Origin of the sequence: Novosphingobium soli, assembly GCF_042432915.1 — a bacterium.
GTDB classification, from domain to species: Bacteria; Pseudomonadota; Alphaproteobacteria; order Sphingomonadales; family Sphingomonadaceae; genus Novosphingobium; species Novosphingobium soli.
The window spans coordinates 226,348-310,199 of record NZ_JBHLWK010000015.1; the positions used below are offsets into that span (position 1 = coordinate 226,348).

An 83,852-nucleotide genomic window follows, 5' to 3' on the forward strand; every position below is an offset into this window, starting at 1 on the left:
CTGCAGCACGCGGCCGTCCTGAGCGATGAGGAAGCCTTCGAAGCGCTCGACGCCGCCCTTGCCATCGGGCGTGATGCCCTCGACGTTGTCCACCAGCACGTCCGCATGCGCCACCGAGGCAAGCCCAGCGGAGAGCGCCGTGCCGGCCAGCAGCGCGAGGGCTGCCGCTATCGAATGCCTCACGAGTTTCCCTTCTTCGGCAGTCGCTTGATGATCGCGCTGGTATCGAGCCGGCCGCCGCCCGTCGCCTGGATTTCGGAGAAGAACTGGTCCACCAGAGCGGCAACCGGCAGCGAGACGCCAAGGCCGCGCCCTTCCTCCAGGCTGAGGCCGAGGTCCTTGCGCATCCAGTCGATTGCAAAGCCGAAGTCGAATTCGTCCGCGTCCATCGAGCGCCAGCGATTGTCCATCTGCCACGACTGCGCCGCGCCGCCCGAGATCGCCTCGTAGACCTTCTCCATGTCGAGGTGCGAGGCCTGCGCGAAACGCACCGCCTCGGCCAGCGCGGCGACGTTGCCGGCGATGCAGATCTGGTTGGCCATCTTGGCGATCTGGCCCGATCCCGCCTTGCCGACGTGGACGATGCGGCTGGAGTAGCTCTCCATGATTGGCCGCGCCGCCTCGATCGCGTCGTCGCGCCCGCCGCACATCAGCGTGAGCGTGCCGTTCTCGGCACCGATCTGCGAGCCAGTCATCGGCGCATCGACGCAATGGATCTTGAGGTCGCGCGCCTCGACCGAGATCTGGCGGGCGATGCGCGCCGAAACCGTGGTGTGGTCGATGAAGGTGCCGCCCTTCTTGAGCATGCGGAACACGCCGTTGGGGCCGAGCACGACATCGGCGAGGTCGTCGTCGTTGCCGACGCAAGTAATGACGACGTCGGCGTCCTGCGCGGCATGCGCGGGGTTGGCGGCGATGCGGTGGGCCAGCCCCGGATTGTCCGCGTTCCACTTGCGCGCGCGTTCGGGCGTGCGGTTGTAGATCGTCAGCTCGTGGCCGGCCGCGCCAACGTGGCGCGCGATCGCCCCGCCCATGGTGCCGAGGCCGATCACGGAAACCTTGCGGGGTGTGGCAGTGTGCTCGCTCATGCCCGCTTTCTAACGCGTTTTGCAGGAAAGCAAACGGGGTCCGGCGTTTCCCGGTCGGCCAGACCGGGTCCGCAACGGGTGGGCCCATGTTTGCTTCCCATCGGAGCCGGTTTCCGGTAGTCGGCGCCGTCTATGGACCAGACTTTGCTCAACATCGCTCCCGCGGCCGTCTCGGACGTCCCGCTGACCGCAGCCGACGTTCGCGCGGCGGCGGAGCGAATTGCGGGCAAGGTCGTGCGCACGCCGACCGAGTACAGCGCCACGCTGAGCGCGATCACCGGCGCGGAGATCTACCTCAAGTTCGAGAACCTGCAGTTCACCGCCGCTTACAAGGAGCGCGGCGCGCTGAACGCGCTGCTCCAGCTGCCCGAGGACCGCAAGAGCCGCGGCGTGATCGCCGCCTCCGCCGGCAACCATGCGCAGGGCCTGAGCTACCACGGGACGCGGCTGGGCGTGCCCGTCACCATCGTCATGCCCAAGACCACGCCGACCGTGAAGGTCATGCAGACCGAGAGCGTGGGCGGCAAGGTGGTGCTGGAGGGCGAGAGCTTCGACGAGGCCTATGCCCATGCCCGCAAGCTGGAGGGCGAGCTGGGCCTCACCTTCGTCCATCCGTTCGACGATCCGCACGTCGCCGCCGGGCAGGGCACCGTCGGCCTCGAGATGCTGGAGGACGTGCCGGACCTCGACACGCTGGTGCTGCCCGTGGGTGGCGGCGGCCTGTCGTCGGGCATGGGCACGATCGCGCGCGACATCAATCCGGCGATCCGCCTCGTGGGCGTCGAAGCGCAGCTCTATCCCTCGATGTACAATCTGCTGAAAGGCACGAACCTGCCCATCGGCGGCGACACCCTGGCCGAGGGCATCGCCGTGATCGCGCCGGGGCTGATGACCTCGAAGGTGCTGCGCCCGCTGCTCGACGAGTTCCTGCTGGTGAGCGAATCGGCGATCGAGAGCGCGCTGTGCCTGCTTCTCCAGATCGAGAAGACATTGGTGGAAGGCGCCGGCGCCACCGGGCTTGCGGCGGTGATGAACAACCGCGAGCTCTTCGCCGGCCGCAAGGTGGGCATGGTGCTGTCTGGCGGCAATATCGACACACGCCTGCTCGCCAACGTGCTGTTGCGCGATCTCGCCCGGTCAGGTCGCCTCGCGCGTCTGCGCATCGGGCTGCAGGACCGCGCTGGCGCGCTGTTCAAGGTGGCCAAGGTGTTCCATGAGCACAACGTCAACATCATCGAGGTCTTCCACCAGCGCATCTTCACGCACCTGCCGGCCAAGGGTCTCGTCACCGAGATCGAGTGCGAGGCGCGGGACAAGCAGCAGCTGGAGGCGCTCGTCTCCGCGCTGCGCCGCGAGGGCTACGAAGTGAAGCTGGTCGAGACCGAATAAGCCGCCGGAGGAAGCCGGCCGGCTCACCGCGGCCGGAACCTGCGCCCCAAAGCGGAACGATCGCTGGCCGATGCCGCCGGTCCGGCGTGAATTCGCTGCGGCCCGCTCGGATTTTGTGGTTAAATGACTCGCAAGGCGCTGATCCGGTATGCATATTCCCGGAACAGGCGGACGCAGCGCCGACCGAAAACGCCAGAGGAAGACTCCACCAAGTGACGGCTCCGGTTCGATTTCCACGCTTTTTCGTGACCAGCCCGGCGCCGTGTCCGTACCTTCCGGGCCGGAGCGAGCGCAAGGTGTTCACGGAACTGAAGGGGCCGCACGCCGATTCGCTCAATGATGCGCTCGGCCGCATCGGCTTCCGCCGCAGCCAGACGGTTGCGTACCGGCCATCCTGCATCGATTGCAACGCCTGTGTCTCGGTCCGCGTCGTCACCGGAGAGTTCACGCCCTCCGGCACGCAGAAGCGCACCATCCGCGCCCATTCCGACCTCGTCGCCACCGTCTGCCGGCCCTGGTCGACCAGCGAGCAGTTCGACCTGCTCCAGCGCTATCTTTCCGTCCGTCACCCTGAAGGCGGGATGACCACGATGGACGAAGTGGACTTCGCCGACATGGTGGAGCACACGCCGGTCACCAGCTACGTCATCGAATACCGAGAGCCTTCGCCCGACGGCGTGGCCCCAGGTCGCCTCGTCGGTGCCTGCCTCACCGACCGGCAGTGCGACGGGCTGTCGATGATCTATTCGTTCTACGATCCCCACCACAGCGCCCGCCAGGGCCTGGGAACCTACATCATCCTCGATCACATCCGCCGGGCGAACGAGATGGGGCTGGCCTACGTCTACCTTGGCTACTGGGTCGAGGGTTCGGCCCGGATGCAGTACAAGGTGCGCTACCGCCCGATGGAGCGCCTGGGCCGTAGCGGGTGGGAGCGGATCGCCGCCGCCGAGCACGACCGCCTGATTCACGATGCCGCCGGCCCGCGTTGCCGGGAAACGGCGGCGGGCTGCAAGGACGGCATGCCTGCGGTCGCCAAGGGCCCGGCACGGAGTTGATCGCGCTGAGGCCGTTTGCCGAGGTCTGCGGTCCTACGTTATCGCGCATCGGCCACTAGCCCCTGGGCGTTGGCAACGCCGCGGTCCATGTAGTTCCTTGCTGCCCGAACGAACCGGCGGCGGGATGCGGCCGTTCGCGCGAGCCACGGCGGCCACATCGGCAGGTGTGCCCCCGCCAGTGGCCGGACCGGGCGATCCGGTCCTCGATGCACCCCCACGGCTTCGGAGAACCGGAAGCTGCTGCCGTCAGACCGTCGCGTAAAGCTTGGCTTCGTCCGCTCGGCGCGACTTCAGGCCGTTCATCGGCCGCCCGTCGTTGAAGATCCACTTGCCGAACTCCTTCTGCGCCTCTGCGAACTGTCCCTTCTTGTGTAGCTTGCCGAGCGTGGAAGAGCCGATGGCGCCGGTGTTGTAGTGGAACGAGACGAGTGCATCGAACTGGTTCTGCGTGGTGGGTGCGGAGCCGACGAAGTCCGCCACCGCCTTGACGTAGCGTCCCATGTCCTTGGTGAAGCGCGCGTCGCACTGCTGCTGTGTCCATACGACGCCCCTGCTCACGTCGGCCCCGGTCGAGCCCCATCCGATGGTCCAGGGCCGGCCGTCGGTGCTGCCCGGATCGGGATAGGCGGTGAAGGTGCCGTCGGCGAGGCGCTTGGCACAGCCCTCCCACTTCTTGATGAGAGCGGCACCGGGCTCGCCGAGCGAGAAGCCACCGTCCGCTTCCTCGGCCGCGGCAGGCTTGGGAGCGGGCTGGGGCGCGGCCTGAGCCGGGGGCTGGGGGGCGAGGCCGGCCGAGAGGCCGCCGGTGGCCAGGTCGATGGCATCGTCGAGCGCGTCGACCTCCGCCTGCGTGAAGCTGCGGTCCAGCATCTGGCGGACGGCGTCGAAGATCGGCTTCCTGTTCATGAACGTTCCCTCCTCAACATGACATGCGCGAAGCCGACGCGTGATCGCGGCTGCCTGGATGCGCCCGAATTCTCGTGGAGGCGCTGCGCGCCGGTCTGCCTGCCCCGCTGGTCGCGGGATCGCTCATCAGGTAACCCCGTTCGCACCGTGTAGGAAAGCGCATTCTGGGGCTGCCATCGCGGCTATCAGCATATGTCATCGGCCAAAGAGAAAGGGCGCCCGGATCGCTCCGGACGCCCCTCTCGGCGAACTCGTCGCCGCCTGGTCGTGAGATCAGGCGCTGTAGTACATGTCGAACTCGACCGCCGAGGGCGTGGTTTCCCAGCGCAGCACTTCGGGCCACTTGAGTTCGAGGTAGGCTTCGATCTGGTCCTCGGTGAACACGCCGCCTTCGAGGAGGAAGGCGTGGTCGGCCTGCAGGCTGTCGAGCGCTTCACGCAGCGAACCGCAGACGGTCGGCACTTCGGCCAGCTCGGCCGGCGGCAGATCGTACAGGTTCTTGTCCATGGCTTCGCCCGGATGGATCTTGTTCTTGATGCCATCGAGGCCGGCCATCAGCAGCGCGGCGTAGCACAGGTACGGGTTGGCCATCGCGTCGGGGAAGCGGAATTCCACGCGCTTCGCCTTCTCGCCCGCACCGTAGGGGATGCGGCAAGAGGCCGAGCGATTGCGGGCCGAGTAGGCCAGCAGCACCGGCGCTTCGTAACCCGGCACCAGGCGCTTGTAGCTGTTGGTGGTCGGGTTGGTGAAGGCGTTGAGGGCCTTGGCGTGCTTGATGACGCCGCCGATGAAGTACAGGCAGGTGTCCGAGAGGCCCGCGTAGCCGTTGCCGGCGAAGAGCGGCTTGCCGCCTTCCCAGATCGACATGTGGGTGTGCATGCCCGAGCCGTTGTCCTTCATGATCGGCTTCGGCATGAACGTGGCGGTCTTGCCGTAGGCCTGCGCGACCATGTGCACCACGTACTTGTAGATCTGCATGCGGTCGGCGGTGGTGACCAGCGTGCCGAAGGTGAGGCCGAGCTCGTGCTGCGCGGCGGCCACCTCGTGGTGGTGCTTGTCGCAGGGCAGGCCCATCTCGAGCATGGTAGAGACCATCTCGCCGCGGATGTCGACGGCAGAGTCGACCGGAGCGACCGGGAAGTAGCCGCCCTTGGCGCGCGGGCGATGGCCCAGGTTGCCGGTGTCGTAGGCCTTGTCCGAGTTGCCGGGCAGCTCGATGTCGTCGATCTTGAAGCCGTTGCCGTCGTAGCCATCGTAGAATTTCACGTCGTCGAACATGAAGAACTCGGCCTCGGGACCGACGTAGACGGTGTCGCCGAAGCCCGCGGACTTGACGAAGGCTTCGGCGCGCTTGGCGGTCGAGCGCGGATCGCGGCTGTAGAGCTCACCGGTCGAGGGCTCGACGATGTCGCAGAACACGATCAGCATCGGGGTGGCCGAGAACGGGTCAGTGTAGACGGCGTCGAGGTCGGGCTTGAGGATCATGTCCGACTCGTTGATGGCCTTCCAGCCTTCGATCGACGAACCGTCGAACATCAGGCCGTCCTCGAGCTCGTCCTCGCCGAGGACCGACGAGACCATGGTGAGGTGCTGCCACTTGCCCTTCGGATCGGTGAAGCGAAGATCGACCCATTCGATCTCCTCGTCCTTGATCTTGTTCAGGACGTCCTTTGCACTAGCCATTGTCTTGGTTCTCCAGCGTTACTCTTCCGATCCCGAAAGAGGATAGTGTGGTCTTGTTGCGGAACAGCGCCGCCCCCAAGCAAGCGCAGTTTCCGGTCCCGGCCGCGGCCGGAAGTTCTCAGAGCGCGTCGTCGTCGCGTTCGCCGGTGCGGATGCGCACGGCGGTCTCGACCGGCACCACGAAGATCTTGCCGTCGCCGATGCGCCCGGTCTGCGCCGCGTCGGCGATCGCTTCCACCACGCGCTCGGCCAGGGCGTCGGGCACGACGACCTCCAGCTTCACCTTGGGCAGGAAATCGACGACGTACTCGGCGCCGCGATAGAGTTCGGTATGGCCCTTCTGGCGCCCGAAGCCCTTCGCCTCGGTCACGGTGATGCCCGAAACGCCCACTTCGTGCAGCGCCTCTTTCACTTCGTCGAGCTTGAACGGCTTGATGATGGCTTCGATCTTCTTCACGCCTGCCTGGACCCCTGCACTTGCACCCGGACTGTCTTGAAGAGGTTACCGGTCCGGGAACCAGATGCCTCGCGCGCGATTCCCATCAAGAATCGTGCCAATGCGGTCCCCACCCTGATAGGCGCAGTGTGCAGGCGCGAAAAGACCGGAATTGGGCGATTTGACCGTGCGATGAATAATCCGCCGCAAAGCGCCGGGGCACATTGCCGACCGATCTGTACAACAATCAGGCAGAGGCTGCCTGAAAATTGTGCAAGAGGGTTGGCGGCAGGGTTCCGGCGGTGCCGGAAGCGGCGTCAGAGCCGGAGGCCCGCGGTCTCGTCTAGGCCGGCCATGATGTTGAGGTTCTGCACCGCCGCGCCGCTCGCGCCCTTGCCGAGGTTGTCGAGCATGGCGACGAGGCGCGCCTGCGTGCCGTCCTCGGATCCCAGCACGCGCAGCGTCAGGGTGTCGACAGGAGCCATGGAAGCCCGCAACAGCAGCTCGTCAGGGCGATCCTGCGCGACCGCAACGACCGGGCTGCCGGCATAGAAGGCGGACAGGGCGGCGCGCAGTTCGGCCGGCGTTGCCGACGAAGGCATGGCGGAAAGGTGCAGCGGCACTTCGACCAGCATGCCGCGATGCGCAGGCACCACGGCGGGTGCGAAGATGGGAGCGTGGGCGAGGCCCGCATGCACCTGCATCTCGGGCACGTGCTTGTGGCCTAACGCGAGGCCATAGGCGCGGAAGGCGATGTCGGAGTCGGCCTCGAAGCGCGCGATCAGCGCCTTGCCGCCACCCGAGTAGCCCGAGACGGCGTGGCACACGAAGGGCCAGTCGGCCGGTAGCAGCCCGGCGCGCACGAGCGGTGCGACGAGACCGATGAAGCCCGTGGGATAGCAGCCCGGGTTGCTGACGAAGCGGGCCGCGGCGATCGCCTCGCGCCCGGTGACTTCGGCGAAGCCGTAAGCCCACTCCGGCGCCACGCGATGGGCGGAGGAGGCGTCGATCACCCGTGTGCGCGCGCTGCGGATCATGCCCACGGCGGCCTTCGCGGCCTCGTCGGGCAGGCACAGGATCACGAAGTCGGCGTCGTTCAGTGCCTCGGCGCGGGCGGCATCGTCCTTGCGCCGGTGGTCATCGAGGGTGACGAGATCGAATTCCGGGCGGCCCGCCAGCCGCTCGGCGATCTCGAGGCCCGTGGTGCCCGCGGCGCCGTCGATGAAGACGCTGGCGCTCATGCCGCTTCCAGGCTGGCGAGCGGCAGGTAGCCGACCGGCCCGTCCTCGCCGTACTGGCCCCAGGCCCAGCCGCCCGCCATGTCGAGCACGTCGAACGCGGCTCCGGCGGGGACCGGGCAGATCTCCGGCGCGCTCTCGGCAGTGGCGGCGCGCAGCGTTGCGGGAGCGACCAGCCGGTGGGGCATCGGCACGGCGTAGTGCGGGACGAAGTAGCGGCCGGCGAGCTTGATGTGCGCCAGGTCGCCGCGCACCGGCAAGCAACCGGGATCCGCGCTTACGCTCGGCCCGGTCATGGCGAGCATGCCTTCCACGGCGGGAGGGCGGTCAGGCGAATCCACAAGTGCCAACGCGAGTACGTCTCCAGATGCAAGGATGCGCGCGCCTAGCCGAGTCCCGGCGGGATCGCAAGGTCAGCCGTCCTTGGCGGCGTATCGGGCCTGCAGCATGTGCCAGGCGGCCCGCAGGCCCAGCGCGTCGCCGCCCTTGGGACGGCCCGGCTTGGCGGCGGGGCGCCAGGCGAAGGTATCGAAGTGGGCCCAGTCGATGCCGTCGGCGACGAAGCGGTCGAGGAACAGGGCGGCGGTGCTGGCGCCGGCGAAGCCGCTGGAGCCGGCGTTGTTGATGTCGGCGATGTCGGACTTGAGGTATTCGCGGTAGCCCTCGTGCAGCGGCAGCCGCCAGCAGGGGTCGTCGTGCTCCGCGCCGGCCGTCAATAGCGCCGCAGCAGTGGCGTCATAGCGTGCGAACAGCGCGGGGAGATCGGGACCGACCGCCACGCGCGCCGCGCCGGTGAGCGTGGCGAAGTCGATCACCAGTTCGGGCCCGGCCTCGCTGGCGCGGGCCAGCGCGTCGCCCAGGATCAGCCGCCCTTCCGCGTCGGTGTTGCCGATCTCCACCGAGATCCCGGCGCGGCTGCGCAGGATGTCGCCCGGACGGAAGGCGTTGCCCGAGATCGCGTTCTCGACGGCGGGGACCAGCACGTGAAGGCGCACCGGAAGGGCGGCAGCCATGACCAGGCGGGCCAGCGCCAGCGCGTGCGCCGCGCCGCCCATGTCCTTCTTCATCAGCAGCATGCCCGAGCCCGGCTTGACGTCGAGCCCGCCCGAATCGAAGCACACCCCCTTGCCGACGATCGCCACGCGCGGGTGCCGGGGATCGCCCCATTCGAGCTCGATCATGCGCGGAGCGTGGGCGCGCCCGGCGGCCCGGCCGACCGCATGGACCATCGGGAAGTCGCGCTCCAGCACGTCGCCGCGGGTGACGCGGATCTCGGCGCGGAAGGCGCGGTGCAGGTTCTCGGCCTCGGCCTCGAGCTGGGCGGGGCCCATGTCCTCGGCCGGGGTGTTGACGAGGTCGCGCACCAGCATGACCGCTTCCGCCTCGGCGGTCAGCGCCTCGATCGCGGCAGGCTCGGCGGTAAGGAGGACGCGCGGGCCTTCCTCCTCTGGCTCCGCCTTGTAGCGGTCGAACGTGTACTGGCCGGTGATCCAGCCGAAGGCCGCGGGCCCCGGCTCGCCACCGACGCGGCGATAGGTGCCGGTCGGCAGCTTCTCGGCCAGCTTGGCCATGCACCAGCTCGACAGCGCCGCGGCATCGGCCACGCCGGCGACCACGGCCCAGCCGTCGTCCTCGGGGATGATGGCGTATTCGTAGGCCGAGGCGTCGAAGCGGTGGGCCTCGAGCGCGGCGCGCTGGGGAACGGCGAGGCCCTTGCGGAATTTATCGAGTCCGTCCTTGTCCACCAGGTGGATGGAGACGGCCTTCTGTCCGCGGTCGGGCTGGACCAATGCGTTCTTGTCGCTCATGCGGCTCTTCTCTAGCCTTCCCGCAAGCCCGAGTGCGAGAGGAAATTTGATGCGATACGGCGGTTTTGTGGCGGTTCTGGCCTTCGCGGCCGTGGCTTGCGACGGCGGGCAGCCGAACGCTCAGGCCAACGCTCAGGCCAGCGGGCCGGCCGGCGAGGCGATGCCCGATGCGGGCGCCGAGGAGCCGACGCAGGCGGCGCCCCCCGTGCCGGTTGCCCGCGGCCGGAGCGAGAGCGCGAAGACCGATCTCTACACCTTCGCCTATGCCTATCCGGACGAGGCGGCGGCGATCCCCGGCCTGCGCGACCTGCTCGACCGCCGGCTCGAGGCCGGCAAGGCCGACCTCGTCTCCACCTCCCGCACCGCCAAGGCGGACGCCAGCAAGGATGGCTACCCCTATCACGCCTACGAACGGCAGACGGAGTGGAAGGTGGTCACCGACCTGCCGGGCTGGCTTTCGCTCTCCGCCGTCCACTACGAGTTCTCGGGCGGGGCGCATGGGATGACCACGTCCGATTCGCTCCTGTGGGACCGCCGCGCCGACGTGGCCCGCAAGCCGGACGAGCTCTTCGCCAGCGCCGACGCGCTGCGCTCCGCGATCCGCGCGCCGTTCTGCGACGCCCTGGACCGCGAGCGGGCGAAGAAGCGCGGCGAGCCGGTCCAGCGCGACAGCGGGCAGATGTTCAGCGAGTGCATCGACCCCGCCGCGCAGACGCTGATCCTGGGCTCCTCGAACCGGCGCAGCTTCGACCGGATCGGCGTGCTGGTGGCCCCTTACGAGGCCGGTCCCTACGCCGAGGGGAGCTACGAGGTGACCCTTCCGGTCACCGGCAAGGTCATGGCCGCGCTCAAGCCGCAGTACCGCAGCGCCTTTTCGGTGCAGCCTTGATCTCGCAATTCGGGGCCGGATGCGCTATATCGGGGGCATGAGCGAATACCAGATCGTAGAGCCCGGCGACGACACCCTGCTGCGCGACGGCACCATCAAGCTGCACGGCCCTGAAGGGTTCGAAGGCATGCGCCGCGCCGGCCAGCTGGCCGCCCGCATCCTCGACGAGATCGCGCCGATGGTGCAGCCCGGCGTCTCCACCGCCGAGATCGACAATCGCGTGCGCGAGCTCACGATCGCGGGCGGCGCCGTGCCCGCGACGCTCGGCTACCGTGGCTATGCCCATTCCTGCTGCATCTCGATCAACCACGTCGTGTGCCACGGCATCCCGTCCGAAAAGACGCTGAAGGACGGCGACATCGTCAACATCGACGTGACCCCGCTGCTCGATGGCTGGCACGGCGACACCAGCCGCATGTACCTGGTGGGCGACGTGCCGCTCAAGGCCCGCCGCCTGGTGGACGTGACGTACGAATGCCTCATGATCGGCATCGAGCAGGCGAAGCCGGGCAACCGCATCGGCGACATCGGCGCGGCCATCCAGGCCTATGCCGAAGCCAACCGCTACGGCGTGGTGCGCGAGTTCTGCGGCCATGGCGTGGGTCGCCTGTTCCACGATGCGCCCGAGGTGGTCCACGCCGGCCGCCCCGGCACCGGACCGCTGCTCAGGCCGGGCATGTTCTTCACCATCGAGCCGATGATCAACCTCGGCAAGCCGCCGGTGAAGCTGCTGGCCGACGGCTGGACGGCGGTGACGCGCGACAAGTCGCTCTCCGCGCAGTTCGAGCACTCGATCGGCATCACCGAGGATGGCTGCGAGATCTTCACGAGCAGCCCCGGCGGCCTGCACAAGCCGCCTTACGCCTGAACCGCGGGGCAGGCGCGGAACGCCGTCGCCAGCACCGCGGTGACGCGAACAGGCGCACTCATCGCCCCTGCGCATCGCTCCTGGCGTGACCTGACGCGCCGCGCGTGACAGCCTCCCTCCCGGAACACCGGAAGGGAGAGAGCCATGGCCACCACCACGCAGGACCTGTCCGGCGGCATTCCGCTCGAACGCGAATACGTCGTGGCCGAGAAGCCGGACGACGGCATCCGCGACGCCGTGAACGTGTGGATCGAAGAGGAGAATGGCCTCTTCGCCATGCGCGTCGGCGTGGAGGCGGTGGGCGCGCAGTGGGACCGGCACGAGCTCTGGCTGGACGTCGCCTTCGCCGATGGCCGCCTCTATTCGCGCCGGGGCGACGGGGACACGCACCCGGCTTATGGGCCCGGCGGGCTGCCCACCGTGCGCGGCACCGGGCCGGTCCGGTTCGAGTGCGTCGAGCCCTTCCGTCGCTGGACGGTGGACTTCGAGGGGCCGGTGGCCCGCACCAGCGCCCAGGAGATCCTCGAGGACCCGGGCTTCACGGAGCGCGAATGGAGCGAGATCGCCTTCACCGTCGACATGGCCATGGCGGCGATCCCCTGGGAGCCGGGCACGATCCTGCCCGAGGCGGCACAGGCGCTCGGCGGCACGCAGGGCGACTACATGAGCCCGCGCTACGAGCAGCTGTTCCGCGCCACCGGAACGCTCTCGATCGACGGCGAGGTGCGGCGCTTCCGCGGCAACGGCCTGCGCATCCGTCGCACCGGCTATCGTGCTTTCGCCGGCTTCTGGGGGCATTGCTGGCAATCCGCCGTGTTCCCCGGCGGGCGCGCCTTCGGCTTCAACGTCTATCCCCCGCGCGAGGGTGAGCCGCCGAGCTACTGCGAGGGCTGGATCATCGAGGACGGCGTGCGCATCGGAGCCCGGCCGGTGGTCATCCCCTGGCTGCGCCGGCTGGTCACCGGCGGCGAGGACGTCTCCTGCGTGCTGGAGACGGTGGACGGGCGCCGCATCGCCATCGGCGGGGTGACCTTCGCCAACACCCGCTCGCGCGGGGGGCACGTGCTTCCGCCCGACTGGCCGAAGGACTGGCCCATCGTCCAGCAGTCCCACGCCGTCTACACCTGGGACGGCGAGCGCACGACCGGGATGATCGAACGTTCGAGCAAGCCGAGCGTGATGGAGCTGTGAGGCGGGTGGTCTCCCGCCGGTCCCCTGCTCCGGTCAGAACGAGATCACCGCTTCCCCGATCGCGTTCCACACGTCATCGAGCTGGTCGTCGGTGATGCAATAGGGCGGCATCACGTAGACTGTGTTCCCCAGCGGGCGCAGCAGCACGTCCCGCTCGCGGAAGAAGGCCATCAGCCGGGGCGCCAGATCGTCGAGGTAGCCGCCTTCGCCGCGGCTGCGCACGTCGAGCGCGGCGATGGTGCCGAGCGCGCGCGGGTTGTCGAAGTGGCAGAAGCGGCCGAGCTTCTCCAGCCAGGCGGCCTGCCGGCGCGACAGGTCCTCGATGCCGGTGCGGACCGGCTCCTCGCGCCAGATGGCGAGGTTCGCGGCGGCGGCGGCGCAGGCGACCGGGTTGGCGGTGTAGCTGGAGGAGTGGAAGAACATCCGCGCGCGGTCGGTGGACCAGTGTGCGGCGAAGATCGGCTCGGTCGCCATCGTCACCGCCAGCGGCAGCGCGCCGCCGGTCAGCCCCTTGGAAAGGCACAGGATGTCGGGCACGATCCCGGCCTGCTCGCAGGCGAGGAGCGTACCGGTGCGGCCCCAGGCGGTCATCACCTCGTCGGCGATGAACAGCACGCCGTGGCTTGCGCAGATCTCGCGCATGGCCCTGAGCGTCTCCGGGCCGTAGACCAGCATGCCGCCGGCGCCCAGCACCAGCGGCTCGACGATCAGCGCCGCGGCGTCGCCGCCGCGGCAGAGCGCCTCGAGCGCGTCCAGCGTGTCCTGCTCGGCGCCGGCCGCGGGGAAGGGGATGCGCCCCACGTCGAACAGCAGCGGTTCGTAGGGGCGGTTGAAGACGCCGCGCGCGCCCACCGACATCGCGCCGATGGTGTCACCGTGGTAGGAATGCTCCATCACCACGATGCGGTGCCGCGGCTCGCCGCGTGCGTGCCAGTAGCCGAGCGCCATCTTCAGCGCGACCTCGACGCTGGTGGAGCCCGAATCGGAGAAGAACACCCGCGTCAGCTCGGGCGGCATGATCGCGGTGAGGCCGGCGGCGACCGCCTCGGCCGGCTCGTGCGTCCAGCCGGCGAAGATGAGCTGGTCCAGCCGCTGCGCCTGCGCGGCCACGGCGGCCATGATGCGCGGGTGGCAATGGCCGTGCGTGGTCACCCACCAGGACGAGATCGCGTCGATCACCGTGCGCCCCTCGGCGGTGTGGAGCAGCGCGCCCTCGGCATGGGTGACGAGCGGGACCGGCTCCTCCAGCCCGTGCTGGGTGAAGGGATGCCAGATCGGGGATGCCGGCGCGCTCATGCGAAGTCCTCGAGCCGGAATGCGGCGGCGAAGGCGGCGCGAAGCGTTGCGGGGTCGAGCGGGTCGAGGTGCGGCAGGCGGCCCAGGCGCCGGACGCCGGCCATCGCGCAGATCGTCGTCTCGCTGTCCTCCACCGCCTCACCCACGAAGGCCAGGCCCAGGATCGCCACCCCGCGCGCGCGCAGCGCCTCGATCGAGAGGAGGCTGTGGTTGATGGTGCCGAGCGCGGTGCGGGCGACCAGCACCACCGGCGCGCCCCAGCGGGCGAACTGGTCGGCATAGGTCTCGGTGCGGGAGATCGGCACCAGCACGCCGCCCGCCCCTTCGACCACCAGCGGCCCGCCGACGCGCGGCAGCGCCAGGCGCGCGGGATCTATGGCGACGCCGTCGATCTCCGCCGCCAGGTGGGGGGAGCAGGGCGTGGCGAGCCGATAGGCTTCCTCCAGCACGCGGCCGCGGGGCAGGCCGGCAAGGGCGGCGACGCGCTCGGCATCGGTGCCTTCGTCCTCGATCCCGGCCTGCACCGGCTTCCAGTAGTGCGCGTCGAGCGCGCCCGCGAGCGCGGCGGCGAACACGGTCTTGCCGATGCCGGTGTCGGTGCCGGTGACGATGATGGGGCGCGTGGTCATGGATGCCTCATCCGTTAGCGCGGTGCAGGTGGCAGGTCACCACCTCGTACGTGACCTCGCATCCGCTTCGGTCGAATCGTTCCATCACCCGGCGCAGCTGGGCGGGCCCGAGGGGGCGGTGCGCAGGGGCCGCGGTGCCCGCGCCGATGGCCTTGACGCTGCGCAGGAAGGCGCGGGCATCGGCATGGCGTTCGACCAGGCGCTCGATCCCGAGGTGTGCGGGCGCGAGCGCGGCGAAGCGCTCGGTGGCGGCGAACGCGGGCGTGCCGGCCACCAGCCCCTCGGCCGCATGCGCCGCGCGCCATTGCGCGAAGCTGCCCGTTCCCAGCGTCGTGACGAGCACGTGCCCGCCCGGCGCCAGCCAGTCCGTCATGCGTGCCAGCGCCGCCGGCGCGTCGTCGAACCACTGCACGGCCAGGCTCGAGCAGACGAGGTCGAACGGCCCGCCGGCCGGCGTCCCGCGCTCCCCGTCGAGCACGGCGAAGCGCAGCGTGGCGGCGCCGGGTTCTCCGCCCAGGCCGGCGCGGCAGCGCTCCACCATTTCGCCGGCGATGTCGGTCACCAGCCACTCGCCCGCGAGGCCGGCGTCGCGCAGGGCGCGGGTGAGGAACCCGGTGCCGCAGCCGATCTCCAGCACCCGCGGCCGCGGCGGCAGCTCGAGCGCCGCGATGCGCGCCGCCAGGCTGGCGGCGACCGCGCGCTGGACGCGGGCCTGGCCGTCATAGTCGGGCGCCGCGGCGAAGGCGCGGCGGATGCGCTCGCGCCGGCTCATCCCAGCGCCTCGACCATGCCGCGCACCGCCGCCGCGCAGAGTGCGGGCGCCTCGCGCGGGAGGAGGTGGCCGCAGCCGGCATGCTCGATCCGGCGCACCGCGGCCCCGGCGAAGCAGGCGTCGCGCATGGCGGGCGGGAGCAGCGGGTCGCTGCCGCCGTGGAGGGCCACGACCGGCACCGACGGCAGCGGCGGCGCCGCGTCGCGCAGGCGCAGGAGATCGGCCCGCAGCGGCGCCGCGTCGATCGCGGTCGGGGGCACCTCGGCGCCGCAGGTGCGGCGGAACTCGGCCAGCACCGCCAGCGGCTCCACCTCGAAGCGGCGCAGCATGCGGTCGATCACCCGAAGCGGCACTCCGGCGCGTCCGGGTACGGCGGAGAACCGCTCGAAACCGTTGATGGCGACGATCCCCGCCAGCCCCGGCGGCGGCTCGGCGAGCACGCGCATGGCGCCGAAGGAGTGCGCCACGGCGATGCACCGGCCCGCCACCGCGGCGGCGCGCGGCGCGCCGAAGTACCCGCGGTCGTCGACGACCTGCTCAAACCGCTCGAGCAGTGTGGCGAGCGGGGTCCAGAAGTGCCGGTCGAAACCCCAGCCATGCGCGAAGAACAGCTTCACAGCGCGGCCCCGATGGCGGCGAGCAGGGCATCGACATCGCCCGCCGCATGACCCGCGCGCAGGGCGATGCGCAGGCGGCTGGTGCCGGGCGGCACCGTGGGCGGGCGGATCGCGGAGGCCAGGAAGCCCGCCGCCTCCAGCCTTGCGGAGAGCGCCATGGCGCGGTCCTCGGCGCCGATCACCGCCGGCACGATCTGGGTCGAGGACGCGCCGTGGTCGAGGCCCAGGCGGGCGAGCCCGGCGCGCAGACGCTCGCCCAGCGCGTCGAGGTGCGCGCGTTCGGCGTCCATCCCGGGCACCAGGTCGAGCGCGGCGTCGATGGCCCCCAGCACCGCCGGCGGTGGCGCCGTGGTGAAGACGAAGCCGCTGGCCGCATTGACCAGGTAGTCGATCAGCACCTGCGAGCCCGCGACATAGGCACCGAACCCGCCCAGCGCCTTGCTGAACGTGCCCATGACGAGATCGACGCGGCCGGGCACCAGCGCCGACAGGCCCCGCCCCTCGGGCCCGAGCACGCCGGTGGCATGCGCCTCGTCGATGAACAGCGCCGCATCGTGCCGCTCCGCGATCGCGGCGAGGCGCGCGACGTCGGCGCGGTCGCCGTCCATGGAGAACACGCTTTCGGTCAGGATCAGGCGCGCGGGCGCGGCAGCGCCCTTGTCGGCCAGCAGGGCTTCGAGGTGATCGAGGTCGTTGTGGCGGAAGCGGTGCTGGCGGACCCCCGCCATGGCGAGGCCCGCGTGCATGCTGGCATGGACCAGGCGGTCGGTGAACACCGCAGCGCCCGGCATCGCCGCCAGCAGCGCCGGGATCACGGCGGCGTTGGCCTGCCACCCGCTGGCGAAGAGAAGCGCGGCCTCGCAGTGCTTGAAGGCGGCGATCCGCGCCTCCAGCGCGAGGTGCGCGGGATGGGTGCCGGTGACCAGCCGCGAGGCGCCCGAGCCCGACCCCACCTGGCGCGCCCACTGCGCCGCACGCTCGGCCAGCAGCGGGTGCCGCGCGAGGCCGAGATAGTCGTTGCTGGAGAAGTCGAGCAACGCCCGTCCGTCCCGCTCGACCCGCCCGCCCGGTAGCATCGCCGCGGGACGAAGCCGCCGCCGCTGCCCCGCCTGCGCGATCCGCGCCAGCGCCGCCTCCAGGTGGGAATCGAGCCTGCTCATGGCGCGCCCCGGTATGGCATGCGGGCCGCCGGCACAATGGGGCGCGCGACGGCGGGCGAGTGGAGCCTAAGTCCCGACCGGGCGTTGGTACGGCACAAGAACAAGACACAGGATGCCGCGTGAACCGCTATCTTCCGCTTTGCCTCTCGGTCCTCGCGCTCGCCGCCACGGCGTGCAGCCCGCGCGACGAACCCGCACCGCCGCCTTCGGCCCGGAGCGACACACTCGCCTTCGCCGATGCGCCGGGCGGGGGCGAGACCGAATCCGCCGACAGCCTCATCATGCGTGCGCAAGTCGCGCTCGACCGGCTCGGCTTCTCGCCCGGCGTGATCGACGGCAAGGAGGGGCAATCCTACAAGCTGGCGCTCGCCGGCTTCCAGCAGGCCCGCGGCATCCCCGAGACCGGCGCGCTCGACCAGCAGACGCAGCAGGCGCTCTTCACGGGGTCGGGCACCGCGGCCACGCGGCTGGTCGTGATCCCGGAGGCGTTCGCGCGCGGCCCCTTCGTCCGGGAGCTGCCGCACAGGACGTCCGAGCAGGCCGGCTTCGAACGGCTCGGCTACCGCTCGATGACCGAGGCGCTGGCGGAGCGCTTCCACACGACGCCCGATACGCTGGTGGCGCTCAACGGTGCGAACACGCGCCTGGGCGCCGGACGCACGGTGCGCGTGCCGGCGATCGCCAACGTGCCGCTCGCCACCATCGAGGGCGACGAGAGCGGCTGGGCCGAGACGCTGCAGCGCCTGGGCGTCGCGGCCGACCAGCCCGTGGCCGAGCGGATCGTGGTCGACAAGTCGGAAGGCACGCTGCGGGCGTATGACAAGGACGACAAGCTGATCGGGCAGTTCCCCGTCACCACCGGCAGCGAGCACGACCCGCTGCCGCTCGGCACCTGGAAGATCAAGGGCGAGGCGCGCAATCCCGACTACCAGTACAATCCGGACCTGTTCTGGGACGCCAAGCCCGGCGACAAGGCGAAGCGCCTGGCACCCGGCCCGAACGGCCCGGTAGGCGTGGTGTGGATCGACCTGTCCAAGGAGCACTACGGCATCCACGGCACGCCCGAACCTCAGAAGATCGGCCGCACCGAAAGCCACGGCTGCGTGCGCCTGACCAACTGGGACGCGGCGCGCGTGGCGCAGATGGTCCACGCCGGGACCGCGGTGCTGTTCCAGGCGTGACCGCGGCGTGGCGGAAGTGGCGCCGACGCAGTCGGTGACGGAGGGGTTTCTTCCCCTCCATCGCCACCCGTCACCCCTCCAGCAGGTCGAGATAGGCGACCACGTCATTATCGGTCGCAAGGAACAGGCCATCCTGCACGGCCTCGCTCTGCTGGGCGGCGACGGCCATGGCTTCGGAGAGGGGGCCGTAGAACAGCGTGTTCGCCGCGCCGCCCTCGGCACCGCCGTCGAGATGGTAGAGCCGCACCGATGCGTCCGCCTGGGTGGTGCGCATCAGTCCTGCTCGCGCTCGCGCTCGCGCCGCGCGCCTTCGAGCGTGCGGTCGAGGCGCGCGACCTCCGCCTCGCTGGTGCGCCGCTCGGCCTTGGTGCGACCGTGCTGCGCGCGGTTGGCAGCGGCCTGGGCTTCTCCCGCGGCTCGGGCGTGCCGCTTGCGGGCGGTGCGCAGGTTGATGATCTCGGCCATGGGGCGCTCTTAGCGCGAAGCCCGCGTCCGGTGAAGCCCGCCGCGGCCGGATCAGGCCTCGACCGGTGCGGTGGTGACGCCAAGGTCCGGCAGGGCGACCGAGCGCTTGCCGGAGAAATCGGTGCGCACCACGATCAGCCCGTCCTTCTCCAGATAGTCCAGCAGGCGCTGCACGCGCCGCGGGCTGCTGGTGCCGTAGATGCGGGCCAGGTCCATGTCGTCGGGGCACGGCTTGCCGTCGATCGCCGCGCGGGCGATCACGTAGAACGGGGCGAGCGCATCGTCGGGCACGTGCTTGGAGAGGTTGACCAGATCCTCCCAGCGCGGATCGTCCGGGTCCTTGATTCCCGCCAGCGCGGCCGCGAAGCCGCGGCGGAACATCGTCGCGTCGAGGCCGCGCACCGAGATGCCCTTCATCCGGCAGCGGATGGTGAAGTCCTGGAACAGCGTGGTGGAGGACTGGAAGGTGCAATCGTCCTCCAGCGCCATGGCGTTCATGATCTCGATCATCGCGGCGCGGCTTTCCTCCGCGCCCGGCTCGGCGCGCTCGCGCTCGCGCTCCCGCTCGCGCGCCTGCGCCGGGCTGGGCTCGAGCATCTCGTTGGCGGCGATGCGACGCGCCAGCGTCTCGGCGTCCTCGGTCCGCGGGGCGGGGCGCGGGAACTCGGGCCGCTCGGGCTCGACGTGGAGGTTCTCGTGGAGCAGCTCGCGCAGTTCCTCGGTGGTAGCCGTGGGCAGCGGCGCGAGGCCGGGCGTCACCGACTTGGCGCCGGTGCGCACGGCGCCGATGTTCACCGCGACCGGCCGCCGCGCGATGGCCGGCCCGAGGCCGAGGAACTGCCCGCGGGCGAGGTCGCGGATTGATTCGGCCTGGCGCCGCTCCATGCCGAGCAGGTCGGCGGCGCGGATCATGTCGATGTCGAGGAAGGTGCGGCCCATCAGGAAGTTGCTGGCCTCGGCCGCGACGTTCTTGGCGAGCTTGGCGAGGCGCTGGGTGGCGATCACCCCGGCCAGCCCGCGCTTGCGCCCGCGGCACATGAGGTTGGTCATCGCCGCCAGGCTGACGCGGCGAGCTTCCTCCGACACCTCTCCGGCGGCGGCGGGCGCGAACATCTGCGCCTCGTCCACTACCACCAGCGCGGGATACCACTGCTCGCGCGGGGCATCGAACAGCGCGTTGAGGAACTGCGCCGCGCACTTCATCTGCTGGTCGATCTCCAGCTCGTCGAGCGCGAGGACCACCGAGGCGCGGTGCTGGCGGATGCGCGCGCCGAGCCGGGCGACCTCGGCCTCGCCATAGGCCGACCCGTCGATCACGACGTGGCCGAACTCCTCGGCCAGGCTGACGAAGTCGCCTTCGGGGTCGATCACCACCTGCTGGACGATGCCGGCGCTCTCCTCGAGCAGGCGGCGCAGCAGGTGCGACTTGCCGGACCCGGAATTGCCCTGCACCAGCAGGCGGGTCGCGAGAAGTTCCTTGATGTCGATCTCTATCGACTGGCCCTGAGGAGCCTGGCCGATGACGATGTTCGCGCTCACGCAGCGGCTCCTGCCAAAGCCGGCCGGGGCGGCGCAAGGGGCAGGGCGCGCGTTATCCAGAAGCTAGCGCGGCGCGGGTGCGAAGCGCGCTGCGGCGGAAGAAAAAGCGGCGCGATCGAAAATTATCTGCGCGACTCGCTTGCAGGGGGCATGGACCCTTGCTAAGGGCCCGCTCCTGCCACGGGGCGGATGCAGATCCCCCCGTTGATTTAGCGGTCGTGGCGGAATTGGTAGACGCGCAACGTTGAGGTCGTTGTGGGCGAAAGCCCGTGGAAGTTCGAGTCTTCTCGACCGCACCAGGCAGTTTCGGAACAGCACTGATCATTGCCTTCGGGCACCCCCGACGCGGCGATGGCCGGCGCCGCGCAGGGCGAGCGTTGCTGCCCTCATGGCCGCGCGGGTGGCCGCTCCGGAAATTCGAGCGAGACGCGCAGTCCCGGGTCATCCTGCACGATCTCCAGGGTGGCGCCGTGGGCGTGGGCGATGGCGTCGACCATGCTGAGGCCCAGGCCGTCGCCCGGCACCGCGCGGGATGCGTCGCCCCGATAGAACTGCTCGGTCACCCGCGCTGCCTCGCCGGGCGCGAGGCCGGGCCCGTCGTCGCAGACGCTGAGGCGCAGGCCGGTCCGGGTCCTAGCCGCCACCAGTTCGATCCGGCTGGCCCCGCCGGCGTGCTTGAGCGCGTTGTCGAGCAGGTTCGACAGGCCCTGGAACACGAGATCGAGGTCGAGGTCGGCGACGAGCGGGCGGCGGGCGGTGCAGACCAGTTCGATGCCGCGGCGCTCGGCCTCGGGCTGGTAGAACTCGACCAGGTCCTCCAGCAGCTGGATCACGTCGGTGCGCCGCAGCTCGAGCGGGTGGCGGCCGTTCTCCAGGCGCGAGATGCGCATCAGCGCGGCCAGGATCTGGCGCAGCCGGTGCGCCTCGACGATGGCGTCGCCGGCGGCGCAACGCATGGGCAGATCGTCGCCGGCAAGCTGCTCCAGGTCCTCCAGCCGCCCGATCAGGCGGGCGAGCGGGGTGCGCAGCTCGTGCGCGGCGTTGTCGGACACGCTCTGCACCGCCTCGAACAGCGTCTGGATGCGCGAGAGCATGAGGTTGAGCGTCTCGCCGAGCCGGTCGAAGTCATCGTTGGTGCCGCGGACCTGGACCCGGCCGGCGAGGTCGCCTTCCATCACCTGGCGCGCCGCCAGGGTCACTGCCTCGATCCGCCGCCCGATGGCGAGGCTCATCAGCCAGCCGCCGGCGAGCCCGAGCAGCAGCGTCACGCCCAGGATCCAGATCGCCGCGATCCGCAGGGCCTCGGCCTCGCTGGTGATCTCCTCCACGTCGCGGCCGACCAGCAGCCGGGCGCCGTCGGGCAGCACCTGGTCGCGCACGAGGGCGTTGTAGTCGATCTCGGTGCCGCGGCCGAAGGCGTCGGCCTCGATGAGCGTCAGCTCCTGCGGCGGGCGGGGCGGCCATCCGGGGAGGTTGGAGGTTACGACCCGTCCCCCGGGAGCGACCAGGGCGTGGAAGGCCTTGGGCCCGCCCTTGGCCCGCGCCCGGCGCTCCAGCGCGTCGCGTGTGGCGGCAAGGCCGCGGGCGCGATAGGTCGAGCCGAACGCCCGGGCTTCGCCCTCCACCATGGCGCGGGCTTGGTCCATCGGCACGACCACGCGCAGCCAGTACCCCGCACCCATGATGATGGCGACCGAGACGCAGAACAGCCCGGCATAGAGCAGGGCCAGGCGGAACGACAGGCTGCGGTAGGGCCGCCTCATTCCGCGCGCATCATGTAGCCGACGCCCCGGACGGTGTGGATCAGGTTCGTCTCGTGATCCTGCGCGATCTTCTGGCGCAGCTTGCTGATGTGCTGGTCGATGATGTTGGTCTGCGGGTCGAAGTTGTAGTCCCACACGTTCTCCAGCAGCATCGAGCGGGTCACCACCCGCCCGGCGTTGCGGGCGAGGTACGCCAGGATGCGCAGCTCGCGCAGCGTCAGCGTGATGCGCCGCCCGCCGCGGGTGACGCTGTGCGCGGCCAGGTCGAGCTCGAGGTCGCCGACCCGCAGGAGGCTCGCCGGCTCGGCCACCGGAGCGTTGCGGCGGGCCAGGCTCTCCAGCCGGGCGATCAGCTCGGAGATCGCGAAGGGCTTGGCCATGTAGTCGTCGCCCCCGGCGCGCAGCCCGCGCACCCGCTCGTCGACGTCGCCCAGCGCGCTGAGGATCAGCACGGGCGTGGCATCGTCGGTGGCGCGCAGCGCGGCCAAGACCTTGAGCCCGTCGAGCGTGGGCAGCATGCGGTCGAGGATGATCGCGTCGTAGCTCTCGCAGGTCGCCTTGACGAGCGCCTCGCGCCCGTCGCTGCAGTGCTCGACGACATGGCCGGCCTCCCGCACGCCGGACATGATGTGCCTCGCCAGGGCCCGATCGTCTTCTACCAGGAGTATCTGCATGGCCCGCGCAGCCTTAGCCCGCGGACCGGGCTGCGTCGAGGTGGCAGGGGGCCCGGGCAATGATGGGCAAAATCACACGATTGCCCCATGCCGGAGCCATGAACCTGCGCCATGGGCCCCGGATGCCTGCTTCGCAAACGCTTACCCCATCCCCGCGTTCCCCGCTCGAGCGTCCCCGCGTCCATGTGCTCGCCATTGGTGGCGCGCACCAGTTCGCGCACATCCTGCCGGTCGCCTGCGTGCTGGAGCAGCGCCATCCCGGCCGCGTCACCTTCTTCGTCTGCACCGACGCGGAGGCCGCGGCGGCCGCGGCGCAGGCGCGGGGCCTTCCCGGGCGCATGCCGCGCCTGGAAGTCCTGCGGCTTCCCGCCGCGGCCGCCGCGCTGCCGCGCAAGCTGCACAAGGCCGCCCGCCTCGCCGCCTGGTCGCGCCGGCTCTGCGATGCCGACGCGATCCTGTGCGCCGAGCGGACCTCCACGCTGCTGCGCCGGCTGGTGCCTGACTGCCCGCCGCTGCTGCACATCCCGCACGGGGCAGGCGATCGCGCGGTCGGCTTCGAGAAGCGCTTCACGCTGTTCGATCACGTCCTGGTCTCCGGGGCCAAGGACCGCGACCGCCTGATCGCGAGCGGCTACGTGCAGCCCGATGCCTGCAGCGTCACCGGCCCGGTCAAGCTCTCGACCATGCTGGCCACCGGCGTGCAGCGCCCGCCGCTGTTCGACAACGGCCGGCCGACGATCCTCTACAACCCGCACTTCGCGCGCAAGCACTCGTCGATGGCGGCCTTTGGACGCAGGCTCGTCGAGGCGGTGACGGCGGACGGGCGCTGGAACCTCGTCGTCGCCCCGCACGTGCGGCTCGCCCGCGGCTGGTCGGAGCGCCGGCGGCGGCGCTGGGAGGCGCTGGCGGTGCCCGGCCGCGTCATCGTCGATCTCGGCTCCGAGCGCTGCAGCGACATGACCTACACCCTGGCGGCGGACCTCTACGTCGGCGATGTCAGCAGCCAGGTCTACGAGTTCCTGGTACGCCCGAGGCCGTGCCTCTTCGTCGATCCCCATGCGGTCGAGTGGCACGAGAGCGACGACTACGCGATGTGGCACTTCGGCGAGGTGATCGCGCCCGGAGCCGACCCGGTGGCGGCGATCGAGCGCGCATTCGACAACCACGCCGCCTACCTTGGCTGGCAGCGCGAGCGGATGGCCTATTCGATCGACGGCCTGCACTGGCTGGCGGACGGCACGCCCACCTTCGGAAGCCGCGACCCGGTCTGCGAAGCGGCGGACGAGGTGGAGGCGTTCGCGGGGCTCGGCGGGGCCGGGCAACTGCCGAGGGCGGCCTGATCTGCGGGCGCGATCTGTCCGGCACGCTCGACCGCTCGCCGGACGCATGCTAGATGAGCTAAGGGCAGCGCCATAGGGTTCTGCCCGAAGTATCGCGTCGCATCAGGAGAATCGGTCCATGTCGGCGAGCGAGCCGGGCAGCGAGGTCATCGCCGCAGAGGCGGGCATCACGCCGCCCCCGCGTCCCGCCAGCCCTTGGCAGCCGCGCGCGGATGGGCCCGATCGCCAGTCGGGGCGGGCCAGTGCGGACGGCGATTCCGGAGCGCGGCCGATAGCGAGCGCCGGGCAGCGACCGGGGCGGGTCGGCGGCCGGCCGATCCGGTGGGGATGGTGGCTCCTGGCAGCGCTCCTCAGCCTCCTGCTCTGGGCGGGAATCCTGGCGCTCGTCACCTGAGCGCAGCCGCAGGCCCGCTTCGCCGCGCATTCGCGACGCACCCGGCGAGGATCTCCTCCAGCCGCGCGATCCAGGCGAAGGGTGTCAGGCCGAGCGTGCGGGTGCCGCCGAAGGCGGCTTCGCTCATCGCCCGCACCGCGCCGTCGTCCCTGCCAAGATCGCGGATCGCAGCGGCGAACGCGGCGGTATCGCGCGGATCGACGGCGAGACCGGCGCCCACGGCCACGAGATCGGGCGCCAGCAGCGCCGTCGGCGCCAGGATCACCGGCAGCCCGCTCCAGGCCGCCTCCAGCGCGACGAGGCCGAAGGGTTCTGGATAGCGGCTGGGCATGACCAGCAGGCGCGCGTCGGCGGCCAGCCGACGGATCTCGGCCGGGTCGCACCGGCCAGCCAGCCGCGCCTGGGGGTGGAGGCGGCGGACCTCGGCTGCCAGCGGGCCTTCGCCCACCACCGTCAGCGGTGCCCCCGCGCGGAACGCCGCCGCGGCGGCCAGGTCGGCGCCCTTGCTCGCTTCCAGGCGACCGACGAACAGGACCTGCCGGTTGCGTTCTGCCGCGATGCGCGCGGGCGCGAAGGGTTCGACCGGATTGGGCAGGACCCGGATCGCGTCCCGGGAAACGCCGCCGCGCACCAGGCGGTCGCCCATGCCGGCATGGATGGCGAGGACCGGCGGCGATGCGCCCGGCCGGTAGGCGCGGCGCTGGACCGCGTGGCGCGCGGCGCGCCAGAGCTTGTGGGCGGCCCCATCGCGATCGCACGGGGCGGCGAGGCAGGCGGCGGAGAGCGGGGTACGCGGGCAGGGCTCTCCGGATCGCAGCGAGGCGAAGGCGCCGTTGGGGCAGGCGAGGAAGAAATCGTGCGCCGAGACGACCAGCCGCTCGCGCACGGGCGCGAGCGCGGCGAACACGGCGGGCGAGAGAATCTGCGACCAGCCGTGGAGGTGATAGGCGGTCGCGGGGGTGTCGTGGACGGCGATCCAGTCGCGCACCATGGCATGGGCGGCGCGGTTCCACAGGCCGCTGACCATCCCCCGTGCACGGCCGCCGGCGAGCAGGCGCGGCTGCCCCAGCGCGACGATCCCGACCCCCGCCGCACGCAGGGCTGCGCTGTCCCCGCCATCACCGGCAATGAAGGTCACCGCATGGCCCCTGGCGGCGAGCCCGCAGGCTGCCTTGACCGCCAGCCGGCTGGCCCCGCCCAGCGGTTCGCTGAGGTCGTTGATCTGGACCACCCGCTCGATCACGATGTGGCATCCTGCAGCGCGCGCGCGAGCGCCGCCACCTCGGCCTGCGCACGCGCGACGAGCGGGGCGGGATCGGGCGGGTCGGCGATCGCCGCCAGGACCCGCGCGCCGAGATCGCCGGCGGCCACCTTCGCGGGGTCCAGCAGGTGCGCCGAGCGTCCCGCCAGCGCGAAGAAGCCTTCCAGCTTGACGTCCCAGCGCAGCCCGATCGCGGGCACGCCGAAGGCATGCGCCGCCACGCAGGCGTGCATGCGATGGGCGACGACGGCGGCGTACCCCGCGACGCAGGCGGCGAGGTCCGCCGGCACCTCGAAGGAGGCGCTCAGCGCGACCGGGCCGCGGGCGCGGCGGACCCATTCGTCCAGGCGGGAGCGCAAGTACGCGCGGTCTTCCGGACTGCCGTTGGTGAACAGCGCCACCTCGAAACCCGCTTCGACCAGTGCGCGCAGGGCGGCGGGATACCAGGCTTCCAGCGTCGCCGCGGCGGGATCGTCGCTGTGGTAGCGCACCGCGCGCGGGTCGGTGATGCAAAATCCCACCTTGCGACCCTCCCGCCGGCGTTCCGGCTGCGGGAAGTGCCGGCCCGCCAGCAGGCCGGGATCGAGCGCGATCGCGGCAGGGGGTGCCTCTCCGCCGGCGAAGTGCGCCTGCCAGGCCGCGCACGAAGGCCGGTCGCGAACGGTTGCGGCGAGGGGCAGTGCGGCGCGCAGGCCCCGGGCGAAGAGCCGTTTGCCCGCTCGCGACCAGCGCGGGGCGACGCCCACCGCGTGGATGGCGACGGGCAGCCCCGCGCGCGCCGCCTCATCCAGCGCGGCCGAGAGCTTGATCGGAAAGTTGAGATCGGTGTCGGTGAAAAGATTCCCGCCCCCGACGACCACGGCGTTCGCGCCGCGAAGCCCGGCACGGTAGCGGCGGCGCAGCCGCAGCGCCACCAGCCCGCGCAACGCGAGGCCGGCCGCCGCCGCGCGCAGCGGCCCGGGTATCGCCTGCAGGAGCGTCAGCAGGGTGCCGCGCGTCGCGCCATGCCGGACCGCGAAGGCGCTGCGCCCGGCAAGATCGAGCGAGACGACATGACACCCCGGCAGCGCCTGGGCGAGTTCGCGCTCCAGGCATTCGCTCAGCAGCCCGTCACCCAGGTTGGGGCTGTACTTGACGTTGAGCAGGACGATGCGTCCGGGATTGGGCGGTGCGGATCGCAGTAGGGGCAGCGCCTCGCCCATGGTGTTCGACGGCCTCCGCAAGAATGGGAAGTATCGGCACGCCCGGCGGCATGACCGGATCTCGAATTAGCAGGGGCGGTGCTGCAGATGGAGGAGGATCAGTGAAGGTTAAGAAGGTTTAATACTGTCTGGAGGGAAGCGTTCACTACGATGGCCGACGGACACCACCCTCTTTTTTCGTCCGCTTCGGCAGGGGAGATCGCATCGTGCCCGGCATCCATGTCGTGATCGCCACCCTCGGCCGGGCCGCGCTGGTGCGCCGGACGGTGGCGCTGCTCGGCGCCCAGACCCGTGCCCCGGACGGGATCGTCGTCGCCGCCACCTGCCCGCAGGACGTGTCTGGGCTGGAACGTGGGGGTCGCCTGCGCGTGGTGTTCTCGGAGCCGGGATCGTGCCGGCAGCGCAACCGCGCGCTGGACCTGCTGGAAGGACAGGCAGACACCCTGGTCTTCTTCGACGACGACTTCGTCCCGGCTGCAGACTACCTCGCCGCAGTCGAGGCGCTCTTCGCCGCCGATGCCGGGCTGGTGGGGATCACCGGCGAACTGCGCGCCGACGGCGTGCGGGACGGAGAGCTCACGATCGAGCAGGCGCTGGCGCTGCTCTCCCGTCCCTGGGCCGACCCGCCACCCTTGCGTGCGCGGCACGAGCTCTACGGCTGCAACATGGCGGTGCGGGCGCGGGCGGCCGCGGGGCTGCGCTTCGACGAGAACCTGCCGCTCTACGGCTGGCAGGAGGACATCGACTTCACCAGCCGCCTGGGCCGGCGCGGCCGGCAGGTCTCCACCGGCGCGATCACCGGCGTCCACCTGGGGGCGAGCGGCGGCCGCACCTCGGGCAAGCGGCTGGGCTACTCGCAAGTGGCCAATGTCCTGTACCTGCGCCGCAAGGGGACGATGCGCGCGGCGCTCGGCCACCGGCTGCTGTTCGGCAACCTCGCCGCCAACGCGCTGCGCAGCCTGCGGCCCGAGCCCGCGATCGACCGTCGCGGGCGGCTGCTGGGCAACCTGATCGCACTGGCCGACTGGCTGCGGGGCCGGGTCGATCCGCGCCGCATCCTGGGCCTATGACGGGCGCTGCGGCCATGTGCGCGGCGCCCGGCGGGCGGCGGCAGGTCTTCGTCTGCGGCGACCTGCACAACCTTGGCGACCTCAAGCTCCTGCTCCAGAACCTGGCGCTGACCGGAGGGCGGGGCGGGATCGTGCGGTACTGGGCCGCGCTGCCCGCGCCCGTCGTGCGGCAGGTGGAGGCCGCGGGCGGCGTGCTGGTCCCCGGGCGGCCGCTGCTCGGCTTCGCGCGGCACGCGCTGGGCGCCGAGATCGTGCTCGGCGGCGGGCAGCTGGTGCGCGACAACGTGGCGATCCGCGCGCTGCTGGGGCTCGCGCTGGCGGTACTCTGCGCCCGCGCCGGCGGCGGACGGCTGGTGACGCGGGGCCTGGGCGTGAGCGCGGTGCGCTCCCCGCTGCGCCGCCTCTTGTGGCGCCTCGTGCTGCGGGCCGCAGGCACGCTCAACCTGCGCGACGAACTCTCCGCCCGCCACCTCGCGGGCCTGCTTCCCGGCCGACGCGGCGCGGTCCACGCCGACATGGCCTTCCTCCCGCTCGAGGGGGCGCCCGCACCGGTGCCGGGACCCGGCGCGCGGCGGTGGATCGTGGTCGCCCCCTGCGTCGATGCGGGCGAATGCCGGGGCCTCGACGGCGCGGCGCTCGACGCTGCCGTTGCCGCGGCGCTGGCGCTGTGCCCCGGTGCCGGGCTGGTCATCGCCTGCCACGACCCGCATCGGGACCGGGCGGCCGCGACGGCGCTCGCCGCGCGCTGGCAGGCGCACGCGCCGCGGATCGCGGACGGCTACGACCTCGGTGCCCTATGCGGCCTCTACGGCGAGGCGGCGCTGGTGGTGACGAACCGTCTCCACGCGCTGGTGTTCGCGCTGCTGGCGGACGCTCCGGCGCTCGCGATCGAGGACGGCAGCGCCAAGCTGCGCGCGCTGGCCGAACGCTTCGGGGTTCCACTGCTGCCGCAGGCGCAGGAGCGGGAGCCGCGAGCGGCGGACTGCGTCGCTGCGGCGCTCGCCTTCGACCGCTCCCACCGCGCGCGGCTGCGCCAGGAGATGGCCGGTGCCGCAGCCGGCAACTTGCGCTGAGGGGGGTAAGAAACCCCTTTCCTACACGGCCCGAGTGGGAACATACCATGAACGAGATAGGTGCGAATCGCCGCGCCGTGTCCCCCAACAGCCGGAGCAGCCCCGATGCAGGATCCGTTCGAAACCCACGCCGACGCAGCCTTCGCCCCTTCACGCGCGCCCTTCGCCGTCGTTCCCAGCGATACCGAGGCGCTGTCGCGGGTGCCCAAGGGCCTCTTCGTCGGGACCGGCGGCGACGTCGTCCTGCGCGGGATCGACGCTGCGGCCGACGTCACCTACCGCAACCTGCCGGACGCCAGCTACCTCGCCGTGCGCGCGCTCTACGTGCGGGCCACCGGCACGAGCGCGGCCGACATCGTCGGGGAAGCCTGACCATGGCGCGCCTCGTCTCGGGCGGCCGTAGCGGCGGCGTCGCCAACCGCGCCCGCATCGCCCCCGCGCCCGGCACCACCCTGGCGTTGCCTCGCACGCTCGGTGCCGGGTCGACCTTCGCGCTGCGGCCCGGCAGCCACGCCAACCTCGTCCTGTCGGGCGGCGGCATCGCGATCGCCGCCCCGCTCGCCGCCGGCGAAAGCCAGGTCGCCCTGGTGCGCGAGGCGGTGGGCTCCGGCCTCTCCGCCCGCGCCGTCGAATACGCGCTGACGCTGAGCGGCGCCGTTCCCGGCAGCGGGAGCGCCTCGGGGCCGTACCTGCCGGCGGGTCCCGCCTTCGCAGGCGTCTACGGTCTCGCCCGGCTTCTCGCGGCCTACGGGGGACCGGCGCTGCGCGTCCGACGCAGCGCGGACGGCGCGGAGAGCGACATCGGCTTTTCGGGACAGGCGATCGACCTTGCCGCCGCGGCGGCATTCCGGGGGGCATCGGTCCTCACCGTCACGGCGGTCTATGACCAGACCGGAGGGGGGCGCCACCTGATCCAGCCGCTCGCCGCCGCGCAGCCGGTGCTGTGGCTGGGCGAGGGCGGGCCGACGATCACCAACTACGACACCGACGCGCCGCTGCTGATCCCTCCCGAACTCGCCGTGGAACGCGCCGATTGCGCCGTCTTCATGGTGGCGCGCACCCCCGGCCAGGCGGCGACCTGCGGCTACTGGGGCTTCGGGGCGGGGACGACGGACTTCGGCCTCACCAGCCCGCGCACGCCCGGCAACCTCGCCATGCAGCCGATGGTGGACGGCGCCTCCGTGTCGGCGACGCAGACGAATGCGCGCGCGCTCGGCATCTGCAACCTCGCGGTGCTGGGTCTGGTCTCCGATCCCGGCGGGCAGGTCGTCCACCGGGACCACGAGACCGCGCACTACCCCGCCGCCGCGCCGCGCACACTGGCGCAGGGCGGCGAAGTGGGCGAGGCGGTCGAATATGGCGGGCGCACCGACTGGCGCGCCTTCGTGGTCTGCTCCGCCGCGCCTTCCGCCGCGGGCACCGCCGCTATCAAGGCTGTGCTGCGCGAGACCTTCGGCACGGCGGCAGCGCCGTCGCTGTCCTTCCTGGCCGGGGGCGACAGCATCGTCTTCGGGACCGGCGGCGCCAACAACCGGACGATCACGGCCGCCATGCACCACCGCTCGGACCTGGGGGTGCTCTATCGCAACGTCGCGATCCCGGGGCATCGGCTGGACCAGCACTACAACGACTTCGACACCGCCTCCCCCGCCTTCCTCACGCCCGGGGTGCCCAACGTCTATGTCGCCGACTACGGCCACAACGACATCAAGACCCGCGTCACCGACGCGGCCAACGGGGCGTCCACGCTCACCGCGATGAAGGCGCAGGCGCGGCATATGGCGGCCAGCCTGCGGGCCTATGGGTTCGACATCGTGATCTGGCAGGAGGCATTGGCGGACATCGGCTTCTCCCCCGCGCAGGAGGAGGCGCGCCTGGCCTGGAATGCGTGGTTGCGCTCGGGCCCCACGGGCGCGGACGGGCTGGCTTGCTTCGACGCCATCGACGCGGTCGCCAGCGATCCCGCCTTTTCCTTGTCCGATGCCGAGACCATCGCGGGGCGCGGAATGGCGCTGCCCGCCAACTCCTCAGACGGGATCCACCCGAACGAGGGCCAGGCCGGCACGCGGGCCGAGCATCTGCTGGCGACCTTCGCGGCGATTCCCTTCGGGCTGCGCTACGTGGCGGCAAGCGGGCAGCAGGCACAGGCCTACGCGGGCCCTGTGCCGCGCCTGGTCAAGGGCACCGCGCCGTTCTCCTTCGCGTTGGCGCCGGGATCTTCGGGCTTGCCTGCGGGTCTCGCGCTCGATGCCGCGACCGGCGTGGTCGCAGGCACGCCGGCCGGCGCCGGCGTCACCGCCGGACTGGTGCTGCGCGCGACCGACGCGAGCGGGGCCATAGCCGACGCGGCATTCTCCATCGACATCGCCCCGGCCGCCACGATCGCCGTGCTCGGCCAGGTGGAGAGCTTCAACTCCGGCGACGCGACGAGCATCGCGGTGGCGCTGCCGGCGGAGGTCGCGGCCGGGGACGTGCTCGTCGCGGTGATGAGCGTCGACGGCAACGTCGCGGCCGCCTGGGACGACGCGACCGCCGGCGGCTGGACGGCACGCGCGCAATATCCGGCGAACTCCAATGCCCACGTGCTCGCGATCTTCACGCGCACGGCCGACGGGACCGAGGGCGGCAAGGTGCTGAACGTCGGGCTCTCCGCCGCGCAGCAGGCGGTGACGCGGGTGCTGCGCGTCGGCGGGGCGAGCGGCGCGGTGGAGGTCAGCGGCTATGCGCGCGGCTCGACCGCGGCGGCGGCGGCACCCGCGATCGCGCCGAGCTGGCCGGGCGCCGGGCTCCAGATCGCGGCGCTGGCGGTGGACGGCACCGCTTCCGTCTCGGCCGGTCCCGCAGGGCACGAGGGCTTCGCGGTGCGTGCTTCGAGTGCGAGCGGCCAGTCGACCAACGCCACGGCGTGGAGGATCGGCGCCGCCGGCACCGAGCCCGCGGGCTTCACCCTCTCGGCCGCGGCGCAGTGGGTGGCGGCAACGATCGCGGTGCAGGCGGCCTGACGGCGTCAGGCGCTGCGGAGCGAGCGCACCAGCGCCGCGCCGATCAGCAGCGGCAGGCGGCGGAAGCGGCGCGAAAGCACCGCCTTCGGCGCCACCGCCAGCAGGTCGCGCAGCACCGGCAGGCGCATGGCGCGCACCCGCGCCGGCGAGATCGCACGGTAGCGGCGAAACAGCCGCAGCCGCAGGTAGGCTTCCAGCATCCGCGGCGAGGGCGCCGGCAGCCCGGCGCGGGCCAGCGCATCCAGCTCGGCGCGGACGGCCGAACGCTCCTGCACCTCCAGGTTGGCGATCGAGACCGCGCCCTCGTGCCTGCGGTAGAACAACATGTCGACGGGCGGATTGTCGATCCGGCCCCAGGCGCTCGCGCGGATGAACAATTCATAGTCCTCCGCATGGGGATAGGTAGCGAGATAGCCGCCCATGGCGCGCAGCACGTCGGCGCGGATCATGATGAGGGGGTGCATGGCGACGGCGATGCGCGGCGGGAAGACCGAGAGGTCGGTCCTGGCGTGACGCCCCCCGGTGGTGCGCGTGCTCGCCGGCCGCGGCCGCAGATCCGCCACGGCGCGGCCTCCCACCAGCACCGTTTCGGGATGGTGGTCCAGGTATCGCGCCTGGAACGCCAGGCGATCGGGAAACGAGACATCGTCCGCGTCCATCCGCGCGACGTAGCGGCCGCGGACCAGCGGCAGCGCGGCGTTGAGCGCGGCCACGATCCCGCCGTTGCCGCGGGTGAGCACGCGCATTCGGGCGTCCCCCGCGGCCAGCTCGCGCAGGATCGCCGGCGAGGCATCGGTGCTGCCGTCGTCGACGACGATCAGCTCGAGCTCGGACAGGGTCTGGTCCAGGATGGAGCGCACCGCCTCGCGCACGTACGGCGCGCCGTTGTAGCACGGCAGGATCACCGAGACCCGCGGTGGATCGGGGTTCATGCCAGGCTGTCCTCCGCGCCGGCCAGTCGGTTCAGCGTCTCGAACAAGTCCCGCCCGGCTCGCTCCCAGGTGAAGGCACGCGCGCGCTCTCGCCCTTGCGCCACCTTGCAGGCATGGAGCGCGGACGCAGGGTCGAGCGCCGCGACGGCCTGCGCCCAGGAGGCGGGATCGTCGACATCGGCGTAGAGCACGGCATCGCGACACACCTCCGGCAGCGCTCCGGCGGGCGCCACCACGGCGGGCGTGCCGCAGAGCATGGCCTCCAGCGGCGGCAGGCCGAAGCCCTCCGTGCGCGAGGGGCAGAGCAGGCAGCGCGCATGGGCATAGAGCGCCCGCAGCGCGGCGTCGTCGCAAGCGCCGGCGAACACGGTGCCGGGCGGCGGATGAAGCCCCTGCGCCGCGAGTTCGGATCGGGTGGCGCCGACGACGACGAGCGGCAGTCGCGGCGCCGCGGCGTGGCTCCAGGCAGCGAAAACCACGGCATTGTTCTTGTAGGCCTTGCCGCTCCCGAACATCAGCGCATAGCCGCGCGGGCTCAGCGCGAGGCGGTCCAGGGTGCTCTCGTCCGCCGGCGTGTCGAGGATGTGGTCGGCGCCGTTGTAGAGCACCCCGGTGCGCGCCGCCGGTGCGATGCCCATGATCTCGAGCGTGCGCCGCGCGTAGTGCGAGACGGTCAGCACCGCCGCGCTGGTGCGCGCGATGTGCGGCACCAGCAGGCGGTAGCCCAGCCGCTGGCGCCGCGGGTAGGAGCTGTCCGGGAAGAGGAACTGCGCATCGTGCAGGAGGGTGACCTTGCGGCGATGGCGCAGCGGCGCGAGATTGCCGAGGTTGACGAGCAGGCCGTCCTGCGCCAGCCCGGGCAGGCGGGCTTGCTCCCACATCTGCGTGGGGGCATGGCCCAGCGCCTCGACCCTGACGTTGCGCAGGTCCGGCGCGGCGCCGTCGACATCGGGCAGGAGCAGGGTCACCTCCGACGATCCGGAATGCGCCGCCAGCCGGTCGATCTCGCGCACCAGCCTGTCCGCGACGCGGCGCACGCCGTTGCGGGGGCCGGCATAGAACTTGCCGTTGATGTAGATCGGCAGCATGGGCGCCAGACTAAGCCCGCGGCGGCGGCCCGGCGACAGGCAAGCGCTCGCATTGCCAGGATTTAACCGGCGCTTCCGCTCCGCCTCGGGCACGCTGCGCACCGATGTCCCAGCCCGCCGGAGAGATGCTGATCAACGGTCGTTTCCTGACGCAGCCGATTACCGGCGTGCAGCGGGTGGCTCGCGCGATCGTGACTGAGATGGACCGGCTCGCGGGGGAGGGAGGTACGCCGCTGCGGATCGCGCTCGCCTGTGAGCCGGCTGCGGACCTTTCCGACCTGCCCCTGCGGCACATCGCGGTGGAATGCCGGGGCGGGGCCAGCGGCCACCTGTGGGAACAGCTGATCCTCCCGCGCATGGCACGGGGGCGTACGCTGCTGTGCCTCGGCAACACGGCGCCGCTGGCCGCTCTGCTCGGGCCCGCACGCGTGGCGGTGATGCTGCACGACGTGTCCTATCTCGCGCTGCCGCGAGCCTATGCCGCGCGCTACCGCTGGGCGCACCGCGCATTGCTGCCGTTCGTGCTCCGCCGCGCCGATCCGGTGCTGACGGTCTCGGTCACCGAAGCGGAGCGGCTGAAACGCCTGCGCGGGCGCGGGCGCGGCCGTGTCGTCCCCGCGCAGAACGGCGCCTGGAGCGACGATCCGATTGCGCCCTGCGGCGATGAAGCGGACCGGCGGGAGGCCACGGTCCTCTACCTGGGCTCGCTGTCGCGCCGCAAGAACGTCGATCGGGTGATCGCCGTCGCCCACCGGCTGGCGCGGGAGGACGGGGTGCGCACGGTGCTGGTCGGGACCGGCAACGACATCCTGGCGCCGATCCGCGCCCGCGTGGCGCCGGACGTCGCCTCGATGATCACCTTCCTTGGCCAGGTCCCCTGCCGCAAGGCGCTGGCCGCGCACTACCGGCGCGCGTCCTGCCTGCTCTTCCCTTCGCTCTACGAGGCATCGCCGCTGCCCCCGCTGGAGGCGATGAGCCTGGGCTGCCCCGTCGTCGCCTCGGCGATCCCCGCCATGACCGAGCGCTGCGGCGCCGCGGCTCTCTACTGCGATCCGCGCGACGAGGAGGACATGCTCGCGGCGGTGCGGCGGGTGCTGCGCGAGCCGGCGCTGGCCGAGGCCTTGCGCCGCAAGGGGCTGGCGCAGGCGGCGCGCTTCTCGTGGCGCGGGCAGGCGGAGCGGATCCTGGCGGCGGTCTGCGCACCATGAACGCGCGTCCGCGCTCTCGTCGCGAGCCGGTCCACGGGCTCGACCTCGTCCGCTTCCTCGCGGCCTGCCTGGTCGCGGTCTATCACCTGGGGTTCAAGGCCTGGGCGCTCGAGAGCAGCAGCCTCCACGCGGTGCTCGCCGAGACGGTGCGACGCCCTCCGGGGTCCGCGTTCACCTGGTGCGGCTGGATCGGGGTGCAGGTCTTCTTCGTCGTGTCGGGCGCGGTGATCGCCTATTCGGCCAGCGGCGCCAGCGCGCGCGGCTTCGCCGAGCGGCGTCTGGTGCGGCTGCTTCCGGCCCTGCTGCTCGCGATCGCGATCGTGCTCCCACTGGCGATCACGGTCCTGCGCACCGCGCCGGGCGAGGCGACCTGGCTGGCGATCCGGACGCTCGCCTTCGCGCCGCAGGGTCCCTGGATCATCGGCCAGTTCTGGACGATCCCGGTCGAGCTGGCGTTCTATGCCCTCGTCTGCGCCGTGCTCGGCTGCGGGCGGGATCCGACGCGAATCCTGCCCTGGGTGCTGGGTGCCGCCAGCGCCGGGTACTGGGCCGCCGACGCCGCCGGCTGGATCCACGCGGGGGGACGGCTTTCCGAACTGCTCCTGCTGGCGCACGGCATCTACTTTTCCCTCGGCATGCTCTGCGCACGGCTGGCCGCCGCGCGGTGGAGACCCGGCGAGGCGGTTCTGGCGGCTGCGTGCCTGGCCGCTGCCGCCCTGCAGGTCAGGGCCGCGGCACGGTGGGAGATGACCGCCATGCCAGAGCGCGCCGCCGCCTGGCCGCTCCCCTATGCGGTGTGGCTGGGCGGGCTGGCGCTGATCGCGCTGTCCTTCGCGTACCGGGACGCGATGGCCGCGGCGCTGGCACGCTGTTCTCCCGGGCTGCGGCTTGCGGGGCTCGCGACGTATCCGTTCTACCTCGTCCATCTCCACGTCGGCGGCGCGATCCTGCTGGCTCTGGCGCCGCTCGGTCCGGCGGTGGCCAGCCTGGCGGCCGTGGGTGGAGCCATCCTCGTGGCCCTCACCCTCGCCCAGTGGCTGGAGCCGCCGGTGCGCCGCGCGCTGCTTAGCGCAATCGCTCGGCTGGGGCGCGCCGGCCCGCGGCTGCGCCCGGGTTGAGCACTCTCCTCACGCTGCTTCCTGCGCAGTCGCGGCCGCCTGCGCCCACGCCAGCGCCGCGTCCAGGCTCGTCGCCCGGTGGACCAGCGGCGATCCGCCCGTGAAGGCGTCCAGGAACCGTCCGATCTTGCCGTAGCTGTTGTCGATCACCGCATGCGGGCGGCCCAGCAGCAGCGCGAGGATATGGACGTGGAGCCGGTCGGTAACGAGGGCGCGGCCCCGGGCGATCTGGCCCAGGCCCCGCTCCAGCCGGTGGCGCGCCGCCGCCTCGTAGGCGCGGACGCGTGCCAGCCGGGGCCGGCCCGAGGTCCAGGCGCCGATCGCGGCCGCAGCCTTGGCCCGGCGCACGGGACCGGTCTCCTCGATGAGCCAGTCTTCGACCGGGACACCGGGCGGCGTCCGCAGCGCCCCGGCGCTCTCCCGGTCGGTCCGCAGCAGCGCAAGCACCTCGCAGCGTGCCGGTGCCGGCCGCACGGACCCGATCGCGAGCGCGCTGTCGGGGCAGAGCCGCACCGTGCAGTCGAACTGCTGCTCCGCCAGCTTGAGCGAGGGGAGGTCGCGGACCAGCAGCGTGAAATCCGGGTGCGCGGCGATGACCCGCGCCGCTTGCGCGATACGCGCGGGGTCACGGAAATGGATCGACTGCGGCAGCTGGATGATCGGGCGGTCTCGGAAGCGGGCGATCACGCCCTCGCGGAAGTCCTGGTGATGGTTCCAGACGTCGCCGAAATTGCCGCCTCCATGCAGGAAGATCGGCCCTTCCGGCACGGCTGCGCGCAAGTCGGCATCGTCCAGGTTGTGGAAGGCGCTGACGTAGGCCGGCGCGGCGCCGCCGGCTTCGCGGAACAGCGCGAGCTCGCCGATCCAGATCGCCGAATCGCCGACGTTCGGATGATCGGGAAAGTCGAGCAGTGCGAAGCGACGCCCCGCATGCGGGCGGAACGCCGCGGTCAGGCTCGCGAGGGCGCCACCGCCCACGAGGTTACCACCATTTAACCGTTCGGGCATGACTTCGTCCTTCCTGTGAGCACGCGATGCTGGCTTCCTCGCTGCCAGCACCAGGCGAGTTCGGGGGGATCGTGACGCAGGACCAGACCAGACCCGCCCGCGCCGCCGGCACCGACAACGCCGCCGGTACCGACAACGAGGCCGTCACCGCCGAGCCCGCAAACCCCGCGCTCGGTCGCCGCGCCGCAGGCGCGGTGGGCTGGAGCATGGTGCGCTTCGGCGGCGACCAGGTCTTCGCCTTCCTGGTCTTCGCAGCGCTGGCGCACCGGCTGAGCCCGGCCGACTTCGGCGTCTTCTTCATCGGCATGGCGGTGGCGGAGATCGGCAAGATCGTCGCCCAGGCGGGTCTCGTCAGCAGCCTTTACCGCGCGCGCACCATCACGCCGCTGCTGGCGGACACGGTGTTCTGGACCAACCTGGCAGGCGCCCTCGCCGTCGCTTTCGTGTGCCTGGGGCTGCGCCATCCGATCGCCGCGGCGCTGGGGAGCGAGGCGGCCGCTCCCGTGGTTGGCACGCTCGGCTTCCTTGCCCCGGTCTCGGCCGCCGGCGCCGCGCACATGAGCAGGAGCCTGCGCGACTTCGGCCACCGCGCCCTGGCGGTCCGCTCGCTTTCGGCCGGGCTCCTGGGCGGCGCGTTCGCGCTGCTGGCGGCAGGCGCCGGTTGGGGCGTCTGGGCGCTGGTGGCGCAGCGCTTCGCCAGCGAGGCGGTGGGCACCCTGGTCGCCTGGCGCGCCTTCCCGTGGCGGCCGCAGTTGCAGTTCTCGTGGCCGCTGCTGCGGTCGCAGGCGCGCCTGGGTGCCAGCGTCGCCGGCTCGCAGCTCCTCCTCGCCGCGCTCAACCGGGCGCAGGACGCCATCGTCGGCGGCCTGATCGGCATCGGCGCGCTGGGCGCCTATCGCACTGCCTGGAAGTCGCTCGAGGTCGTCGCGCAAGGGGTGATCAGTCCCTTCTCGACGGTGGCTGTCCCCACCCTGGCGCGGCTTGCGGGCGACCTGCCGGCGTTCCGCCGCGTCTATCTGCGCATGGTCTCGACCAGCGCGATGCTGTCCTTTCCCGCTATCGCCGGCATCGGCATCCTCGCCGACGCGCTCGTGCCCTTGTTGTTCGGGCCGCAGTGGGGGGAGAGCGTCGCGGTGCTGCGCGTACTGTGCCTGCTGGCGCCGCCCTTCGCACTGAACTTCTTTGCCGAGCCGGCGCTCACCGTCCTCGGCCGTGCCGGCTCGATCGCTTGGCTGGCGGCGATCCAGCTGGCGCTCACCCTGCTGCTCTGCATCGCCGCAGCCGGTCACGGGTTGCTGTGGTTCGCCGGTGCCTATGTGGCGCGGGCCTATCTGACGCTGGGCCTGCAGATGGCGATCCTCCAGCGGGAGACCGGGATCCGAGCGGCACAGGTGCTGCGGGCCATCGCACCCGCGCTCGTCGCCTCTGTCGCGATGAGCCTGCTGCTCTGGCGCATCCGCCTTGCGGCTCCGACTCCGGCGGGCGTGGAGGGGGCAGGCGCGGAAGGGCTCGCGGCGGTCGCGCGACTGGGAGCGCTCGTCGCGGCGGGAGCGCTGGCCTACGGCGCTGCGCTTGCGGTGGTGCTCGGCCGCCGCGGCCGGGCAGACCTGATGCGGCTGGCGCGTGGCCTGCTCACGCACACGCGAGCTCGGTCGTGAGGCCCTCGGCCGGCGGAAGCACGGCCCTGGCGCGACCCCGCGCCTGCTGCCGCAGCGCCAGCGCTCCGCCCGAGAGAACCGCGAACGTGAGCCCCGGGTCGCAACTGGGTGCCGAGAGCGAAGCGACGGCGATGCCCACGAGCATGGCCCAGGCCGCCGCGGCAGCGGTGTCGCGTTCCGGCTCTCCGCTCCGCCGGTAGGTGGAGAGCGCGAGGGGCGCGAAGGCCCGGCCGAGGTGGAGGACGAAGGCGGCCGAACCGACCACCCCCATCGACCCCAGGATCGCGGTCGCCAGGCTGGAGGAGCGGAACGATCCCGGACCGATCCCCAGCCCGCGCGACACGACGAAGGCATCGAGGCCCTGCCCGGCCCAGAACAGCCGCTGGCGGCCGGAGAACGAGCCGCCCTTGTCTAGGGTCATATGCGCCAGCAGGTCCTGCAGACCGGCGGCGCGCACCGGATCGAGCAGCAGCAGCGCGCACAGTCCGGCCAGCGCCGTCAGCCCCCCGAGCGCCAGCCAGGCCAGCCGGTCCGGCGTGACGAAGCGAGGCGTGGTCGCCAGGCGCAGCGCGCCGAGGGCTCCGCAGATCGCCAGCCCGGCGTAGGCGGTGGATGAGGCGCTGCCGGCGAGCGCACATGCGAGCAGCAGCGCCGCAGCGCCGGTCAGCCGGGGCTCGACGGCGCGTAGCCAGCACTCGAAGTTGAACACGAACCAGGCGACGGCAAAGGCGGCGAAGGCGGAGGGTTCCGGGAACAGGCCGTTCATGCGCACGAAGCCGGCCCAGTCATTGTCGAGCTGCGCATAGCTGCCGTTGCGCAGGAACGCGAAGATGGCATTGGCAGGCGTGTCCTTGAGCACGACGCTGGCGATGCCGAGCAGGGCATGGAGTACACCGACGGCGGCGCCGGTGCGCGCCAGCAGCCGCGCGCCCCCCGGTCCGCGCAGCGCGGCGTGGCTGGCGAGCGCGGCGGCGAGCGTCCCGGCCATGTAGATCGCGGTGGTGAGATTCTGCACCGTGAAGCGGAGCGGCTCCGTGGCCAGCACGCGGGCCTGCTCGGTGCCGTAGCGCGGGCGCACGAGTCCGCGCAGCGGCGCCACCGTCATCTCCCCGGCAAAGATGTGCGGCAGCAGCAGGGCAGCGACGACCCCATAGGCGACGAAGGCCACCAGCCAGACATGCGCCCGCAGCGCCGAGCCGATCGCCCCGGGCGCGGTCCCGCCCGGGAGCATGCATCGCAGCAGCAGGAAGACCAGCGCAAAGTGCGCGGGCGTGACCGACGAGCCGCCGAGGGCGGGCAAGTCGATCGCCGACGATCCACCGAACACGCCCGACAGGACCAGGAAGGCGAGCAACGCTCCGAGCGAGCCGCGCACGACGAGCCCGATCCCGAGCAGCAGCTGGATCGCGCCGATGAGAGTGAGTGACATGGCCTTTGCTCAGCTTTGCGCCGCCCGGGCGGGGCAGCGCATGGAGGGAACGTGCGGCTCGGCGGCGATCCGGATGCGGTAGCGGAAGCCGTTGCTGCCTGGCCCGGCGTCGGGCCCGGCGATGAGGTCGAGGTGGTCCCCGGCGGCCAACGGAACGGCGCGCAGGGTGATGCGACCGGGTCCGGTCACGATGGTCGAGGCCAGTTCGCGTGCTCCCTGGCGCAGGGCGATGGCCACTCCGTCGCCGCCCGCTCGCGTTTCGAGACAGAGCGCCACCGCCACGCTCGCCGCGCGGGGCGCCTGGTATCGAACGATCACGCTGCGCCCGTCTGCTGCGCGCCCTGCGGGTGCTCCTGCGCCGTCGGCCACCCATAGCGGCGCCAGCGCGGGATCGCCCCGCCGACTGGTCCATCGCCCGTCGATCCAGTGCAGTTCGCGCTGCGATCCGTCAGGCAGCCTTGCGAGATAACGCCAGTCCGCTCCGCCGTAGCCCAGCAGGCTGTCGGCCACCACCGGTCCCGGAGCCAAGGTCGGCACACGGGGCGCCAGGGCGATGACCGGCTCGTCGGTGAGGATGGCGGTGTTGCGCGCGATCGGCTTGCCCTGGGCATCGAACAGGCGCGCGCCTGCTCCGAAGTCCAGCCGTCCGGAGGCGCCCCAGGCCACCCAGCCGTCGCGACCGAAGCGATAGAGGCGTACGTTCGCGTCGGCCAGCTCCACGCGCTCGGGGGCGCCGCGCGGCAGGAGCACGCGTTGCAGCAGGCGAAAGGCGCCGAGCGCGGGCTTTTGCATGCCCTTGGTCGTGTAGAGGCCGCTGTCGTGCAGCCAGCCCTGCTCGACCAGCGCATACCAATAGGCCGCCTCGACACGCGCAGCGGCGAGCAGAGTCGCGGTCTTCACGAGCTGCGGTGCCGCGCTTTCCCGCGCGCGGTAGGCGCCGCCGAACTCGCTCGCCCAGATCGGCAGCGGCCGGCCGTGCCGCTTCATGACGTCCTGGAGGTGCGAAAGCTCGGTGTCGAGGTTGTCGGCCTGGGGACGGTAGGGGTGCACGGCCAGGCCGTCGGCCGCATCCAGCAACCCGCGCGCGAAGAGCGACTCTAGGAATCCGGTCGCGATCGTATTGCTCGATCCGCCGAGCACCCGCGTCGACGCGCCCCTCGCGCGCAGGGCGTCCCGCGTCGCGCGCACCAGTTCGACATAGTCGCGCAGGGGGTCGGACTGTTCATCCCCGCCGGTCTCTCCGCGCCGGTAGATCTGGCGCGAACGCGGGGCGTTGATCTCGTTGCCCACTTCGATGGCGATCAGGCAGGGGCCGAAGTGCGCCTGCAAGGCCAGCACATAGCGAACGAATGCCGCCTTCGCCTCTGCGGAGCGAAGCGCCAGGCCGCCGTCGTAGAACGGGTGGAGCGGTACGGTGGTGAGCAGCAGGCCGCCTCCCCGCCGGCAGAAGCGGTCGAGCGGGGCGAGCGCCGGGCCGTCCAGGACATAGCGGCCGCGCACGCGCTCCACGCGCGACCATGGCACAGCGTCGCGTAGCGCGGGGGCACCTGCCGCGCGGGCAAGGTCAAGGTGGGCAGCCGGCCACCCTTGCGAGAAGTGGGTCTGGGCGCCAAGCACGAGCGTCGTGGCGGTCGTCCTCGCCGGCGCGGCGCCACCGCAGCCTCCAGCGATGAAGGCGCCAGGGACGAGCACGGCGGCGAGCCAGCGGGTCGATGCGCGGCACCAGCGAGCACCGATCATGCGAGCGCCCGCAGCAGGCCCGCGTCGAACGTGGCCGGGGAGAAGCGGCGGGCGTGGCGGATGGCGGCGGCCGGCTCGAATCCGGGGTGCCACGCCTCGAACCGCAGCACGGCATCCACCAGAGCCTCGACCGATTGTTCGTGGAAGAACAGCCCTGTCTCGTGCTCGAGTACGGTGTCCAGCGCGCCGCCCTTGCCGAAGGCGATCACCGGCCGGCCCGAGGCCATGACTTCCACCGGCGCGATGCCGAAGTCCTCCTCGGCGGTGAAGACGAAACCGCGGCAGCGGGCATAGTGCTTGCGCAGTGCCGCGAAGTCCAGGCGGGGGGTGATCGTGACGGTGGGCCCTGCCATGCGTCTGAGCCGCGCGGCCATGGGGCCGTCGCCCACCAGCGTGAGCGGCAGGCGCAGGCGGTTGAAGGCGGCGACCGCAAGATCCGGCCGTTTGTAGGGGACGAGCTGGCCGACCCACAGATAGCCCGCGCCGACCTCGCCCGAGGGCGCGAACAGCTCCACGTCGACCGGGGGATGGACGACGCTGGAGGCTTTGCCCCAGGCACGCTCGATCCGGCGCTGGATGAACCGCGAGTTGGCGAGGAAGCGATCGACGCGCGAGGCCGATGCGGAGTCCCAGGTGCGCAGGCGATGGAACAGGAAGGGCATCAGCGCCCGGTCGATCGCGCCGGCATCCTCGCAGTAGGCATGGTAGTGATCCCATAGGTAGCGCATGGGGGAATGGACGTAGCAAAGGTGCAGGGCGTCCGGAGCGGTGATGACCCCCTTGGCGGGGCCGCTCTCGCTGCTGATCACCAGGTCATAGCCCCGCAGGTCCAGCTCCTCGAGCGCCATGGGCATGAGCGGCAGGTACTTCTGGTAGTGCCGCCGGGCGCCCGGCAGCTTTTGAATGAAGCTCGTCGTCACCTTGCGGGCGGAAATCGCGCGCGAGACGCGCGCCGGATCGTAGACGTGGGTGAAGATGTCGGCTTCGGGGAACAGGTGCAGGAGGCGCTCCAGCACCCGTTCGCCGCCCCGCATGGCGACCAGCCAGTAATGGACGATCGCGACCTTGCGGAAGCGCTGGCGCACGTCGCCGGGGGGCGGGTCCGGCTGGGCGCCGGGAACCGTCCAGAGCCTAGGCACGATAGTAGTCCCGGCAGGCCGGGTAGAACGCGCTGGCGTCGAGGCCGAAGGCCGCCTGCCGCCTGACGTCCACCCGCGTCAGGACCACGCCTGCCAGCGTCACCGCGCCTTCGGGCAGCAGCCGGAGAAGGGCGCGCAGCGCGGCTTCGGGCGTGCGCCGCCACCGCGTGGCGATGATGGCGGCATCCGCCTTGCACAGCAGCAGCCGCGCGTCGGCGACCGGCAGCACCGGCGCGGTGTCCAGGATCACCGCATGGTAGCCCTGGCCGGCGGTCGCCAGCAGTGCGTCCATGGCCGGCCCGGTCAGCAGCGCATGGTCCTCCTCCTTCGCCGCTGCGAGCGGGAGCACGGAGAGGCCGGTGCGCGCGTCGGTGGCGACGACGTCCTCCAGCCGCGCCTCCCCGCGCAGCACCTCCAGCAGACCCGCCGCGCGCGCGCCGCCGATCCAGCCGCTGACCGCGCGCCGTCGCAGGTCGCAGTCGATCAGCAGGATGGGACCGGAGGTGCTCGCCATCATGCGCGCCAGGCACAGCGCTAGCGTGGTCTTGCCCTCGCCCGAGAGCGCCGAAGTGACGGCGATGACCCGCGGGTTCTCGACCACGAAGGCGATCGAGGCGTGCACGTTGCGGAAAGCCTCGGCGAGGGCGGAGCGGGGATGGTCGAGGACGGCGTCGACCGGGTCGCCGACGCCCCGCGGCAGCACCGAGCCGAGTTCGGGGATCGAGCCAAGATGGCGCAGGCCCAAGCGGTTCTCCACGTCGTCGCCGCAGGCGAGGCCGCGCGCCGCGCCCGCTGACGCGCCGTCCACCGCCAGGGCGCAGAGCAGGCCGAGGCCGAGGCCCAGTGCCGCGGAGAGCGTCATGTTGAGCAGCAGGTCCGGATGCAGCGGCGTCTGCGAAGGACGCGCTGGACGGAGCACGCGCGCCTCGGGCGGGCGCATCCCGATTCGCGCGGCGAGGTCCTTGTAGCGCGACAGATAGCTCTCGTAGAGCTGGCGCGAGGCCTGGGCGCGCTGCTCGATCTCCTGCAGCCCCACCATGGCGGCATTGTCCCGCCGCAGCGATTGCTGCGAGGCGTCGAGCGAGCCGGTCAGCGATCCCAGCCGCCTTTGCGAGACCGCCGCCTTGGCGGAGAGGCCGGAGACGACGCGGCCGATTTCGGCGGCGATGCCGGCGTTGACGGCGTCGAGTTCGCTGCGGGCGCGCAGCAGGTGCGGGTGGCGCGGACCGTACTTGCTGGCGAGCGCCGCGACCTCGGCGGCGCGGGCGGCCTGCTGCTGGCGCAGCGCGGCGATCACCGCAGAGCCGAGCGAATCGCCCAGATCCTCACCGCTGGAGCCGGATCCGAGCTGCTGCCGGGCGGTGGCGAGCCGGGCGGCGTCCTCGGCCGCCTGGGCTCGGGCGGCGGTGACCTCCTGGTTGTAGGCGGAGATCTCCTGCTCCGCGAGCGAGTGGTCGGTCGTGCTCGGGAGGTCATTAGCGAGGCGATAGCGCTGCATTAGCGCGGCATCAGCGGCTGCCTGGCGCCGCGCCTGCTCCATCCGCAACCCCACTTGCGCGAGGATCCGCGCGTCGGCCGCGTCGCGGTCGAGGCGGGCGCCCTGCGTATACTGCCAGGCAAAGGCGTTGGCGATGCGCGCCGCTTCCCCGGCATCCTCGCTCTCGAAGCCGACGCCGATCGCGTACGTCGCGCCGGAGCGGAAGGCCGAGACGCCGTCCTCGACATAGGCGATGGCGGCCTGCCGCGCGTCTCCGGGGCCTTGCGCGAAGCGGGCCTGGCGGGCCAGCCCCAGCCGGTCGACCACGGCGGCGACGTTGTGCGCGGACGTCATCACCGCGACTTGCGTGTCCACGTAGGTCTCGCCCGGCGTGCCGCGCGCCGCCATCCGGTCCTCCTCGGTGAGCGGCGCCACCGGTTCGGCCCGGGGTTCGAGCGCGACCTGCGCGGTGGCAAGATAGCGCGGTGTCTGCAGCAGGGTGACGGCGAGCCCGACCGCCAGCGCGGCCAGCAGCACCGCCACGATCAGGGGCCAGCGCCGGCGCAGGAAGGCCAGCAGGACCCCGGCGTCCAGCCGGTCTGCGGCAGGCGGGGCCGGAACCGGCCGCAGCGGAGCCGCCAGCGGTGCGGACGGAACGGGGATGACGACGGAGGTGTTCAAGCGCTTACCACCCTGCTTGCGGAGCACGCCGATGCGCTCCGGATCGGGCGCAGTGTCGTCGCATTGTGGCGGGAGCGGCAAGATCAACTCTGCCGCTTTCATAGATTTAACGAATCGTTATCCGTGATGTTGCCAAGTCATCTGAGTGTTAATCTCACGAACGGTCGTTCATTACATTTCTGCAACGGGTTTTCAGGCCTTCATTACTGAAGGATAGTGGCCTGCGATGGTCCGGAACCTGCCGGACTTGGATGGGATCTGGCACGATGTTGCGATGGCTGCGGGAACGGTTCGACGCCAGGGGCGCCGCGGGCGCGCTGGTGCTGCTGACGGCAGGCTGTGCCAGCGCAGGCGCCCCGCCGCTGGACCTGGCCGAGGCGGCCAAGGGCATGGGCGCCTATCACCTGGGCGCGGGCGACAGGCTGCGGGTCATCGTCTACGACGAGCCCGGCCTCTCGGGCGAGTTCACCGTGTCGAGCGCGGGCGAACTCGCCTTTCCGCTGGTCGGCAGCATCGCCGCCGATGGCCTCACCGCCGATCAACTCGCGGGTGCCCTCGCCAGCCGCATCGCCGACGGCTACATGAACGATCCCAAGGTCAGCGCCGAAGTGGTGGCCTATCGCCCGTTCTACATCCTGGGCGAGGTGCAGCGGCCGGGGCAGTACCCCTATGTCGCCGGGATGACGGTGGAGCAGGCGGTCGCCGCCGCCGGCGGCTTCAGCTACCGCGCCCAGTCGCGGCGCGTGAACCTGCGGCGCGGGGCCGGGGAGGCCGAGCGCTCGGTCGACATCGGCGCCGGGCAGGCGGTCGCGGTCATGCCGGGAGACACCATCCGGGTTCTCGAACGGTATTTCTAGGGCTCCCCACGGCGGGGCAGCGCTTTCCCGCCGAGGCCCTGCTTCGAGAAGGCTCGGCACGAGCGGGGAGGGAGCGCGGGTCGCTTCCCGCTGCGGGCACCTTTCCACTCCGCCCAGCTCAGCATGAGCGGGGAAGAGGGGGCGGACGCGGATTTTCGCTGCGGGGTGTCCTTTCCACATGCCCAGATCAGCACGAGAGGGGAGGGGCGATGGGCCGCTCGCCGCCGCAGATGCCCTTTTCACCCCGCTCAGCCTGAGCGTGTCGAAGGCTCCGAAGCGAAGCGCGAGGCTGGCATGCTTCGACAGGCTCGGCATGAGCGGGGGGATGGGCGGCTCTCTCCGCGCTCCCATCTTGCGCAGGCCATCGACACGCGAACCGCAGCCGCGCGCGCCTCGCACCCTCGAGCCTGGAAGCGGGCACCCGCCCGCGTCCTTCGTCAGAACGCGTAGCGCAGCGAGACCGACACGCGCCGCCGGTCGAAGGCGCGGCCGGGGACGCCCTCGGTACGGGTGCGCTGGAAGGTCGCTTCTCCGCCGAGGCGCAGGTGGTGGTTGGCCAGCCAGTCGATGCCCAGGCCGCCCACCAGGTCCTTCTGGACCCGCGGCGTGCCCGCAAAGTCGCTGGTGGCGCGGTCGAGACGGGCGGAGAGGAGCACGCTGCGCCGCAGTTCGTAGTCGGCACGCGCGCCGAAGCGGGTCTGGCGGATGCCGGCGACCCCCACCAGCGGCGAGCGCTGGATCGTGCGCCGCGCATCGACCGCGAGGGTGAGCAGGCGCGTCGGGTTCCATTCGAGCGCGGCAGCGAAGTCGAGGCCGCGGATGCGCGGGAATGCGGGATCGGCGTAGCGCTGGTCCTGGTAACCCAGGGCCGCGCGCCCCCGGACCAGCCGGCTGACGCCGAACTCCAGCCCGCCGCGCAGCGACCAGCCGTGCGAGCCGCGGTCCAGCGCGGTGGTGTCCTCGGGATAGCGGGCGCGGTTGTAGCTCCCTTCCGCGAAGGCGGCGACGCCCGGCGCGAAGGCGTAGCCGGTCCGCAGCCGCGCGTGCCAGCTGGTGTAGTCGCGGTCGCGCAGCGTCGAGCGCACGCCGGCAGCGTTGCTGCGCGGCGCGTAGCGGAAGGCGTCGAGCCCGGCTTCGGCCTCCAGGATCACGCGGCCGGAAGAGCGGCGCAGGCGAGCGTCCAGCTCGAGCGCGTGGTAGGCGATGCGCGGACCGCGCAGCGTGGTGTCGCCGATCGAGCCGCGCGCCTCGTACGCCCGCGCGTAGCCCGCGCTGGCCGTGAGTGCGGTGGTGGTGCCAAGGTCCAGCCGCCCGGCCAGGAGCCCGCGGTAGGTCTGGGTATCCTCTGCATCCTGAGACAGGCCCCGCGTGAGCGCGCCGTCGAGATCGAGCGAGACCGCGTGACGCGACCAGGCCGAGCGCGCCGTCAGAGCCCCGGCAAGCGAGGCGAGCGCATCGCCCACCCGGTCGGACCGGGTGGCGTAGACGTTGTCGTCGTAGGTCAGGGTGGCCGCGGCGAAGGGAATGACGGTGAAGCTGCCGAGGTGGAACGGCACCGGGTCCGTCTCCGGCCGCGCGCGCGTCTGCACCGCGATCGGCATGTCCCGCCCGGAAGGGTCCCGCACCCTGTCCTGCGCCAGCACCTGCGGCGCGGCGCAGGTGCCCAGCAGCCCCACCAGGCATGGCCCGGCCTTGCCCTTCGCCCAAGAGTGCCTGCGCTTCAAGATATGCCCCCGCGACTGGTCCCCTCGGGAACTTGTGCGGAGGCGGCCTGCGCCAGGCAAATGAACGATCTGTCACGGCCGCGCGCCGGGTGGCGCGGCCGGGCTTGCATTCAGCCGGAGCTCCTCAGCCAGGGGGGCTCAGTCGGGCTTCCAGCCGATCTCGGCGGCGGTCGCGGACTTGGGGATGTCGGTGAGCGCCTCGTTGACGGTGATCGTCTCGCCCGGCGCCAGCTCGCCCTTGCCCGGCACGATCTCCTTTTCGTAGACGATCGTCTCGCGCCGGTCGCGCAGCACCACCAGCAGCGACGGCACGCTGCGGGCCTGCGCCCCGATGTTGCTGATCGTGCCGCTCACGCTGAAGAACTCGGTACCGTCGGGCAGCGGCTTGCGATCCTGCCGACTGCGCGGGAAGTCCAGCTTGAGGTCGGGCTGGGCCTGCTGGAAGGTCGGGCGCGGGATCGGCAACCAGTCGGGCAACCCGCCCCAGACCACCGCCGCCGCGAGGGCGAGGGTGGCGATGGCGAAGGCCATGGCGGCCCAGGTGCCGATCCTGGTCCAGTTGCGGCGGGGGCGGAACGGGGGCGAGAAGTCGAAGCTCGACGGGCCCTCGTCGGCATAGGGCTTGGCGGCGGTGTCGTCGTAGTACCCCGCGCCCGCGCGCGCCTCGCGGGGACGGGCTCCCGCCGCCGACGAAGCCGGCGCCAGCCCCGGCGGTGGCCCCGGTTGTAGGGGCGGCGGAGGCGCGGCGGGCGGTTCGCGCAGCGTCGCCTCGGCCGCCGGCGCAGCGGCGCGCGGCACGACCACGGCCGGGCGGGTCGCGGGCCGCTGCGCGGGTTCCGGAGCGTGGGCCGGGGCAGAGCTGGAGGCCGGGGCGGGGGCCGGGGCGAGGTTCGGGGCGAGGTTCGGGGCGGGGGCCGCCGCGGGCGCGGCGATCATCGTCTCCAGCGGCGGCGCGCTCTCATCCGGCCCTTCCTGGAACCAGCTGTGGCGGCACTTGGCGCAGCGGACGGTGCGGCCTTCCAGACCGATCGCGCTGTCCGGGACGGCATAGCGCGTCGAGCAGGCGGGGCAGGCGATGATCATGATCGCCTTCCTAAGCACGGTTGGCTTGCGCGCGACAAGCGCCCTGCCTGTGGGTTCGCGCCGTGACGGCCTTTTTTCCACATGCAAGGATGGTTATAGGCGAAGGCGTCGTCCGTCCGGCCCGACTGACACAGCAACACTGATCGAGCATGAGCGCGGACGGGGACATCATCCACTTCGACAACGTCGGCCTTCGCTACGGCACCGATCGCGAGGTGCTGAGCGACCTGACCTTCACGCTGCACGCGGGCCGGTTCTACTTCCTGACCGGAGCGAGCGGCGCGGGCAAGACGTCGCTGCTGAAGCTGCTCTACCTGGCGCAGCGGCCCTCGCGCGGGGCCGTCCGCATGTTCGGAACCGACGCCATCACGCTGCCGCGCCATCGCCTGCCGGCGATGCGCCGGCGCATCGGCGTGGTGTTCCAGGACTTCCGGCTGGTGCAGGACCTCTCGGCCTTCGACAACGTGGCGCTGCCGCTGCGCCTGGCCGGGCACCACGAGCGCGACCTGGCGGGCCCGGTGCGCGACATCCTCGACTGGGTGGGCCTTGCGGATCGCATGGACGCGCGCCCGGCGACGCTCTCGGGCGGGGAGCAGCAGCGCGTCGCCATCGCGCGCGCCGTCATCGCCCGGCCCGCCATGCTGGTGGCCGACGAGCCGACCGGCAACGTCGATCCGGACATGGCGGCCAAGCTCATGCGGCTGTTCGAAATGCTCAACCGGCAGGGGACCACCGTGGTCGTCGCCACCCACGACCTCGACCTGCTGCGCAAGGTGCCCGAAAGCCTCATCATGCGGCTGGACCGCGGCCGGCTTGCCGACCCGACCGGCGCGCTGCGCTATCCGCCGCGGGCGCCGGCATGACAGGCCGGGATCGGATGGGGCGCCGGGTCGGCAGCCGGACCGGGAGCCGGATTGCGGGCCGGGTTGCGGGCCGGGTTGCGGGGCGGATTGCAGGTCGGCGCGGCCTCGAACTGATCCCGCAGGCGCGCCTGTCGGGGCCGATGCCCTGGGTGATCGCGATCATGGTGGCGATGACCACCATCGCGCTCGCCGCCGGGCTGACGCTGGGCAACGCGGTCTCCTCGGCCCGGGCGGAGATCGCAGGTGGGGTGACCGTCCAGATCCTCGAGCCCCGCTTCGAGGTAAGGGCGCAGGAGGCCGCGCGGGCGGTCGAGGCGATCAAGGCGATGCCCGGGGTCGCCGGGCTGCGGCAGGTGCCCCAGGCCGAGCTCGATGCGCTGATCGAGCCCTGGCTGGGGACCGGGATCGCGGCAGCGGCCGGGGGGGCGACGGGAGCGAGCGGGGCGGGGGCCAGCGGGGCGGCCATCCCGGTCCCCGCGCTCATCGACGTGCGGCTCGAGGGCCCGGCGAGCCCCGCGCAGCTTCGGGCGCTGACGCACCGGCTGGCGCCGGTGGCGCCATCGGCCCGCATCGACGCGCAATCGAACTGGCTGAGGCCGGTGTTCGACGCGATGGTCTCGCTCCAGGTGCTGGCGATCGCGATCGTGGCGCTGCTGGCGGGGGCGCTGGCGGCAGCGGTGCTGCTGGCGGCGCGCTCGGCGCTGGGCGCCAATCGCGAGACGATCGAGATCGTCCATCTCCTCGGCGGCACCGATGCGCAGGTGGCGCGCGTGTTCCAGCGTTCCCTCGGCACCGACGCGGCGGCCGGCGGCTGCGTGGGCCTGGCGCTCGCGCTCGTGGTCATCCTCGCGCTCGGCCGCCGCTTCGCCGGGCTGGGGGCGGGGCTGGTGGACAGCGGCGCGCTGGGGTGGAGCGACTGGCTGCTGCTGGCGCTGGTGCCGGTGCTGGCGACGCTCCTCGCCATGCTGACGGCGCGGCTCACCGTGCTCCACGCGCTGCGAAAGATGCTGTAACCGGCGCAAACCCCTATATAGCATCGATCCATGTTCCGCCGCCTCGCCGCCTTTGCCGTGCTGATCTGGCTCTTCGGGTTCCTGTGGTTCGCCGTGGCCCTGCCCGGGCCGCTGCCGGCCAGCGTGCGGACCGACGCGATCATCGTGCTGACGGGAAGCCAGGGCCGGATCGAGCATGCGCTCGAGGTGCTGGAAGCGGGTAAGGCCCCCGACCTGCTGGTCTCGGGTGTCGATCGCCAGGTCCGCCCGCGCGAGTTCGCGGCCCAGTTCGCGGTGCCGCCGCGGCTGATGAAGTGCTGCGTGACGCTCGGCTACCGGGCCTACGACACCCGCTCCAACGCGATCGAGGCGGCGCAGTGGGTGACCGAGCACGACGCCAAGTCGGTGCGCCTGGTCACCGCCGACTGGCACATGCGCCGCGCCGCGCTGGAGATCGGGCGCGAGTTCCCCGCCGGCGTCCGGCTGGAGCGGGACGCGGTCCCCTCGCGCCCGACGCTCGGGACGCTGTTCCTCGAGTACCACAAGCTGCTGGCCCGGGCCGCGCTCAACCTGTGGGAACGCCTTTGACCGACCCTGATTCCGCCCGGCCGCTCGACGTCGTGCGCTCGCTCCTGTTCTACGCCGTGTTCTACCTCGGCACGCCGGTCTTCGTGGCCGGCGCGCTGGCCGCCAGCCTGGTCAACGAGGAGGCGCTGCGCCGGGTGGTGCGCGGCTGGAGCAGCTTCCACCGGCTCTGCGCGCGCTGGCTGCTCGGTATCCGGCTGGTGGTCGAGGGGCAGCTGCCGGAAGAGGGGGTGCTGGTGGCGCTCAAGCACGAGAGCTTCTTCGAGGCGATCGACTTGCCCCGGGCGATGCGCTGGCCGGCGCCGCTGCCCAAGGCCGAGCTGATGGACATTCCCGGATGGGGCTGGGCGGCGCGGCGCTACGGCGTGGTCGCGGTCGAGCGCGAGGCCGGCGCCAAGGCGCTGCGCGCGATGGTGGCGAGCGGACGCACGTTCGCGGAGCGAGGCAGGCCGCTGGCCATCTTCCCCGAAGGCACGCGCGTCCCCCACGGCCAGCGCCCGCCGCTGCAGGCGGGCTTCGCGGGGCTCTACAAGCTGCTGGCGCTGCCGGTGGTGCCGGTGGCGGTGGACAGCGGGCCGCTGTACCACCGGCGCTGGAAGAGGCCGGGCACGATCACCATGCGCGTGGGCGAGCGGATCGCGCCGGGCCTCCCGCGCGAGGAGGTCGAGGCGCGGGTCCATGCCGCGATCAACGCGCTGAACCCGCCGGCGTGACCGCTCAGGCGGGCGTCGCCTGGGTGACCTGCACCGATTGCGAGACCAGTTCGACATCGCCGTAGCTGGTGAGGAAGGAGACGTCGGCGGCATCGCGGCCGATGCCGATCTTCGCGATCTGCGCGGGGGTGGTCATGCCGGTCGCGTCGACCATGTGCCACATGCCGTCCAGGAACACCTCGGCGACGGCGTGGAAGTCCTGCGGCTCCACCCCGAGGCCATAGACGCTGGCGAAGCGCGCCGGAATGCCGCTGGCGCGCACCAGCGCGATCATCAGGTGGGCGTAGTCACGGCACACGCCCTTGCCGCTGCGGAAGGTGTCTGCGGCGGTCGTGGAGGAGTCGCTCGAGCCGGCCTCGTACGTCAGCCGGCCGGCGAGGTGGTCGCGGATGGCGGCGACGCGGGCGCCGCCCTGGAGCGTGCCGAACTCCTTCTGCACGAATTCGTGGAAGGTGTCGGAGGTGCAGTAGCGCGAGGGCATGAGGTAGTCGACCGTCTCCCCCGGCAGCAGGTGCGGCGGCACCGCCGGCAGGGTGGCGATGTCCGCCAGGATGCGGTCCACCTCCACCGTCGCCTCGTAGCGCACCTTGAGCGGCGCGCCGGTGCGCAGCCAGATGCGCTCGCCGATGTAGGCCTGCGCCGGCACGCGGGCGAAGTGGTCGAGCGGCGGGAGGTCGATGTGGGCGTGGAGCACGTGCTGCTCCGGGATCATTGCCGCTTCCAGCTGGAGGAGGACGTCGACCGGCTCGGGCACCGCGTAGTCGAGGGTAGTCACGATCGAGAGCTGCATGGCGGGTGGGATCCGTGAGAGGGGCGTTCGCCCGCTCAAAATCCCCAACCGCGCCGAGGCTCCCGCCTCGCCTCAGGAATTCTTGGCGCTGTCGTGGTCGCCGCGACCGAAGTCGGGCCGCGAATCGTCCTGGCCCTCCTCGATGATGGACCGGCGGATCGCGCGGGTGCGGGTGAAGTGCTGGAACAGCGTGTCGCCGTCGCCCACCCGGATGGCGCGCTGCAGCGCCGTCAGGTCCTCGCTGAAGCGCTGCAGCATGGTGAGCACCGCCTCCTTGTTGGAAAGGAACACGTCGCGCCACATCGTCGGGTCCGATGCGGCGATGCGCGTGAAGTCGCGGAAGCCACCGGCCGAGTACTTGATGACCTCCCCCTGCGTCACGTCCTCCAGGTCCGAGGCGGTGCCGACGATGGTGTAGGCGATGAGGTGGGGCAGGTGGCTGGTCACCGCGAGGACGAGGTCGTGGTGCTCCGCGGTCATGATCTCGACGTTGGCGCCCAGCGCCTCCCAGAACGAGACGAGCTGCGAAAGCCGGACCATGTCCACCCGCGCGGGCGGCGTGACGATGCACCAGCGGTTGCGAAACAGGTGCGCGAAGCCCGCGTCGGGGCCCGAGTTCTCGGTGCCGGCGACCGGATGGGCGGGGATCACCACATGGTCGGGCAGGGCCTCGCCCAGCGCCTTGGCGATGGCCTGCTTGGACGAGCCGACGTCGCTGACGAGCGCATCGGCGGGCAGCGCCTCACGCACCGTCTCGGCCGCCATCGCCATCGCCCCCGGGGGCACGCAGAAGATCACGAGGTCCGCCTCGCGCACCGCCTCGGCGGCGGTGTCGCAGACGCTGTCGACGAGCCGGCGCTCGGCGGCGCGGGCGCGGTGGTCGGGGCTGACGTCGTAGCCGGTGGTCCGCGCTTGCGGCAGGAACTCGCGCACCGCCAGCCCGATCGAGCCACCCTGGAGGCCGAGGCCGATGATGGCGATCCGCGCGAAGCTCATGCCGCCGGGCCCTTCGCCTTCTCTGCCTGCCGCCCCGTCAACGCGCCGTCTCCGCCATTTCGCGCAGGGCGGCGGCGATCGCGTCCATGTCGTCGCTCTTGCCGATGGTGATGCGCAGCCCCTGCGGCAGGCCCTGCCCGGGCAGCCAGCGCACGATGTAGCCGCGGTCGGCCAGGCCCTCGAACGCCGTCTCGGCGGTGAGGACGCCTTCGAACAGCACCAGCACGAAGTTCGCCTCGCTCGGCAGCGGGCGCAGGCCGTGGTTGCTGAGCGCTGCGATGCGCTGGACGAAGCGGGCGCGCTCCTCGCGGTTGTGGACGCGGCTCGCCTCGACGAAGTCGGGGTCGCCCAGCGCGGCCAGCGCCATCGCCTGGCCGGTGCTGGAGACGTTGAAGGGCCCGCGGATGCGGTTCAGCGTGGCGACGATCCCCGGCGCCCCGGTGCCCCAGCCGATGCGCTCGCCGGCAAGGCCGAAGATCTTGGAGAAGGTGCGCGTGACCAGCACGTTCGGGTGCGCGGCCGCGAGCGCCATGGCGCCGTCGTCGTCCTCGGGCGCGAGGTACTCGGCATAGGCCTGGTCGAGCACCAGCAGCACGTCGGCGGGAAGCCCCGCGTGCAGGCGCGCGATCTCGCCGCCGGGCAGGTACGAGCCGGTCGGGTTGTTGGGATTGGCGATGAAGACCACGCGCGTGCGCCCGGTCACCAGCGCCAGCAGCGCGTCGACATCGGTGCCGTAGTCACGGTCGGGCGCGACCACCGGCGTGGCGCCGCAGCGCCTGGCGGCGATGTCGTAGACCGAGAAGCCGTAGCGCACGTAGATCACTTCGTCGCCCGGGCCGGCATAGCCCTGCGCGGCGAGGTTGAGCAGTTCGTCCGAGCCGGTGCCCATGACCACCCGCGCCGGGTCGAGGCCATGGCGCTCGGCGATGGCGGCGCGCAGGGCGCCGCTGTCGGGATCGGGGTAGAGCGCGGGCGCGGCGCCGCGGGCCGAAAGCGCGGCAGGGCTGGTGCCCAGCGGGTTCTCGTTGGCGGAGAGCTTGATGAGCGGCCGCCCGTCCTTGCCCTTGGACTTGCCGGGCACGTAGGCGTGGATCGCCTCGATCCAGGGCTTGGGCGTCGGGGCTTTGGGCAAGGTGGTGGTTTCGCTCATGACGGCGGGCCGCATAACCCAGCATGGCCGATAATGACAGACTTGGATTGACTCCCTATGGGCGGTTCCCCACTTGGCGAAACGATCATGGCGACGGCCCCCACCCTCCCCTCCGAAAACCGGTTCCTCGATCTCGACACGCCGCTCCTGCTCGATGGCGGGCAGCGCCTTGCCGCCCCGCGCATCGCCTACGAGACCTGCGGGCGACTGAACGCGGCGAAGGACAACGCCATCTTCATCTGCCATGCGCTGACCGGCGACCACCACGTGGTCTCCAACCACCCCAAGACTGGCAAGCCGGGCTGGTGGGTGCGCATGGTCGGGCCCGGCAAGCCGATCGACACCGACCGCCACTTCGTGATCTGCGCCAACGTGATCGGCTCGTGCATGGGCTCGACCGGACCGGCCAGCGCGGCGCCCGACGGCGATCCCTGGGGCATGCGCTTCCCGGTCATCACCATCCGCGACATGGTCAAGGGCCACATCGCCGTGCTGGACGCGCTGGGCATCGACAGCCTCCATGCCGTCGTCGGCGGCTCGATGGGCGGCATGCAGGCGCTGAGCCTCGCGGCCAACTTCCCGGAGCGCACCCGCGCCGCGCTGGTGATCGCCTCGACCGCGCGGCACTCGGCGCAGAACATCGCCTTCCACGAAGTGGGACGCCAGGCCATCATGGCTGACCCGGAATGGCGCGAAGGCAACTACTACGCCTTCGGCAAGGGTCCCGAAAAGGGCCTGTCCGTCGCCCGGATGGCCGCGCACATCACCTATCTCTCCGAGGCGGGGCTGACCGAGAAGTTCGGCCGTCGGCTGCAAAACCGCGAGGAGAAGACCTTCGGCTTCGACGCGGATTTCCAGATCGAATCGTACCTGCGCTACCAGGGGCTTTCGTTCACCGACCGCTTCGATGCCAACTCGTACCTCTACATCACCCGCGCCATGGACTACTTCGACCTGGCCGAGGAGCACGGCGGCATGCTGGCCAACGCCTTCGCCCGTTCGAAGGCGCGCTATTGTCTGGTCAGCTTCGACACCGACTGGCTCTATCCCACTGCCGAATCGCGCAACGTCGTCCACGCGCTCAATGCCGCGGGCCTTCCGGCCAGCTTCGTGGAGCTTTCGGCGCCGTTCGGGCACGACTCGTTCCTGCTCGACGTACCCGCGCTCGATCGCGTGGTGCAGGGGTTCCTGGGATGATCGCGCCGGCCGACGACAGGCTTGGGGAGGCCCCATGAACGCCGCGATGATGGCAGGACTGCGGCCGGACCTCGCGGTCATCGCCGAGAACGTGGCGCCGGGCTCCAGCGTGCTCGACGTCGGCTGCGGCGACGGCACCTTGATGCAGGCGCTGCGCGACGGCTCGGGCTGCGACACGCGGGGCATGGAGCTGGATGCGCTCAACGTCGGTTCGTGCGTGGCCAAGGGCTTGTCGGTGATCCAGGGCGATGCCGACAAGGACCTGGCCTTCTATCCCGACAAGTCGGTGGATTACGCGATCCTCTCGCAGACGCTGCAGACGACGATGCGGCCGGACCAGGTGCTCGACGAGCTGCTGCGGATCGGGCGCAAGGCCTTCGTCAGCTTTCCCAATTTCGCGCACTGGCGCGTGCGCGTCTCGCTGCTGTGGGGCGGGCGCATGCCGGTGACGCGGCTGCTGCCGGTCGCCTGGTACGAAACGCCCAACATCCACCACCTGACCGTCAACGACTTCCGCGCCCTGCTGGACGCGCGGGGAATCACCGTGGAGGGCCGCTGGTTCCTCAGCGGCGACGCGCAGTGCAGCGCCGCGGCGGCGAACTTCCGGGCGGAGCATGCGGTGTTCCTGCTGTCGCGCCGCGACTGACCGGGCGGCGTTTCGGCCTTGCCCGGCGACTCGCCGCCGTGCATAGGGGAGCGATGGGGAACAAACCATGATCGCCAAGCTCACCGGCCTGCTCGACGATACCGGCCCGGACTGGGCGATCATCGACGTGAACGGCGTCGGCTATCTCGTCCACTGCTCGGCCCGCACGCTGGGGCAGCTCGGCATCCGGGGCGATCGTGTGGTGGTGCATACCGAAATGCAGGTGTCGGAGACCGACCAGCGCCTGATCGGCTTCGCCAGCGCGGCGGAGCGCAACTGGTTCCGCCTGCTGACCGCGATCCAGGGGGTGGGCTCCAAGGTCGCGCTCGCGATCCTCTCGGCCCTGACGACCGAGGAGCTGCAGCGCGCCTGTGCCGGCGGGGACAGCGCCATGGTCGCGCGCGCCAACGGCGTCGGGCCCAAGCTGGCGAGCCGCATCGTCAACGAGCTCAAGGACAAGGCCGGCGGGCTGCCGACGGCGCCGGGCGTGGCGGGCATCGCGGCAGCGGTCCCGCCGGGTTCGGCCAGCGCGGACGCCGTCTCGGCGCTGCAGAACCTCGGCTTCAAGCCGGCCGTCGCCGCCATGGCGGTGGGCAAGGCAGTGGAGGAGCTGGGCGAGGACGCCGGCCTTAACGACCTCGTGCGCGTGGCGCTCAAGCGGGCGGCGGGCTGAGCGCATGACCGACAACCCCATCCTCTCCCCCGCTCGCCAGGCCGAGGACGCCGATGCGGCGCTGCGGCCCAAGACGCTGGCCGAGTTCGTCGGCCAGGCCGCGGCCAAGGACAACCTGCGCGTCTTCATCGAATCGGCGCGCTCACGGCGCGAGGCGATGGACCACGTGCTGTTCTTCGGGCCCCCGGGCCTCGGCAAGACCACGCTGGCGCAGATCGTCGCGCGCGAGCTGGGCGTGGGCTTTCGCGCCACCTCCGGCCCGGTGATCGCCAAGGCGGGCGACCTCGCCGCGCTGCTCACCAACCTGGAGCAGGGCGATGTGCTGTTCATCGACGAGATCCACCGCCTCAACCCCGTGGTCGAGGAAGTGCTCTACCCGGCGATGGAGGATCGCGCGCTCGACCTCATCATCGGCGAGGGGCCTTCGGCGCGCTCGGTGCGGATCGACCTGCCGCCCTTCACGCTGGTCGGCGCCACCACGCGGCAGGGCCTGCTGCAGACCCCGCTGCGCGACCGCTTCGGCATCCCGGTGCGACTGCAGTTCTACACCGTGGAGGAGCTCGAGAAGGTCGTCACCCGCGGTGCCAGCCTGCTCGGCATCGGCATGGACCAGGGCGGCGCCACCGAGATCGCGCGCCGCTCACGCGGGACGCCGCGCGTCGCCGGGCGGCTGATGCGCCGGGTGCGCGACTTCGCGCATGTCGCCGGGTCGGACGTGGTGACGCGCGCGATCGCGGACGATGCGCTCACCCGGCTCGAGGTCGACGCCATCGGGCTCGACGCGCAGGACCGCCGTTACCTGCGGATGATCGCCGAGATCTACAAGGGCGGGCCGGTGGGGGTGGAGACGCTCGCGGCAGGCCTCTCGGAGCCGCGCGACACGATCGAGGAAGTGATCGAGCCCTACCTCATCCAGCTCGGCCTGATCGCCCGCACCGCGCGGGGACGCTGCCTCAACGATCGCGGTTGGACGCACCTGGGCCTGTCGCCGCCGACGGGACCGCAGGGCGGCCTCTTCGATTCGGACGGCTGAGCCACTCCCGGCCGGCGTGCCGACGGTCCGTCGGATGGCTTGACAGGAGCGCAGGCCGGCAGTCCCGTTCCGGGACACTGTTGTGCGTGAGACTATGAATTAGCTAATTTTCCCGGCTTGGGACGCGATTTCGGGGCGCACCCGGTTGTCCCGTTAGCCGGTCTCTGCGTTGTTCGCGCGAATGGGCATCGGTCTCGTCGCGAACGGTGGCACGCCCAGCGAAGCAGAGAGAGCACACGCATATGTCGGTTCGGATGGCCCTTGCCAAACTGTCTGCCTGCGCGGCGGGCTGCGCGATCGTGGGCGGCGGCGCCGTCCACGTGGCGGAGACCCAGGCGCAGAAGACCGAGTATCGCAAGGTGAAGGTCGCCAAGACGGCCCGGTCGACGCGCCCGGCCAAGCCTGCCCGGCGCATCGTGCGTCGCGAAGAGCCCCGGACCACCAAGCGCGTGCGCAAGATCGTCAAGCGCACCTGCTGCGACCAGCCGCAGATGGCGATGGTGCCGCTGCCGCCGCCCTACGTGCCCCCTGCGCCGGCCTACGCGGGCGGCAGCGGAGGCGGCGGCGCCCCGCTGGTGATCGGCGGCGGTCCGCTCGGCGGCTTCGGAGGCGGGTTCTTCGGCGGCTTCTTCGGTGGTGGCGGCGGCGGCGGTGGCGGCAACGTCGTGGTTACCTCCACGACCACCGGCGGGACCACGACGGGCGGCGCCGTGACCTCGACCACCACGACCACAGGGGGCCTCACCTCCACCACCTCCACGAGTTCGGGCAACGTTTCGACGACCACGACGAGCTCGGGCAACATCACCTCGACCTCGGGGAACATCTCCTCGACCTCGACGACCTCGGGCGATGTCTCGACCACGTCCGGCAACGTGTCGACCAGCACCAGCTCGTCGACCAGCACGTCGTCGTCGACCAGCACCTCGTCCTCGACCTCCTCGTCGTCCTCCACCTCCACCTCGACGAGCACATCCTCCGGCGGCTCGACCACGACCACCTCGGGCGGCACCGACGTGCCGGCGCCGCCGATGCTGATCCTCTTCGGCGCGGCGGCGGCTGCCATCGTCGCCCGCAGGCGCTTCGCCCGGGCCGAGGGGGCCTCGGCGCGCTCAGCCTGAGCGAATGGCAAGGTCGGGCACCGGCGAAAGTCGGTGCTGCGCCTCCACCCGGCTCGCCCTGAGCCGGCCCAGGCCTGGGCCATCGACGCGGCCCATCGCCCGCCCGCAGCCAAGCCCTGCCCCCAGTATGCAAGAACCCCGCCCGGCATCTGCCGGACGGGGTCCTCGTGTCTCCTGCTGAGGCTGGAGGCCGATCAGGCGGCCAGCTTGCGCAGCACGTACTGGAGGATGCCGCCGTTCATGAAGTACTCGACCTCGTTGGCGGTATCGATGCGGCAGAGCGCGGTGAAGGTGAACTTCGTGCCGTCGGCGCGGGTCACCTCGACTTCGACGTCCTGGCGCGGCTTGAGGTCGGCAACGCCCTTGATGGTGAAGCTGCAGTCGCCGTTGAGCGCCAGGGTGTGGCGGCTCTCGCCGTCCTTGAACTGCAGCGGCAGCACGCCCATGCCGACCAGGTTCGAGCGGTGGATGCGCTCGAAGCTCTCGACGATCACGGCGCGCACGCCGAGCAGGTTGGTGCCCTTGGCGGCCCAGTCACGCGAGGAACCGGTGCCGTATTCCTTGCCGGCGATCACCACCATCGGAGTCCCGTCGGCCTTGTGCTTCTGCGCGACGTCGTAGACCGCGCCCACTTCCTCGCCGTAGCGGCTCATGCCGCCCTCGATGCCCGGGACCATCTCGTTGCGGATGCGGATGTTGGCGAAGGTGCCGCGCATCATCACTTCGTGGTGGCCACGGCGCGAGCCGTAGGAGTTGAAGTCCGCCTTGGCGACCTGGTGCTCCATCAGCCACTGGCCCGCCGGGCTGTCGGCCTTGATCGAGCCGGCCGGCGAGATGTGGTCGGTGGTGATCGAATCGCCCAGGATGAGCAGCGGCTTGGCCTCGACGATGTCGGAGACCGGCGCCGGGGTCATCTCCATGCCCTCGAAGTACGGCGGGTTGGCGACGTAGGTCGAGCCTGCGCGCCACTGGTACGTCTCCGAGCCGACGACGTTGATCGACTGCCAGTGCTTGTCGCCTTCGTAGACGTTGGCGTAGCGGGCCTGGAACATGGCGCGGTCCATGCAGGTCGCCATGGTCTCGGCGACCTCGTTGTTGGTGGGCCAGATGTCCTTGAGGAACACCGGCTGGCCCGCCGTGCTGGTGCCGATCGGGGTGGTGGTGAAGTCCTCCACGACGGTGCCCTTGAGCGCGTAGGCGACGACGAGCGGCGGCGAGGCCAGGAAGTTCGCGCGCACGTCGGGCGAGACGCGGCCCTCGAAGTTGCGGTTGCCCGAGATCACGGCGCTGGCGACGATGCCGTTCTCGTTGATCGCCTTGCTGATCGGCTCGGCCAGCGGGCCGGAGTTGCCGATGCAGGTGGTGCAGCCGTAGCCGACGAGGTTGAAGCCGATGTTGTCGAGGTGCGGCTGCAGGCCGGCCTTGTTGAGGTAGTCGGTGACCACCTGCGAGCCCGGCGCCAGCGAGGTCTTGACCCAGGGCTTGGGCTTGAGGCCCAGCTCGTCCGCCTTCTTGGCGACCAGGCCGGCGGCGACCAGCACGCTCGGGTTCGAGGTGTTGGTGCAGCTGGTGATGGCCGCGATCATGACGTCGCCGTCACCGATGTCGAAGTCCTTGCCCTCGACGGGGACGCGGGCCGGTGCCTTCTTGTAGGTCGCCGCCATGTCGGCGTTGAAGACGTCGTCGACCTCGGGCAGCGAGACCCAGTCCTGCGGGCGCTTGGGGCCGGCGAGCGAGGGGACGACGGTCGACAGGTCGAGCTCGAGGGTCGAGGAGAACACCGGATCGGCAGCGCCCGGCTCCATCCAGAAGCCCTGCTCCTTGGCGTAGGCCTCGACGAGCGCGATCTGCTCTTCCTCGCGGCCCGTGAGGCGCAGGTAGTCGAGCGTCTTGTCGTCGATGCCGAAGAAGCCGCAGGTCGCGCCGTACTCGGGCGCCATGTTGGCGAGCGTCGCGCGGTCGGCGAGGCTGAGCGAGGCCAGGCCGGGGCCGAAGTACTCGACGAAGCGGCCGACCACGCCGTGCTTGCGCAGCATCGAGGTGCAGGTGAGCACGAGGTCGGTTGCGGTGACGCCTTCCTTCAGTTCGCCCACGAACTTGAAGCCGACGACCTCGGGGATGAGCATCGAGACCGGCTGGCCGAGCATCGCGGCTTCCGCCTCGATGCCGCCCACGCCCCAGCCCAGCACGCCCAGGCCGTTGACCATGGTGGTGTGGCTATCGGTGCCGACGCAAGTGTCGGGATAGGCGACCAGCTCGCCGTTCTGGTCTTCGCTGGTCCACACCGACTTGGCGATGTTCTCCAGGTTGACCTGGTGGCAGATGCCGGTGCCCGGGGGCACGGCGTAGAAGTTGGCGAGCGACTTGGAGCCCCACTTGAGGAAGTCGTAGCGCTCCATGTTGCGCTGGTATTCGATCTCCACGTTCTCTTCGAACGCCTTGGGGTGGCCGAACTCGTCGACCATGACCGAGTGGTCGATGACCAGGTTCACCGGCACCAGCGGGTTGATCTTGCTGGTGTCGCCGCCGAGCGTGGCGATGGCGTCGCGCATCGCGGCCAGGTCGACCACGCAGGGCACGCCGGTGAAGTCCTGCAGCAGCACGCGTGCCGGCCGGTACTGGATCTCGTCGCCGGTGACGGGGTTCTTCTGCCAGTCCACGATCGCGCGGATGTGATCGGTCGAGACGGTGAAGCCGGCGTCCTCGAAGCGCAGCAGGTTCTCGAGGAGGACCTTCATCGAGAAGGGCAGGCGGCTGATGTCGCCCAGTTTCTCCGAAGCCTTCTTGAGCGAGTAATAGGCGACGTTCTTGCCGCCGACGGTCATGGTGCTGCGCGTGCCGAGCGTGTCCTGTCCGACCTGAGTCATCTGGGCTTTATCCCCTTCGTGTGATGCCTCTCGCGGGCTGCCTCGCGGCGCTCCTATACCGTGCTGCAGTGCGACAGGCGGATTCGTCGCGCCGCCGATGCGCGCTTGGGGGCTTCAGGTCAAGGGGTTGGGGACCAGAGTCTGGTGCCGATTTAGCGCTTGCGCGTGCCGATCCAGCAACCGAGCACGATCAGCGCGGCGCCGGCCACGACGGCGGGGCCCAGCGCTTCGCCGAAGACCAGCCAGCCCATCAGGGCGGCCCAGAGAAAGCCGGTGTACTCGACCGGGACCAGCACCTGCGCCTCCGCCCGGGCATAGCCCCAGGAGAGGAACAGCAGCGCAATAGTGGCGAGACAAGCCCCCATCAGCGTCCACGCCAGGCTCGTCGCATCGGGCGCGGTCCAGTACAGCGGCGCGAAGGCGAGGAACAGCAGCGCGACGTTGAGGTTCTGGAACAGCGCGATCTCGACCGGGCCGGCCAGCAGCGCCTGCTTGCGCTGGAGCACGAGGTTGAGCGCGTAGAACACCGCCGACAGGACGATGGCGGCGGTGCCCTCGACCGCCTCGGGCCCGTAGGCGCCGGCGCCGAAGCGGTCGGCGCCGATCACGACCATGCCGGCGAGGCCAAGCAGGGCCGCGACGACCGCGCGGGGGCGGATCGTCTCGCCCAGCAGCAGCGCCGCGAAGTAGAGCGCGACGATGGGCGCGAAGAACGAGATCGCCATGCCCTCCGCCATCGGGATGCGCACCAGCCCGTGGAAGAACAACGCCGCCATCACCGCCGTCACCACCGAGCGCTGGAGGTGGAGCAGCGCGATCCGGCGGGTGGGGACCGGCCGGCCCGCGGCGACCCAGAGCGGCACCGTGAGCAGGGTCCCCATGACGTTGCGCAGCAGCAGCGCGGTGCCGACGCCCAGCGCCAGCGAGGCCGCCTTCATGGCCGCGTCCATCACGCTGAACGCCGCGATCCCCGCGACGACGGCGAGGACCGGCAGGAGGACGGACGGGCGATCGGGCGAGGCGGCCATGGCGAAGGGCGCTGTCGCCCGGCGCAAGGTTGTGCGCAAGCAATTCATCGCCCGGACAGGTCGCATCCTTGAAGAGACGCGCGTAAAAGCGCAAACCGATGCGGTGCGACAGGCGACTTCGGGCGCCTCCGTGCGTTATCCCCCCAGGTCTTCAGTCGGGCAGGTTCCAAGTCAATATGGTAAGTTTCATGCGGTTCGGTCCCGGCGTCGTTTCGGCGCTGACGCTTGTGGCACTCGGCATCCAGCCGGCGCAGGCGCAGAAGATCAGGACCCAGATGCCCGAGGATCTGCTGCCCCCGGCGGCGCAGGCACCCCAGGGCACGCCGGCGCCCGTTCCGGTTCCCCCCACCGCCGTACCCCCCGCGGTTCCCAGCGGCGTCCCCACCGTCTCGCAGCCCGTGGTGCAGGACGTGGTCGTGGCCGAGCCGGTCATGCCCTGGACGCTGTCCGACGCGCAGGCTCTGCTCAAGACCATCGAGTACATCGGCAAGGAAGGCCTGCTGCCGGCCGACTACCAGCCCAGCGCCCTCAAGGCCGCGATCTCCGCGGGCGAGGGCGATGCGCTCGATGCGCTGGCGAGCCGCGTGTTCGGTTGGCTGATCGAGGACCTGCGCGACGGCCGCACGCCGATGGACGCGCGGGTGCAGTGGTTCGCGGTCGATCCGGACCAGGACCTGATGCCCACGTCCGAGCTGATGGCGCAGGCGCTCTCCGCCCATGATGTGCCCGGAATCGTCGCCAAGCTCGCGCCGACGAACCCGGACTACGCCGCGCTCAAGGCCGAGCTGAACGCGACGCCCACGGCCGAAAAGGCCCGCCGCGCGCTGATCCAGGCCAACATGGACCGCTGGCGGTGGCTGGCGCGCGATCTCGGCACGGTCTACCTGATGACCAACGTGCCCGAGTTCCAGCTGCGGCTGGTGGTCAAGAACAAGATCCTGCGCACCTACAAGACCGTGGTGGGCAAGCCGGGCCGCACCGCCACCCCGCAGCTGGCCGAGACGGTGAGCGCGGTCGTGTTCAACCCCACCTGGACCGTCCCGCAATCGATCGTGAAGGGCGAGGGGCTTGGCGCGAAGGTGCTCAACAATCCGCGCTGGGCGGCGAACAACGGCTACAAGGGCACCAGGAACGCCGACGGGACGATCACCGTGGTCCAGCAGCCCGGTCCCAACAACGCGCTCGGCCTGATGAAGATCGACATGCCCAATCCGCATGCCATCTACCTGCACGACACCCCGGCCAAGTCCTACTTCAACGAGGAAGTGCGCGCCTTCAGCCACGGCTGCATCCGCACCGAGCGGGCGGTGGAACTGGGCATGACGATGGCGATCCTGGGCGCCCAGATGTCCGCTCCCGACGCGGCCGAGCTGTCGCGCGCGGGCGAGTACAAGAAGGTGGAGATGACGCGGACCTTCCCGGTCTACCTCACCTACTTCACCTTCGCGCGCGCGATCGACGGCACGCTGCAGCCCTTCGCCGACATCTACGGCCGCGACGCGCCGGTGCTGGCCGGCTTCAAGGCGGCGCGCCAGCTCAAGACGACCCAGCGCGCCAGCGAAGAGGCGATCATCCAGCTCGACAATCCGCTGTGACGACCAACGCAGCGGCGATCTAAGCGCGCGCTCCCTTGCCGGACGCCGGGTCCGCGCCCAAGTCGGCAGGGCAAGGAGAGCGCGCGATGACCGACGAGACCGCCGACCGTATCGACGAGGCCACCACCCGCATCGCCGACCTCGAGGCCGAACTCGAAGCCAGCGGCACCACCACGCGCGAGGCCGAGGCGCTCGCCCGCGCCCGCGAGGTGCTGCACGCCTGGGTGGACACGGTGTCGGCCGTGGTGGCGACACCGGGCGTGGGCCGGGTCGTGCTGATCCACGAGAACGGCGCCGAATCGCGCATCGCCTCGCCGGAACTGCCGTTCCTGCTGGCGGTGCCGGTCAGCTTCGGAGATGCGAACGACTGACCGGGCGATGGAACGGCGCAGGTGGTAGAAGCCCCTGGGCTGACGCCGCGGCCGGGCTTCGACAGGCTCAGCCTGAGCGGGAGTCGCTGGATCTCCGCGACGCAAACGTCCGCTTTCGCCCCATTCTCCCCCTTGGGGGAGGGGAACCATGCGAAGCATGGTGGAGGGGCACGGGCGATTTGCGTGACCGTGATCGTCAGGAAGTTCTGCTGCGGGCCAACGAGATGGCACGCACACCGAGGGTGCCCCTCCACCACCCTGCGGGTGGTCCCCCTCCCCGTTCCGGGGAGGATGGCTACGACGGCTGACGCCTCGTTGTTGTCGCTCAGCGCATTTTGAGAACGCGCCCGTAGCGCGCATGGCGATGGGCATCCGAAGCATGATAACAAGGGGAATGCCAATCCCGCTCGCAAGAACTTTGCCCTACACGCTGCATACAAATAGAGAGTTGGGTCTGATGCTCGCTCGAAGGAAGCCCTTAGCAGTTTTTGTCGATGGTAAGGGTCATTTTCCCGCATCGGTTGAGCGCTATCTGAGACTATTTTGTCGACATGTCGCAGACGGTCGGTTCATTCGGCGCGATCATTTTTCACCGCCCATTGAAGGGCGCAATTACCCGCTGCACCATATCTATTTTGCTTTACCTGGGGAGCAATGGCGGATCGACGAAATGATCGAACTCAAATCAAGTCTTTGCTGGTCACGCGACCACGAACGGCGGGAAGGCGAACTCCTCGGATATGAAGACTGGATGAATGACCATTTTCTTGATCGCTTCTATCCAAAGCCGACTGTTTGAAAGCCACCCATCCCGGTCGTCTGCGGTGGTCAGTAGGCGCCTGAAAGCGGCCTCGCAGTCTACGCCAAAGGGAAGCCGGATGCGATGACCGAACACACCCCCTTTTGACCGTCGCGTGATCCTCCCCGTCGCGCAGCGATGGGGAGGGGGACCGCCCGCGCAGCGGGTGGTGGAGGGGAAAGGAACCCCTCCGTCAGCCCTACGGGCTGCCACCTCCCATTCCTGCGGAGCGGGGAGGAGCTGGCCAGCTCGATCAGACATCTCCAGCCCGCTCAGCCTGAGCTTGTCGAAGGCCCCGCGGTGTGACGCTACTCCGCCCTCAGGACCGCCGGATGACCTCCAGGAAGGCGTCGCCATAGGCGTCGAGCTTGCGCGCGCCCACGCCGCCGATGCCGCCCAGCTCCGCCAGCGAGGAGGGCCGCGCCGCCGCCATTTCGCGCAGCGTCGAATCGTGGAACACCACGTAGGGGGGCACCCCGGCCTCCTGCGCCAGTTCGCGGCGCAGTTCGCGCAGCGCCTCGAAGAGCGGATCGCCCACCGGGTTCGCGCCCCCGTCGCCGCCCCGCGAGCGGCGCTTGCGTTCGGACTTGGGCGGCACCACGATCGCGACCGCCGCCTCGCCCTTGAGGATCGTCCGGGCATCGCCGCCGAGCGCCAGGCCGCCGTGCTCGGTCGCGGTCAGGCTGCCGCGGGCCTGGAGCGCACGGGCCAGGGCCTTGAGCAGCGGCTTCTCGTCCTCGGTCAGGATGCCGAAGACCGAGAGCTGGTCGTGCCCGCGCTGGAGCACGCGGTCGTCGGCCAGGCCGGACAGCACCTTCTCCAGGTGCCCCAGGCCATAGGACTGTCCGGTGCGGTACACCGCGGAGAGGAGCTTGCGCGCCAGGTCGGTGACGTCGACTACGCCCACGGGTTCGAGGCAGTTGTCGCAATTGCCGCAGGTGGGCGCCGGCTGTTCACCGAAATGGCGCAGCAGCACGGCGCGGCGGCAATCGGCCGTCTCGACCAGCCCGGCGAGCGCATCGAGGCGCTGGCGCTCGCTCTGCTGGCGGTGCGGCTCGATCTCGCCCAGCCGTTGCCGCGCGCGGGCGAAGTCGTCCGCGCCCCACAGCATGACCGCGACCGAGGGGTCGCCGTCGCGCCCGGCGCGGCCGGTCTCCTGGTAATAGGCCTCGATCGACTTGGGGATGCCGGCATGGGCCACGAAGCGCACGTCGGGCTTGTCGATGCCCATGCCGAAGGCGACGGTCGCCACCATCACCATGTCCTCCGACGCGACGAAGGCGGCCTGGTTGCGCGCGCGCACCTCAGGGTCGAGCCCGGCGTGGTAGGGCAGCACCCGCCGGCCGGTGGCGGAGGCGAGGCTTTCGGCCAGTTGCTCGACCCGCGCGCGGGTGGGGGCATAGACGATGCCGGGCCCGGGGTTCTCCTCGACGATGGCCTTGATCTGGCGCAGCGCGTTCTCGCGCGGGCGGATCGCGTAGCGGATGTTCGGCCGGTCGAACCCGGCGACGATCAGCCCTTCGTCCGGGATGCCGAGCTGGGCGAGGATGTCGCTGCGGGTGTGGTGGTCCGCCGTCGCCGTCAGCGCCAGGCGCGGCACTTGCGGGAAAGCGTCGAGCAGCGGGCGCAGCAGGCGGTAGTCGGGCCTGAAGTCGTGNGCACCCGCCGGCCGGTGGCGGAGGCGAGGCTTTCGGCCAGTTGCTCGACCCGCGCGCGGGTGGGGGCATAGACGATGCCGGGCCCGGGGTTCTCCTCGACGATGGCCTTGATCTGGCGCAGCGCGTTCTCGCGCGGGCGGATCGCGTAGCGGATGTTCGGCCCGCGTTCTCGCGCGGGCGGATCGCGTAGCGGATGTTCGGCCGGTCGAACCCGGCGACGATCAGCCCTTCGTCCGGGATGCCGAGCTGGGCGAGGATGTCGCTGCGGGTGTGGTGGTCCGCCGTCGCCGTCAGCGCCAGGCGCGGCACTTGCGGGAAAGCGTCGAGCAGCGGGCGCAGCAGGCGGTAGTCGGGCCTGAAGTCGTGGCCCCACTCGGAAACGCAGTGCGCCTCGTCGATCGCGAAGAGGCCGACCCGCGCAGCGGTGAGCAGGTCACGGAAGTACGGTTGGCTGGCGCGTTCGGGCGCGACGTAGAGCAGGTCCAGCTGGCCGGCGCGGAAGGCGTCGAGCGTCTGGCCGCGGTCGTTGTCGGCGCTGGTCAGCGTGGCGGCGCGGATGCCGTTGGCGCGGGCCGAGCGCAGCTGGTCGTGCATCAGCGCGATGAGCGGCGAGACGACGACGCAGGTGCCCTCCAGCAGCACCGCGGGCAGCTGGTAGGTCAGCGACTTGCCGGCCCCGGTGGGCATCACCGCCAGGGTGGACCGGCCGTGGAGGACGCGGTCGACCACCTGGTCCTGCACGCCGCGAAAGCCGGAGAAGCCGAACACTTCGTGCAGGGCGCGCGAGACGGCCTCGGGCCCGGGCGGCGGCGAGGGGGCGTAGTCCACCTCCAGCGGGTCGTAGCCCGGATCGGGATCACCGTAGAAGGTCGTCTCGTAAGGCCAGTCGTCGTCGTTCACGCGGGCCTCTATGGCAGAACCGGGCCGAGGGTGGAAACGCCGGGAAGGGCGCTATCCTCCACTTATGGCGCCATGGGCGACCGATCGCCTGCGCGCGGCCACAGCTCCGGATGCTTCAGCAGCAGCGCCTGCGCCAGCAGCAGCGTCTTGGCGTCGGTGAGCGCGCCGGACAGCGCCAGCGCCTTGAGTTCGTCCAGCCCCAGCTCGCGCACCGTGATCGCCTCGTGCTCGTCCTCGGCCCCGCCGCCGCTGCCGGCGCGGTCGGCGTGGGCGTAGGGTGCGAGGTAGAGCTGGATCCGCTCGGTGGAGACCGGGGACAGCGACCAGACGTTGGCGACCGGCTCGAGCGCTGCGATGCGCAGGCCGCCTTCCTCCCAGGCCTCCTCCACGATCCGCGCTTCGGGCTTTGCGCCTTCGAGGTTGCCGGCGATCACCTCCAGCAAGGGTGGCTCCCCCGCCGCGACGACCGGCGCGCGCGGCTGCTCTATGAGCATGCAGACCCGCCGCTCCGGGTCATAGGGCAGCACCGCGGCGGCCGAGCCGTTGTCGAGCAGATGGCGCTCCACCACCGTGCCGTCGGGCAGTTCCACCGCGAGCCGGGACAACTTGTACCACCCGTCGTAAAGGAGGGTCCGGCCGATAATGCGCGCTGCGGTCATGGCACCGATCCTGATCGCCGCCGCCCCCTGCTGCAAGCGCGAAGTGCGCGGCTGCGGAAAGGCGCGTAGCCGCTCTTAAAGCGAAGCTTGGCAGACCGGGCGCTATCGGGCGCTGCCACCCACGAAGAAGTCTTCGCGCCGGGTGGGAGCCACTCGAAGCCGCGGAAGCAGACATACGATGGGTTGCATGATGCCGGACGCCTGCGCGGAGCATGGCGAGCCTCGCCCGGCCGGGTTCAGCGCGGCGCCGAGCGCGGCGGAGTACGCCGAGCAGGCGCTGGTCCTCGCGATGCTGGCGCGCGAGCACGCACAGGACGACGCCCCCGTCCTGACCGCGCTGGCGCAGCACGGCTTCGACGCCGCGCTCGGCGTGCTCACGCAAACGGTGGGCGCCGGCGTGCGCGACGCCTACTTGCGCCGCCGCGCGCGCTGGCGCGCCGCACAGGCGGCCGCCCTGCGCGTCGCGGCGTCAGTCGAGGTTGGGGCGTAGCCAGCGCTCGACGGTGGACAGGTCCACCCCGCGCCGGGCGGCGTAGTCCTCCAGCTGGTCGCGGCCGATGCGAGCGACGCCGAAGTAGGCCGCTTCCGGATGCGCGAAGTAGAAGCCGGAGACCGCCGCGGTCGGCAGCATCGCCTGGCTCTCGGTCAGCACGATTCCGGCATTGTCCGAGGCCTTCAGCAGGTCGAACAGGATCGGCTTGAGCGAGTGGTCGGGGCAAGCGGGGTAGCCGGGAGCGGGACGGATGCCGCGATATTCCTCGCGGATCAGCGCCTCGTTGGTGAACTGCTCGTCCGGCGCATAGCCCCACAGCGTGGTGCGCACATGCTGGTGCATGCGCTCGGCGAAGGCCTCGGCGAAGCGGTCCGCCAGCGCTTTGAGCAGGATGTCCGAATAGTCGTCGTGCGCGGCCTGGAAGCGTTCGAGGTGCGGCTCGATGCCGTGGATCGCGACTGCGAAGCCGCCGAGCCAGTCGTCCTGGGTGTCGATGAAGTCGGCCAGGCAGAAGTTGGCGCGCCCGCGCGACTTCTTCACCTGCTGCCGCAGCATCGGGATGCGAACGTCCTCTCCTCCCGCCGTCGTGGCGGATGGGGTGACGATCACGTCGTCGCCGTCGCGGTGGGCGGGCCAGAAGGCGCAGACGCCCTTTGCGGTCAGCCACTTCTCGTCGATGATCCGGGCCAGCATCGCCTGCGCATCGGCGAAGAGGTTGGTCGCGCTCTCGCCCACCACCTCGTCCTTGAGGATCGCGGGATAGGTGCCGGCGAGTTCCCAGGCGCGGAAGAAGGGCGTCCAGTCGATCGTCGCGGCAAGGTCGGCGAGGTCCCACTCCTCGAACACGTGGAGCCCGGGCGAGACCGGCGCGGCCGGCTTCTGCGCGAAGTCCGCCGGGAAGGCGTTGGCGCGCGCCTCGGCCAGCGGCAGCAGGTCGCTCTGCCCCTTGCCTTCGCGCGCCACGCGCACTTTCTCGTACTCGCTCGCGACCGCGGTCACGAAGGGGTCCGCCTGCGTATCGGAAAGCAGCTGCGAAGCCACGCCGACCGCGCGGCTGGCGTCGAGCACGTGGACCACCGGGCCCTTGTAGGCCGGGTCGATGCGCAGCGCGGTATGGACCTTGGAGGTCGTGGCGCCGCCGATCAGCAGCGGGATGGTCATCTCGGCCCGCTGCATCTCCTCGGCCACGGTCACCATCTCGTCGAGCGAGGGGGTGATGAGCCCGGACAGGCCGATGATGTCCGCCTCGTTCTCGTTGGCGGCGTCGAGGATCTTCGTCCAGGGCACCATGACGCCGAGGTCGATCACCTCGTAGCCGTTGCACTGGAGCACGACGCCGACGATGTTCTTGCCGATGTCGTGGACGTCGCCCTTGACGGTCGCCATGACGATGCGGCCCTTGGCCTTGGCGCCGGGCTGCTTCTCCGCCTCGATGAAGGGGATGAGGTGGGCGACCGCCTTCTTCATGACGCGCGCGGACTTGACCACCTGCGGCAGGAACATCTTGCCCGATCCGAACAGGTCGCCGACCACGTTCATGCCGCCCATCAGCGGCCCCTCGATCACCTCGATGGGCCTGCCGCCGCGCGCCGCGATCTCGGCGCGGGCTTCCTCGGTATCGTCGACCACGTAGGCGTCTATGCCCTTGACCAGCGCATGCTCCAGCCGCTTGACCACGTCCCAGCCGCGCCATTCCTCGGCCGCCTTCTCTTCGGCCTTGTCCTTGCCCTTGTAGCTCTCGGCAAGCTCGATGAGCCGCTCGGTCGAGGTCTTGCCGTCCTCGCCCACGCCCGGGCGGCGCATCATGATGACGTCCTCGCAGGCCTCGCGCAGCGCGGGGTCGATCTGGTCGTAGACGTCAAGCTGGCCGGCGTTCACGATCGCCATGTCGAGCCCGGCGGGGATCGCGTGGTAGAGGAAGACCGAGTGCATGGCCCGGCGCACCGTCTCGTTGCCGCGGAAGCTGAACGAGAGGTTGGAGAGGCCGCCCGAGAAGTGGACGTGCGGGCAGCGCTGACGGATCTCCGCCACCGCCTCGATGAAGTCGAGCCCGTAGCGGTCGTGCTCCTCGATGCCGGTCGCGACGGCGAAGACGTTCGGGTCGAAGATGATGTCCTCGGGCGGGAAGCCGATGCCGGTGAGCAGCGCGTAGGCGCGCGTGCAGATCTCGATCTTGCGCGCCTTGGTGTCGGCCTGCCCGGTCTCGTCGAAGGCCATGACGACCACCGCCGCGCCATAGTCCATGCACTTGCGCGCATGCTCCAGGAACTGGTCGACGCCTTCCTTCATCGAGATCGAGTTGACGATCGGCTTGCCCGAGACGCACTTCAGGCCCGCCTCGATCACCTCCCACTTGGAGCTGTCCACCATCACCGGCACGCGTGCGATGTCGGGCTCGGCGGCGAGCAGCTTCAGGTAGGTGGTCATCGCCTCCACCGCGTCGAGCAGGCCCTCGTCCATGTTGACGTCGATGACCTGGGCGCCGTTCTCCACCTGCTGGCGCGCGACCTCGACGGCGGCCGGGTAGTCGCCCGCCATGACGAGCTTCTTGAACCTGGCCGAGCCGGTGACGTTGGTGCGCTCGCCGATGTTGACGAAGCGGGAGCCGGAGGATGCAGGGGCAGTCGAGGTCATGGGTGTTCTCGTTGAATCAACAGGTTTGCAGCAGATGCCTTCGACCAAGCCCGCTCATCCTGAGCGTGTCGAAGGATGGAAGCCTGGCGCCGCGTCTCGGGGGCTTCGACAGGCTCGGCCGGAGCGGGTTGGAGGGCGAGAGGGCTCACACCGGCGGGTCTGCGAGTTTCCGCGCCAGCACGAAGTCGTCGTAGGCCTTGCCGCCGACATCGAAGCGGCGGGTGCCCACCGTCTCGAAACCGTGCTTGGCATAGAAGGACAGCGCGCGGTGATTGTCGTCCTTGACCCCCAGCAGCAGGCGCTGCGCCCCTTTCGCCGCGTGGACGACCGCCTGCATCAGCGCGCTGGCAATCGTCGAGCCCTGGAAGCGCGAGAGGAGATAGATGCGCTTCAGCTCCACGTCGCCCTCGCGTGCATGCTCGATCTCGGGCGCGCACATCAGGGCATAGCCGATGGGCGCGCCGCCCGGCTCGATCTCCGCCAGCCACGCCTTCGCGCCAGCGGCGAGGTAGGCGCGGTAGGTGTCCGCCGAGTGCTGCCGCGCGCAGTGCGCGACGAGGCCCGCACCATCGATCATGCCGGCGAAGCTTTCGAGGAAGGTCGCCGCGCCCACCAGCGCCAGCGCCTCGGCATCCTCCGCGCCGGCCGGGCGGAGGCGCCAGATGGGAAGCGAATCCATCAGGCCACCATGGTGAAGGGCTCGAGCCCGGCGAGCCGCGTCACCGGCTCCAGCTCTGGAAGCGCGCGCGGCGCCATGCCCGCCACCTTGTCGGCGATGGCCTTGATGTGCGCCGGGGTGGAGCCGCAGCAGCCGCCCAGAACATTGACCTGGCCCGCGACCGCCCATTCACCCACGAAGCCCGCCGTCGTGTCGGGCATCTCGTCGTAGGCGCCCAGTTCGTTGGGGAGCCCGGCGTTGGGGTAGATCATGATGAGGGTGTCGGCGATCTCCGACAGCGTCTTGACGTGCGGGCGCAGCTGCGTCGCCCCGAACGAGCAGTTGAGGCCGATGGTCACCGGCTTCGCGTGCCGCACCGCATGCCAGAACGCCTCGACCGTATGGCCCGAGAGGTTGCGGCCCGACAGGTCGGTCAGCGTCATCGACAGCATGATCGGCACTTCCCTGGGAGTACCGGGGCGGCCCAACTCCTGCTCCAGCTGGCGCACCGCCATGATACCGGCCTTGGCGTTCAGGGTGTCGAACACCGTCTCGATCAGGATGAAGTCCGCGCCGCCTTCGACCAGGGCAGCGGCCTGTTCCTTGTAGACGTCCACCAGCGTGTCCCAGTCGATCTCGCGATAGCCCGGATCGTTGACGTCGGGGCTGAGCGAGAGCGTCTTGTTCGTCGGGCCGATGGCGCCGGCGACGAAGCGGGGTCGGCCGTCCCGGGCCTGGTATTCGTCGGCCAGCTTGCGCGCCAGCTTCGCCGATTCCACGTTGATCTCGCGCACCAGATGCTCGGCGCCGTAATCGGCCTGGCTGATGCGGTTAGCCGAGAACGTGTTGGTCTCGGCGATGTCGGCACCCGCCTCGAAGTACGCGCGGTGGATCGCCTCGGGCACCTCGGGCTTGGTCAGCGCGAGGATGTCGTTGTTGCCCTTCTGGTCGTGCCCGAGCCCCAGAGTGCCGGCATAGTCGGCTTCCGAGAGCTTCCAGTTCTGGATCTCGGTGCCGAACGCGCCGTCGGTGATGAGGATGCGCTTGGCCGCCTCGGCGAGGAAGGTGTCACGAACGCTCATCCGACGAGCTCCTTGGGGCGCAGTCCGAGCAGCTGGCAGATCGCGTAAGCCTGCTCGGCGCGGTTGAGGGTATAGAAGTGGAAGTCGCGCACGCCGCCTTCATAGAGGCGCTTGCACAAGTCCGCGGCGGCGACCGCGGCGACGAGGGCGCGCGGGCCGGGGCGCTCGTCGAGCCCCTCGAACATCGTCTCCAGCCAGCCCGGGATCTCGGTGTTCCCGGACATGCGGCGGATCGCGGAGAAGCTCGTCACGGGCATGATGCCGGGCAGGATCGGCGCGGTGATGCCCGCCGCCAGCGCCTTGTCGAGGAAGCGGAAGTAGGCGTCGGTCGAGAAGAAGAACTGCGTGATCGCCCGCGTGGCGCCGGCGTCGATCTTGCGCTTGAGATTGTCGAGGTCCACCTCGGCGCTGACCGCCTCGGGGTGGACTTCGGGATAGGCCGCGACCGAGATCTCGAAGTCGTGGCGCTTGCGCAGTCCTTCGACCAGTTCGGCGGCGCTGGCGTAGCCTTCCGGGTGCGGCACGAAGCGGCCGCCATCGGTGGGCGGCGGATCGCCGCGCAGCGCGACGATGTGGCGCACGCCCGCGTCCCAGTACTGGTCGACCACCTCCCCGATCTCGTCCTTGCTCGCGGCCACGCACGTGAGGTGCGCGGCGGGAACCAGCGCGGTCTCGCGCACGATCCGCGACACGGTGGCATGGGTGCGCTCGCGCGTGGAGCCGCCGGCGCCATAGGTCACCGAGACGAAGCTCGGGTCGAGCGGCGCCAGCTGGGTGATCGCGTCCCACAGCTGCTCCTCCATCTTCTCCGTCTTGGGCGGGAAGAATTCGAAGGAGACGGAGATGTCGCCGGCAGCCCCTGCGAAGAGCGGGGTTTCGGCCGGGCGTGAGGCAGCGGTCATCGGGTGGTCTCTCGGTCTTGTGCGGCTGCAGCGGTGGGCGCGGTTACACCATCGCGCCGTGCAGTCCAGATCTTAACGGTCAGGGGATCCCCCGCCAACGCGACCGGCGGCGCGGGTTCGAGGCCGGCGGCGGCCAGGTGGGCGCGCATCTGTTCGTCGGAGAAGCCCAGGCGCGCGTGGGCGTGGCGCTCGCGCAGCTCCTCGCGCTCGTGGGCGGCGAGATCGACCACGGCGATGCGTCCGCCGCGCCGCAGCACGCGCGCGGCCTCGGCCAGCACCGCGCCGGGGTCCTGCGCATAGTGCAGCACCTGGTGGAACAGCACGGTGTCGAAGGCATCGGCGGCGAAGGGGAGGGTGGTGAAATCGCCCTGCACCAGGTCCACCTTGTCTGCCGGCAGCTCCTGCAGGCGGGCCCGGGCGATGCGCAGCATCTCCGGGCTCTTGTCCAGCGCTGTCACGCGCCCGGCGCGGGCGGAGAGGAGCTGCGCCATGCGTCCGGTGCCGGTGCCGACGTCCAGCAGCGCGCCGATCGGCTCGGGCTCCAGCGCGGCAAGGAGCGCCGCCTCGACCGGCTCGTCGGCGCCGTGGAGCCGGCGCAGGGTGTCCCATTCGGCCGCATGGCGCGCGAAGTAGGCCTGCGCGCTCGCCTCGCGCCCGGCGCGGATCGCCGCCAGGTGCCTGCGATCCTCGGCACAGCGCCCGGCGAACTGCGCATCGTCGCGCTCGGCCACGGCGAGCAGGTGCGCGGCCGCGCGGCCGAGCGGCGACTGGCCGGCGATCGGGTGCTCCTCGCTGACGGCGCTGCGCAGGAACACCCAGCTGCCTTCCTTGCGGCGCTCGGCCAGGCCGGCGTCGCACAGGATCCGGGTGTGGCGCGAGACGCGCGGCTGGCTTTGCCCCAGCACTTGCGCGAGTTCGCCCACCGCAAGCTCCATGTGCGCGAGCAGGCGCATGATGCGCAGCCGCGTCGGCTCCGAAAGAGCTCTGAGGAGGGGGTCGATCCGCATCGCCAATCATATAAAGATATCTTTATATGTGCGCAAGCCCGAGGAAATCAGCGGATTTTAGCCCTTTGCATTCCTATTTGCGTTGCACCATTGTCTCGTCTAAAGATTGGCACCGCAGGCTTGCCTGCAAGCGTTGGCCTATGGGCCAAACAATGCAAGGGGATTCGCATGAAGAAGATTGCTTTCGCCGCGTTCGCGTCGGTCGCCGCTCTGTCGCTCGCTGCTTGCGGCAGCGAGCCCGCTCCCACGGAGACCGAGTCGGTCGAGACCACTCCGGAAGAGCTGATGACCGGTGACGCCACCGACCTGCCGACCGAGGCTCCGTCCGAGGCGATGTAATCCGGCGAGCGGGGCTGGCGCCGTCCTCGCGACACGCCGGCCCCCGCCGCTTCCTGGCCCGGCACCCGTCGGGACCTACCGGGAAGGCGGCTGCACGACGGACATAAAGCCCTCCCCGGCGGGAGGGTTTTTTGTATCCGCCGTCGGCCCATACCACCGGCCGCACCAGCGGTCCGCACCGGCGTCCCGGCACGCCCCTCACCCGTCTGGAAACAGGCGGGTTTTCGTTTGCACTGGCCCCGGGCGCCGGGCATCAACCGGGCCATGCCCGACACGCTGAAGATCACGCTCGCGCAGCTCAACCAGTCGGTGGGGGACATCCCCGGCAACGCCCGGGACGTGCTCGCGGCGCGGGAGAAGGCACCGGGCAGCGATCTCATCGTCTTTCCCGAACTCCACCTGATCGGCTACCCGCCCGAGGACCTGATCCTCAAGCCCTCGCTGATCGAGCGGGCGGCGGCGCAGCTGCAGGTCCTGGCCGAGGCGACCGCGGACGATGGCCCGGCGATGCTGGTCGGTTCGGCCTTCGTGCGCGATGGCGCCCTGCACAACGGGGTGGCCCTGCTGGACCAGGGGCGGGTCGCGGCCGTGCGCCTCAAGCACGAGCTGCCCAACTATGGCACGTTCGACGAAATGCGGCTGTTCCAGCCCGGGCCGCTGCCCGAACCCGTGGTCGTGCGCGGGACGATGATCGGCGTGCCGATCTGCGAGGACATCTGGCGACCCGAGGTTTGCCGCCATCTGGCGGCGTTCGGCGCCGAGATGTTCGTGTGCGTCAACGGCAGTCCCTACGAGATCAACAAGGATGCGCTGCGCATCGAAGGCGTGGCCAAGCGCCGCGCCGTGGATACCGCGCTGCCGCTGGCTTACCTCAACCGCGTCGGCGGGCAGGACGAGCTGGTCTTCGACGGGGCCAGCTTCGTGGTCAACGGCGACGGTGCGCTGGCGGTGCAGCTGCGCGACTGGGACGCGCAGGTCGTCGAGACGCGGTGGACCAAGACCGCGCAGGGCTGGCGCTGCGACCGCGGGCAGGTCGAGCCGCTCGCGGTCCATCCCGAGGACATCTACTGCGCCATGGTGGTGGCCCTGCGTGACTACGTCGAGCGCAACGGCTTTCCCGGCGTCGTGCTGGGGCTGTCGGGTGGCCTTGATTCTGCCACCTGCGCCGCGATCGCGGTGGATGCCCTGGGGGCGGAACGGGTCTGGGCGGTGATGATGCCCTCGCGCTTCACCAGCGCGCAGAGCCGCGCCGACGCGGCCGATTGCGCGCGCATGCTGGGCATCCGCTACTCCGAGATGCCGATCGGTCCGGGAGTGGACGGCATGGACGCGATGCTGGGCGAGGCGCTGGAAGGTACGGCGCGCGACGTCGCGGAGGAGAACCTGCAGTCGCGCGTGCGCGGGATGGCGCTGATGGCGCTGTCGAACAAGTTCGGGCCGATGCTCGTGACCACCGCCAACAAGAGCGAGATGAGCGTGGGTTACGCCACCCTCTACGGCGACATGTCGGGTGGGTACAATCCGCTCAAGGACGCCTACAAGACCACCGTGTGCGCGATCGCCCGCTGGCGCAACGGCCACCGGCCGCGGGTGGGGCTCGGCCCGCAGGGACCGGTGATGCCCGATAGCACCCTGGTCCGCGAACCCAGCGCCGAACTGCGCGATGCGCAGCGCGACACCGACAGCCTGCCGCCTTACGAGATCCTCGATCCGATCCTGATCGGCCTGGTCGAGCACGACAAGAGCGTGGAGCAGCTCGCCGCCGAAGGCTTCGACCGGGCGACCGTGCAGGGGGTGGAGCGCCTTCTCCACCGCGCCGAGTACAAGCGCCGCCAGGCGCCCCCGGGCGTCAAGCTCACCGCGCGCAACTTCGGCCGCGACCGGCGCTACCCGATCACCCACGCCTTCCGGAGCGGGTGATCGCGAAAGGGTGCGCGGGGCAGGCGCGGCTCAGTAGGCGAAGCTCAGCGTCACCACGGCGCTGCGAGGGGCGCCGTAGTAGGCCTGGCCCCACTTGAGGCTGTTGAGATACTTCGTGCCGGTCACGTTGCGCAGGTTGAGGCTGGCGCGCAGGCTGTCGATCACGCGGATGCCCGCCATGAGGTCGAGGATGGCGTAGTCCTTCTGCCGCAGCACCACGTCGCCTTCGACAAGGCCATAGCCGGCGACGTCGGTGAGCAGCGTGTCGGTGCCGTTCTGCCAGCGCAGCTGTGCTCCCAGCGTGAGGTCGTTCAACTCCGGCACCGCATAGGTCGTCGCCAGCTTGAGGGATCTCGTCGGGATCCAGGTGCGGGTGTCCGCACCCTCGTCGTCCTCGATGTCGAGGAAGGTGAAGCCGCCGCTCAGGCTCCAGTTCTCGGTGACGTTGCCGGCCAGCTCGATCTCGAAGCCGGTCGAGGTGGTGTCGGTGGCATCGTAGTAGCTGTCGAACGGCTTGCCCTGGCATGCGTCCCCGCTTTCGCCGGGGGCGCAGCCGTTCTCGTCGAAGCTGCCGGCGAAGTTCGCGAGGCCCTTCTGCTTGGCCTTGAACACCGCCGCGGTGGCGTAGAGCCGGCCGTCGAACCAGGTGCTCTTGACGCCGGCTTCCAGGCTGGTGCCCTTGGCCGGGTCGAGCCGGCGGTTGTCGATGGCGACCTCGACCTGCGGATTGTAGATGTCGGTGTAGCTTGCGTAGAAAGAGACAGCGGGCGTGAGGTCGTAGACCAGGCCGACATAGGGGCTGACCTTGCTGTCCTTGCGCGCCTGGCTGGTGCCGTAGGAGAAGCCGGTCGACTTGATCCACATGGCGCTGGCGCCGACCACGGCCTTGAGCTGATCGGCCAGGTTGAGGTGCGCCGCGCCGTAGACGCGGGTCAGCCGGTCCGAATAGTCTGCCGCCAGGTACGAACCGGGGTAGCTCGGCTCCGGGATATCGGTTTCGCCCCATTCGGAAGGGGCCGGATAGACGATCGTGTCTGCGGAGAAATCCTCCAGCTCGATCGCATCCGACTTCGACACGGAGACCCCCAGCGCCAGCTTGTGCGCGCGTCCGAACAGCTGGAACGGGCCCGACAGGTACACGTCGCCCAGGTACTGCTTGTAGTCCGAGGGGTAGATGCCGCTCATGCCGAAGACGCCCTCTCCGGTCTCGCGGTCCGGGTAGCCGTAGGCGTAGAGCAGCTTCGATTCCTCCTCGAAGCGGCGATACGTGAAAATCCCGGTGAGCGACCAGTCGTCGCCGAAGTCGTAGACGAGTTCGCCGAAGGCGCTCTGGTCCTTGGTGTCCCAGTAGGTCCAATCCGCGGAGGTCGTCGCCGAGCGCGGCAGGTCGATGCGCGTGCCGTCGGTGTAGACGAGCGGGATGGCGCCCCACAGCACGCCGTCCGCATCGTTCTCCTGGCGGGTGTAGCCCAACGTCGCGCGCAGGTCCGGGGTGGCCTGCCAACGCAGGATGGCGCCGTAGACGTCGCGGTTGACGTGGTTGTAGTCGAGGTGCCCGTCGCGGTCCTCGTGGGCGTAGATCGCGCGGACCGCCAAGGTGTCGGTCAGCGGCACGTTGGCGTCGCCTTCGAAGCGCCAGTAGTCCCGGGTGCCGACCTGTCCGGAGGCGAAGACCTTGAGATCGTCTCCCGGCCGCTTGCGCACGTAGTTCACGGTGGCGGACGGGTTGCCGATCCCGGTCATGATCGCGTTGGCGCCGCGCACCACCTCGACGTTCTCGTACAGCGCGGTGTCGAGATCACCGAACTGGATGCCCCAGGCCAGCGGCAGGCCGATGCCGTCCACCTGGAAGTTGGAGACGTCGAACCCGCGCGAGCTGAAGTAGGTGCGGTCGGTCTCCACCCGCTCGACATTGAGGCCCACCACCTGCTCCAGCAGGTCGTTGACGTTGGTCAGCGCGAAGTCCTGGATGCGCTTGCGATCGATGATCGTGACCGACTGCGGCGTTTCCTTGATGGACAGCGACAACGCCGTGGCGGAGCTGGACGGCTGCTCGGCGGCGGTGGTGACGATGATCGTCCCATCCGGCTCCACCGTGCCCTCGGCGGCCTGGGCATGAGCCGCCGCGTGGAAGCACGGAAAGGCGAGCAGCGTACCGGCAAGCAGCGCGTGGCGAGACAGGCGCATCAAGGATCCCCCGATTGTTTCTGGACGATTGCGCTCTAGGCATGATGGTAATGCGAGTCAATCGCAACAGGGATGTCTCGACGCCCGTGTCGCCACTTCGTGCAGTCCGGTTTTGACCTTGCGCAGGCCCCGGCCTAATCGCGGCGCATGACCGTCACCCGCTTCGCTCCTTCGCCCACCGGGCATCTCCACGTCGGCAACCTGCGCACGGCGCTGCACAACTGGCTGCTGGCCAAGCGCGAGGGCGGGCGCTTCCTGCTGCGCATCGATGACACCGACGCGGCACGCTCACGCGAGGAGTTCGTTGCCGCGATCCGGGAGGACCTGGCCTGGCTGGGTCTCCAGCCCGATGGCGAGGAGCGGCAGTCCGCGCGCTCCGCGATCTACGAAGAGGGGTTCGACCGGCTCCGGGCGGCGGGGCGTGTCTATCCGTGCTGGGAAACCCCCCAAGAGCTCGAGCTCAAGCGCAAGGTGCTCCTGGGGCGCGGGTTGCCGCCGATCTACGACCGCGCCGCCCTGAAGCTCGCTGCCGAGGAGAAGGAGGCCCGCATCGCGGCGGGCGACCTGCCGCACTGGCGGTTCCTGCTCGACCATGAGGAGCCGATCGCCTGGCACGACGGGGTGCGCGGGCCGCAGGCGTTCGACCCCGCGCAGATGAGCGACCCCGTCGTGCGCCGGGCGGACGGATCGTGGCTCTACATGCTGCCCTCGGTGATCGACGACATTGCCATGGGCGTGACCCGGATCCTGCGCGGCGAGGACCACGTGTCGAACACGGCTGCGCAAGTGCAGATGTTCACGGCCCTCGGTGCCGCGGTTCCGGGCTTTGCCCACGAGGCGCTGCTGGTCGGCAGCGAGGGCAAGCTGTCTAAGCGGCTCGGCTCGCTGGGGGCGGCGCACTTCCGCGAGGCCGGCATCGAGCCGCAGGCGCTCGTCGCGCTGCTCGGCCGGCTGGGGACCAGCGACCCGGTCGATCCCGGCCTGGACCTGGAGGCGCTCGCCGCCGATTTCGACCTGGCGCGCTTCGGTCGGGCGCCCGCGCGCTTCGACGAGGCCGAACTGGAGCGGGTGAACGCCGCCATCGTCCATGCCCTGCCCTTCGACGCCGTGGCGGCGCGCCTCCCCGCGGGGATGGACGCCTCGGCCTGGGAGGCGGTGCGGCCTAACCTCTCGCGTGTCGCCGAGGCGCAGGACTGGTGGCGGGTCGTGACGGGACCCGTCGCCGCTCCCGAACTGGCGCAGGAGGAGCGCGCCTACTGCCGCCGTGCCGCCGAGGTGCTGGAGCGGCTGGAATGGGGCGAGGGCCCGTGGAAGGCGCTCACCGCCTCGCTGAAGGACGAGACCGGGCGCAAGGGCAAGGCGCTGTTCCTGCCGCTGCGGCAGGCACTGACGGGGATGGACCATGGCCCCGACATGGCCGCGCTGCTCCTGCTGATCGGGCGGGATGCCGCGCTCGCGCGGCTGCGCGCAGCGGCCGATTAGCACCGCGATAGCGCCGCGACAGCGCAACATTAAGCCTGTTTACACGCGCGCCGCTTCCCGCTAGTGGCGCCCGGATGTTCGCCAAGCTGATCATTATTACCACTCCGAAACCGACTGCCATGGCGCGGTCGGTGTCGGTGGTGCGCGTGATCTAGCCCACCCGGACATCGACCCCGCACACGGCAGGCGGGGCTTCTTCACATCGCAAGACACGGACCCTCGCGCTGCTCCACTTCTCAGTAGGAGACGCCTAGTCATGGTTCACAAGTTCGCCCCCGGTCAGCAGCTCAACGTCGGCGTCGTCGGCGCGACCGGGCTCGTCGGCACGATGATCCGCGAGATCCTTGCCGAGCGGAACTTTCCCCTCGCCAGCCTGCGCCTGTTCGCCTCGGCGCGCTCCGCCGGCAAGACCGTCGACGGCATCGTCGTCGAGGATGCGGCGACGGCCGACTACGCCGGGCTCGACGTGGTGCTGTTCTCGGCCGGCGGCTCCACCTCCAAGGCGCTGGCCCCCAAGGTCGCGGCCGCGGGCGCGATCGTGATCGACAACAGCTCGGCCTGGCGCTCGGACCCGCAGGTGCCGCTCGTCGTCGCCGAGGTGAACCCGCAGGCGCTCGCCGACCTGCCCAAGGGCATCATCGCCAATCCCAACTGCACGACGATGGCGGCGATGCCGGTGCTGCGCCCCCTGCACGAGGAGGCGGGCCTCACGCGCCTCGTCGTCTCGACCTACCAGGCGGTCTCGGGCGGCGGCCTCGAAGGGATCGACGTGCTCGCCCGCCAGCTGGCCCACGTCGGCGACAAGGCGCGCGAACTCGCCACCGGCGGGCACGACCTGCTGCCGGGGGCCGAGAAGTGGGCGGTGCCGATGGCGCACAACGTGGTGCCGCTGAACTACGTCTATGCCGAGGACGGCTATACCGAGGAGGAGATCAAGCTGCGCGACGAGAGCCGCAAGATCCTGGCGATCCCGGACCTGCGAGTGGCCGCCACCTGCGTGCGCGTGCCGGTCTTCACCGGGCATTCGCTGTCGATCCATGCCGAGTTCGACCGGCCGCTGAGCCCCGAGCGCGCGCTCGAGCTGCTGGGATCGGCACCGGGCGTGGTGGTGAGCGAAGTGCCCAACCCGCTGGAAGCGACCGGCCAGGACCCGGTCTTCGTGGGCCGCGTGCGCCGCGACACGAGCACGGACAACGGCCTGGTGCTCTTCGTGGCGAGCGACAACTTGCGCAAGGGCGCCGCGCTCAACGCGGTGCAGATCGCCGAGGCCCTGCTGGGCTGAGCAGAAGGGGGGCAGACCGCCCCCCTTCCACCACCCGCTGTGCGGCCCGGAGGGGCTGCCGCCTAGGGTTGGTACTCAATAAGCTTGCGTGTTGTG

At 71.0% G+C, this 83,852-nt stretch carries 74 protein-coding genes, 1 tRNA gene and 2 pseudogenes (1 of these 77 running past the window's edge); 34 read left to right on the top strand and 43 right to left on the bottom strand.

Going from position 1 to position 83,852, the window contains the following annotated elements:
* Positions 1-183, bottom strand: the start of a protein-coding gene (locus ACFFJC_RS13290) for an amidohydrolase (RefSeq protein WP_379487963.1). 1,524 nt of this gene lie to the left of the window's left edge; 183 of the gene's 1,707 nt are visible here — the first part of the coding sequence; the start codon lies at positions 181-183; the stop codon falls past the left edge of the window.
* Positions 180-1,088 (bottom strand): NAD(P)-dependent oxidoreductase, encoded by a 909-nt coding sequence (locus tag ACFFJC_RS13295; protein ID WP_379487964.1) that lies wholly within the window; start codon positions 1,086-1,088, stop codon positions 180-182. The genes ACFFJC_RS13290 and ACFFJC_RS13295 overlap by 4 nt, the downstream gene beginning before the upstream one ends.
* A 132-nt stretch (positions 1,089-1,220) precedes the next feature.
* On the opposite strand from ACFFJC_RS13295, the gene ACFFJC_RS13300 reads away from it, so the two are divergent.
* Complete coding sequence (locus ACFFJC_RS13300; protein ID WP_379487965.1) at positions 1,221-2,477, top strand: threonine ammonia-lyase; 1,257 nt, start codon at positions 1,221-1,223, stop codon at positions 2,475-2,477.
* 212 nt (positions 2,478-2,689) lie between these two features.
* Complete coding sequence (locus ACFFJC_RS13305) at positions 2,690-3,535, top strand: arginyltransferase (RefSeq protein WP_379487966.1); 846 nt, start codon at positions 2,690-2,692, stop codon at positions 3,533-3,535.
* Between the two features lie 246 nt (positions 3,536-3,781).
* Here ACFFJC_RS13305 and ACFFJC_RS13310 read toward each other — a convergent pair whose 3' ends face one another.
* The 6 genes from ACFFJC_RS13310 to ACFFJC_RS13335 all read right to left on the bottom strand — a co-directional run bounded on the left by ACFFJC_RS13310 (position 3,782) and on the right by ACFFJC_RS13335 (position 9,606).
* The gene (locus ACFFJC_RS13310) at positions 3,782-4,441 is read right to left on the bottom strand and encodes a lysozyme (protein WP_379487967.1); all 660 of its coding nucleotides are present in this window, start codon (positions 4,439-4,441) and stop codon (positions 3,782-3,784) included.
* A 273-nt stretch (positions 4,442-4,714) separates the two neighbouring features.
* Positions 4,715-6,124 (bottom strand): type I glutamate--ammonia ligase, encoded by a 1,410-nt coding sequence (gene glnA / locus ACFFJC_RS13315; RefSeq protein ID WP_379487968.1) that lies wholly within the window; start codon positions 6,122-6,124, stop codon positions 4,715-4,717.
* A 118-nt stretch (positions 6,125-6,242) separates the two neighbouring features.
* Complete coding sequence (locus ACFFJC_RS13320; protein WP_008832116.1) at positions 6,243-6,581, bottom strand: P-II family nitrogen regulator; 339 nt, start codon at positions 6,579-6,581, stop codon at positions 6,243-6,245.
* A gap of 296 nt (positions 6,582-6,877) precedes the next feature.
* The gene (gene argC, locus ACFFJC_RS13325) at positions 6,878-7,801 is read right to left on the bottom strand and encodes an N-acetyl-gamma-glutamyl-phosphate reductase (protein ID WP_379487969.1); all 924 of its coding nucleotides are present in this window, start codon (positions 7,799-7,801) and stop codon (positions 6,878-6,880) included.
* Positions 7,798-8,139: an SH3 domain-containing protein gene (locus ACFFJC_RS13330; RefSeq protein WP_379487970.1), complete on the bottom strand. Its 342-nt coding sequence runs from the start codon at positions 8,137-8,139 to the stop codon at positions 7,798-7,800. Before ACFFJC_RS13330 ends, argC begins: the two co-directional genes overlap by 4 nt.
* Before the next feature lie 72 nt (positions 8,140-8,211).
* Positions 8,212-9,606 carry a leucyl aminopeptidase family protein gene (locus tag ACFFJC_RS13335; RefSeq protein WP_379487971.1) on the bottom strand — a complete coding sequence of 465 codons (1,395 nt, stop codon included), beginning with the start codon at positions 9,604-9,606 and terminating at the stop codon, positions 8,212-8,214.
* Positions 9,607-9,655: 49 nt separating this feature from the next.
* Between ACFFJC_RS13335 and ACFFJC_RS13340 the strand changes: the two genes are divergently transcribed.
* From ACFFJC_RS13340 to ACFFJC_RS13350, 3 genes are all read left to right on the top strand, one after another.
* Complete coding sequence (locus ACFFJC_RS13340; RefSeq protein ID WP_379487972.1) at positions 9,656-10,495, top strand: DUF4163 domain-containing protein; 840 nt, start codon at positions 9,656-9,658, stop codon at positions 10,493-10,495.
* Between the two features lie 37 nt (positions 10,496-10,532).
* On the top strand, positions 10,533-11,363 hold the full coding sequence (map, locus tag ACFFJC_RS13345) for a type I methionyl aminopeptidase (RefSeq protein ID WP_379487973.1): 831 nt from the start codon (positions 10,533-10,535) through the stop codon (positions 11,361-11,363).
* A 144-nt stretch (positions 11,364-11,507) separates the two neighbouring features.
* Entirely contained in the window at positions 11,508-12,554 is a 1,047-nt protein-coding gene (locus ACFFJC_RS13350) for a DUF7064 domain-containing protein (protein ID WP_379487974.1), read from the top strand.
* 33 nt (positions 12,555-12,587) lie between these two features.
* Here the strand turns inward: ACFFJC_RS13350 and ACFFJC_RS13355 are convergent, their stop codons facing one another.
* From ACFFJC_RS13355 to bioF, 5 genes are read right to left on the bottom strand one after another with little or no spacing between them, the layout of a single operon-like run.
* Complete coding sequence (locus tag ACFFJC_RS13355) at positions 12,588-13,850, bottom strand: adenosylmethionine--8-amino-7-oxononanoate transaminase (RefSeq protein ID WP_379487975.1); 1,263 nt, start codon at positions 13,848-13,850, stop codon at positions 12,588-12,590.
* Entirely contained in the window at positions 13,847-14,479 is a 633-nt protein-coding gene (gene bioD / locus ACFFJC_RS13360; protein WP_379487976.1) for a dethiobiotin synthase, read from the bottom strand. The genes ACFFJC_RS13355 and bioD overlap by 4 nt, the downstream gene beginning before the upstream one ends.
* 7 nt (positions 14,480-14,486) lie before the next feature.
* Positions 14,487-15,251 (bottom strand): methyltransferase domain-containing protein, encoded by a 765-nt coding sequence (locus tag ACFFJC_RS13365; RefSeq protein ID WP_379487977.1) that lies wholly within the window; start codon positions 15,249-15,251, stop codon positions 14,487-14,489.
* A complete protein-coding gene (locus ACFFJC_RS13370) occupies positions 15,248-15,868 on the bottom strand; it encodes an alpha/beta fold hydrolase (RefSeq protein WP_379487978.1) in 621 nt (206 codons plus the stop codon). The genes ACFFJC_RS13365 and ACFFJC_RS13370 overlap by 4 nt, the downstream gene beginning before the upstream one ends.
* Positions 15,865-17,028 (bottom strand): 8-amino-7-oxononanoate synthase, encoded by a 1,164-nt coding sequence (gene bioF / locus ACFFJC_RS13375; RefSeq protein ID WP_379487979.1) that lies wholly within the window; start codon positions 17,026-17,028, stop codon positions 15,865-15,867. The genes ACFFJC_RS13370 and bioF overlap by 4 nt, the downstream gene beginning before the upstream one ends.
* Before the next feature lie 119 nt (positions 17,029-17,147).
* Between bioF and ACFFJC_RS13380 the strand changes: the two genes are divergently transcribed.
* Positions 17,148-18,209 (top strand): L,D-transpeptidase family protein, encoded by a 1,062-nt coding sequence (locus tag ACFFJC_RS13380; RefSeq protein ID WP_379487980.1) that lies wholly within the window; start codon positions 17,148-17,150, stop codon positions 18,207-18,209.
* 70 nt (positions 18,210-18,279) lie between these two features.
* On the opposite strand, the gene ACFFJC_RS13385 is transcribed toward ACFFJC_RS13380, so the two are convergent.
* The 3 genes from ACFFJC_RS13385 to ACFFJC_RS13395 are packed head-to-tail and all read right to left on the bottom strand — an operon-like array spanning position 18,280 to position 20,213.
* Positions 18,280-18,483: a hypothetical protein gene (locus tag ACFFJC_RS13385; protein WP_379487981.1), complete on the bottom strand. Its 204-nt coding sequence runs from the start codon at positions 18,481-18,483 to the stop codon at positions 18,280-18,282.
* Positions 18,483-18,674, bottom strand: a complete 192-nt coding sequence (locus ACFFJC_RS13390) for a DUF4169 family protein (RefSeq protein ID WP_379487982.1) — start codon at positions 18,672-18,674, stop codon at positions 18,483-18,485. Before ACFFJC_RS13390 ends, ACFFJC_RS13385 begins: the two co-directional genes overlap by 1 nt.
* Positions 18,675-18,725: 51 nt before the next feature.
* Positions 18,726-20,213 carry a helicase HerA domain-containing protein gene (locus ACFFJC_RS13395; protein ID WP_379487983.1) on the bottom strand — a complete coding sequence of 496 codons (1,488 nt, stop codon included), beginning with the start codon at positions 20,211-20,213 and terminating at the stop codon, positions 18,726-18,728.
* A gap of 212 nt (positions 20,214-20,425) precedes the next feature.
* Between ACFFJC_RS13395 and ACFFJC_RS13400 the strand changes: the two genes are divergently transcribed.
* Positions 20,426-20,512: transfer RNA gene (locus tag ACFFJC_RS13400), tRNA-Leu, on the top strand.
* Positions 20,513-20,599: 87 nt separating this feature from the next.
* On the opposite strand, the gene ACFFJC_RS13405 is transcribed toward ACFFJC_RS13400, so the two are convergent.
* Together ACFFJC_RS13405 and ACFFJC_RS13410 are read right to left on the bottom strand one after the other, a co-directional pair.
* Positions 20,600-21,976, bottom strand: a complete 1,377-nt coding sequence (locus ACFFJC_RS13405) for a sensor histidine kinase (protein WP_379487984.1) — start codon at positions 21,974-21,976, stop codon at positions 20,600-20,602.
* Positions 21,973-22,650, bottom strand: a complete 678-nt coding sequence (locus ACFFJC_RS13410; protein ID WP_379487985.1) for a response regulator transcription factor — start codon at positions 22,648-22,650, stop codon at positions 21,973-21,975. The genes ACFFJC_RS13405 and ACFFJC_RS13410 overlap by 4 nt, the downstream gene beginning before the upstream one ends.
* 122 nt (positions 22,651-22,772) lie before the next feature.
* Here ACFFJC_RS13410 and ACFFJC_RS13415 point away from each other — a divergent pair, with 122 nt between their 5' ends.
* Both ACFFJC_RS13415 and ACFFJC_RS13420 read left to right on the top strand, forming a co-directional pair.
* On the top strand, positions 22,773-23,990 hold the full coding sequence (locus tag ACFFJC_RS13415; RefSeq protein ID WP_379487986.1) for a CDP-glycerol glycerophosphotransferase family protein: 1,218 nt from the start codon (positions 22,773-22,775) through the stop codon (positions 23,988-23,990).
* Between the two features lie 118 nt (positions 23,991-24,108).
* The gene (locus ACFFJC_RS13420; RefSeq protein WP_379487987.1) at positions 24,109-24,384 is read left to right on the top strand and encodes a hypothetical protein; all 276 of its coding nucleotides are present in this window, start codon (positions 24,109-24,111) and stop codon (positions 24,382-24,384) included.
* Here ACFFJC_RS13420 and ACFFJC_RS13425 read toward each other — a convergent pair.
* Together ACFFJC_RS13425 and ACFFJC_RS13430 are read right to left on the bottom strand one after the other, a co-directional pair.
* The gene (locus ACFFJC_RS13425; RefSeq protein ID WP_379487988.1) at positions 24,377-25,627 is read right to left on the bottom strand and encodes a glycosyltransferase family 4 protein; all 1,251 of its coding nucleotides are present in this window, start codon (positions 25,625-25,627) and stop codon (positions 24,377-24,379) included. The genes ACFFJC_RS13420 and ACFFJC_RS13425 overlap by 8 nt on opposite strands.
* Positions 25,624-26,847, bottom strand: coding sequence for a polysaccharide pyruvyl transferase family protein (locus ACFFJC_RS13430; RefSeq protein WP_379487989.1), 1,224 nt, complete (start codon positions 26,845-26,847; stop codon positions 25,624-25,626). Before ACFFJC_RS13430 ends, ACFFJC_RS13425 begins: the two co-directional genes overlap by 4 nt.
* 206 nt (positions 26,848-27,053) lie before the next feature.
* Between ACFFJC_RS13430 and ACFFJC_RS13435 the strand changes: the two genes are divergently transcribed.
* The 4 genes from ACFFJC_RS13435 to ACFFJC_RS13450 all read left to right on the top strand — a co-directional run bounded on the left by ACFFJC_RS13435 (position 27,054) and on the right by ACFFJC_RS13450 (position 31,992).
* Positions 27,054-27,917, top strand: coding sequence for a glycosyltransferase family 2 protein (locus ACFFJC_RS13435; protein WP_379487990.1), 864 nt, complete (start codon positions 27,054-27,056; stop codon positions 27,915-27,917).
* The gene (locus tag ACFFJC_RS13440; RefSeq protein WP_379487991.1) at positions 27,914-28,990 is read left to right on the top strand and encodes a polysaccharide pyruvyl transferase family protein; all 1,077 of its coding nucleotides are present in this window, start codon (positions 27,914-27,916) and stop codon (positions 28,988-28,990) included. The genes ACFFJC_RS13435 and ACFFJC_RS13440 overlap by 4 nt, the downstream gene beginning before the upstream one ends.
* A gap of 105 nt (positions 28,991-29,095) precedes the next feature.
* Positions 29,096-29,362: a spike base protein, RCAP_Rcc01079 family gene (locus tag ACFFJC_RS13445; RefSeq protein WP_379487992.1), complete on the top strand. Its 267-nt coding sequence runs from the start codon at positions 29,096-29,098 to the stop codon at positions 29,360-29,362.
* A gap of 2 nt (positions 29,363-29,364) precedes the next feature.
* Entirely contained in the window at positions 29,365-31,992 is a 2,628-nt protein-coding gene (locus ACFFJC_RS13450) for a putative Ig domain-containing protein (RefSeq protein WP_379487993.1), read from the top strand.
* Between the two features lie 5 nt (positions 31,993-31,997).
* Here ACFFJC_RS13450 and ACFFJC_RS13455 read toward each other — a convergent pair whose 3' ends face one another.
* Positions 31,998-32,924: a glycosyltransferase family 2 protein gene (locus ACFFJC_RS13455; RefSeq protein WP_379487994.1), complete on the bottom strand. Its 927-nt coding sequence runs from the start codon at positions 32,922-32,924 to the stop codon at positions 31,998-32,000.
* A complete protein-coding gene (locus ACFFJC_RS13460; RefSeq protein WP_379487995.1) occupies positions 32,921-34,012 on the bottom strand; it encodes a glycosyltransferase family 4 protein in 1,092 nt (363 codons plus the stop codon). The genes ACFFJC_RS13455 and ACFFJC_RS13460 overlap by 4 nt, the downstream gene beginning before the upstream one ends.
* 104 nt (positions 34,013-34,116) lie before the next feature.
* Between ACFFJC_RS13460 and ACFFJC_RS13465 the strand changes: the two genes are divergently transcribed.
* Together ACFFJC_RS13465 and ACFFJC_RS13470 are read left to right on the top strand one after the other, a co-directional pair.
* Positions 34,117-35,220, top strand: a complete 1,104-nt coding sequence (locus ACFFJC_RS13465) for a glycosyltransferase family 4 protein (RefSeq protein ID WP_379487996.1) — start codon at positions 34,117-34,119, stop codon at positions 35,218-35,220.
* A complete protein-coding gene (locus ACFFJC_RS13470) occupies positions 35,217-36,338 on the top strand; it encodes an acyltransferase family protein (RefSeq protein ID WP_379487997.1) in 1,122 nt (373 codons plus the stop codon). The genes ACFFJC_RS13465 and ACFFJC_RS13470 overlap by 4 nt, the downstream gene beginning before the upstream one ends.
* Positions 36,339-36,347: 9 nt before the next feature.
* Here ACFFJC_RS13470 and ACFFJC_RS13475 read toward each other — a convergent pair whose 3' ends face one another.
* Entirely contained in the window at positions 36,348-37,346 is a 999-nt protein-coding gene (locus tag ACFFJC_RS13475; protein ID WP_379487998.1) for a polysaccharide pyruvyl transferase family protein, read from the bottom strand.
* A gap of 26 nt (positions 37,347-37,372) precedes the next feature.
* Between ACFFJC_RS13475 and ACFFJC_RS13480 the strand changes: the two genes are divergently transcribed.
* On the top strand, positions 37,373-39,004 hold the full coding sequence (locus tag ACFFJC_RS13480; protein ID WP_379487999.1) for an oligosaccharide flippase family protein: 1,632 nt from the start codon (positions 37,373-37,375) through the stop codon (positions 39,002-39,004).
* Here ACFFJC_RS13480 and ACFFJC_RS13485 read toward each other — a convergent pair.
* From ACFFJC_RS13485 to ACFFJC_RS13500, 4 genes are all read right to left on the bottom strand, one after another.
* Entirely contained in the window at positions 38,979-40,433 is a 1,455-nt protein-coding gene (locus ACFFJC_RS13485; RefSeq protein WP_379488000.1) for a hypothetical protein, read from the bottom strand. The two genes, ACFFJC_RS13480 and ACFFJC_RS13485, sit on opposite strands and share 26 nt — an antisense overlap.
* Positions 40,434-40,442: 9 nt before the next feature.
* Positions 40,443-42,173, bottom strand: coding sequence for a hypothetical protein (locus ACFFJC_RS13490; protein WP_379488001.1), 1,731 nt, complete (start codon positions 42,171-42,173; stop codon positions 40,443-40,445).
* Positions 42,170-43,207 (bottom strand): glycosyltransferase, encoded by a 1,038-nt coding sequence (locus tag ACFFJC_RS13495; RefSeq protein WP_379488040.1) that lies wholly within the window; start codon positions 43,205-43,207, stop codon positions 42,170-42,172. The genes ACFFJC_RS13490 and ACFFJC_RS13495 overlap by 4 nt, the downstream gene beginning before the upstream one ends.
* A 97-nt stretch (positions 43,208-43,304) precedes the next feature.
* A complete protein-coding gene (locus tag ACFFJC_RS13500; RefSeq protein ID WP_379488002.1) occupies positions 43,305-45,557 on the bottom strand; it encodes a GumC family protein in 2,253 nt (750 codons plus the stop codon).
* A gap of 179 nt (positions 45,558-45,736) precedes the next feature.
* Here ACFFJC_RS13500 and ACFFJC_RS13505 point away from each other — a divergent pair, with 179 nt between their 5' ends.
* Complete coding sequence (locus tag ACFFJC_RS13505; protein WP_379488003.1) at positions 45,737-46,327, top strand: polysaccharide biosynthesis/export family protein; 591 nt, start codon at positions 45,737-45,739, stop codon at positions 46,325-46,327.
* Positions 46,328-46,764: 437 nt separating this feature from the next.
* Here ACFFJC_RS13505 and ACFFJC_RS13510 read toward each other — a convergent pair whose 3' ends face one another.
* Positions 46,765-48,051: an outer membrane beta-barrel protein gene (locus ACFFJC_RS13510; RefSeq protein WP_379488004.1), complete on the bottom strand. Its 1,287-nt coding sequence runs from the start codon at positions 48,049-48,051 to the stop codon at positions 46,765-46,767.
* Positions 48,052-48,189: 138 nt separating this feature from the next.
* Entirely contained in the window at positions 48,190-49,134 is a 945-nt protein-coding gene (locus tag ACFFJC_RS13515; protein ID WP_379488005.1) for a zinc-ribbon domain-containing protein, read from the bottom strand.
* Positions 49,135-49,283: 149 nt separating this feature from the next.
* On the opposite strand from ACFFJC_RS13515, the gene ftsE reads away from it, so the two are divergent.
* The 4 genes from ftsE (at position 49,284) to ACFFJC_RS13535 (ending at position 52,287) form a co-directional block, all read left to right on the top strand.
* The gene (gene ftsE / locus ACFFJC_RS13520; RefSeq protein ID WP_379488006.1) at positions 49,284-49,997 is read left to right on the top strand and encodes a cell division ATP-binding protein FtsE; all 714 of its coding nucleotides are present in this window, start codon (positions 49,284-49,286) and stop codon (positions 49,995-49,997) included.
* Positions 49,998-50,137: 140 nt separating this feature from the next.
* Positions 50,138-51,010 carry a cell division protein FtsX gene (locus ACFFJC_RS13525; protein WP_379488007.1) on the top strand — a complete coding sequence of 291 codons (873 nt, stop codon included), beginning with the start codon at positions 50,138-50,140 and terminating at the stop codon, positions 51,008-51,010.
* A gap of 30 nt (positions 51,011-51,040) precedes the next feature.
* Positions 51,041-51,577 carry a YdcF family protein gene (locus ACFFJC_RS13530; protein WP_379488008.1) on the top strand — a complete coding sequence of 179 codons (537 nt, stop codon included), beginning with the start codon at positions 51,041-51,043 and terminating at the stop codon, positions 51,575-51,577.
* Positions 51,574-52,287, top strand: coding sequence for a lysophospholipid acyltransferase family protein (locus tag ACFFJC_RS13535; protein ID WP_379488009.1), 714 nt, complete (start codon positions 51,574-51,576; stop codon positions 52,285-52,287). Before ACFFJC_RS13530 ends, ACFFJC_RS13535 begins: the two co-directional genes overlap by 4 nt.
* Positions 52,288-52,291: 4 nt before the next feature.
* Here the strand turns inward: ACFFJC_RS13535 and ACFFJC_RS13540 are convergent, their stop codons facing one another.
* The 3 genes from ACFFJC_RS13540 to ACFFJC_RS13550 form a co-directional block, all read right to left on the bottom strand.
* Positions 52,292-53,077 (bottom strand): transglutaminase-like domain-containing protein, encoded by a 786-nt coding sequence (locus tag ACFFJC_RS13540; RefSeq protein ID WP_379488010.1) that lies wholly within the window; start codon positions 53,075-53,077, stop codon positions 52,292-52,294.
* A gap of 72 nt (positions 53,078-53,149) precedes the next feature.
* Positions 53,150-54,073, bottom strand: a complete 924-nt coding sequence (locus ACFFJC_RS13545) for a prephenate/arogenate dehydrogenase family protein (protein ID WP_379488011.1) — start codon at positions 54,071-54,073, stop codon at positions 53,150-53,152.
* A gap of 37 nt (positions 54,074-54,110) precedes the next feature.
* On the bottom strand, positions 54,111-55,238 hold the full coding sequence (locus ACFFJC_RS13550) for a pyridoxal phosphate-dependent aminotransferase (protein WP_379488012.1): 1,128 nt from the start codon (positions 55,236-55,238) through the stop codon (positions 54,111-54,113).
* Between the two features lie 72 nt (positions 55,239-55,310).
* Here ACFFJC_RS13550 and metX point away from each other — a divergent pair, with 72 nt between their 5' ends.
* From metX to ACFFJC_RS13575, 5 genes are all read left to right on the top strand, one after another.
* The gene (gene metX / locus ACFFJC_RS13555; protein ID WP_379488013.1) at positions 55,311-56,420 is read left to right on the top strand and encodes a homoserine O-acetyltransferase MetX; all 1,110 of its coding nucleotides are present in this window, start codon (positions 55,311-55,313) and stop codon (positions 56,418-56,420) included.
* A gap of 34 nt (positions 56,421-56,454) precedes the next feature.
* The gene (gene metW, locus ACFFJC_RS13560; RefSeq protein ID WP_379488014.1) at positions 56,455-57,066 is read left to right on the top strand and encodes a methionine biosynthesis protein MetW; all 612 of its coding nucleotides are present in this window, start codon (positions 56,455-56,457) and stop codon (positions 57,064-57,066) included.
* A gap of 67 nt (positions 57,067-57,133) precedes the next feature.
* The gene (gene ruvA, locus ACFFJC_RS13565) at positions 57,134-57,739 is read left to right on the top strand and encodes a Holliday junction branch migration protein RuvA (protein WP_379488015.1); all 606 of its coding nucleotides are present in this window, start codon (positions 57,134-57,136) and stop codon (positions 57,737-57,739) included.
* 4 nt (positions 57,740-57,743) lie between these two features.
* Positions 57,744-58,772, top strand: coding sequence for a Holliday junction branch migration DNA helicase RuvB (gene ruvB / locus ACFFJC_RS13570; protein ID WP_379488016.1), 1,029 nt, complete (start codon positions 57,744-57,746; stop codon positions 58,770-58,772).
* Positions 58,773-59,026: 254 nt separating this feature from the next.
* Positions 59,027-59,893, top strand: coding sequence for a PEP-CTERM sorting domain-containing protein (locus ACFFJC_RS13575; protein ID WP_379488017.1), 867 nt, complete (start codon positions 59,027-59,029; stop codon positions 59,891-59,893).
* A gap of 194 nt (positions 59,894-60,087) precedes the next feature.
* On the opposite strand, the gene acnA is transcribed toward ACFFJC_RS13575, so the two are convergent.
* Together acnA and ACFFJC_RS13585 are read right to left on the bottom strand one after the other, a co-directional pair.
* A complete protein-coding gene (acnA, locus tag ACFFJC_RS13580; protein WP_379488018.1) occupies positions 60,088-62,760 on the bottom strand; it encodes an aconitate hydratase AcnA in 2,673 nt (890 codons plus the stop codon).
* A 152-nt stretch (positions 62,761-62,912) separates the two neighbouring features.
* Complete coding sequence (locus tag ACFFJC_RS13585) at positions 62,913-63,788, bottom strand: DMT family transporter (protein WP_379488041.1); 876 nt, start codon at positions 63,786-63,788, stop codon at positions 62,913-62,915.
* A gap of 176 nt (positions 63,789-63,964) precedes the next feature.
* Here ACFFJC_RS13585 and ACFFJC_RS13590 point away from each other — a divergent pair, with 176 nt between their 5' ends.
* The 3 genes from ACFFJC_RS13590 (at position 63,965) to ACFFJC_RS13600 (ending at position 66,553) form a co-directional block, all read left to right on the top strand.
* On the top strand, positions 63,965-65,383 hold the full coding sequence (locus ACFFJC_RS13590; RefSeq protein WP_379488019.1) for a L,D-transpeptidase family protein: 1,419 nt from the start codon (positions 63,965-63,967) through the stop codon (positions 65,381-65,383).
* Between the two features lie 86 nt (positions 65,384-65,469).
* Positions 65,470-65,754 (top strand): hypothetical protein, encoded by a 285-nt coding sequence (locus ACFFJC_RS13595; protein WP_379488020.1) that lies wholly within the window; start codon positions 65,470-65,472, stop codon positions 65,752-65,754.
* 358 nt (positions 65,755-66,112) lie between these two features.
* The gene (locus ACFFJC_RS13600; RefSeq protein ID WP_379488021.1) at positions 66,113-66,553 is read left to right on the top strand and encodes a hypothetical protein; all 441 of its coding nucleotides are present in this window, start codon (positions 66,113-66,115) and stop codon (positions 66,551-66,553) included.
* Positions 66,554-66,872: 319 nt separating this feature from the next.
* Here the strand turns inward: ACFFJC_RS13600 and ACFFJC_RS13605 are convergent.
* From ACFFJC_RS13605 to ACFFJC_RS13615, 3 genes and pseudogenes are all read right to left on the bottom strand, one after another.
* Positions 66,873-68,210 (bottom strand): annotated as a pseudogene (locus tag ACFFJC_RS13605) (RecQ family ATP-dependent DNA helicase); the annotation flags it as partial.
* A 2-nt stretch (positions 68,211-68,212) separates the two neighbouring features.
* A pseudogene (locus ACFFJC_RS13610) lies at positions 68,213-69,039 on the bottom strand (RecQ family ATP-dependent DNA helicase); the annotation flags it as partial.
* Positions 69,040-69,173: 134 nt separating this feature from the next.
* Positions 69,174-69,770 carry an NUDIX hydrolase gene (locus ACFFJC_RS13615; RefSeq protein WP_379488022.1) on the bottom strand — a complete coding sequence of 199 codons (597 nt, stop codon included), beginning with the start codon at positions 69,768-69,770 and terminating at the stop codon, positions 69,174-69,176.
* A 187-nt stretch (positions 69,771-69,957) separates the two neighbouring features.
* Here ACFFJC_RS13615 and ACFFJC_RS13620 point away from each other — a divergent pair, with 187 nt between their 5' ends.
* Entirely contained in the window at positions 69,958-70,260 is a 303-nt protein-coding gene (locus ACFFJC_RS13620; protein ID WP_379488023.1) for a hypothetical protein, read from the top strand.
* Here ACFFJC_RS13620 and metH read toward each other — a convergent pair.
* The 5 genes from metH to ACFFJC_RS13645 form a co-directional block, all read right to left on the bottom strand.
* Positions 70,240-72,897, bottom strand: a complete 2,658-nt coding sequence (metH, locus tag ACFFJC_RS13625; protein WP_379488024.1) for a methionine synthase — start codon at positions 72,895-72,897, stop codon at positions 70,240-70,242. The genes ACFFJC_RS13620 and metH overlap by 21 nt on opposite strands.
* A 145-nt stretch (positions 72,898-73,042) precedes the next feature.
* Positions 73,043-73,576, bottom strand: a complete 534-nt coding sequence (locus ACFFJC_RS13630; protein WP_379488025.1) for a GNAT family N-acetyltransferase — start codon at positions 73,574-73,576, stop codon at positions 73,043-73,045.
* Positions 73,576-74,637 (bottom strand): homocysteine S-methyltransferase family protein, encoded by a 1,062-nt coding sequence (locus ACFFJC_RS13635; protein WP_379488026.1) that lies wholly within the window; start codon positions 74,635-74,637, stop codon positions 73,576-73,578. The genes ACFFJC_RS13630 and ACFFJC_RS13635 overlap by 1 nt, the downstream gene beginning before the upstream one ends.
* On the bottom strand, positions 74,634-75,539 hold the full coding sequence (metF, locus tag ACFFJC_RS13640) for a methylenetetrahydrofolate reductase [NAD(P)H] (protein WP_379488027.1): 906 nt from the start codon (positions 75,537-75,539) through the stop codon (positions 74,634-74,636). The genes ACFFJC_RS13635 and metF overlap by 4 nt, the downstream gene beginning before the upstream one ends.
* Positions 75,536-76,546 (bottom strand): ArsR/SmtB family transcription factor, encoded by a 1,011-nt coding sequence (locus ACFFJC_RS13645; RefSeq protein WP_379488028.1) that lies wholly within the window; start codon positions 76,544-76,546, stop codon positions 75,536-75,538. Before ACFFJC_RS13645 ends, metF begins: the two co-directional genes overlap by 4 nt.
* A gap of 168 nt (positions 76,547-76,714) precedes the next feature.
* Between ACFFJC_RS13645 and ACFFJC_RS13650 the strand changes: the two genes are divergently transcribed.
* Both ACFFJC_RS13650 and ACFFJC_RS13655 read left to right on the top strand, forming a co-directional pair.
* Positions 76,715-76,885 (top strand): hypothetical protein, encoded by a 171-nt coding sequence (locus ACFFJC_RS13650; protein ID WP_379488029.1) that lies wholly within the window; start codon positions 76,715-76,717, stop codon positions 76,883-76,885.
* 264 nt (positions 76,886-77,149) lie between these two features.
* Entirely contained in the window at positions 77,150-78,805 is a 1,656-nt protein-coding gene (locus ACFFJC_RS13655) for an NAD+ synthase (protein ID WP_379488030.1), read from the top strand.
* Positions 78,806-78,835: 30 nt separating this feature from the next.
* Here the strand turns inward: ACFFJC_RS13655 and ACFFJC_RS13660 are convergent, their stop codons facing one another.
* Positions 78,836-80,992 carry a TonB-dependent siderophore receptor gene (locus ACFFJC_RS13660; protein WP_379488031.1) on the bottom strand — a complete coding sequence of 719 codons (2,157 nt, stop codon included), beginning with the start codon at positions 80,990-80,992 and terminating at the stop codon, positions 78,836-78,838.
* A gap of 147 nt (positions 80,993-81,139) precedes the next feature.
* On the opposite strand from ACFFJC_RS13660, the gene ACFFJC_RS13665 reads away from it, so the two are divergent.
* The gene (locus tag ACFFJC_RS13665; protein WP_379488032.1) at positions 81,140-82,474 is read left to right on the top strand and encodes a glutamate--tRNA ligase; all 1,335 of its coding nucleotides are present in this window, start codon (positions 81,140-81,142) and stop codon (positions 82,472-82,474) included.
* 256 nt (positions 82,475-82,730) lie between these two features.
* Positions 82,731-83,756, top strand: coding sequence for an aspartate-semialdehyde dehydrogenase (locus tag ACFFJC_RS13670; protein ID WP_379488033.1), 1,026 nt, complete (start codon positions 82,731-82,733; stop codon positions 83,754-83,756).
* The last annotated feature ends 96 nt before the right edge of the window (positions 83,757-83,852 follow it).

Coding starts and splice junctions, on each gene's coding strand:
- ACFFJC_RS13295 (WP_379487964.1), bottom strand. CDS start 1,088: ATGAGCGAGCACACTGCCACACCCCGCAAGGTTTCCGTGATCGGCCTC.
- ACFFJC_RS13300 (WP_379487965.1), top strand. CDS start 1,221: ATGGACCAGACTTTGCTCAACATCGCTCCCGCGGCCGTCTCGGACGTC.
- ACFFJC_RS13310 (WP_379487967.1), bottom strand. CDS start 4,441: ATGAACAGGAAGCCGATCTTCGACGCCGTCCGCCAGATGCTGGACCGC.
- glnA (WP_379487968.1), bottom strand. CDS start 6,124: ATGGCTAGTGCAAAGGACGTCCTGAACAAGATCAAGGACGAGGAGATC.
- argC (WP_379487969.1), bottom strand. CDS start 7,801: ATGAGCGCCAGCGTCTTCATCGACGGCGCCGCGGGCACCACGGGCCTC.
- ACFFJC_RS13335 (WP_379487971.1), bottom strand. CDS start 9,606: ATGAGCGACAAGAACGCATTGGTCCAGCCCGACCGCGGACAGAAGGCC.
- ACFFJC_RS13340 (WP_379487972.1), top strand. CDS start 9,656: ATGCGATACGGCGGTTTTGTGGCGGTTCTGGCCTTCGCGGCCGTGGCT.
- map (WP_379487973.1), top strand. CDS start 10,533: ATGAGCGAATACCAGATCGTAGAGCCCGGCGACGACACCCTGCTGCGC.
- ACFFJC_RS13350 (WP_379487974.1), top strand. CDS start 11,508: ATGGCCACCACCACGCAGGACCTGTCCGGCGGCATTCCGCTCGAACGC.
- ACFFJC_RS13355 (WP_379487975.1), bottom strand. CDS start 13,850: ATGAGCGCGCCGGCATCCCCGATCTGGCATCCCTTCACCCAGCACGGG.
- bioD (WP_379487976.1), bottom strand. CDS start 14,479: ATGACCACGCGCCCCATCATCGTCACCGGCACCGACACCGGCATCGGC.
- ACFFJC_RS13365 (WP_379487977.1), bottom strand. CDS start 15,251: ATGAGCCGGCGCGAGCGCATCCGCCGCGCCTTCGCCGCGGCGCCCGAC.
- bioF (WP_379487979.1), bottom strand. CDS start 17,028: ATGAGCAGGCTCGATTCCCACCTGGAGGCGGCGCTGGCGCGGATCGCG.
- ACFFJC_RS13385 (WP_379487981.1), bottom strand. CDS start 18,483: ATGCGCACCACCCAGGCGGACGCATCGGTGCGGCTCTACCATCTCGAC.
- ACFFJC_RS13390 (WP_379487982.1), bottom strand. CDS start 18,674: ATGGCCGAGATCATCAACCTGCGCACCGCCCGCAAGCGGCACGCCCGA.
- ACFFJC_RS13405 (WP_379487984.1), bottom strand. CDS start 21,976: ATGAGGCGGCCCTACCGCAGCCTGTCGTTCCGCCTGGCCCTGCTCTAT.
- ACFFJC_RS13410 (WP_379487985.1), bottom strand. CDS start 22,650: ATGCAGATACTCCTGGTAGAAGACGATCGGGCCCTGGCGAGGCACATC.
- ACFFJC_RS13415 (WP_379487986.1), top strand. CDS start 22,773: ATGCCTGCTTCGCAAACGCTTACCCCATCCCCGCGTTCCCCGCTCGAG.
- ACFFJC_RS13420 (WP_379487987.1), top strand. CDS start 24,109: ATGTCGGCGAGCGAGCCGGGCAGCGAGGTCATCGCCGCAGAGGCGGGC.
- ACFFJC_RS13430 (WP_379487989.1), bottom strand. CDS start 26,847: ATGGGCGAGGCGCTGCCCCTACTGCGATCCGCACCGCCCAATCCCGGA.
- ACFFJC_RS13440 (WP_379487991.1), top strand. CDS start 27,914: ATGACGGGCGCTGCGGCCATGTGCGCGGCGCCCGGCGGGCGGCGGCAG.
- ACFFJC_RS13445 (WP_379487992.1), top strand. CDS start 29,096: ATGCAGGATCCGTTCGAAACCCACGCCGACGCAGCCTTCGCCCCTTCA.
- ACFFJC_RS13450 (WP_379487993.1), top strand. CDS start 29,365: ATGGCGCGCCTCGTCTCGGGCGGCCGTAGCGGCGGCGTCGCCAACCGC.
- ACFFJC_RS13455 (WP_379487994.1), bottom strand. CDS start 32,924: ATGAACCCCGATCCACCGCGGGTCTCGGTGATCCTGCCGTGCTACAAC.
- ACFFJC_RS13460 (WP_379487995.1), bottom strand. CDS start 34,012: ATGCTGCCGATCTACATCAACGGCAAGTTCTATGCCGGCCCCCGCAAC.
- ACFFJC_RS13465 (WP_379487996.1), top strand. CDS start 34,117: ATGTCCCAGCCCGCCGGAGAGATGCTGATCAACGGTCGTTTCCTGACG.
- ACFFJC_RS13470 (WP_379487997.1), top strand. CDS start 35,217: ATGAACGCGCGTCCGCGCTCTCGTCGCGAGCCGGTCCACGGGCTCGAC.
- ACFFJC_RS13475 (WP_379487998.1), bottom strand. CDS start 37,346: ATGCCCGAACGGTTAAATGGTGGTAACCTCGTGGGCGGTGGCGCCCTC.
- ACFFJC_RS13480 (WP_379487999.1), top strand. CDS start 37,373: ATGCTGGCTTCCTCGCTGCCAGCACCAGGCGAGTTCGGGGGGATCGTG.
- ACFFJC_RS13485 (WP_379488000.1), bottom strand. CDS start 40,433: ATGTCACTCACTCTCATCGGCGCGATCCAGCTGCTGCTCGGGATCGGG.
- ACFFJC_RS13490 (WP_379488001.1), bottom strand. CDS start 42,173: ATGATCGGTGCTCGCTGGTGCCGCGCATCGACCCGCTGGCTCGCCGCC.
- ACFFJC_RS13495 (WP_379488040.1), bottom strand. CDS start 43,207: ATGCGGGGCGGCGAACGGGTGCTGGAGCGCCTCCTGCACCTGTTCCCC.
- ACFFJC_RS13505 (WP_379488003.1), top strand. CDS start 45,737: ATGTTGCGATGGCTGCGGGAACGGTTCGACGCCAGGGGCGCCGCGGGC.
- ACFFJC_RS13515 (WP_379488005.1), bottom strand. CDS start 49,134: ATGATCATCGCCTGCCCCGCCTGCTCGACGCGCTATGCCGTCCCGGAC.
- ftsE (WP_379488006.1), top strand. CDS start 49,284: ATGAGCGCGGACGGGGACATCATCCACTTCGACAACGTCGGCCTTCGC.
- ACFFJC_RS13525 (WP_379488007.1), top strand. CDS start 50,138: ATGCCCTGGGTGATCGCGATCATGGTGGCGATGACCACCATCGCGCTC.
- ACFFJC_RS13530 (WP_379488008.1), top strand. CDS start 51,041: ATGTTCCGCCGCCTCGCCGCCTTTGCCGTGCTGATCTGGCTCTTCGGG.
- ACFFJC_RS13540 (WP_379488010.1), bottom strand. CDS start 53,077: ATGCAGCTCTCGATCGTGACTACCCTCGACTACGCGGTGCCCGAGCCG.
- ACFFJC_RS13545 (WP_379488011.1), bottom strand. CDS start 54,073: ATGAGCTTCGCGCGGATCGCCATCATCGGCCTCGGCCTCCAGGGTGGC.
- ACFFJC_RS13550 (WP_379488012.1), bottom strand. CDS start 55,238: ATGCGGCCCGCCGTCATGAGCGAAACCACCACCTTGCCCAAAGCCCCG.
- metX (WP_379488013.1), top strand. CDS start 55,311: ATGGCGACGGCCCCCACCCTCCCCTCCGAAAACCGGTTCCTCGATCTC.
- metW (WP_379488014.1), top strand. CDS start 56,455: ATGAACGCCGCGATGATGGCAGGACTGCGGCCGGACCTCGCGGTCATC.
- ruvA (WP_379488015.1), top strand. CDS start 57,134: ATGATCGCCAAGCTCACCGGCCTGCTCGACGATACCGGCCCGGACTGG.
- ruvB (WP_379488016.1), top strand. CDS start 57,744: ATGACCGACAACCCCATCCTCTCCCCCGCTCGCCAGGCCGAGGACGCC.
- ACFFJC_RS13575 (WP_379488017.1), top strand. CDS start 59,027: ATGGCCCTTGCCAAACTGTCTGCCTGCGCGGCGGGCTGCGCGATCGTG.
- acnA (WP_379488018.1), bottom strand. CDS start 62,760: ATGACTCAGGTCGGACAGGACACGCTCGGCACGCGCAGCACCATGACC.
- ACFFJC_RS13585 (WP_379488041.1), bottom strand. CDS start 63,788: ATGGCCGCCTCGCCCGATCGCCCGTCCGTCCTCCTGCCGGTCCTCGCC.
- ACFFJC_RS13590 (WP_379488019.1), top strand. CDS start 63,965: ATGGTAAGTTTCATGCGGTTCGGTCCCGGCGTCGTTTCGGCGCTGACG.
- ACFFJC_RS13595 (WP_379488020.1), top strand. CDS start 65,470: ATGACCGACGAGACCGCCGACCGTATCGACGAGGCCACCACCCGCATC.
- ACFFJC_RS13600 (WP_379488021.1), top strand. CDS start 66,113: ATGGCGATGGGCATCCGAAGCATGATAACAAGGGGAATGCCAATCCCG.
- ACFFJC_RS13615 (WP_379488022.1), bottom strand. CDS start 69,770: ATGACCGCAGCGCGCATTATCGGCCGGACCCTCCTTTACGACGGGTGG.
- ACFFJC_RS13620 (WP_379488023.1), top strand. CDS start 69,958: ATGATGCCGGACGCCTGCGCGGAGCATGGCGAGCCTCGCCCGGCCGGG.
- metH (WP_379488024.1), bottom strand. CDS start 72,897: ATGACCTCGACTGCCCCTGCATCCTCCGGCTCCCGCTTCGTCAACATC.
- ACFFJC_RS13630 (WP_379488025.1), bottom strand. CDS start 73,576: ATGGATTCGCTTCCCATCTGGCGCCTCCGCCCGGCCGGCGCGGAGGAT.
- ACFFJC_RS13635 (WP_379488026.1), bottom strand. CDS start 74,637: ATGAGCGTTCGTGACACCTTCCTCGCCGAGGCGGCCAAGCGCATCCTC.
- metF (WP_379488027.1), bottom strand. CDS start 75,539: ATGACCGCTGCCTCACGCCCGGCCGAAACCCCGCTCTTCGCAGGGGCT.
- ACFFJC_RS13645 (WP_379488028.1), bottom strand. CDS start 76,546: ATGCGGATCGACCCCCTCCTCAGAGCTCTTTCGGAGCCGACGCGGCTG.
- ACFFJC_RS13650 (WP_379488029.1), top strand. CDS start 76,715: ATGAAGAAGATTGCTTTCGCCGCGTTCGCGTCGGTCGCCGCTCTGTCG.
- ACFFJC_RS13655 (WP_379488030.1), top strand. CDS start 77,150: ATGCCCGACACGCTGAAGATCACGCTCGCGCAGCTCAACCAGTCGGTG.
- ACFFJC_RS13660 (WP_379488031.1), bottom strand. CDS start 80,992: ATGCGCCTGTCTCGCCACGCGCTGCTTGCCGGTACGCTGCTCGCCTTT.
- ACFFJC_RS13665 (WP_379488032.1), top strand. CDS start 81,140: ATGACCGTCACCCGCTTCGCTCCTTCGCCCACCGGGCATCTCCACGTC.
- ACFFJC_RS13670 (WP_379488033.1), top strand. CDS start 82,731: ATGGTTCACAAGTTCGCCCCCGGTCAGCAGCTCAACGTCGGCGTCGTC.